The following is an 86,828-nucleotide window of genomic DNA, read 5'->3' on the forward strand; positions in this document are numbered from 1 at the left end:
ATTCGAAGAAGACTCAGGATGTGCCTATGGAAACAATGGAAATTGCCAAGAACGAGAGTGAGGAAACTCAAAGGATTAGGCGTCCCATTTGGAAAAGCATATGAATGGGGAAATAGCAGAAAGGGTTTTTGGCGCATAGCGCATAGTCCTATTCTAGACAAAACCCTTAATAATGTTTATTGGCACCACCAAGGGTTAGTAAATCTATATGAACGATATACAAAACTACGTCAGACGTAAACTGAACCGCCGTATACCGAACAGTATGTACGGTGGTGTGAGAGGTCGGAGGCTAGGCGCCTCCTCCTACTCGATTTTGTCATCCATCATGGACTGAATAAAAATGGAAAAACGAGAAACATTATGTTTGTCTTCTCTTTTGCGACAAAGTTAGCTTTTTCTTTTGTTGAATGCGGCTGGCACGTACATTAACATTAATGGAAACTATATTAATATGAAGGGAAGAGTGCAAATGGCTCACTTTAATATAAAAGTTGCAGTTCAAAAGTTCGGTAACTTTCTAAGTTCAATGGTCATGCCAAATATTTCAGCTTTCATAGCTTGGGGGTTAATCACTGCCCTATTCATTCCATCTGGTTTCTTGCCAAATGAAAGCCTTGCCAAAATGGTTACACCAATGGTTACATTTTTACTGCCGCTTTTAATTGGGTATACAGGTGGTAAGTTAGTCCATGACCACCGAGGTGGCGTAGTGGGTGCCATTGCGACAATGGGTGTCATCGTTGGATCTGACATCCCGATGTTCCTTGGTGCGATGATAATGGGACCGTTTGGCGGTTACGTCATCAAGAAATTCGATCAACTGATTGAAGGGAAAATAAAAGCCGGCTTTGAAATGCTTGTTAATAATTTCTCGGCTGGGATACTTGGCGGCTTGCTGTCCATTCTATCCTTCTTGGCGATCGGGCCAGCTGTTAACGTATTTACCGGATGGCTTGTAGCAGGAGTTGATTGGCTTGTAGGGACAGGTTTACTGCCACTTACGAGTATCCTGATCGAGCCAGCTAAGGTATTGTTCTTGAACAATGCCATTAATCATGGTGTACTATCACCAATCGGTGTTGAGCAAGTTAAACAAACCGGCGCTTCCATCCTGTTTTTACTTGAATCGAATCCAGGACCTGGTATAGGCGTTCTGCTTGCCTATTGCTTTTTTGGAAAGGGCACTGCAAAGAAATCGGCGCCTGGAGCTGCCATCATTCATTTCTTTGGCGGTATCCATGAGATCTATTTCCCTTACATTCTAATGAAGCCGATGTTATTTTTAGCGGTCATCCTTGGAGGAATGAGCGGAGTTTTCACTTTGGTCCTTTTAGGCGGCGGATTATTCGCTCCAGCTTCACCAGGAAGCATTCTAGCTATTACAGCGGTAACTCCGCATAATGCGGGCGCATATATTGCGAACTTTGCAGGCGTGATCGTAGCGGCCCTTGTTTCATTCATCGTCGGTGCATTCATCTTGAAAACAGGAAAGAAGTCGGATGAGAATATTGAAGATGCCGCGAAAAAAATGCAAGAAATGAAAGGAAAGAAAAGCTCTGTTGCGGATGTATTTGCTTCAGAACCAGGGAATTTGCCAACAAACGTCAGCAAAATCATATTTGCTTGTGATGCTGGGATGGGATCAAGTGCAATGGGAGCTTCCCTGCTTCGTAAGAAAGTGAAGGAAGCTGGCTTGAATATCGCAGTTACCAATACAGCGATCAGCAACCTTCCTGCTGATGCACAAATCGTCATTACACAGGAAGAGTTAACTCCAAGGGCACAGAATAAAGTGCCGAATGCTTATCATATTTCCGTCGATAACTTCTTATCAAGCCCTGAGTATGATTCATTGCTTGCACGGCTTCAGGATGACGGTACAGATGAGTTTCATGAGATTGTCGAAGATGCTGAAGAGAAAGTTCCAGGTGTTCGTGAACATTCCATTGAACCTGGCATCGTAGAAGATGAACAGGAAGATAATGAATTGCTTCGCGAAGAGAATGTCTTCCTTAATCAACATTTCGCCAATAAGGAAGAAGCGATCCGCTTTGCGGGAAGGGCTTTGTTCAATGCAGGTTACGTTAAGGAAAGTTACATTGAAGCAATGATTGCACGTGATGAACTGACTTCAACCTATATGGGCAATGATGTAGCCATTCCACACGGAACCGAGGAAGCGAAGAAAGATGTCCTTAAATCTGGATTCACCGTTCTGCAGATTCCGGATGGTGTCGACTTCGACGGCCAAAAGGCACGATTGATATTCGGTATTGCCGGCAAGGATGGGACACATCTTGAAATACTTTCTGGCATTGCAGTTACCTGCTCTGAGATGGAGAATATTGAAAAGATGGTTAAAGCCACATCAGCCAGGGAATTGATGGATATTATCAATATTGAAAATAAATAAATACTCTTCACCTAGAATAGAAAAGCGTTTTACGCTTTTCTATTCAGTATTTTCTCGTGTTACTCCACCTGAAATGAGTTGGTAGCATGTATATTACTTCAAGGGAAAAATCAATCATAGAATTGATCATTAAAACTTCAGGAAAACATACGGCCACATCCATTGCGACACATCTGAATGTAAGTGTCCGGACGGTTCAGCGTGATCTGAAGTCCATCGAAAAAATCCTGCAATCATTTGAGTTGCATTTAACACGCAATACACATGAAGGGCTATCCATCGATGGGAAGAATGAACAAATCTTTCGGCTTGTACAGCATCTGATGGGGAATCATCCGGTCGATCAAACACCACAAGAACGAAAGTTGCATCTCCTTTTAGCATTACTGCAGGAAGAATCATATAAAACGCAAGTTCTTGCGGGGCATCTCGGTATAAGCATTACGACTCTTACAACCTATTTGGACGAACTGACTGAATGGTTAAAGAATTTTAATATCGTGATTACCAGAAAAAGGGGAGTCGGAATTGAGCTTGCCGGCACTGAAGAAAATAAACGGAAAGCCCAGGCAGCCTATTTCTTGCACTTTTTTAATGAAGAGTTGATTGAAAGTTTATTTTTGTTGCAAGAGGGAAAGTTCCCAGAAGCAAAAATCCTCGACTATTTCGATCCCGACTATCTTCTGGCTATCGATGGGGTGCTGAATTCTACCTTTAATAGTGTCCATTCTCGCCTGGCGGATAGTGGGTATATAGGGTTAATTGTACATATTTATGTAACCCTGCAAAGGAATGAAAGCCAATTTTTTTTGGAGAAGGACTTCAAGAAAATGAGCGAACTTTCGGATGAGAATAATCTCATGAATAAAATAGGCAAGGAACTCAGGACCATGCTGGAAGTCTCTTTTACCATTGATGATATAAGCTACCTGGCAGCCATACTTAAAGGCTCCAAGCTTCATGCGGCTGATGCCGTTCCATATGACAGTGTGTTGCTGGGCCAGCTGATAAGAAACCTGATAAAAGATGTTTCGGCACAACTGCAAATCGACTTGACCAAGGATTTCCCGTTGTATCAAGGGCTCCTGGCCCATATGGAACCATCGCTTTTCCGGATCAAACAGGACATGGGATTGTACAACCCCTTAACCGAAGATATCAAACGAAAGTATCCGGTTCTCTTTTTGGCAGTAAAGACCAGTCTGGAAAAGGGATTCAAAGAAATTAAAGATTTTCCTGAGGATGAAATAGCCTTCATCGTCCTTCATTTCGGATCTGCATTGGTGCTGCGGGAGGAAGAAATATCAATAAGGGCACTCATCGTTTGCCCGACAGGTATAGGTACGTCAAAGATGCTTGCAAGCCGGATCAAAAAAGAAATCATCGAAATCGAGACTGTAGAAATCAAGACGATCAAAGACATCCAGCAGCAGGGCAGTCTGAAAAACTATGACGTAATCATTTCTACCGTCCGGCTTCCGTATATCGATATGGATTATATCCTTGTATCCCCTCTTTTGAGTGAAGAGAATATATTGAACATCAGGAATTATTTAAGGAAGAATATCGAAAACTTCACGAAGAATAAGCGTTATAGCAGTCATTCAGCCAACAAGGATTTCCACCCGAAAAAAGAGGATGGCGAATTAAAAGAAGTTCTTCAGGAATTGAAAGATGTCCAGCGGAACATCGAGTCGATCATGGATAATTTCCGGTTTTATCGGCTGCCGCATCTGAAAGGACATCCAGAAATCATTAAAGAAATGGTCAGGATGGCTGAGAAGGAAGAACTGCTAATGGGTGCGGATGATGTAATTAGATCCCTGAATGAACGGGAGAAAAAAGGTGGTTTAGGCATTCCAGGCACTGGAATGGGTCTATTTCATACCAGGCATAACAACGTGAAAGAATTGATATTCCAGGTAACCCACTTGGAGGAAGATTGTCTCGTCAAAGGTATGGACGGGCAAGACGTCCATATGAAGAACTTGCTGCTGATGCTTGCCCCTGAAGAATTGAGTGTGAAGCAGCAGGAAATCGTCAGCTTAATAAGTTCAAGCTTGATTGAAAGTAATGAATCGATCATGATTTTTTCATCTTCGGACGAAAAAATGATCAGCAGAAGATTGGAAGCTGTATTTTTGGACTATTTATATACTAACTTGATAAAGGGATGATTGTAATGAAACAAGCAGTACATTTTGGTGCAGGAAACATTGGAAGAGGATTTATAGGAGCACTCTTTTCACAGTCTGGATATCATGTAACATTTGTAGATATTGCTGATCAAATCATCGATCAGTTAAATGATAAAAAGCGATATCAAGTCAAATTGGCAACTGAACAACAAGAATCGGTCACTATAGAAAATGTTTCAGGCTTAAATAGCTTAAAGCAGGAAGAGGAAATCATAAAGGCCATTTCCGAAGCAACCTACCTTACCACGGCAATCGGACCGAATATTTTGCCTCATATCGCTCCCTTAATTGCAAAAGGATTGGCTTCAAGAGTGAAGGAAACCGATGAAAAGCTATATGTGATCGCTTGCGAAAACCAAATATCGGCAACGGACCTTTTAGAAGGATACATTCTAGAAAAATTGGATCAAGATACGAAGGCAAGCTTAACTGATAAAGTTTTCTTCTTTAATTCAGCTGTCGATCGAATCGTTCCTTTGCAAAATAACGAAGGATCACTCGATGTTTTGGTCGAACCTTATTATGAATGGGTCGTTGAAACGAATGAAAACATTCCTGCCGTTGAGGGGATGACCATTGTAAAAGAACTCGCTCCATTCATTGAGAGAAAACTGTTTACCGTTAATACAGGACATGCCGTCATTGCTTACCTCGGCTATCTCAAAGATAACAAATCGACGATTGACCAATCATTGGAAGACGAAGGCGTTGTAGAGCAAGTCAAGAAAACATTAGGGGAAACGGGCGCTTATTTAATAAAGCAATATGGGTTGGATGCCGATGAACATCAGTACTATATAGAAAAAATCATTAATCGATTTAAAAATTCGTACTTAAATGACTCAGTGAATAGAGTGGGCCGTTCACCGCTGCGTAAGCTTGGACCGAACGACCGTCTCGTACGTCCCGCCGTAGAAGCGAAGAAAGCCGGACTTTCCTATACGAATTTGGCGAAGGCCATAGCAGCCGCCTTGCTGTTTGATTTTAACGAAGATGAAGAAGCGGTTAAGCTGCAAGCAATGATCAAAGAAAAGGGTATAGCTGGCGTTCTTAAGGAAGTAAGTGGATTGGACGAAAGCAGTGAAATAACCAAAGAGGTTGTCAATCATTACAACAACTTGAAATAAAAGCCGAAGAACTCCTGAAATCTTTTTTCAGGAGTTTTTTCTTAATCAAATGCCAATTATAAAAGGAACATATCTTCCGATAAGCAGCATAACCTAGAAAGCTTATAAAAAAACCTTGTAAACAGTAATCATTACGTTTTATAATGAGAGACAGTCAAGACAAGAGTGACCTTTAAACTTTCTTAAAGTGTAAATCGTAATCATTTTGATTTGTTTGGAGAAGGGGGTATTAATGTTGAAAATATAGGGAATTGCTCGAGATTAGGTTTTACAAAAGGTGGATTAGTGCAGTAAATCGAGAGTTTGGAGCATTTACTCAAGATTTTGCAGCTATTGTAAGAGATTTAGAGCTGATACTCGTGAGTTTAGTGCGTTTACTCGTGAGTTTAGTGCGTTTACTCGTGAGTTTAGTGCGTTTACTCGTGAGTTTAGTGCGTTTACTCGTGAGTTTAGTGCGTTTACTCGTGAGTTTAGTGCGTTTACTCGTGAATTTAGTGCGTTTACTCGTGAATTTAGTGCATTTACCCGTGAGTTTGGAGCAAATACTCGTGAGTTTGAAGCAAATACTCGTGAGTTTAACACGTTTACTCGTGAGTGGATGTTTACTCTCGAGGAGCATTACATAGGTTTCATTTCGGATAAGCTTTCGGCAATGCATTACGTGGTTTGTCATGATAGTAAAGCAAAGCTACAATATAAATCGTAATCAATACGATTTTAAAGCTGCTAATTAAAATAGTTGAGGTAATGGAGGAAATATACCGTGTTCAGAAAATATAAATCGATTTTTATTGTATGTTTATCATTCTTTCTTTTGGCTGCTTGTTCTACAGAGTCAGCTAAAGAGCAAGGGAAAGAGAAGAAGGAAGTGAACTTGCTTTTTAATTTTGCGACTAGTTCGCTTGATCCGAATGTTGATACTAGTTATGTGTCACTAAGGGCTGGCATCACTGAGACATTGGTGCATCTCAATGATGAGGATTTGACCATCGAACCTTGGCTGGCGAAAAGCTGGGATAGCAAGGATGGTCAATTATGGAATTTTGAGTTAAGGGAGGGTGTGACTTTTCAGAATGGAAAGCCGATGGATGGCAAAGCGGTGAAGGCATCCTTGGAGAGGGCGATGAAAGATAGTCTGGCGATCAAGAATGCTTTGCGCATTGAGTCGATTGAAGCGGACGGGAATGCGCTGACCATTAAGACGGAGGTTCCTTTTCCTGAGTTTCCTTCTGAATTGGTCCATCCAAATACATCGATTATTGACGTGAAGGAAAGTGACTATATAAACAAGCCGATAGGGACAGGGCCATTTGCCGTTTCGAAATTCATACCAGGTACGGCTGTTGATTTAATACGGTATGAGTCTTACTGGGATGGAGCAGCAAAGCTTGAGAGAGCCAGGTTTTCGTTTAATGAAGATGCCAATGCACGGTCTCTTGCCCTTGAATCGGGAGACGCCGATATTGTTTTCCGTCCGGAAGTGGAAAGCCTGGAAAATTTAGAGGCGATAGATGGTGTGAAGGTTGAATCGACATCCACTTTCCGCGTACATCAAATGACGATGAATTTGGAACGTAAAGCATTGCAGGACATACACGTCCGAAAGGCGATAGATGCCTTGATCGACCGTTCATCCATTGCGAATACGATTTTACATGGTCATGCAGAAGTGGCAACAGGGCCATTTCCATCCACATTCTCGTTTGCTCCGGACTATCCGAAAAAGGAGAATGGAATGGAAGCGGCTAAGGGGTTTCTTGATCAGGCGGGATATAAGAAAGTGGATGGTGTCATGCTAAAAGACGGCAAACCGTTAACGTTTACACTTCTTACATACAGTTCACGTGCCGACCTGCCGTTAATTGCCCAAGTTTTTCAATCGGATGCCGGCCAGTTGGGGATTGATGTGAAAATCAAGCAAATAGAAATCCCTGAAGAGTATATGGCAGCCAATCGCGATTGGGATTTAACGACCTACAGCAATTTAACGGCTCCGCGTGGGGATGCCGGTTATTATTTAAATGCTACTTATCATCCAAAGGGAGCCTTGAACTTCAGTGGGGCCAATGATGATCACCTGACGTCCCTGATTGATGAGCTGAATGTAACGGTCGGACAGGAGAAGCGCTCGGATTTAGCTGAGGAGATTGCGATGTATGTGGATGAACAGGTGTATAATTCATTCATTTTACATCCGAATACACTTGTTGCTTATGATGCCGATAAAGTTGAAAACTGGATCACTTCGAGAAGCGAATACTACATGCTGACGAATGAACTGGATGTGAAGTGAATGTTTCGCATCTTAGTCCGGCGATTCATTGAGGTCGTGATTTTTGTCCTTGTGATTACATTCATCTCTTTCCTTTTTGTTAGGCTTGCTCCAGGGGACCCAATTCTCTCGATACTTCAAGTGGATGATGTGTCGATCACAAACGAGCAAGTCAATGAGCTTCGTGAAGAATTGGGGTTCAATGATCCGCTGTTAGTGCAGTATGGCGATTGGTTTGCGGACTTTATCCAATTGGATTTCGGGCATTCCTATCTGACGAATCAGCCTGTGATGAAGATGATCATGAGCGGGCTGCCTGCAACACTTGAGCTGGCGGTTGGCGCATTGCTTGTGATGCTTGGTATAGCCATTCCATTAGGTTCGCTTGCTGCATTATACAGGGGAAGCTGGATTGATCAGATAAGCCGTGCCGTTTCTTTGTTGGGCGCAGCCATTCCTAGCTTTTGGCTGGGGCTGCTCTTGATAGATCTATTTGCGGTACGATGGGGGGTCCTTCCAACAATGGGCAGGGACGGATTTCGTTCTTTGATTCTGCCGTCGGTCACGTTGGGGCTGGCCATCACAAGTGTGTACGTGCGTTTGCTGCGTTCGAGTTTAATAGATTCCCTAAGTCATGATTTCATCAGGGCTGCCCGATCTAGGGGGATATCAGAAATACGGATATTCTTTGCCCATGCATTTCGTTATAGCTTGCCCCCGGTCATTACCGTATTCGGTGTCAGCCTTGGCAGCCTGATCGGCGGTGTAGTGGTGATCGAAGTGATTTTTGCCTATCCAGGCATAGGTAAGATGGTCGTGGACTCGATTCGGTCACGGGATTATCCAGTCATCCAAGGGTACCTGTTGGTCATGGCCATCATTGTATTCATGGTTAATAGTGCCGTGGATTTATCTTATCGCTATTTAAATCCGGAGCTAAGACTGAAGGAAAGGAAGCATGGAAAATGGAGTTAGTTATCAAAAAAAAATCCAAAAGGCGCTGGAGAATGACAGTCCTTTTTACGGTGATGGCTACAGTCCTTGCCGTTGCGGCTTACACCTTACTTATTCTGAAACATGATCCGGCGCTGGTCAATCTGGGAGAAAGGCTATGGCCGGCAAGCATGGAACATCCGTTAGGGACGGATCATCTAGGGCGTGATGTATTGACACGTCTTTTGCTTGGCGCACAGCTGACGGTTGGCTATGGTCTCTTATCTCTGTTTGCCGCGGTTATCATCGGCGTCCCGTTCGGGGTGATTGCTGGTTTTAAAGGAGGTCTGATAGATCGGATTTTCATGCGCATTGCAGACGCGTTTCTCGCATTCCCTGATACGATCGTTGCCATTGTGCTTAGTGGTTTATTAGGACCAGGAATCGAAAATCTCCTGTTGGCGATCGTTCTAGTGAAATGGGTGAATTATGCCCGGCTTGTGCGAAGTACGGTGATCACCGAACATCAGAAGGACTATGTCACAGTTGCTAAAATCAATGGATTAAGTTCATTTGGGATCATGCGGAAGCATCTATTTCCTCACCTTATCGGGAACGTGCTGGTCCTTTCTAGCCTCGATTTAGGAAAAATCATTTTGCTCATATCTTCCTTATCATATATCGGGCTCGGGGCGCAGCCGCCGGCACCAGAGTGGGGAGCCATGCTGAATGATGCCCGTCCATACTTTCAATCCAATATGTTGCTGATGATTTACCCGGGGCTGGCCATCGTATTTGTCGTCCTTCTATCCAACATACTCGGTGATTATTTGCGCGATGCATTCGATGTGAAAAAGGAGGTGGAATCATGAGCATTTTATCAGTGAGGCAGCTGTATATCATGGGGAAGCAAAATCATATCGTCAAGGATCTTTCATTAGATGTGCAGGAAGGTGAGTGGTTCGCACTTGTCGGACAAAGTGGGAGCGGCAAAAGCATGACGGCCATGGCAATATGTCAGCTGCTTGCATCCAATCTCGAAGCGAGGGGGGAAATATGGTACGGGGAAAAGAATTTATTAACGCTATCTTCCTCAGAAATCAGGAAGATTCGCGGAAAGTGCCTGGCTTATATTTTTCAAGATTACCAGGGTTCATTCACACCGTTCCTTACCATCGGTCAACATTTCGAGGAATATCAGCGAACACATTTGAACCTTTCTAAAAAGGCAAGGTGCAAGCAAGCAGTCGAGGCGCTCATATCGGTGGGCCTGAATGAAGATATCTACAGCAAATACCCTTTTCAATTAAGCGGTGGGCAGCTTCAACGCGTATCCATTTCAATAGCCCTGCTGCTTGAACCGGATATCTTGATAGCGGATGAACCGACCACAGCCTTGGACAGTGTATCTTCCTTTAAGGTCTTACAGCTGTTATCAAAGCTCCAAAAAGAAACTGGATGTGCAATCTTGTTCATCACCCATGATTTGCGTCATGTGAAGAAATATGCGGACCGCATTGCAGTTATGAAAGACGGAGCCATTATTGAAGCCGGTGATAAAAATCTGGTGCTGGATCATCCGCAGCATCCTTATACGAGGAGGCTGATTCAATCAGCGCCATCACTCAAAAGAAGTACATGCAGGCTTGAAGGAGTGTCGGGATGAGTTTATTAGATGTACGAAATGTCCATAAAACCTATGCTAACGGAATTAAAATACTAAAGGACGTAAATTTTAGCATCGAAAGGAAAGAATGCCTTGGTTTAGTGGGAGAGAGCGGCTGCGGAAAAAGCACACTGGCAAGACTCATCCTTCAGATTGACTCTTTTGACCAGGGCAGCATCCTATTTGAAGGAAACGCGCTGCAAAACAAAAGCGAACGCAGATTAAAACCGTATCGCAAGAACATCCAGGCCGTTTTGCAAAATCCTGCAACTGCTTTGAATCCAAAACTAAGAATAAAAGATTCACTAATGGATCCGTATCTTCAATTTGGCAGCCAGGTCAATCTGAAACATTTTACGTATACAAGTGAAGCGAACTTTATCGGACAGCTGCTGGAATCTGTGGGGCTTCCAAAGAGTTTTGCTGAACGTTACCCGCATGAGCTAAGCGGCGGACAAAAGCAGCGGGTGACCATTGCACGCGCAATCAGCATTGAACCGGCCCTCATTATATTGGATGAACCGGCTTCAAGCCTGGACGTACTGTCACAAGCGGAGGTGCTGAAATTGTTAGGCGGGCTGCGGGAGACTTTGGACATTTCATACCTTTTTATTTCTCATGATCTGCCGGCAGTACAGGAGATGAGCCATCAGATCATAGTGATGAAAGGGGGTGTAATTGTGGATTCTTTCGAAAAAGAACAGCTTTTTTGCAGCGATCGCCATTCATACACAAAAGAACTGATTTCGATGTTTGAATAGTGAAGTTGTGTTTATTTGGGTTTTAAATCGTAATGATTTCGATTAAATGAGAGTTTGATACTTAAGGAGGAAGTAGGGTGAACCATCGATCATATTTGGCCTTGGCCATTCCTCTGACCATATCGACGATAACGACGCCATTGATAGGTGCGGTGGACACCGCTGTTGTGGGTCAGTTACCAAACCCTGCTTATTTGGGCGGCGTAGCTATAGGTACGGTTATTTTCAATACCTTGTATTGGCTGTTTGGTTTTTTGCGGGTGAGCACTTCGGGATTTGCTGCACAAGCACTTGGGGCAAACGACGGGAAGCAAGGCATTTTAGCCTTTTTAAGGCCGTTTATACTGGCAATTGTTGCAGGGGGAGGTTTCATCCTGCTTCAGGGGCCTATTGAACAAGTTTCCTTAACCCTGATGAATCCCGATGCTGAGGTTCGAAGGTATGCGGCTGAATACTTCAGCATTCGAATATGGGGAGTCCCATTCACCTTGATGAATTACGTCATATTGGGTTGGCTGATGGGGATGTCCAAGATCAAGGTTTCGCTATTGTTACAGGTGTTCATGAACCTGATGAACATTGCCTTGGATTTCCTATTTGTTCATGGATTCCAATGGGGCGTGCCAGGGGTAGCGATAGCGACCCTCCTTTCGGAAGTGACGGCCTTTTTCATTGGACTGATCATTATTGTGAAAGCGTCGCCGCATCGAATGGAAATGCCCCCGTTGAAAGAGATGTTCGATTCTTCATCCATTAAGAAAATGATGTCGGTGAATCGGGATTTATTCATCAGGACGCTTTGCCTGTTGGCCGTTTTTAATATCTTCACGGCAAAGGGGGCCTCATATGGGACGGAGATATTGGCGGCGAATGCCGTACTCATCCAAATTCACTATATGATGGCTTACTTCTTTGACGGGCTCGCAAATGCTTCAAGCATTCTTGTGGGAAAAGCGATTGGTGCGGGAGATAAGCCCTTATATAAGAAGACCCTGATCCTTTCGTTGCAGTGGGGTGTTCTGTCCTCCCTGATGATTGCCGTCAGTTACTATTTATGCGGTGATATCATCCTATCGCTTTTCACACGGATACCAAGTGTCATTGAGCTGGCAAACATTTATGGGATCTGGCTTATTTTGTTCCCTCTATCTGCCAGTGTAGGCATCGTTTTCTACGGTGTTTTTACTGGGGCAACAGAAGCTGCCCCTATTCGTAACTCGATGATCTATTCCTTGATTGCCTTCATGATAACACTTTATATTTTTGTGCCGGCATATCAAAACCATGCATTATGGCTGGCCTTTACTGTATTCAGCCTAGGACGTTCGGTATTTTTGGCATTGTATATACCACGGTTAAGCAAAAAATTATTCCCTAATAGGAGTGTGCGCCTTGAAAACGATCAAATTGTCTAGAAACCAGGAAAAAATCATTCATACATATATGGATACTTATAAAATTTTACTAGAAGAAGATGATTTATCACCAAATAACGAAATCATCAATCGCGTTTTAACCGAACTGGTTTCGATGATTTCGAAACCTTTGGATCAGCATGTGGCAGAAGAAATTCTCAACCATGATGAAATCCGATCGATTCGGGGTACCATGCTTGAAAAGCTGACGATTGCTGAAACATTGATGGAGAATCATTATGCCAAATTATTTGTTGGCAGTGTGAACACCCTGGATGACTTCCGTTCTTTCATTTATTGGGATAACTACAAAGAACTGATTCAAACGGAAATCAGTGAATTGAAAAAGGTGAAAAAAGATATTCAATCATTTGCATTTGTAGGGACGGGGCCTCTGCCATTAAGTCCTTTGCTGCTGCAACGGGAGTTGGGTGCGAAAATGACATGTCTCGATATAGATGAACAAGCCCATTCACTTGGCCGGCGCATCGTCCAAGAACTGGATAACGAAGGGAATTCAGACTATATCTTGAATGATGGCGCCCTTCATGACTACACGGAGTTCGATATTGTATGGATTGCCAGCCTGGTTCCTAATAAAGCAGAAATACTGGAACGGATATTTCAGACAAACCCTGACGCAACTGTCGCAATACGGTCGGTGGACGGTATTCATCAATTATTATATGAGCCCGTTGATGCAACAAAATTCAGTATAGTGGCATGTGAGGAAGTCGGGAGAACCATTGCGGATTCTTTCATCATCAATTCAACCATTTATTACACATTTAAATAGTGACACCATGGAACGAGTTGCTTCGGCAATTCGTTTTATTTAGGGGAAAAAAGAAATTCCAATAAACTTACTTGACATTATAAGCTTATTAAAATATAATTACTTACATAAAGTAACCAACAAAAGGAGAGTTCATACATGAATAAAAATGATGCAGGTCAAGTTTTTTTAAGAATTATACTAGGTCTTACTTTTTTCATTCACGGCGTTTCAAAGTTTCAAGGGGGAATAGGTAACACGGCTGGTTTTTTTGATAGCCTTGGTATTCCGGGGTTCATGGCATATATCGTTGCAGGTATCGAATTAATCGGAGGACTTGCGGTTATACTTGGTTTTGGAACACGTATCGTTTCCGTCTTGTTCGCGGTCATTTTGGTTGGAGCGGTTTTCATGGCTAAATTGCCTGCTGGTTTTCTTGGCAACGGGCAAGCGGCGGGCTACGAACTGGACTTGGCACTGCTTGCCATGTCTGTCTATCTAGCGTGTGCAAACACCACGGTTCTTTCTTTGGATAACATGATTTTCAATAAAAAAGGGAAGTGACAATATGGATAAAAATTTTCATCAAAAACCAATTACTTTTGTTGGCGAAGTCAGTATAAATGTTTTGGATTTAAATAATGCCATCACGTTTTACCGAGATATCATTGGTCTTCAAGTATTGAAGAAAACCGACCGACAAGCTGTTTTGACGACAGATGGAAAAAACCCGTTGCTGACACTTGAGCAGCCTGCTGATGTGATTCCGAAAGAAGGGCGGACGACGGGCTTATATCACTTTGCCCTTTTGCTGCCAAGCCGTGCCGATTTATCGACTTTTTTGCGCCATTTACTTCAAACGAAATATCCATTTGGAGCGGGGGATCATGAAGTGAGTGAAGCGCTGTACATTACCGATCCGGATGGCAATGGCATTGAAGTATACTCTGACCGGCCATCCACTGATTGGAGATGGTCCGATGGGGAAGTCGCAATGGGCACGGATCCGTTGGATGGGAATGACCTGCTGAAAGAAAGCGATGGTGAGTGGAGCAAACTGCCTGCAGGTACTCTAATGGGGCATATACATCTGCATGTATCGGATTTACGGAAAACGGAGGAGTTTTACATGCAAGGTCTTGGGTTTACCGTTGTGAATCGATATGGAGGAGCGCTCTTTACTTCAACCGGCGGATATCATCATCACATTGGGTTGAACACATGGAATGGTGTTGGCGCTCCTACTCCAAAGGAAAATAGTGTCGGGCTGAACTGGTATACCCTCGTTTTTGCAGATGAAGATGCGAGAAACAAAGTAACGGAGCAACTAAAAGGAATCGGAGCTGCCGTCACGGAAAAAGAAGGGTTTTTCGCCGTAACAGATCCATCTGGCAATGAGATTCATTTAGTCGTCTGAATTTAAAGCAGAAAGCAATGGGGAGGAAATATGGGATTTTTTAGTAGATTATTTGGAAATAAAGAAGCTGCTACAGGGGAGAATGCAAAAATGACAAAAGTATTATTCGTTAAAGTGAACGATCGTCCTGCAGAACAAGCTATCAGCTCAAACATGTATGACACATTTTTAAAAGCATATAAAGAGACCCACCATACAGATGAAGTGATTGAGTTGGATTTATTTAAAGAGGACCTTCCTTACTACGGAAATACTGCCATTACTGGTTTGTATAAACGCAACCAAGGTCTTGAACTGACAGCTGAAGAAGAAAAAGCGGCCAATCTGGTTGATCGCTATTTAAATCAATTCCTTGCGATGGATAAAGTGGTATTCGCTTTCCCTTTATGGAACTCAACGGTTCCTGCACCGCTAATCACATATCTTTCCTATTTGGCACAAGCAGGTAAAATGTTCAATTATACAGCAGAAGGCCCAGTGGGGTATGCTGGTGATAAAAAGGTCATGCTATTGAATGCGCGCGGTTCGGATTATGCATTAGAAGGAATGGCTTCTGCTGAAATGGCAGTCAATTTAGTAAAAAGTATCATTGGCCTGTGGGGAATCAACAATCCGGACGTTGTGGTCATTGAAGGACATAATCAGTATCCTGATCGGACACAACAAATCATCGCTGATGGTTTGGAAAACGTTGTAAAAGCGGCTGAAACATTCTGATTACTAGGTTTTCAAAAATGGATATGCAAGCAAAGAGGGCCCTCCACATCTGTGGGGGGCCCGTCTTTTGGTAAGCCGTTATTTGACCTGATACTTTTTCAAACGGTATTGAAGACTTTGCCGGCTAATATTCAGGGCTTTTGCTGCTTGAGAGATATTCATGCCATGCTCCTTTAATATTTTCTCCAAGTATAGCTTCTCCGTATTAGCGATATAATCATCAAGAGATAAGGTAGTCTCCTGTAATTCTCCATTTGTAAGGTCATCTTTTTTATCAAAATGAGTGTCCTCCAAATGTGCTTTCTTTTTAAATAAAGTGGGAAGATGCGTAATGGAAATCTTTGTATCGTCCGGTTCCATTAAATTCATGGCCCCTTCGATGATATGTTCAAGTTCCCTTACGTTCCCTGGCCAATCATAATCATAAAAAAGCGAGTAGACCTCCTCGCTGATCCCTTCAATATTCAATTCGAACAGCGCATTGAATTTCTCGATGAATGATTGTGCCAGCAAAGGAATATCCTCTTTCCGTTCACGAAGAGGTGGGATGAATAACGATACGACGCTTAATCGATAATATAAATCCTTTCGTAAATGATCATTTGAAATGGCATCTATTGGATCTTCATTTATCGTTGCTATGACCCGTACGTCAATTTTTTTATCTTTTGTGTCCCCAACACGGCGAATCGTCCTTTCTTGAAGGGCCCTTAATAATTTCGCCTGCATATTCGGATTTAAGGAATTGATTTCATCGAGAAGAATGGTCCCGCCTTGTGCCTGTTCGAATAAACCAGGCCTTTCAATCGATCCGGTGAAGGCCCCTTTCTTCGTACCAAAAAGAATTCCTTCAATAAGACTATCTGGAAGGGCAGCACAGTTTTGGCTAATGAAAGGATGTGTCGAACGGCTGCTTCCATTATGGATGCTCTGGGCAAAGAGTTCTTTTCCCGTTCCCGTCTCCCCGACGATGAGGATGGAGGATGTAGTCCTGGTCGAACGCTTGCTTTTTTCAATGACTTCCAAGAAATTCTCACTGGTTCCAATGATGCTGTCAAACGTATATTTCGTATCGCCCTTATTCAAGATATTATCTTTAATGATTCTTTCAAGATTCGTTATATCCTTTGCCACTTCAATGGCTCCAATGATATTTTGGTTCTGATCCAAAATAGGAAACGTATTATTGATTGTTGTAATTTCTTGTCCGAGATTATTGAAGTAGGTCTGCTTCGAGTTTTCGGTTTTCCTTCCAGAATGAAGCGCCCGTATTAATGTGCTCTCCGTTTCTTCCTTGAATATAAAGATCTCGTGAATCTTTTTCCCTAATACCTCTTCTGAATCCATGCCTTCAATTTCAGCCATTTTCTTGTTATATACAATGGTTCGACCTTTGATATCGATTATATGTAACCCGATATCGATTACGTCCACAAGTGAATGGAGGATGGTTTGGAAACCTTCTATTTTAACGATTTGATCTAAATACATGAATACCTCCCGTTTTTCATTTCATAGAGCTATTGTAGAGGAATTGAAGAAAAGGCGCAATTAAAATTTGCACAGCAAGATTATTTTGCATTAAAGTGCAAAAATATTTTGCGGAAAAAGTGAAAAATCGTTGTTTTTTATGTTATTTCGGCTTGGCATGAATCTTGCATTAATAAAAAGTGTAAGGTTTAAGTGACAAAAATAGGGATTAGAGCAAAAAATAATGGCATTCTTTGTCTGTTTTGCCCCCAAAGTGCTGAATTTCATTGCATATTTCAAAAAATAACAATATTTTTTCGAAAAAATGAAAAGTTGGCACGGAACTTGCTTATTAAATAAGTGTGAAATAAAAACATAAACTTTAGGGAGATGAGCCATAATGGTCCAAACATATAAACACGAACCATTTACTAATTTTAAAATCGAAGAAAACAATAAATCTTTTCAAGCGGCATTGAATGATGTAGCTAATGATTTAGGGAAGAAATACCCGCTAGTCATTAATGGTGAAAAAGTGTTCACTGATGAAGTCATTACCTCTGTAAACCCAGCAAATAAAGAAGAAGTTATTGGAACCGTGTCCAAAGCAAATAAAGATCTTGCTGAGCAAGCCATGCAAGCGGCAGATAAGACATTCCAAACTTGGAGAAAAACGAAAGCGGAAGTCCGGGCAAATATTTTATTCAGGACTGCAGCCATCGTTCGCAGAAGAAAACATTATTTCTCGGCTCTATTGGTTAAAGAGGCAGGAAAGCCTTGGAATGAAGCGGATGCAGATACAGCGGAAGCGATCGACTTCATGGAATATTACGCTCGTCAAATGCTGAAGCTTAAAGACGGCATGCCAGTGGAAAGCCGCCCGATTGAACACAATGCTTTCACCTATGTTCCACTTGGTGTCGGTGTCATCATCTCACCATGGAATTTCCCGTTTGCGATCATGGCAGGCATGACGACGGCAGCACTTGTTTCAGGTAATACAGTCTTATTGAAACCAGCCAGTACAACACCGGTTATTGCAGCTAAATTCATTGAAGTGTTGGAAGAAGCGGGCTTACCTGCAGGCGTTGTGAACTTCATTCCAGGAAGCGGTGCTGAAGTTGGCGATTATTTGGTAGATCATCCCCGTACACGTTTCATCAGCTTTACAGGATCTCGTGATGTTGGAATCCGTATTTATGAGCGTGCGGCAAAAGTTCATGAAGGTCAAATCTGGTTGAAGCGTGTCATCGCTGAAATGGGCGGTAAAGATACAATCGTTGTTGATAAAGAGGCTGATCTGGAATTGGCGGCACAATCAATCGTCGCTTCTGCTTTCGGATTCTCCGGTCAAAAATGTTCTGCTTGTTCACGTACCGTCGTAGTGGAAGATGTATATGACCAAGTCTTGAATCGTGTCATTGAATTAACGAAAGAAAAAACAGTCGGGGAACCAACAGATTTAAACAACTTCATGGGGCCGGTCATCGACCAAGCAGCTTACGACAAAGTCATGAGCTATGTTGAAATCGGTAAAAAAGAAGGGAAACTTGTTGCAGGTGGAGAAGGAGACAATTCAAAAGGTTTCTTCATCCAGCCAACGATCATTGCCGATGTAGATGAGAATTCACGTGTCATGAAAGAAGAGATTTTCGGGCCAGTGGTTGCGTTCTGTAAGGCAAAAGATTTCAATCATGCAATCGAGATTGCCAATAACACGGATTATGGGTTAACAGGTGCGGTCATCTCGAACAATATTGAACATATCGAACAAGCACGTGAGGATTTCCACGTAGGGAACTTGTACTTCAATCGTGGTTGTACTGGTGCCATTGTAGGATACCAGCCATTCGGCGGATTCAATATGTCAGGTACAGATTCAAAAGCAGGCGGTCCTGATTATTTAGTTCTGCATCTTCAAGGAAAAACAACATCTGAAACGCTATAATTTTAGGGGGAATCAACATGACAACAGTAACGGAAAAATTAATCGAGCAAACGGAACAATATGGTGCAAACAATTATAATCCACTTCCAATCGTCATTTCGAAGGCAGAAGGAGTTTGGGTGGAAGATCCTGAAGGAAACAAATATATGGATATGCTAAGTGCCTATTCAGCAGTGAATCAAGGCCACAGACATCCGAAAATCATCGAAGAATTAAAAAAACAAGCTGATCGCGTAACGTTAACGTCCCGTGCGTTTCATAGTGATAAATTAGGCCCATGGTATGAAATGGTTTCCCGTCTTACGCAAAAAGATATGGCACTGCCGATGAATACGGGTGCTGAAGCCGTTGAAACTGCAATCAAGGCAGTTAGGCGCTGGGGTTATGATGTTAAAGGAATCGCTGAAAACCAAGCGGAAATCATTGCTTGTATAGGAAATTTCCATGGCCGTACAATGGCAGCTGTATCCTTGTCGTCTGATGAAGAATATAGAAGAGGCTTTGGACCGATGTTACCGGGAGTCAAACTAATCCCTTATGGCGATCTTGATGCATTGAAAGCAGCAATTACACCGCAAACGGCTGGATTCTTAATCGAACCGATCCAAGGTGAAGCGGGAATCATCATACCACCACAAGGATTTTTAAAAGAAGCTTTTGAACTATGTAAAGAAAATAATGTTCTATTCGTTTCAGATGAAATTCAATCAGGACTTGGACGTTCAGGAAAAATGTTCGCCTCTGACTGGGATGGAGTAGTTCCGGATATGTACATTTTAGGCAAGGCGCTTGGCGGTGGGGTTTTCCCAATCTCTTGCGTAGCTGCAAACCGTGAAATCCTTGGTGTATTCAACCCGGGTTCACATGGTTCGACATTCGGTGGTAATCCATTGGCGTGTGCGGTTTCCATCGCTTCATTGGAAGTTCTTGAAGATGAGAAATTGGCAGAACGTTCATTAGAGCTAGGACAATATTTCATGGACAGTTTAAAAGAAATCAATAATCCTATGATTAAAGATATTCGTGGAAGAGGCTTATTTATTGGATTGGAATTAACTGAAGAGGCAAGACCTTATTGTGAAAAACTAAAAGAAGAAAAATTACTGTGTAAAGAAACACATGATACAGTTATCCGCTTTGCTCCGCCGCTAGTGATCACTAAAGAAGAGCTAGATTGGGCAATCGAACGTATTAAAAGAGTTTTATCCTAATATCCCTATGAGGTGAATTCCATTGAGTACAACAATCAAAGAAGAAAAAGAAACTGCCAGCTTGCTTGAATCAACACAGATCGTCATCAAGGAGGCGCTGGATAAGCTTGGTTATTCTGAAGAAGTGTTCGAGCTTTTGAAAGAACCTCTTCGCATGCTGACCGTCCGGATTCCAATTAAAATGGATGACAATACGACGAAGATATTCACTGGATATCGAGCCCAGCACAATGATGCTGTGGGTCCTACAAAAGGCGGAATCCGCTTTCACCCTGAAGTCGATGAGGAAGAAGTAAAGGCACTTTCGATGTGGATGAGTTTAAAATGTGGGATTGTGAATCTGCCATATGGCGGAGGAAAAGGTGGCATTATCTGTGACCCGCGCCAAATGTCCATGGGTGAATTAGAAAGGCTTAGCCGCGGGTATGTCCGTGCGATTAGCCAAATAGTGGGGCCGACTAAAGATATTCCGGCCCCGGATGTTTATACAAATTCTCAAATCATGGCATGGATGATGGATGAATACAGTAGAATAAGAGAATACGATTCTCCTGGTTTCATTACAGGTAAACCACTGGTACTTGGCGGTTCACACGGTAGGGAAAAGGCAACTGCACAAGGTGTCACGATTTGTATCGAGGAAGCGGCAAAGCGTAAAGGCATAGAACTAAAAGGTGCACGGATCATCGTCCAAGGATTTGGGAATGCAGGAAGCTTTTTAGCCAAATTCATGCATGATGCAGGTGCGAAAGTGATTGGCATTTCGGATGCATATGGTGCCATATATAACCCGGATGGCCTTGATATCAATTACTTACTTGATAAAAGGGATAGCTTTGGAACGGTTACGACACTATTCGAAAACAAAATCACCAATCAAGAGCTTTTGGAACTAGATTGTGATATTTTAGTGCCTGCCGCAATTTCCAATCAAATCACCAAAGAAAATGCACATCTTATCAAAGCCGAAATTGTCGTGGAGGCAGCGAATGGACCAACTACTTTAGAGGCAACCAAGATCTTGACGGAACGCAATGTGCTTCTTGTTCCAGATGTATTGGCAAGTTCAGGCGGTGTGACTGTTTCTTACTTTGAATGGGTTCAGAATAACCAGGGTTATTACTGGGAAGATGAAGAAGTCCAAGCCAAATTAAAAGCGTTATTGGTCAGCTCATTTAATCAAGTCTATGATATGGCAGAGACAAGAAATGTGAACATGAGGCTTGCGGCATATATGGTGGGTGTCAGAAAAATGGCAGAAGCCTCGATATTCCGTGGCTGGGTATAAGCTTTAGCCAAATAATGGGGAGTGGAGGAGTGATTCCGTGTTAAAACCGATTCATGCCATCGAGTGTGCTCATGATGGGACCATCGAACAAGTTTACGTTCAAAAGAATTCCTATGTTTATGAATGGGAGAGGCTCTTTTTAGTAAAAACAGAAGATGGGAAGTTGATTGATGTTTCAATAGGTGCCAGTGGTCACATTACTGAAATTAATGTCACGGCAGGGGATCCTATAAATAGAAAGCTCCCTTTAGCTTTGCTCCAAGACGATTTTGTTATAACTGGCTCTGATTGATTATAGAAAAGAGGGTGTTCCAAATGCGGAGGCTATTCTGCTTTTGGGATGCTCTTTTTTTTGCTGTTTGAATGGGGAAACGAGAGTACCAGGAAAAAGTTTGAAAAGAAAAGGCGCTCTGTTTCATGGTAAAATAGAATGAATTGGGCTATGCACCTTTGTGCCTTTTTCGCGGTTCCCTACTATTCTCATGAGTAAGCCAGGCCGTTCCAATTAAGCAGCTGAAAGTGTATGACTAATCGACGGGACTACTCTGGCTTTGAAATACGTAAAGTGATAGGAGGCTCAGAAGGGTGAATATGAATGCTGATAAATTCAGGCGGTTAGCCGATTTTGATAATGTTTTGGTTGTTGATGACAAAGGGATGATCATTTTTTATGATATGGCAGATTTAAATGTTCTTAAAGAGCTAGGGATAAGGCCGGAGGAATTCATGGGGAAGAATGTGACTTCCTTTTATAAAAACATCACCTACGAAAACAGTACGTTGATGAATGTGTTAAGGACGGGAAAACCGTTATGTAACTTAAAACAAAAAATGATCACTAAAACGGGAGAGGTCATTGAAACGATCAATTCCACATTTCCGATTGCCGAAAACGATAAAATCATTGGGGCCGTTGAATTCTCCAAACGCTTCTTTTCAAAGGATGCCATCCAATACTTGGACAAATACTCGAGCCATAAGATCTTCAGAAGAAATAATACGGTCTATACAGTCGATGATATTATCACGGTTAATCCTAAAATGGAAAGCATAAAAAATAAACTTGGAAGAATTGCTCTAACGACCTCGAATGTCCTGATATCGTTGGGGAAACGGGTACAGGGAAAGAACTTATCGCCCAGGCCATCCATAATTTAAGCGATCGATTTGGAAAGCCCTTTATTTCACTTAACTGCAGTGCAGTTCCTTCTAGTTTATGGGAAAGTACGTTGTTTGGCACGAATAAAGGGAGCTTCACTGGGGCGGAAGACATGCCGGGGCTATTTGAACAGGCGGATGGCGGAACTTTATTCTTGGATGAAATCAACTCCTTGGATATGAACCTTCTAAAGGCCATTGAAGAAAAAACAATCAGGAGAGTGGGCGGTAAGAAAAATATCCACTTGGACATAAGGGTGATTTCAGCAACGAATGAGGTTCCGGATATATTACTTGCGGAGAAACGGTTGCGGGAAGATCTATTTTATCGGATTGGGGTTGTGCAAATTGACCTGCCAAGCTTAATGGAAAGAAAAGAGGATATAGAAGTCCTTGTTGACCATTATCTGAATTTTTATAACAATGCGATGAATATATATATTAATGGTGTTCAAGATGACGTGCTGGATTGTTTCAAAAGGTACCCATGGCCAGGCAATATCCGTGAGTTGAAGAACGCTGTGGAAACGGCATATAATCATGTTCAGTCCAATCGAATCACTTTGGATGATATTCCAGGAAGAATCAGGGATTATGAAGAGGCTCCAATGGCTTACGTTAAGAGTCTGAATGTTGATTCTTTAAAAGATGCAGTTCAGGAATATGAAAAAAAAATCATTGTACGTCAATTGAAAAATTCGGATGGAAAAATTGCTGAATCTGCCAGACAGTTGGGCATATCAAAACAATTATTAAAATACAAGATGGAAAAACATAAATTACGGTAAAAAAATTTTCACTTTAGGAGGGAAAAATTTCATCCCTTCTATCAATGGATTTGTAAAATTCCTATCATAATAAAGGGGTCCCCATTCTTTCTGGTTAATAGAATGGGGACCCTTTATGCCTTGCGTGCAGTGTTTTTTAGGCAGTACCTTCATTTCTTTAAAGAAATAATTAAAATATCGTTAAAATTGGCAGAGGAATTGCAATGATAAATATAAAGGGCGAAGGAACCTACTACGGTATTTCATCGACGGGTTTCAATGAATGATACATGTTAAAAAAAGAGGTGAAAGGATGAATACAAACAACATAGTGCGTGACAGACCTGATATTTCCTCCGACGATCGGACTTGTGCCATGGTCTGAAGGGCCTCTGATGCTAGTGGGTTTGGTTGTTAATGGTTTTGGTTGAATGAAATATGGACATGTTTGATAGATGGGGAATAATCATTTTTGTTAAATTCTAATAGGGTCAAAAGGGGGAATTCCGCCTTTTACTTTTTGATAGGTCTAAAGTTATTAGATAAAATATGCAATACATAAGGCGGTAACTTAGCATATTAAGAAAGTTGCGATGGACAAGTAAATAATGGAGGGCTTCTATGACAAAGACCATTTATACGAATGGAAAGATTTATACACTAGATGTAAACCACCCTAAGGTTGAAACGGTAGTAGTTGAGAACGGAAGGTTTGTAGATGTCGGCTCTCACAAAGAAATGGTATTGCAATGGGGCAGGGCAGAGACAAACATCATTGATTTACAAGGAAAGACGGCTACTCCTGGACTGATAGATAGCCACCTTCATCTTTCAGGTGTTGCTTTCAATTTTTTAGATCTTAATTTAAATGGTGTTACATCTAAAAGAGAAATGTTAGATAAGATAAAAGTAAAGGCAATGACGCTTTCCCCCGGAAAATGGTTACTTGGAATGGGATGGGATGAGAATTTATTTGATGACAAAAGTATGATTCCGACTATGGCTGAATTAGATTTTGTAGCACCGCATTGTCCTGTATTTTTGAAAAGGATATGTCACCATGCTTTTTTAGTAAATAGCAAAGCCCTGGAAATGAGCGGCTATCATTCAGCAATCGAGGTTCCGCTGGGAGGAAGCGTTGTTTTGGATCATAAAAAAAATCCTACTGGATTACTTCTTGAATCAGCCTCAAATCTTATTACGGCCTCTATTCCTGGAAAAACGTATGAGGAATTAAAATGCGGGCAGGAGCTAGCGATGAAATATGCTGTGAAAAACGGTTTAACAAGTGTACATACAAATGATCCTTTATATATTGGCGGTTTGGATCAGACATATAAGATATATGATGAGTTAATAAATCAAGAAAGAAAAGGATTGCGGTGCAATCTCCTTATAGACTATCCGTTTCTTGACCAATTGAAAGAAAGGGGGATGTATACGGGTTATGGAAATGAGAAGTTGCAAATAGGGGCAATCAAAATGTTTGCAGATGGAGCTTTAGGGAGAAGAACCGCCTTGCTTTCTGAACCTTATAATGATGCACCGGGAGTATATGGGGAGGCGATGCATGATCAAGCCACCCTTTACAATATGGTAAAAGAGGTAAGAAATCACAAGATGCCAATTGCCATGCATACAATTGGTGATCAAGCCTTGGAAAATATTTTAGAAGTACTTGAACAACTTCCAAAAGTAAAGTATCGTGATCGATTAATCCATTTGTCCGTCATTCGTAAGGATTTAATTCAGAGACTGTCGGATCCTAGCAGGATTGCAGACATACAACCAAGATTTGTAGTTAGTGATTACCCCTGGGTGAAAGAAAGAATCGGTGAGAAACGTGAAGCGAATCTATATGCTTGGAAAACGCTGCTTTCTTCTGGTGTGTTGTGTGCAGGCGGATCAGATGCGCCAGTTGAACCTGTTAATCCACTACTCGGCATTCATGCATCGATTACTAGAAGAGACCCTTCACAGTCCAAAGGAGGATGGAATGAAAATGAAAAGATATCCATGATGGATGCTATTAGGTTGTTTACGATTGGCGGGGCATATGCAACAAATGAAGAACATCTAAAGGGGACAATAACGAGAGGGAAATTAGCAGATATGACGGTCTACTCGAACGATCTTTTTTCAATGGAAAATCCGGACGATCTATTACGGACAAAAGTTGAAATGACAATTATTGATGGTGAAGTAAACTCATAATAAAGACTATTGGAGATAATGAAATAAATAGCAAAATAAAAGGAATTGGATGCATGAATATTGAACAGAGGATTCCTTGCATTATGATTAAAAAACACCTTTGCTGCACGTACTTTTCATCATTGTACATTCAACGAAGGTGTTTTTTATTTGAAAGGAATTCTAACTAGATTTATAGCGCGTTTATCTGCGGTGTTCACTTTGAGTGAGCGATGGTTTCAATTAACATTTTTGGCATTGTTAAAAGTTTGGGAGAGCATTGTGACTGAAGTAATAGCTGGCATATTGTCATATGCCCTTTCATAAACTATTAGGGGATACAAACAAGCAAAGAATTATTCATTGCACTGATGGGAGGTGATCATTGGTTGCTTGAAACAAAGATTCTATTGCTTTAAAGATGTTTTGTGTGGGCATTCTAGGAAAATAAGCCCACGCCTAGTAATATTATGTTAAAATACAACATGAGATTTAAATATCAAATAAATAGTGGATTTTCTGAATTCATCCATATTTAAATGAATATGGAAATATTCTGAATTCATCCATTTAAAAAAGGGGAGTTAAATTATAGTATGAGAATCTCAGAGATAAAAAGGAAAGCCCTTCATTCGTTAAAAGGTAAATGGGGTGTAGCCGTTTCGCTTATGCTGCTCTTGTTTTTGATCAATGTCATTTTACCTTTAATCATTGAAGTGATCGCAAGCGGTGGGTTTACACAATGGTTCATGGAGGATGAAACACCGTTATGGTCTAATATTTTCGGAACGGTACTTTCCATCGTATTAATTCCGTTGACTATAGCAACCACGTGGTTTTACCTGAATTTGGTCAGGGAAGGAAATCCTGAAATTACAGAGGTATTCGCGATCTATAAGGACGGAAAAACCTCTTTTAAGCTGATTGGGGGATCGATTTTACAAGCTATTTTCATATTTTTATGGTCATTATTATTAATCATTCCGGGTATCATCAAAAGCTTGGCCTATTCGCAGATGTTTTTCTTATTGAGGGATCATCCAGAATACACCGTGCTTGAAGCCATTACTGAAAGCAGAAAAAGAATGAAAGGTTTGAAATGGAAGTATTTCCTTTTGAATCTAAGCTTCATAGGTTGGGGCATTCTTTGTATGTTCACGCTGGGAATTGGCTTACTATGGTTGATTCCTTATATCGGAACAACACTGGCCGCATTTTATAATGAATTAATTGTGCCTCAAGATGATTCTGACAACGAACAAATAGAAGCATAAACGCTCGGCCGATAGCAAAGTTGCTATCGGTTTTTTTATTGTTAGTATCTCGCATTCAGTCATATAAGAGAAAGACAGTATTGTAGACTATTTAAAGTTTGGAACGAACCCAAGTGAGGCCTTTGACTTTTACTCATAACTCTCCACCATTGCAGGAGTCTCGTACCTTCCATTCCAATCAACTTTGTTTTAACAGTTAGATAGAACTCGTATTGTTTACAAAATGACGGCTGTATGTGCAGCCGTTTTTCTAGGAAGTTGAGGTAAAAAAACTATACTAAAATAACTTGTTGGAAAGCCCTGTCTCTGAATTGAAAAAGAAGATTGGATTTTAAGCATCAATTGAAAGACATAAAAAAATAGAAAAAGAAAGGGAATTGTAAAAAATAAGCAGTTTTACATAGGGTTGATGGGATACGGTCCATTTATGGGGCAAATTTCATGTTGGGTTGCTGGTATGGAAGATGCATGGTCTGTTGCGGATTTTTACCCTATAATGGAATAGTTGTGTATTTTAGGATTTGGTGAAAAAGTCTATCGGGTATGCTCGACCCTATAACAGATCGACGGAGATGGTGTTAGGTATCTTTGAGAAGTGGGAGGAGTCGGTATCATGAAAGAAGTTATTGCAGTAAAAGAAATTACTAATTTTAAAACACGGGTGGAGGAATTTAGTCCATACGCTTGGTGTAAACGGATGTTACAAAATGACCCCGTGAGTTATCACGAAGGAACGGATACGTGGAATGTTTTTAAATATGAAGATGTGAAGCGGGTTCTCAGTGATTATAAACATTTTTCAAGTGTTCGGAAACGGACTACTATATCGGTTGGAGCGGATAGTGATGAAGGTTCTATTCCTGAAAAGATCCAAATCACTGAAGCTGATCCACCTGACCATAGAAAACGCCGTTCACTGCTGGCCGCAGCATTCACACCTAGAAGTCTTCAAAACTGGGAACCTCGCATTCAGGAAATTGCAGATGAATTGATTGGACAAATGGATGAGGAAAAGGAAATCGATATTGTGCAATCATTGGCGAGTCCGCTTCCGATCATTGTCATGTCGGATTTGATGGGCGTTCCCTCGAAAGATCGTTTATTGTTTAAGAAATGGGTAGATATCTTATTCCTTCCTTTTGATAAAGAAAAACAAGAAGAAGTAAATGAATTGAAGCAAGTGGCAGCAAAAGAATACTATCAGTATTTGTATCCAATTGTTGTGCAAAAACGATTAAATCCGGCAGATGATATCATCTCAGATCTATTGAAGTCAGAAGTGGATGGGGAAATGTTTACGGATGATGAGGTTGTCCGGACGACCATGCTGATTTTAGGAGCAGGGGTCGAGACCACCAGTCATTTACTGGCCAATAGCTTTTATTCCCTGCTATATGATGACAAAGAAGTTTATCAAGAGTTACATGAAAACCTGGATTTGGTTCCGCAGGCGGTCGAAGAAATGCTACGTTTTCGATTCAATCTTATTAAATTGGATCGCACCGTACAGGAAGATAACGATCTATTGGGAGTGGAATTGAAAAAAGGGGATAGCGTGGTTGTTTGGATGAGCGCAGCTAATTTGGACGAAGAGATGTTCGAAGATCCCTTCACCCTTAATATCCACCGTCCTAATAATAAGAAACATCTAACCTTCGGAAATGGTCCACATTTCTGCCTGGGGGCGCCGCTTGCCAGACTGGAAGCAAAGATTGCGCTTACTACATTCCTGAAGAAATTCAAGCATATTGAAGCGGTGCCATCGTTCCAGTTAGAAGAGAATCTTACCGATTCAGCGACCGGGCAAACATTGATATCACTACCGCTAAAGGCATGCCGTATGTAAAAAACGATAAAACCTTGTGCACTAACCTGCATAAGGTTTTTTTCGTTTTTGTAGGGACGCTTGGCAAACATGCTGAATGGTATGAATCAAATGGATGTTCCTGCCACTCCCTGAACCATTCGACAATGAATCTATAGTAACCTGAAGTTGAGGTGACAATGACGAATAGAGTAGTATGGAAAAGTGGAAGATTTGTGCTATGTTCTCTGGGTGAGGGCGGCGGGCGATGAAGCATTTACATACACCCTGAAATGAAGAAGATAGGATAAAATCGAAATTTCCATATGAAGCGGTTTTCAAAAGTGAAAGGATGTTATTATGAATTTAAAGCTACAATTAACCATTGCCTTTATTATAAGTGTGTTTTCTTTAATCGGGTTCAGTTTCATGGCATTTACCATCAGTGCGCATGAATACCTGAAATTTGATCGCGAGGTGATTTCCTTTGTACAAGGATTGGAGTCACCCTTATTAACGACCATCATGAAGTTCTTTACATCCATAGGTTCTACCGCTTCCTTGATCATTCTTTCTTTGTTCATTTTGTTTTTCTTATATAAGGTATTGAAGCATCGATTGGAACTAGTCTTATTCTGTGTTGTCATGGTTGGCTCACCTCTCCTCAATTTGATGGTTAAACTTTTCTTTCAACGCGCCCGGCCCGATTTACATCGTCTCATCGATATAGGGGGTTACAGTTTCCCTAGTGGACATGCCATGAATGCTTTCTCTTTATACGGTATACTCACATTTCTGCTATGGCGGCACATAACGGCTAGGTGGGGAAGGATTCTATTGATTTTGTTCAGCACGATGATGATCCTCTCAATAGGAATAAGTCGGATATACTTGGGGGTTCATTATCCTAGTGATATCATCGCTGGATATTTTGCGGGTGGATTTTGGATTGCGGTTTCCATTTGGTTTTTCCAAAAGCATCAGGAACGTCGGAAGAACAAAGATATTTAATAGAGATGCAGATATTATATTACAAGGTAAGCAGTTAATCAGCAGGTGTTCAATACAGTTAGGAGCGTGTTAAATGGAAAACTGGATTACGGAATTCATGAATGATTTTGGGTATATCGGAATTTTTCTATTAATAGCATTGGAGAATATTTTCCCTCCAATCCCTTCAGAGGTCATTCTAACCTTTGGCGGTTTCATGACGACAACCGCGAATATGACGATTACCGGCGTCGTGATCGCTTCGACTCTGGGGTCAGTGGCAGGGGCAGTCGCCCTATATGGGATTGGATTACTGATTGATGTAAAAATAATTGAAAAGTTCGTGGATAGATGGGGGCACATTTTCAGGTTAACGGTATCGGACGTCCATAAGGCGAATTCATGGTTCGATAAGTACGGTGCATGGACCGTGTTTTTCTGCAGACTCGTTCCGCTGATCAGAAGCTTGATCTCGATTCCAGCAGGCATGTCGCATATGAGCTTTTGGCTATTTTTGCTATACACGACATCCGGAACGTTAATATGGAACATTATTTTAGTTAATATCGGGGCAGCTGTTGGGTCTTCTTGGGAAGATATCGTAGGGTATATGGACATTTATTCAAACATCGTTTATGCAATATTGGCATTGCTATTCATACTTTTCGTTGTTTTGATTTTTAGAAGGAATAAAGACAAAGTGAAATAATCTTAGGTTAGTTGATTGGGACGTACGAATGCTACTTTCCCTACATAACCGAATTTAACCTTTGAAGGCTGTCACCGTGACAGCCTTTTTCTTATGTGATGAATAAGGATGGACTCTAGAATAAAGGGGATATGCTTTGGATAAAATGAGTGAAACGAAAAAGGAATGAGGTTCGGTGCTATGGCTTCTTTTTTCAAACAAAAGAGACAAGTGAAGCAACGTGAAAAGAAAAAGGAAGATACAGGTCAATCCAAAAGCAAAACGCCTGATTATATTGATAGTTCCATTTCAGCCAATCTGGAAAAAGTGAAGAAAAAGACGGGAAACAGTCCGGACATCATTATCCGAACGTTGAAAATCGGCCAAAATCCGGAGATAAAAACAACTATTTTGTATGTACAGGGTCTGATTGATAATCCAAGCGTTACGGACTTTTTAATTGAATCCATCATGAAAAATCCTCATCTATCAGAAAAAATCCTTCCGCAAGAAGCATTGGATGTCATTTCTGAAGAAGTGGTTTCTCTCGGTGGGGTAGAAACGGTCAAGGACTGGGAAAAACTATTTTTGTCCTTATTATCAGGGGACAGCATCATATTCGTTGACGGGATAAACATCGCTTTGGTAGCCAGTACAAAAGGGGGAGAACGTCGTTCTATTCAGGAACCGAGCACCCATTTGACTGTCCGGGGATCAAGAGAAGGGTTTACGGAATCGAATGCAACGAACATTGCCATGTTACGCCGCATCATCAACAGTCCGAATTTATGGATTGAGTCGATGAAAATAGGCACGGTGACAAAAACGGACGTTTCCATCATGTATATAAATGGAATTGTCAAGGAAGGGATTGTCGAGGAGGTCAAGAAGCGCTTAAATCGAATTAACATCGATAGCATTCTTGAATCAGGATATATTGAACAATTGATAGAAGACCAGGTCATGACCCCATTCCCAACCCTTAACCATACGGAAAGACCTGATATGGTCGCAGGAAATCTTCTGGAAGGAAGAGTGGCGATATTCGTTAATGGAACGCCTTTCGTCTTGGTGGCCCCGGCAATATTCGTACAGTTTTTTCAATCTGTCGAAGACTACTATAATCGCTTCGACATTGCTTCTGCCACACGTTTTTTACGGATCATCGTTTTCATTATTTCTATAGTCGGACCGGCTCTCTATGTTGCAGCCACGACTTTTCATCAGGAAATGATCCCAACGAAGTTGCTGGTCATTGTAGCGGCCCAAAGGGAAACGGTTCCTTTGCCTGCCGTCGTTGAAGCGCTTCTCATGGAAATGACCTTTGAAATATTACGGGAAGCAAGTCTTCGGATGCCAAAGGCTGTTGGTTCGACCATGTCCATTGTCGGAGCATTGGTCATCGGGCAGGCGGCTGTCCAGGCCGGTATCGTATCGCCGGCAATGGTCATCATCGTCTCGATCACGGCGATTGCCAGTTTTGCAACCCCTTCTTATTCCATAGCGATTTCTGCCCGCATTGTGAGGTTCGGATTCATCATTTGTGCCGGCACATTAGGCTTTTATGGGATGATTTTAGCCTTTATCGTCCTTATTGTCCATTTATGCAGCCTGCGTTCACTTGGAGTTCCTTATATGACACCGCTCGCCCCTCTGAATCCTGAAGGGCTGGGCGACACATTCTTCAGAAGACCTATGTGGGCCTTCAAGGAAAGGCCAAAATTTTTAGCCAACGAAAATAATCTGATAAGGGAAGGCGATAATCAAAGACCCCTGCCTCCTGAATCGCGCGGAATGAAAACTTCTGACGAGAAAAAAGGTGAAGGCAATGAATCGTAAAAGATTAGTTCCGCTCTTGATGATGTTGATCGCCACCCTATTTACTACTGGCTGTTGGGATAAAACAGAGTTAAACGAAATGGCCATCGTCTCGGCGGTTGGACTCGATAGAAATAAAGAAGGAAAGTTAGTGGGAACGTTCCAAATCATTAATCCAGGCAATGTAGCGGGAGCTCTTCAGGGCGGCGGCGGAACAAATCCACCGATATCCATTTATAGGGCCACCGGAGATAATGTGCTTGAACTGGATAGTCTCGCTTCAACCAAGATTTCACGAGATATGTATTTTGCCCATGCCAACCTGGTTGTCATAGGTGAGGAACTAGCAAAAGAAGAGGGCCTCAACGATATTTTCGACGCATTTGAGCGCTCACCGGAATTCAGGGCAACTACGAGGATCGTGATTGCCCGGGGTGTGAAAGCAAGGGATATTGTCGAAACGTTAACCGCAATCGATAAGGTATCTGCTGAGAAAGTCATTAAAACGATTGAAACCACTGAAAAAACCCAGGGGAAAAATATTAGCATCAATCTCCAAGAAGTGATCAAGAATCTGCTTAGTACCGGAAAAGAACCGATAATAAGTGGTTTTACCGTGAAAGGAAACACAGGTAAAGAGGATAGTATGGAGAATACCATGTCCTCGGATATTGAGGCAAACCCTAATGCAGTAGGGATTGGTGTTTTTAAAGATGGGAAATTGATTGACTGGCTGGATGGCGATAAGGCAATAGGATCAATGTGGGTATTGGATAGGATCGAAAGTACCAATTTAAACCTTGATTGGGAGGGAAAAAAAGACGCAATCACCTATCAGGTTATTCGCCAAAAAACCAACGTCGGGGCAAAATTGGTAAACGGCAAACCGAAAATATCGATAAAGGTCCGTGCAGAAGGCGATATCCGCGAGGTGAATGTTCCTTTGAATCTAACCGATACGCATGTTCTGATAGATCTTGAAAAGAAGTTAGCGAAAGACGTGAAGAAGGAGATGGAAGTGGCGATCGTTCGGGCACAGAAAAATAAATCCGATATTTTTGGCTTTGGGGAGCTCATGCACGAATCCCATCCGAAAGAATGGAAGAAACTAGAGAAAAACTGGGACGACGATACTTTTCCTAAACTGGAAGTAGATGTGCAGGTAGAAACTTTCATTCGCCGTACCGGATTACGTAATAAGCCATTTCTTTCAAATTTAAAAAAGAAAGATCAATAATGGAAAGGAAGTGGCATCCTCATGGAAAAGGCAAAAATCAGCGGTTACCAGCTGTTCGTCCTTATTTTCCTGTTTGAAATGGGCAGTGCACTTTTGGTTCCGCTTGCAGGTGAAGCCAAGCAGGCTGCTTGGCTAGTCATCCTTATTGCGATGATAGGCGGATTTTTATTATTTTTCATTTATTATGGCCTTTTTCAATACTACCCTGATCAGCTGTTAACAGAGTTTGTAAAACAGATATTGGGGAATTTTCTAGGCAGGATCGTAGCTTTTCTATACATCCTTTATTTCATCTATCTTGCTGCAAGGGTGCTGAGGGATTTCGGAGATACACTGCTTACTTTTGCCTATCCTCATGTTCCGTTGTTTTTTGCGAACGCTGTATTCATTTTAGTCGTGGTGTATACGGTCCGTAAAGGGATAGAAGTATTGGCGAGGACGGGGGAACTATTCTTTGTCTTGGAGAATTTACTTTTAATGACCTTCATGCTTCTGATTGTTGCTTCAGGCATGATCCATTTAAACAACTTAAAACCCATTTTTGAAATCAGCGGGACAGAGTTGATGAAAATGGGTTTCACTAAAAGCGTATTCTTTCCATTTGGCGAAGTCATAGTGTTTTTAATGATTTTTCCTTATTTGAATGAACCTCAGCGACTGAAAAAAATTGGGATAGGGAGCTTGGCGACAAGCGGTATTTTTCTCGCGATAATAATGGCTGTGAATATTGCTGTACTTGGTGTGGACCTTACAACACGTTCGCAATACCCTCTTCTTACCCTCATTCAGTCAATAGAGGTCGCTGGCATTCTTGAACGTCTCGATGTGTACTTCTTGTTTTTGTTGATGATTGGCGGGTTCATCAAGATAAGTGTATTTACTTATGTAGCAGTAACGGGTACAGCGAATGTTTTCAATGTTAAACAGCCCTCCAGACTTGCTTACCCTGTTGGCATAGTCATTTTATTGATCTCGATTATTATGGCAAGCAGCTATACGGAACATATCCATGAAGGGCTAGGAGCCGTACCGAGATACATCCACCTCCCATTTCAGGTGATCATCCCGTTGCTTCTCTTGATCATTGCCTTTTTTAAGAATCGAAAAAAAGGAAGACAAGCATCAAAATAAGTTCCTAAAAGGTGGAATTGATGAGAAATGAAAATCTTTGGTATTACAGTTTTGATCCTAGTCCCTTTAGTGGTCATATCTTTAGGTATGGATATATTATTGGGATTTGATTTGGATAATTCAATAAAGCATGCCTTTAACCCATTTTTGGTGAAGGACCCCGCTGAACTCATCCTTTTTCTCATTCTTCTTGTATTCCTTGTGTTCAGCTTCTTTTATCGAAAGAAAAAGAAAGGCAACACCAAAGGACAACAATGATGGTGCAATTCCCCTTGCTGGAATAGAGATGAACTCCGAATATGGGAGTTTGTCTTTTTGCTTTTTTACAACCCCGTAAACCCATTTCATAGTATGATGATAAAATGAGCTTATTTTTCAGCGGAATTTAAAATCACTCAACAACCACACCTCGGGAGGAGGACGGCAATTTTGGATATCAAAATAAATCAAAAAATCATAAAAGACATGTGCGGGGCCGTCTCGTTCAAAAGAGGGGAAGCTTTTCATCGTGCCAATAAAGTGACATTTGAAAGGTACCGTCCTGACGGTTGTGAAGCAACGGTTAAAGGCAAGGAAGACTTCCATGTCACGATTGAGGAGGATGCTGTCGGCGGTTTTCAGACAAAATGCAGCTGTCCTACGCTAGCTTCCTTCCATCGCGATTGCCAGCATATTGCAGCCGTCCTGCTGTCGGTTTACGACCATCAGCAAGATGGAACGATCCCTGAAGGCCTGCATGCACCCGGTTCTGATGCTTCAGCCAATAAGAAGTTGTCAGAGGGCTTACTGACCCTTTTCAATAATCAGCCTGTACGCAAAAGCGGTCATCAGCGCCACTTTGAAAACAGGCAGATGCTTGAAGCAGAATTTACGTGTAAACCAGTCTGGATGGGAACGGAACAATATATGTTAGGACTGGAAATGAAAATCGGTTCTTTCAATGTGTCGAATGTCCGAGATTTCCTGAAGCGAGTTAAAGAAGGAAAGCCTGCCCAAGTGTCCCTTTCATTTATATATGACCCTGTATTGCATTGTTTTCAGAATGAAAATGATTCTGTGCTTCAGGAGCTCATTACAGTGATATCGGATGAAAAAGTCTATGTTGACGCCCTGACGGATAAATCTGAATATACATTGGACAACCACTTATTACTTTTGCCTCCATCTTCTTTTCGAAAGCTTGTACCCATCCTTGAAAGAGCGCCAGTGGTGAAGCTTGCCTATGGTGGCCTTACATTCAATGGCTTTCGTTTAGCAAACGGACCGCTTCCTTTACAGTTTGACTTTACCGAAAGCGAGGGCAAAGGTTATCAACTGAAAATTAAAAGGTTGCACGAGATGATTGTCATGAATACATACACATTGGTTCTATTTGAAGGGAAACTGGTTCAGCTCGAAAATGAGGATTTCCAACGCCTTTCAGAGTTAAAGCAAATGATGGAGGATTCGGGGATGAATCAAATTCCAATCCATCATGACCAGCTGGAACTATTTCTGGACAAAGTGGTACCAGGTTTGAAAAGACTCGGTGAAGTCCAGATAGCAAGGTCCATCACCGAATTGTTTTTGAAGACACCGCTGGTTGCAAAGCTATACTTGGATCGAGTGAATAACAGGCTGCTTGCGGGGCTGGAATTCCATTATGAAAATATCGTGATCAACCCTTTGGAAAAACAGGAATCCAAGGCAGTCTCCATGATTATAAGGGATGTTGAGAAGGAGGCGGAGATTTTACAGCTGATGGAGGATAGCCAGTTTGCCAAGACGGACGGCGGCTATTTCTTGCATAACGAAGAGTTGGAGTATGAGTTTTTGTACCACATCGTTCCGAAACTCCAGAAGCTTGTACAAATTTATGCCACGACCGCTGTAAGAAACCGGATTTCCCGTGGGAATGCTGCACCGCGCATTAGGGTGAAAATTAAAAAAGAACGGACTAATTGGCTCGAATTCAAATTTGAGATAGATGATATCCCAGATAGACAAATACGTGAGGTCTTAGCAGCGCTTGAAGAAAAGAGGAAATACTATCGTTTAAGGAATGGATCGCTGCTCTCCCTTGAAACAAGGGAATACGAGGAAATCAATCGTTTTCTGAATGCACTGCCCGTACAGGATGAAGACCTGGAAAGCACGCTGAACATGCCAATCGTAAAAGGGCTGCAGCTCCTTGATTCCGTTAATGACAGCCAGACATTCACAATGGAGGAATCATTCCGTCAGTTCTTGGAAAACATCAAGAATCCGAGCGGCTTGGAGTTCATCGTGCCAGGGAGTCTAGAACCGATATTGCGCGATTATCAAATAAACGGCTACAAATGGATGAAAATACTTGCCGAGTACGGATTTGGCGGGATACTTGCAGATGATATGGGCTTGGGGAAAACACTGCAAAGCATCACGTTCATTTTATCCGAGCTGCCTGACATCCGTAAGAAAAAGCTTCCGGCACTGATTGTCTGTCCATCATCATTAACCTACAATTGGCTGAGCGAATTCACTAAATTCGCTCCTGATATACAAGCCGTCGTCGTAGATGGCAACAAGTCAGAAAGGACAAAGCTGCTGAAGGAAGCAATGGAAGTGGATGCTGTGATCACCTCTTATCCGCTGCTCCGGAAGGACATCTCGTGGTTTGAAAAACGGGACTTCCATACGGTGTTTTTTGATGAGGCACAAGCCTTTAAGAACCCTGTAACACAAACGGCACGAGCGGCCAAGAAGATAAAAGCGACACATCGCTTCGCGCTAACGGGTACGCCTATAGAGAATTCACTAGAAGAGCTGTGGTCCCTTTTCCACGTCGTCTTTCCTGAACTATTCATGGGGTTAAAGGAGTATAGTAACCTCTCTAGGAAGAAGATTTCCCGTAGGATCCGTCCATTTTTGCTGCGGAGGATGAAAGAGGACGTACTATCCGAACTTCCGGATAAAATCGAGTCGCTGGAATCGATGGAACTGCTTCCTGATCAGAAGAAACTGTATGCTGCCTATCTGGCGAAGCTGCGGCATGATACACTGAAGCACCTTGACAAGGATACACTTCGGAAAAATCGGATCAGGATCCTCGCTGGCTTGACCCGGCTCCGGCAGATTTGCTGTCACCCCGCCTTGTTTGTGGACGGTTATAAAGGCAGCTCAGCGAAATATGAGCAACTGATGCAAATTGTTGAAGAATCAAAGCTTTCTGGAAGACGCGTATTGATTTTCTCGCAGTTTACAAAAATGCTGCAAATCATAGGTAGAGATTTAGCTAGTAAGGGACAGTCCTTTTTCTACTTGGATGGACAAACACCATCAAAGGAACGTGTGGAAGTCTGCAATCGGTTTAATGCCGGAGAACGTGATGTATTCCTGATTTCATTGAAAGCTGGCGGTACGGGTCTCAATCTAACGGGTGCCGATACAGTCATTTTATATGACCTTTGGTGGAATCCGGCAGTGGAGGAGCAGGCTGCAGACCGTGCTCATCGAATGGGGCAGAAGAACGTGGTTCAGGTCATCAAACTTGTTGCCCGGGGCACAATCGAAGAAAAAATGAATGAGCTGCAAGAGAAAAAGAGGCATTTGATCGAAGAAATCATCGACCCTGGAGATAAGCCGTCATCTGCACTTACAGAAGAGGATATTAGGGAAATCTTGATGATATAAGGGAGGGGCAATTTTTCATATGCTGTCGTATTAGTTACATCGATTTGGCTCGCATCCTATCGATTGAAAGAGCACCTCATGTCAGCCCGAAAAGGCCGCCCTCCAATGGGTGGCCTTTTTGTTTTATCATTGGAAGGTAACATGCAAATCTAAATCCGCCTTAGCGTTTGGAATGAAGTGGGTCATGTACCAAACTAGATCGACTTCTTCATACCGCACCCTCTGCACTTACGAATATATACATAATCCTTTACCGAACTTTCGAACTGAGCCTTCCCGCAATTGTCACACCGTCCACTAACAATGTCAGGATGATTTTTGTAATCATAAATGATTGTGATGTCATATTCCTTTTTTTCTTCTGGAATTTCTTCGGACAAAGTAAAATCACCTTCACTAATTTATTTAACGTATGTATCATACCAAATATTCAGTTGAGGAGGTAGGTGGTTTGAAATAAAACGAGAATTTTTAGGATGCCTTTATTTTTCCTATGAAACATGTTTTAATCCGACCGAAAAAAACATTGAAACCTTTGAAAATCGAGGAAGAAGGATAAGGGCCGGATTGCTGGGGAGCAGAAGGGATTTTGAATACATGTTCTTTAAGTAACGGGACAGGTTGAACCTATAATAAATTGCATGTTTAAAGTTATCGAGCATTTCTTTGTAAGTGAGGAACGCTTTTTTTGTTTTTTTAAAATGAAAAGGATATTTCCTTAACAATAATAATATAATAAAAAACAACAATGTTTTATTGTAAAACGATAAAATATGTGTTAAATTCAAATTGATAAAAATTAAATGAGGTGCTTTTTATGAAACAAGTGTCAACGACCTTTTTAAAGATAGCTGTTATTCTTATTGGAATGCCAGTTCTTGCTTTGTGCATCTTTTTGGTGCCTGAGATAGCGAAGTTTGCAGCAGAATTGTATCCGGATATGGCTTATTTGAAATATCTCGTTTTAATCGATTTGTATGCATCGGCGATACCATTTTACTTTGCTCTATATCAAGCCTTTAAACTTTTAAGCTATATTGACAAGAACAAAGCGTTCTCGGAATTATCTGTAAGAGCTTTAAAGACTATAAAAAATTGTGCCATCACAATCAGTGGCTTGTATGTGGTAGGCATGCCGCTCTTTTACCTGATAGCGGAGATGGACGATGCCCCAGGTATCATATTAATCGGATTGGTCGTCATTTTTGCTTCAATGGTGATTGCAGTCTTTGCTGCTGTTCTTCAAAGGCTTTTACAAGAAGCCATCGATATAAAATCAGAAAATGACTTAATAGTCTGAGGTGAATAACATGGCAATTATAATCAATATTGATGTGATGCTTGCTAAAAGGAAAATGAGTGTTACAGAACTTTCTGAGAGGGTTGGAATAACGATGGCTAACCTTTCCATATTGAAAAACTGCAAGGCAAAAGCGATTCGATTATCAACTTTAGAAGCGATTTGTAAGGCTTTAGAATGTCAACCTGGAGACATTTTAGAATACCGAAATGATGAAAGCACTGAAGATTAATAGTTGAACGGAAAAGAAAGATTTCATAAAAGGGGAGTTACTCATGAATTTAACCATTCAAAAGTGGAGGCACATATCATGAGAGCACTAAAACAACTCGTTCGTTTTGGTTGGGAGCAGGCCCTATCATGTTTGTTTCCTGTCGTTATTTTTGCCTCTTTGGCTTTTACAAAATTCATTCCGCTCCCTTTCCTACCACGGTATGACTGGCTGCTCATCATTTGCCTTCTGATGCAGTGGTGGATGGTGCGTTCTGGGCTTGAAACAAGGGATGAACTAAAGGTTATCACATTATTTCACCTTATTGGACTTGCTCTTGAACTTTTCAAAGTACATATGGGCTCCTGGACTTATCCAGAGGAAGGATATTTCAAAATTTTCGGAGTGCCATTATATAGCGGATTCATGTACGCAAGTGTAGCGAGTTATCTTTGCCAGGCGTGGAGGAGGTTAAAGGTTGAACTGTTTAAGTGGCCACCGTTTCTGGTCGTTGTACCTCTTGCCGCTGCGATTTATTTGAATTTTTTCATCCACCATTATTGGATCGATGTTCGTTGGTGGTTATCTGGACTTGTCATTATCGTCTTTTGGCAATCATGGGTCACATACGAGGTTGCTAGTACTCGTTACCGTATGCCACTCGCCCTTTCTTTTGTGCTCATCGGATTTTTTATCTGGATAGCCGAAAATATCGCAACGTTCTTTAGAGCTTGGGAATACCCAAACCAAACCGACGCTTGGAGTCTCGTTCATCTTGGAAAGGTAAGTTCATGGCTCTTATTAGTGATTGTTAGCTTTCTTATAGTAGCTACGCTAAAGCAGGTTAAGGGGAAAGGTTCCACTGAGATGGATGCTGGTCAATTTTTATAAATGACTTCACGCTCGAAAAATTCGCCCAAGGCGGAAAAAATTCTTGCTAATTTAAGTTAATGAAAAGAAGACGGCACATAATGGACATATATATGTGTCGTCTTTGATTTTCTAAGCTTATATATAAAATAGGTCCAGGAGTGTCCTTAATAGTGGTTTCATATTCCTTTTTTCTGGCATTTCTACAGACAAAGTAAAATCACTTTCACTCATTCCTATGAAACAAGTTTTAATCCCACTGCTGCGCCAAGCACCATGGCAATAAATACCACCCTTCGCCAATCTTTGGATTCCCCGTATAAGAGCATCCCGATAATCGCTCCGCCAGATGCGCCGATTCCTGTCCAGATTGCATAAGCCGTCCCCATCGGCAAGGTTTGCATGGCGTAAGCAAGAAATAGAAAACTTGCTCCAAATCCGATGAATAAAAGCAGCAGGGATTGCCAATTACGGTCTTTATGCAATTTATTTATCATCGCGACACCAAACATTTCAAATAATCCAGCTAAGATTAAAGAGATCCAAGCCATTAAGTTTCATCCCCTTCCTCAACCTTATCTTCAGTCACTAGTTTCAAGCCGATCACCCCTGATAATAAGAGGAGGATCAATAGCGTTTTGCTCAGCTTGAAAGATTCTCCAAAGAAAATGATTTCAGAAAAAACGGTGCCGGCCGTTCCCATACCTACAAAAACGGCATATACCGTTCCGACAGGAAGTTTCCGGCCAGCCATTATCATCATATAAAAACTGATGATGATGGAAATGACCGTTCCAGTCCAAGTCCAAAAGTCATCTGCATGCTTTAAGCCGATCACCCAAAAAACTTCAAAAAAAGCCGCAATGAATACTTTAACCCAGTTTGTGCTCATGAATTATCGCACCTCCGATTTTATTCTTTACCAAAAAAACAAAAAAAAGCCCAAGAGATAACCGTTAAACAGTTTCTCCCAGGCTTTTATCCTTCCGTGACACAGCATGCTGTGAGTTTTCTCTCGGACCAGACCAGCAATAAGACGCACTGCGGAACCCTAGAAAACCTTTGACATATACAATTACCTTTCATTATACATACTTTTTGAACTTACTCAAGGTAAAAGTTTTGCCAATGCCATGCCCATTTTTGCCTAATATCTGCATTGGTTCCGTAACGTTTCAGTATGGATGACTTAATATATCCCAAGGTTTTTAGTTTAAATGACCATCAGGAAAAGAGGGCATATCATGGATAACAGCAGAAAAATTCACTTCATCTTTCTGAGAAGGAAAAAAGGAATATAAGATCGGTACGTAGCGCGGCATGTGGCTGGAGGAAGATTTTATCCCCCCCTTCCGTTAGGCGCCCGACTTGGTAATACTCTATAATTTTGTCCTGTTTTATATGGGATGAGCCCTCACTAGCTTAAAGAAATTTGCGACACTCCTGACGAAAAACTAGCTAGCCGAGACACCAAAGGGGCTTGCGGCGAGGAGCTTGGCAGACAGTCGGCGGAATGGGAGCGGATTTCTGAAAACGGCTGCAATTAAAAAATCATCAATTTATTATGACCTGTCAATGGAAAAAAAGAACGTAATCAGTTTCTGTTTTCAAGTCAAAAAAGCCCCGAAATCTTATCCGGGGCTTTTTTAGCTTCCTATTTAGGCACTTGCCGTCCGTTTTCTGGATGAGCCTTCTTTTTTATGTGATGCATAGCTATGCAAGATCATTCCTATGATCACGATAAAGATGCCGAACCAAGATAAAGGAGAAGGGATCGGTAAAGATAGAAATAGTAATTCGCCAGCAAGGGCAAAAAGGACTTCCATCGATTGTGTCGCTTCAACGGAAGCTAATTTCTGCATATTTCCACTTACCAGATCGGTCGCCTTGAAAAAAAGGACCGTGGCAATGACACCAGAAAATAGTGCGACCAAAAGGGATTGAAAACTCTGCATCCTCGTCGGTGCCCCAACCGTAAAGAAACCATACAATGAAAGCAAAAACCAGAATGGTAAACTCGCCAAAGTCATTCCTAATACACGTTGGTAGGCATCTAAACGCCCTTCAGAAATTTCCATCATTTTGCGATTCCCCAAAGGGTATGCAAACGAGGCGATGATGATTGGAATCACTCCTAACAAGAGATTGGCCATTGAAATATGTTTGGTGTGTTCCAATTGCATCAGGATGATCCCAAGCAGAATGATCATGGACATGAGGAGGCCTTTCACGGAAACCCTCCCTCTTTGCCTTTCGATCCCATTTTTCGTTTGGGCATTTTCAAAAAATAGCGGGGCAAGTAAAGCGCCTGAAATGATCGTGATTTGCCAAGTGCCAGCGATTAGCCAGCCAGGCGAGTAGGCGGATGCAAAACATAAAGGAGCATAAAACAATCCAAATCCTACAAAACTCCAAAGCAACCAGGATCCCGGCCGTTCTCTCATCACACGTAAAAGGGGAAGCAGGTTTTTTCTGCTTAGAACGATACACAAAAGAAAAGGCACCATAAATATATACCGTAGCGAAGCACTCCATATCCAACTTCCACCAGACAACTCCATGGACTGATTTAATACGAACGTAAATGCAAAAAAGAAAGCAGAACAAATACCTAATATAATCGGACGCAATTGACTCACCTCTATCTGTTTTATGAGCCAGTAATTAGCCAAGACTCTTGAGTATGGCACGTTTCGGCTTTCTTATAGTAATAAATGATGTGAAAACATTGTTTATCCTATTCAAAAATGGAATCACGTTCCAATGCATGAATAGCAGAAGAATGAAATTTCTAAATATTATAATTGCCAATTTAAATTGTCCTTCAAATGCACAAGAAAATCAATAGGATTCTATTAGACCCGTAAATTTCCTTCTCCATCAATCGGCATGAGTAAGATTGATGATAAGTGAATACAGAATGGAAGCGAGTATATTAAAATAAGGGCAATACCAATAAAACCCATATAGAATGTCCGGGAACGCTGTTATGACGCGTTTTATGAAGGGGTTATGGATATTTAATATAAAAATCATATAGAGGTAGATAATATACGAAGATACGAGAATTGACGAATATGGTAGGGAGTGGTATCTTTATAGAAGTGCAAATAATGTCGAATGGTGACGAAATATATAGGTGAACATTCGAAAGAAAATTAGTGAGGTAAATATAATATGAAATCTACAGGTATAGTACGTAAAGTTGACGAATTAGGACGCGTAGTCATTCCAATTGAATTACGCCGTACATTAGGAATTAATGAGAAAGACGCTTTGGAGATCTATGTAGAACAAGAGCGTATCATTCTTCAAAAATATAAACCAAACATGACTTGTCAGGTAACAGGTGAAACATCTGATGACAATATGAAACTTGTTGATGGTAAACTAATTCTTAGCGCTGAAGGTGCGGAACTTCTAATTAAAGAAATTCAAGCCAGCATGGAAACTGCTAAATAATTAATTTGCTAGATAAATAGCATCCAAGTGTAGGGAGACATTTTCCCTACACTTTTTTATATTAAATGGTGAAATGATAGAAATAATTCGATTCTCGGACGAAACCAATTTTTTCGTAAAGTTTTTGTGCGTTTACATTATCTTTACCTGTCTCGAGGGATACCCCTTTGGCACCTGTTTCTCGTGCGAAATTGATGGCTGAGTTCAATAACCCCTCGCCAAATCCTTTTTTGCGGGCAGACTCCTTCACGAATAAATCGTTCAGTACCCATGACCGCTTCATGCTCACAGATGAAAATGTCGGATATAATTGGGCAAAACCAACAGGATGCCCTTCATCAAATCCCATGAAAACCACAGACTCTCCATTTGTCAGCCTTTCCCTTAAAAACTCCTTTGCACGATCATAATCAGATATTTGCTCATAAAACACTCTGTATAAATCAAAAAGTTCTGTCAGAGATTCGAGCTCATGTAATGTAGCCTTCTGAATGCTCATATGTAACCCTCCTAATTGTTGGAATACTCTTAATTTACCATTTATTTATGCAGTGTGACATGTCAGATTTTTTTTTGCACGTCCCAATACTAAATAAAAAGCCAAAAAATTCAGGATGGAGCCAAGTATGGCACCATCCTCTAAAGGCGTTACGTTAGCATTACTCGAGAGTTTAGTGTACTCGTAAGTTTGGAGCAAATACTCGTGAGTTTGGAGCAAATACTCGTGAATTTGGAGCAAATACTCGTGAAATTGGTGCATTTACTCGTGAATTGAGCATTACTCGTGAAATTGGGCAAATACTCGTGAGTTTGGAGCAAAAACTCGTGAGTTTGGAGCAAAAACTCGTGAAATTGGAGCAAATACTCGTGAGTTTGGAGCAAATACTCGTGAAATTGGTGCATTTACTCGTGAATTGAGCATTACTCGTGAGTTTGGAGCAAAAACTCGTGAGTTTGGGCATTACTCGTGAGTTTGGAGCAAATGCTCGTGAGTTTGGGCATTTACTCGTGAGTTTGGAGCAAATACTCGTGAGTTTGGTGCAAATACTCGTGAGTTTGGGCATTTACTCGTAAGTTTGGGGCAAATACTCGTGAGTTTGGAGCAAATACTCGTGAATTTGGAGCAAATACTCGTGAGTTTGGAGCAAATACTCGTGAGTTTGGGCATTTACTCGTAAGTTTGGAGCAAAAACTCGTGAAATTGGGCATTTACTCGTGAGTTTGGAGCAAATACTCGTGAGTTTGGAGCAAATACTCGTGAAATTGGTGCATTTACTCGTGAGTTTGGAGCAAAAACTCGTGAGTTTGGAGCAAATACTCGTGAATTGAGCATTACTCGAGAGAGTGAGCATTAAACTCATGAATTTGAACAACTGCTCGAGAATTCAGATAAACTCTCTTCATTAACGTAGTGGTTTAGCTTCTAAACCGCCGGTGTTCAGGATGTGTACCTTTACGTTAATATGATTAATTGAATCCTTGTCCAGGAAATCGATCGGCTCTTTAATATGATTTTTTTGCCAGTATTTTGTCTCTTTAATATAGAGGATTTTGCCTAAGCTTAAAGGATCTGCGTTCTTTTCAATCCCAGTCTTAAAGGTTGTTTGGATTTCTCTTTTTATTTCACTTTCGAATTTTCGTTTGATTGTTTCGATGTCCATTTGTGTATCAAGTCCTAGAATTTTACCATTTACGACGACTTCAATATCAAACTTGTACTTGCCATTCTTGAAAACAGGTCTTACTTTATGATACGGATGCGAGAAAGAAGCATAGATGTCTTGCTTGTTCAAGCTAATGGTTACGGGAGTTATGTTGGTTCTTTTTGTGAGCCAGCGTACACCGCTCAATTCATTTTCCGAGAACCAGGGTTGGGACACTTTATAGTAAATGACAAAAGCACCATCCATATAAAGGCTTTTTCGGTTTTTATCTTTTTCTTTCCATACTTTATCGTTCCAAGTAATGGTAGGTAAGATGGTGGTTGATGATTTTTCCCGTTGATTTGAATAATACCTCTGGACCGTTATGGGGTGAATGAATGATCGGTTCCGATAGATATCTTCCGGTAAATATAATGTCGTGTATAAAGGTGACAAATTAAAATAACCATTTATGGAGAAAAGCTCATCCATGGAACTTTTTGTGCCAAAAATATTAGCTGAGTATCTAAGTAATTGGTTTCTATAAATATAATCGACTATTTCAGTGCTTTGTTGCTTCAACACATTTTCACTGATTACAAATGTGGAAACATGACCTATATAGAGAGCTTGTTGAGTATTTCGCATAAGTTGATTTACGGCGCTCGAGATGGAACGGCCTTTTTGTTTTCCTACATATACGGGGGGATTTTCAGTCGGCTTCGCTTCCGTTTTAGCTACAGCAGCGAAGTCGACTAGCTGCGCATAAACGATATATTCTCCATCTTTGTAGTCAATGCCTAGAGCAGTTATATAATGGAAGTCCTGTATCGTTTTTTCATCCCAGCAACCCGAAAGTAAAAGGAATAAAGGAATGATCAACAACATTTTATAGATGCGGAACATGATCTTACTGCCCCTTTCTTGTCTTATCATTGGCGGCCAAGGATCGCTTACTCATGGAATTCCATGGCCTCTTTATGAATGCATCCAGGATTTTTGTGAATCTAGGTGGTTTTGTTCCGCCAATATATGAAACCCCGAATGATTCAAGTCTGGATAATAAAGTGACAATCGAAAGTAAACCGATTATTAAGCCATAGATTCCGTATATGCAGCTGAGCAACAATACAAACATACGCAGGATGGTGACGGCGCCTGTTAGCGACTGGTTTACAAGCGTATAAGATGCGACAGAAGTTACTGCAGTAACCACAAGCATGGTTTGTGAGGTGAGCCCTGCCCTTATCGCGGCATCACCGACAATGAGACCGCCCACAACTGCAACTGTCTGCCCAACCGCTTTAGGTAACCTGACTCCGGATTCACGGAATAGTTCAAATAAAATGAGCATGAGAATGAATTCCATGGTGGCGGATAAGGGGAGACCGAGCCTTGAAAGGGTTATGGTGGCTAGTAACGGAAACGGTACCTGTTCAATGTTGAAAGCGGAAATGGATATCCAAAATCCTGGTAATAAAATGGTGATCCCAAGCCCCAAAAAACGAAGAAGTCGCTCAATGCTTACATATAAATAAGGAAGGTTCGAATCTTCTGCGGTTTTTATTTGAAGCAATAATGTAGAAGGAGCCACTATTATTGTTGGCATACCATCGACGATCAGGATAAATCTTCCTTGATTGAGCGCTTCCACTGCAAAATCAGGGCGACTCGTATAATGAGTGAGTGGAAATATACTGAATTTACTGTTTGAGATCAATTCCTCCAATTGTTGACTGCTAACCAATACATCAATATCGATGGAGTTAATTTTGGACCTTACATGTGTGACAAGTTCTTTATTAATGATGTCATCCATGTACATCAGTGCGACTTTCGTTTGACTGCGCCTGCCCACTATAAAGTCTTCATAGGCTAGCGATTTTGTTTTTAGACGCTTTCTGACTAAAGCTGTATTTATGGATAAGTCCTCGACAAACCCATCCCTTGGACCTCTTACGGAGACTTCGAAAGAAGATTCCTCAGGTTGCCTATTAGGAACATCTGACAAATTTATTGAAAATAGCTTTTGGGTGGACGGTATGAATAATAAGGCATTCCCCGAGAAAATCAGCTGCTGTACGCTAATGAATTCCCGATCGATCGTTACTTTCGTCAAATCTAACAGGGGGTTTAACTTGTTTATGGCTTTTTCCGCACCGATTTTCTCATCCAATTCCATCATTTTGTTTAACTTTTCCAAAATCCCTTCGTTCAATAAACTGATATCGGCCAAACCCGAGCAATAAAAGATAACGGCAGGAATGGGCCTTTCGGTTTCTCCGATATAGATTGTGTCAAATATGATATCTGAACTTGCACTAAATAACTCCCGAAATGTCTCCTCCCTCAATTCAGGCAGGGCTGGTTCATTTTTGGATCGTTTCATTCTCATGTTTTTTTTACCCTCCTTAGAACGAATGAAAGTGCCGATAAACAAGATGGTGGACAAAAGTAAAAGAAAATAAAAAGCACCAGGGTAATAAAAATTTTGACTTACATGCAAGAACTTGAAGTTACTGAATGGTACGATGGAAATGACTACCATAAGGAAACCAACTGAGAAAAGGATTCCGAGCTTCATATTGTTAGTTTTTCCTTTAAAGACTTCCGTGATTAAGAATAACGCTAGGGAAACACGGATATAGGCACCGGCAAGCCATTGATAAATGGAAAAGAAATCTGTATGCTCGATATATTTACCAATCGTAAGCAGCCGCCATTGTTCATAAGAGGGGTACCTCATGGCTTCGCCTAAGGTCGGCCCGAACTCAGCAATAGCACCCGTTAATGGGCCAAGAAGCAGAAACACTAAACCGAGACATAAGAAAACTAAAACTTTGCGACTGAGTGTATCCGATAGTTTTTCCTGAAAAAAGGCTAGTAAAATCAGTTCGGCTAATCCATATCCACAATACTGGAAGGCTTTTATGCCATGAAAATAACCATTTTCAAAAAGAGGCAGAAGGTGGCTATAGTCTTTAGTCGGAATATTTCCAGTCGCAACAAAAATGCCAAGAATAACGACAACGGGCAATAATATAGAAGAACTAATGGCGATGGAGCGCATGCCAGAATGGGCCAGGAATATGCATAGCAGGGTAAACGGAATGATAATGGCTAAACTTGGGGTCTCAAAAAGAAAACTTGTAGTGATCCAATCAATCGTTTCCTTGGTGGTGGCCAATACAAGGCTTATTAGATAGATCACAATACAAAATAAAACGATATTTTTAATAGGTTTTCCAAATCTATTTTCAAGCCAATGGTTCAGTGATTCATTATTCATATTCTTGATTATCCGAGATAATAGGCAGACCCAAATTGGTATCAGCAAAATAGAAAGGAGTGAGAAAAACCAAGAATCCCTTCCGCCGGTAGAAAGAAGGAAAGGGATCAAAATAACATGATTAAGAAGGCCAATGGATAAAAAGAAAATACTTAAGGTTTGTATCGAACTAATTTTTTTCAAGGTTCCTATCCCCATTTCCATTGTTGAATGCTTTGTTTAAAAGATACTGATGAACATACCATTCATTTGTTTATGGTTGCTAAATGAGGAAATAGTATACGTTATAATGAAATGGAATAATATTCCTGCTAATGAATTCTTGGTACTTTGATTTTAAGGAGCTTACGTTCTGGGGAAATCGCCATCGGCCGAACCGAAGGAAGTATCTGATTCGGGGTATAGGTTCAAGAAACGGGTCTTCAGGGATCGCACAGTTGAAGAAACATATCCAGAGGGGTGTGCTACATAAACGAAAGCATTTAAAAAGGAAAGTGCATATTACATTCGGGCTAGCCATTGTCAGAACTTCAATGTAAAATGCGATTTGATCAAATTTAGGATTGCGATAGCCAAGAATTGCGGGTCTAAAGGATTTATCAGCCACTATAAAGAATGTAATATAGGTGCTATTTTTATTGAACACAAGGGGGAATGAAGATGGATTTAAGATACCCAATTGGAAAGTTTCAGTTTGACGGTGAAATAACTAGTGGTGTAGCCGAGGGGTGGATCAACGAGATTGAAACTTTGCCTGGGATGCTGCGGGAAGCGGTAAGTAACATGGATGATGAACAGCATGATACAGCTTATCGTCCTGGAGGATGGACGGTCCGCCAAGTGGTGCATCATGTTGCCGATAGCCATATGAATGCGTATATTCGCTTCAAATTGGCCCTTACGGAGGAAAGCCCAGTCATTAAACCGTACGAGGAGGGGCAATGGGCAGAGCTGCCTGATTATGATTTGCCGATTGAAATTTCTCTATCCCTTCTTGAAAGTGTACATATCCGCTTGTGTAAACTTTTATCGGGCCTTCATGCAGACGACCTGAGCCGAACATTCATCCATCCTGATTCAGGAGAGGTGACTGTCGGTAAAAACATAGGCATTTATGCGTGGCATGGCCGCCATCATCTTGCGCATATTACTTCTTTAGCCAAGCGTCAGGGATGGTAAAAATGAGGGGAAAGCAGTGAATTTGATTCGACCGTTTTTTTATGATAAAAGTCATATCCATGTGAACGAATAGAATGAGGAGGAATTTAAATGCAAGCTGTAATCGAAAAAGAAGGTAATGGGATTATCGCAAGATTCGATCGCCTGCTTAATCATTCGGTGGAAAAAGTATGGGGTGTTTTGACGGAGAATGATAAGGTGGAAAAATGGATGTCCAACCTGGAAATGAAGGACCTCCGAAAAGAAGGGACCATCCTATTCAATATGAATGATGGGTCAGGGGAATCTTTTGAAATGAAAATCAGGGATTTCCGGGAATTTGCCGTTTTAGATTTTGAATGGGGGGACGGCTGGGTTCGTTTCGAGGTATCCCCTGAAAAGGACGGAAGCTCATTAGTATTGAAAGAATCCATCACGCCAGTTAATGATCATACAGCAAAAGATTTGGCAGGCTGGCATGTTTGCCTTGATATGTTGAGTGATTTACTTGATGGTCATCATCAGGACTTTCCAATGGATGAATGGGAAAAATGGCATAAGGAATATACGGCCGCCGTCAAACGAATTGATGCATGAAATGTGAGAATGCATACGTTTGAAAACAATTCCCGAGCCTTGTGACTTTAGATACGTGTGAAAAGTGGTATGAAACCCGATTTTAATGACCCAATAGTTTAACTAATCCATTTATTCTAAACACAGGCAAATAGCTTGTGTTTTTTTGCATTCAGAAAAAATAGTTAAATTGAATCGGGTGTTTGCTGGAAAGCCGATGCAGAAACCCAAGTGATGTTACAGTAAACGCCATGAGAAATTGAGCGGTTAACCCAATGACTTGTCCATTTCTTCATGAAGTGTCGGGTATAATGAGATTGGATAGGGCGGCTTCAGTTATCAGATTGTAAGGGGCGTATCAGGAACATCAAATGAAACCTGCATAAGACATCAATAGAATGCTTAAGGAGGATAACATGGATTTTTTGGGGAAAGTATTTAATTGGATGGTAATAATCGGATTGATTCTATTATTGGGACGAATCGTTACGGAGGTGTTTTTATTTATGGACATTCCGTTCCCCCCCTTTTTTAAAGACTACAGTGTCATTTCGATCATCGTATTAATAATAGGTGCAATTGGTCAGCATTACACCAAGCCAGATAAAAAATGAAATATCGTTTTTCAATAGAACTGGTCAGCTTCGAAATAAACAGACCGACATATCATCATTGTCGGTCCGTTTTTATACCTTATTTATTCAAATCATTTTCACTTGCATGCATTTCTTGTTTGATTTCATTCATTCTGGTTTTTCCCCACTCATACATCATTTCAACGATTGGGAGCAAGGTCATGCCAAGTTCGGTCATGGAATATTCGACTTTTGGAGGGACTTCAGGATAAACTTCCCGGTGAACGATGCCATCTTCCATAAGTTCCCGCAATTGATTCGTTAAGATTTTATGTGATATTTTTGGGAAAAGTCTTTGAAGGTCACTGAATCGGTGTGTACCTTCAACACCTAAATGCCATAAAATGACGATTTTCCATTTGCCGCTAAATATGGATAACGTAAGCTCTTTTTCGCAATTATAATGGCCGTTTAAGATCTTTTCTTTGATTTCATCTCTTAATGTTTCTGACATGGACTTTAACTCCTTTTTTATTTAACAGTAACCTCTAGGTAACCTCCGCACATTAAAGTGCGTTCTTCCCGGCGCTGAAAAGCAGCGATACAATATGAATAGTCATACAGACAATTGAATTTTAGGAGGCAATTTATATGAGTAAAAAAGCTTTACTAATTATACCACCAGAACGTTTTAATGAAGATGAATTATTTCAGCCTAAAGAAGTTTTGGAAAATGCAGGAGTGGAAGTAACGATAGCGAGTACGAAAACAGGAGAAATTACTGGTGACTATCAAGGAAAGGCAATGGCTGAAGTGATCTTTTCTGACGTTTCAGTCAGTGATTTTGATGCAGTGGCCGTAATTGGAGGATCCGGTACGAACGATCATCTATGGGGTAACCTGGAATTACAAAGCTATTTGAAACGAGCTCATGAGCAAAAAGTCCTTGTAACGGGTATATGTGCAGGATCTGTAACTGTAGCGAAAACAGGTTTGCTTTCTGGCCGAAAAGCTGCTTGTTACCCAGTTGATGTTCAAATTGACGAATTGAAAGCTAATTCCGTTGAATATGTTGAACAGCATGTCGTTGCACAAGATGATATAATCACTGGTGATGGACCGGATGGCGCCAAAGAATTCGGAGAAAGCTTAGCCGCAGCATTACGCTAATTCTTGCATTAAACCTATTATTACCCAAGTGAAACCCTTGATTCTAAAGAATCCAAGGGTTTTTTTTTGAATTCATCAATGCTATCCACTTTTCGGATTTTATAACCGTCGATTTTGAACAATAGAGTCATTTTTGGTTGAAGTCTGCAAAAATAATTGTAAAAGAATCATGAAAATATGGAAAATGATCAGAGGAATTTAACCCTATAGATAAAGGTATTTGGCTAGAAAATGCCTTAAATATAGGCGATTTAAACATCGTTTGGAATACGAACGGTGTTTTTTATGTGTGAGCACACCTTAGGGCCTATGCGTTTTATCTTTATTTGTAATTGACAATGGTAAAATAGGTATATAGTATGTTTATGTGGAAAAATAAAGTAAGTGACCTTAATTAAGGAAGGATCCATTTTGGCATAGATTAAATCTTTGTTATCAAACAGGGAAGCAGAAGCTTCCGCAGCAAATAAAGGGGGAAATTATTAATGGGAAGTTCAGTGGCTGACAAGAAAGAAAAAGTAAAAAGAAGGATATCGATCCGGGTAAAATGGCTATTGTTTATATGTACATCCGTTTTTCTCGCTATAGTCGTTTCCGTTTCGATAATGGGGGTGAAGGTAACTTCCATCTTTAAGGATGATAGTATATCCCTCAACAAAAGCTCGGCACAAAATGCAGCGGCACAAATCAATTTGAGCATGGCCACATATGAAAACTCGCTTGAGCAATTATCCCAGCTAATCTCCAATCAGATAAAGAATGGAGATTCAATCAAAGATATCCAACAAACGTTAAAGGCATTTCAAACGAACAATGAAAATTTAATTTCGGTTTATTATATGGATGGATCGGATGGTTCCTTATATGCTTCGCCCCATATGGATTTCAATCAGGATGCCCGGGAGACCAAAACTTATACACAGCTAACAGAAAAACCAGAAACGAAATGGATGGACGTGTATAAGGATAGTGTTTGGCAGGTGCCCTCGGTTATGATATTGACCTCTCGACAATTGGAAATATGAGGGCCAGTATCGAAAAAGATTCTACTAGTCATTTGGTAGTCTTGGATTCTCAAGGTTTTATCGTGAGTTCCTTCATGAAAGATATGGATGGAAAGAATATGAACCCTGAAACAAGCGGAAAGGAAGAGGGGGTGGAGGATTTCATTTCCGATACTGCCCGATTCAATTCTGAGTTCAAGTGGGTGGCCGACATTTATAATGGAGCTGCTGAGACAAGTCAATCCTTGAAGTTGGATAATGAAGAGTATACAGGTGAATGGGGGTTCCTGAAGTGAACTGGAAAGTGCTGGCGCTCACCCCAGACAAAATACTGCAATCCAAGCTGGATGATATTAATGGAATCGTATTGATATCAGGTATTTTAGGTCTCTTATTTGGTACGATTTGTGCCCTTTATCTTGCAGGAAAGTTAACGAAAATCATGGCCGACTTCAAAAAAATCATAGAAAAGACGGCGAGCGGGGATTTAGTAACCGAATTTGCCATTAAATCAAATGATGAAATTGGGGACTTAAGCAAAAGCTATAACTCGATGCTGGGGAAATTAAGGGGATTGGTTGCCAAGGTAAACACCAACGCGGAATCCGTAACACATGCCAATGCCGGACTAAGCCAAATAGCTGCTGAAAATAGTGCCGCCATTACGGATGTTTCACGCGCGATAGAAGAGATTGCGGCTGGCGCATCGAATCAATCTGAACAAGTGGAACATGGGGCAAGTACCATTCAGGTACTAAGTGAAGAAATCGATGGGTTATCACAACAATCCAGAGAGACCCAATCCGTTTTGGAGCAGGCTTCTGAAAAAATAGAATCAGGGAAACAGCAGGTCAGTGGCCTGGAAACATCGTATCAGAAATTGGAGTTGGCGTTTACGGAAGTCACTAGCATGAGCTTGAAACTTGTAGAAAAATCAAAAACCATTTCCGATGTCACGAATGCCATATCGAAAATATCAGAACAAACCAATTTGTTATCTTTGAATGCATCGATAGAAGCGGCAAGGGCAGGTGAGTCCGGCAAAGGGTTTGCTGTTGTAGCGAATGAAGTGCGGAGCTTGGCTGATGATTCAAAGGAAGCTACAAAAAATATTCAAGCAATCATCCAAAGCATTCTGCAAGATACAGAGGAACTGTTAAAAACGACCAAAGAAACGAATCAAATCAGCAAGGATCAGAAAAATGCCGTAATCACGGTTAGTGAAGCCATGAAAGAGCTGGAGGACTCCGTTGGGAGGATATCCAATTCGATAACTGAAGAAACACGATCCATTGAAAGCATCAATCAACAAAAAGAAACGGTAGTTAAAGTGATAGAAGAAATAACCGCCGTATCTCAGCAAACAACGGCTTCGTCAGAAGAAATTGCATCATCGATGGAGGAACAAGCTGCTTCATCCAATGAACTTGCGCAATATACGCTGCAGCTTACACAGTTAATAAATGATTTGGAAAATACGCTGGGGGAATTCCAGATAAAGAATTAGAGTAACGAATATACGCTTTTTTGCAAAAGGGGATGCCACTAAAGTGGTTTCCTCTTTTTTTGTATTGGGAGTTCATTGTACGGTGCAACGGACGCCATTTTATCATTTAATAGGCACTTAACCATGCTTATTGGCAATGCGCATCTCTCCTTAGGGGACATTTTCACTAGAAGGACAAAGGTACAATTTAGAAAGTCTGGGCAAGTATCCCGTGCTTTTTTTACAAAAGGGAATATATATATAGCAATCGGACAAGTAGGGTCCAATGTCTCAAGGCCCAAAAAGGGGAGAACAACATGAATTTCGAGATTGGAATGACTATTTTTGTGTTCGTGATGACAATGATAGTTATATTATGGAGGCCAGGAGGTTTAAATGAAGCATGGCCAGCTTCAATTGGTGCAGGAATCATTTTACTGACTGGTACAGTATCCCATAGTGATATTTGGGATATCATCAACAAAATCGGTGGAGCATCGATCACCATCATGGCAACGATAGTGATGGCAGTCATCTTGGAAAGCTTCGGTTTTTTTCACTGGGCGGCTGCAAGACTATCCATCCTGGCTAAAGGATCTGGATACCGCCTATATTGGTACATTCAATTATTATGCTTTTTAATGACCCTGTTATTCAATAACGACGGCAGCATCATGATTACTACACCCATCTTGATCTTGCTTCTGAAAAACCTCAGATTGAAGCCGCATCAAGCCATCCCGTATCTTTTGAGTGGAGCGTTGATTGCGACTGCTTCCAGCGCGCCAATTGGCGTGAGTAACATCGTTAATTTAATCGCATTGCAAATTGTGCATATGACGCTTTATATGCATACTGCCATGATGTTTGTCCCCGCAACTCTGGGGTTGATCTTTATGTCATGGTTGATGTTCGTTGTGGTCAAGAAAAAATTGCCCAAGAAATTACCGGAAATCTCTTATGACATAGAGGAAAGTTTCTTCACTAAGAATTTCCACCCCTTAAAGGGGAAAATGACGGTTGAAACAAAAAAGCAACGCACTGGATTCATGTTGAAAGTATTACTCTATGTGTTCGTGGTGCGCTGTTTACTCTTTGTCGCTTCTTATCTTTCCATTCCGATCGAATGGGTTGCAGTACTAGGATCTTTATCCTTGCTGGTCTGGAGATGGTATCATTTACGGACCAATCCTGTCGATATTTTAAAAAAGACCCCTTGGAAAATCCTGATATTCGCATTCTCCATGTATGTCATCATTTATGGTCTCCATAATGTGGGGCTTACAGCCGTGCTCGTAGAGATATGTGAACCGATTGTAAACCGAGGGTTACTGAGTGCAAGTTTTATCATGGGAGGATTAGTTTCGATTTTATCAAACATCTTCAACAATCATCCAGCGCTAATGATAGGTACCATTACCTTAACTGAGATGGGACTTGATCCCATCACCTTAAAAACCATTTACCTCGCTAATATAATCGGTAGTGACATGGGATCATTGTTATTGCCCATCGGTACTCTTGCCTCACTGATCTGGATGCATATCCTGAAACAAAATAAAATGAAAATAAAGTGGAAAGATTATTTAAGCGTTTCCCTGATAGTCATACCAATATCAACAGTGGTGACGCTGCTCTTATTGTTCTATTGGGTGCATATGATTTTTAACTGATTAACCCCTAGGAGGAGATAGTAATGAGTGATGCAGTTGCATTACTGGGTAAACAGATTGATGTTCAACTCTCTGGAAAAAAAACGTTCAAAGGAATTCTAACTGATCTGAGTACGGATATTCTGGTATTGTTCAATGGACAGCAGTTTTTATACTTTCCAATGCTGCATGTCCAAAGTTTCAATCTAAGTTCTGAGATCGATGACGATATCAGATATCCTATAGAGTCCCCCATGATGGAAGAGATGGCTTCCATTTCCTATCGAAAAGCGCTGATGAATGCAAAAGGATTTTTTTTAGAACTCCATGTTGCGGGACAGGCCCCTATACATGGTTATATCACCAATGTTTTAAATGATTACATTGCCTTCTACTCGCCAGTATATAAAACGATGTATATATCGCTGCATCACCTTAAATGGCTTACTCCATATAATCAAAATGCCACGCCCTATACCCTCAATAGTGAGAGTTTTCCCGTCAATCCTTCACAAGGGCCCATGGTTCGTTCCTTGGAAGAACAATTAAAGAGAAATGTAGGAAAGCTTGTCGTTTTTGATGGGGGAGAGGACCCCATGAAGATTGGAGTGCTTAAAGAGGTTGAAAACAATTTAGTGGAGTTAACGACAGCTGGCGGGGATCAAATGTTTTTGAAGCTTACACATATTAAAACCGTGTATATGCCATAGATTCATAGAAAAAGGGGAGAGCCATTTAAGCTTTCCCCCTTTTTTCGTCTATTAGATGATGGGGGATACCAACGGATTCGGGTTTCTGATTATAAATCCATCGCCTTCGAAATCAATCTCCGTCAGATCTGTAAAATGGGAGTCCGTTGGATCGATTAAAATTTTAATATCGTGTAAAACGAGCACTTCCTCTTGCTCCTTTTTAGTTCGTGACAGGGTTAATGAGTAGTTCATCTGGTTACAACATGGTCTGTTTACACCAAATCTCAAATACGTTTCCTCTTCTAAGTTTTGTTGCATGTCCTTAATTACCTGCTGGGCTTTACTAGTCATTTTTATCAAGATGATCACTCCATTATCGTTGGGCCCTGACAAAAAGAGCGAGCCGCATATGTACCACTTTATCATGACCGAGGTCAAAACCGTAAGGACATCCAGCATTTAGAGATGGGGATCATTGGTCGTGGGATCTCTCATGTAACTTATTGAGCTGATCCATATTCCTCTTCGCATTCTTCCATTTTCTACGCATATCCACTATCCTAATTATTCTTTTTCCGAGGGAAGGGGAACAGTTGAAAAGCTACCATTTTTTTAGTGGAAAACAAAAAGTGGGTACAATGGGGTATTTCGGGTCGTTTTATTGAGGGGGAATAATGATCTTTTATAGAAAAATAGGTTAAAAGTTTAAAATGATTCACCGATATTACTGGTGATGGTAAGTATTTAGACATGGTCATTTGTTGTTTTTTAGTATAAAGGAAGGGCATGAAAGCTTGTTGGGCTTTCGTATGATGGAGTGTTTTGACTGGGAAATGGTAGAAAAGAGTTTCAGTATAAAGGAAGGGTTAAAATGTTTAAAGGAAGATTATGCAGTATGGCACTTTTATTAGTATTCATGGTTAGTTTCACTTCATTACCTGGCTTAAAGGTCGAGGCGGCAGATCGTTTGCATACTGTAACTACTGGCGATACGGTAGAATCGATTGCCAAGACTTATAATATATCGTCCTGGCAATTGATGAAAACGAATGGTTTACCCGATGGAAAGTTATATGTAGGCCAGAAGTTAACGATCACTCAAAATGCCTATACTCCTTCCGTCTACCAGTGGTCGGAGAGAGGAAAACAAATTGCGAACTATGCCAAATCTTTTATAGGATTTAAAAAGACTGCTGGAGAAGAGACGCCAGCAACAGGGTTCGATTCCAGCGGATTGATCCATTGGGTGCTTTCCCAGCAAAATGTACCCATCGACCGTTTGACAGTGGATGGGTTTTATAAGCAAGGGATGGATACAGCCACTCCGAAAACCGGAGATATTATATTCTTCTTGGAAAGGGACAGTTCAAAAGTCGTGACTGCAGGTATCTATCTCGGCAATGACCAATTTGTCAATGCTGGATATGGTGCAGAAACGGTTCGGGTGAGGTCTAGCACAGAAAACTACTATGAAAAATACCAAATTGCCTATAAAACATACACTCCTAAAGGAGAGCATATTGTCCAAAACGGGGAAACGCTAAAAAGCATTGCGGAAAAATACAATATATCCATAAATACGATTAAAAGTCGTAATGCCCTGCCGACAGATGACTTGATGAAAGGACAGTATCTTCAGCTTTACAGCAACCCTTTGTATCCGTTCTATGTAAACCAAGAAGCTTCTTATGATAAAGCTTATGATGTCATTAAGTACGCCTATACACTAAGAGGGTTCACCTATGTTTTCGGGGAAGATGATCCGATGATTGGCATGGATTGCAGCGGATTCATCTATTGGGTCATGAAGGAGCAGGGACTTTCAGTAAAACGCGGTTCCGCAGCGAACTACTTCTCATTGCTCCCGACAATTGAAAATCCAAAGGCAGGGGATTTAGTGTTCTTTAGGGATACAGGTTCAAGAATAGGTGTGACCCACGTAGGCATATATCTAGGCGATGGCCGTTTTCTCCATACAACGGAAAAAGCTGGCGTTCATACCTCCAACCTTGGGTCGGAATATTTTGCCGAGAAGTTCGAAAGCTTCGGACAAGTCAAAAACCTTATGAACTAAAAAGAATGGGTATAAGTCAACTTGGCTGTTTCTGGCGTCCTTTTGTAAAAAAAAGATCGAAGAACGTAGGAAGTTCATTCATGCTGTTTATATTTCAAAGTCGCTTTTTCAAGGGCGCGAACGAAACGGTGAAAAAGATCCGATCGATTGACCCTGTTTTTACTGGTAAAGTCATCATCTTTGAACAGGCTTTTTCTAAGCTTAGTGGAAAGTTCCAATTGAACGCCTGCACTCATTTTACATTTGTTTGTGATATTGTTTTCATTCATGCCTGAAAGGTGCTGTGGCGCGTACTCAGCTTGAAATCCAGCTTCATTCAGGGAATGTAAAATCAAGTTCTTATAGGTTTCATTTCTCCCGCCGATGTAAACGAGCACGTTATGTACGTCGCAGTGTCCATGAATGGAGAGGTTTGTCCGTGAGTCCGCAGCCATTGAAACCCCTATGGGTTCATTGAACAAGTTGGATGTTATATGGAGGACTTTGTTACGGCTTGGTTTCAGACCTTCGAAAAGATAGGTGCTGGCACCAAGCCTTTCTCCAATGGCGGCAGCAATTTCACCAGTACCTGGTTCGATATTCCCGCCATGTATAGCCAGGACCGCAATATCCGGGTTCCTGTGGTAAACAGTGATGCGGTAATCGAAGGATTCCTGTTCTTTTTGCTGAAGCTCGGCATAATTGGTATAGCTATTTTCGTTCATCGTTTTCCCCCCGTATCTGTACCTTATTTACCCATACCCGTCGAGAGCAAAAATAAAAAAAGCGGGGGTTGCCCCTGCTTTTTTTATTCTTCGATAGTCGTATATTGTTCTATTTTCTTTTGCTCATCGGATGATAAAGTTTCGGTCCGCTTAAACATATTCATGGTCACAAGCATGGCTGCTATAAGAATAACAGGTAAAACCCAGCTTGTGATTTTTTTTACAATATCCATATTCTCATCCCCTTATGCATCGCTAAAAGTTCAAATGATATTTGAATGGCGAGGCAGGACTACATTTTTATTGCTGCGCTTTCCAGCTCCCATTTCTTCTCTTATCCCCAGCTCCGGATAACAATCCGGTTTTCTCGTTTTTAACGAGAACCTGAACCCCGCCATAATACATGGGGTTTATATTTTGAATGACTTCATATCCTGAATCTTCCAATTCTGATATTATTTCATTCGAAAACCTTGATTCTGTATGAATTTTCTTTCCATCATAGACGAACCGGTTACGGTCGATGATATCCTGAAATGAGCCATCATTCTCTGTATATGAATAAAGGACCTGCATCAATACTTGAGGAATTCTATCACCGCCGGGTGAACCGATCCCAATCGATTCCTCCCCTGGATTCTTGAGAATGGTTGGTGCGGTGAATGTTCTAGATCGTTTATATGCCTTTTGGGAATTCAAGTCAGACCCAAAATTTTTCAATTGATCATTAAGGAAAAATCCATTCGTATAGTCACCAGATCCGAAAAAATTACTGAGCGTATTTGTTGCAGAAACGACAGTGCCATACTTGTCCATAATCACAAAATGTGTGGTACTTTCATGTTCTTCGGAACCATTCGATTCTTTATTTTCCCAGTTATCACTTGTGATTTTACTTTTAAGATTATTTAAGTGAATGGGGGAGAGCAATTGTTCAGCCTTAGCTGCACTGGTTCCATCCCCTATATGGGAGACTCGATCTTGATAAGCCGTATTTGTGATGCCCCCCAACACTTTCATATAAGCTGATTTGCTTGAAGACTCACCTAGGTTCGTTTCCTCGGCAAGTTTCAACATTTCAAGAACTGTAATCCCGGAAAAGGGAGGAGGGGCGGTCAGAACGTCATAACCGGCAAATGTCCCTTGAACAGGCTTACGTTCTTTCACCTCATAACGCTTTAAATCCATCAAGTCAACGTCTGTCTCTCTTTTAATATCCCGTGCGATCTCCCCTTTATAGAAACCATCAGGACCTTCTTGTTGAATCTTCTTCAATGTTTCAGCAAGTTTTTTTTGAATAAGCGTCTTTCCTGGTTCAATGGCATCACCATCAGGATAAAATAGGGAAGTCTCATCGGAAGAAGCCCTTGTTTTGGCTCCAGCCAAGCGTGAGGATAACATTTCGTCCACTTTAAACCCGTCTTGAGCCAAATCGATGGCAGGCTGAATAAGATCTTCCATTGGTACGCTTCCATACTTATCATGGATAACCTGCATGCCGGCCACTAACCCAGGAATCCCCGTATGGTGTCTTGAACTTGGGTCTTCCGGAGAGGATTCACGATAATCGATGAAATTGGGTTTGCCGGACTCAGGGTCGATCAGCATACCGCCGCCACCACCTATCCCAGATCCATAGGGTTCGATTACACCTAATGCATAAGATACCGCAATAGCGGCATCCGCCGCAGTTCCGCCGTTATCCAAAATATCCATCCCCACATCTATTGCGATAGGGTTTGAAGAACTGACCCCATATGATTGAGCTGTCTTACTATCTATCGGTTCATTCGTGTCAGAAATAGGGGATGGCTTCGAACATCCAGCTATATATATGAGCATGCAAAGGGAAAGGAGCACTTTTCTCGTCATACGGTTAATCATCTGTTGTTCCCCCTTTTCGTTGAGCATCTAAGTAGTGTGTTCTCTTATTCACGTAGGATCCATTGTTCTCTTACTGGATGGGGTGCATGTTCTGCTGTTTGACTTTTTCTTCTTTTTTCTCTTGTGCAGCTTTCTTGTCTTTCGCAGCTTTTTCTTCTTGTTCACGTTGTGCCTTATGGTCGATTACCTTCTTGTGATTCAGGGTAATCTCGATATGATCCTCTTTTTTCGACCATTGGGCTTTTTCACTCGTTTCCTTCGTCAACTGACGGTAAACTCGTGATTGATCGATTGTTGAGGTGGCTGGCCTTGGAGTGGCTTCTTCGATTTGCAGAGGAACGACATCGATTGCAGCTTTTCCGTCTTCCGCCAAATGGTATTGAACCATGGCTGAATCCTTTGTACGTGTCCAGCCTTGATCGAAAATGAAGTTTCCTAAACTATAGAAAATGATTCCATCTTTATAAACATCAAAAGATTGTAGTACATGGGGATGATGGCCGATGATGATGTCTGCCCCCGCATCGATGACCGCTTTAGCCAAGTCAGTTTGACGGGAGGTTGCAGATGATGAATACTCTTGACCCCAATGCATATTCACTACAACCAAATCTGCGTTACCTTGCTCGGCATCCCTTGCTTTGCCAATCATTTCAAATAACAAATCAGGATTCGCGTTCAATAAGCCAGCTTGATCATTTTTTGGTACGGCATCCTTTTTATAAACATCTGTAAAGCCAAGTGTTGCGACACGTAAGCCATTAACGTCCGCATAGTCGATGCTAGCTTTAGCGTCGGCAGTGTTCGATCCAACACCGACATAGTCCATATCCGCATTTTTGAATTCATCAATCGTATCAAGAAGCCCTCGTTCTTCAAAGTCCATCATATGGTTATTGGCCAATGTCATCACAGAGAAGCCAGCATCTTTAACGGCCTTCACACCACTTTTATTGGAGTTTAACCGGATGGCCGTGTCTGCTTCCTTGTAGTTAGATACCCCGTCTTTTAAAGCAGGGTGTTCATAATTCCCGCTGACATAGTCTGAAGCGGCAAAATAGGGCTTCATATAACGGAACAGATAATCATACCCGTGCTTTTCCGTCACTTCTTCAACATTACGCCCCATCATCACATCACCGACCATTGTCATCGTCAATGGTTGATCAGATTTGGAAGCGGCTGTTTTCAAATCTTCAGCTTGTCCCATCCAAGTGGTAATGCCTAAAGCGATTAGTAATATAGGTAGTATGATTCCAGCGTATTTAAGATTCTTTTTCTTCGTGCGCTTAATAAAGATAAGTGTTTTTTCTTTTGAATTTAAAGTCCGTTTCATTTTATGCACCTCAGAATAGGGAGTACACGTTCATTAAACCGAAAGTTAAGCCGGATAATAAAAGCGTGCTGCCGAGTGTCAATGGCATTCCTTGTCTTTGAATGGTATTCGCTATCAAACCAGGTACGATTATACCGATTCCCCGAAACTCGAATATTTCAAACGGCATGACGGGGTAGACGAAGTCCAATAGGAGTTTCAAGCAAATCCCGGTCACCATCATGGCTGCGAATTTTCTTCTTCCATATAAAATCACCCATCTTGAAAGGCCGTGAGTGACGATTAAATAAGTTACGACACTAATGATCATGATGACAAGCATGATTTGCACTTGGTCAAATACTAATGCCAAATAACCTGGTACAATAAGTCCTGCGGGTACGACACCCGTTTTTTCTGAAAAGATAAGGCTTAGCGTTACTCCTAGTACTAGTGCTACATATAAATCCGTTCCAAACATTAAGGTTCCTCCTACTTAACTCGCTTTTTGCTTCGTTTTAGATTTCATGAATGCTTCGATTAATGGTTCCGCTGCACCATGAATATTACCCACACCGTAAACGATGCGGTTTTTCATTAATGGGCGGAGACGGGCCACAATTTCTTCAGTTGACCAGTTTTCTAAATCCCAATACTCTTTTGTATCTAAATTACCTTGCTCGAAAACCCTTGTGATCGGTGATGTAGTTTCACCAATGGCAATGACGATTTCGGACTTTATGTATGGCAAGACATCTCTTGCAAACTGCTCGGTACGATCAACACGATCGGGACGGCAGTTCATGATGACGATAGGAGGTTCTGTGCTGTATCCGAACGTATTGACACGTTCCCAGATATTCAGCGTCGATGACGCGTCATTTGCCGCAAAGCCATTTACAAAGAAAGTTGGCTGGATTGGATCCCCGAACTTGGTGATCCGCATGGCACCTGGATCGGGATGTGCATTTAACATGCCGCGAAAAGCCGTTTTTTCATCAATGCCCAAAGCTTCTGCAACGGCCAAAGCCAGTGAAGCGTTATCAGGAAATACCATATAGTCGAATTCGCGTAGGAAATCTTCCGATATTCTTGAATTATCTGCCACGATCACTTTTGTGTTGCGTTCTTTGGCAATTTGTTTGAAAAAGTCCAAGTATTCACTTTCGATTGTTATTAAATGACCATTATGGGGTATGGTAGCAGTGAAGGCCTCAGCTACTTCATCCAATGTTGGGCCCATGACATCCATATGGTCTTCTAATACATTCACGATGACCCCAATGTTGGCTTGGATCATTTTATTTTGGAAGATTAGTTGATAATCAGGCTGAACGGCCATACATTCACAAACAAGTGCCTCTGTTCCAAGATCGGCAACTTCTTTGACCACACGCCGTTGTTCACCAATGTTCGGTCCCTCTGGGCGGCGTACGATCGGTTTTTCTTTGTCCGTAAACCAATAGATCATTCTTGCCGATGTTCCGGTTGTTTTACCTACTGTTTTGTACTTAGCTTCTTGAATTACACCTGTAATTAAACGCGTTACAGTCGATTTCCCTCGAATCCCATTCACATTTACACGTACTGGAATGGAGTCGAGACGCTTTTGATGGCGTTTTTGTTCGACTATTCCATAGCCAAGCAAAAAGATCGCACAGATAAATATTGGTGCCATTTTTTTACCTCTCTTTTTTGAAGTATTTGATTTACTGAATACACACTACATGATTTTAAACTTAATAGGCAAGAGTCAATTATTCTATCGTAATATAGTTTTTATCATCTTTTTCAAAAAAATGTATATAAGAGTGTAATAGTATCTAAAGGGATTAAATGTGCTATGAGTACAAAGATGCGGATGAAAACTCAGTCAAACCTGGTTTATTTACACTAATTTATGGTAGTTGTAACAAAAACCCATGATAAATAGCACAAAAACAGTTTCGTGAGTATTTGAACCTAATGCTTAATGGCTATATTTATATAATGAAATGTTTTTTGGAGTGAGGTTTATTACAGTTTAATAATTGTTTATACCCAGAAGGTAATCTTTATGTAATATTGTTTATTCATTTGTCATTCAATGTAAAATATTGCATCTATCGACTCAAATAGTTGAACTCTTTTGAATTTGGACAAAGATGAGTAAAAGAACACATCTCTTTTTTAATATATTTTCCGGTTTTTTCCTCAGAGAATACCCATGGGACTATAATTGAACTTTTACCTGAAACATGAAATAAACTAAAGTTAATCCATTTTTTTTAAAAAATACCTAGTTTCTTCTATAGATATAGTGTTTATAGAAGAATGAAAAATAAAAAAAGCTCAGAAGTATATCTGAGCTTTCGGCTTATATATTGTAAATGAATGGAATGGTCACGAATCTCCGTTTATCATGGAGATTTAACGTTTGTGAGTCTTGAGCTACAGCATTGGTAGCTGATTATGGAAGGAATCCGGTTAACTGGATTTCTTTCTGTCAGTAATCTCAAGGTTGGAGTCCTTTTTACCGCCATCAATCACATAAAGTCTAGGAGCTAATCTCCTTCTTTTTCCTTGATTGTCAGGATTCATCTTCATATAATTTTCGTATTCTTTGCGAAAGAATTCTTCGTTTTCCCGTTCCAGTGCTTTTCTTTCGTTAAAATCTGCTATGAATTTGAAAAAACGTTTCATATGAATTCCTCCTTGTGGGGTTAAAAGGTCTTAGTTTAATAGTAACATATCATTAGTGGAATTTAACCTTTTTTACGAATTCGGAGTGAAAATTGTGTTTTTGTGTGAATAAAGTTGTGAATGATTTGATTCGAGAGAAAGCATGCAGTGGATCCTTACTGAGTATAAGTATCCGTGCATGGTGTTGAAAGGAAAGGTCAGGATTTTCAGGTATTGGAAGCAATGATTATATCAGTTAAAATATTCCTTTAGTTATATCTATTATACACTAAATATTCTGAAAACGAAGAAAAATATTCACTTCCAGCCTCTTTTAATAGATTTGCTTTTTAATGGTTATTATTGTGTATAGTTATTTATTCCCCGATATACGAAAATGAAACAACCCTTATAATGGAAGAAAAAAAGCAATTTCCCGCATTCATGTGACGGGAAATTGCTAGTGTCATAATTGGAACTTCTTAACCTGTTCAGTCAGCAGTTCTGCCGAAGATGCAAGTTCACTGGCGTGATTCGTGATTTCATCCATTGATGAGCTCGATTGTTGAGCGGAGGCGGAGACTTGTTCGATACCTGCCGCTGACTCCTCAGAAACGGCTGCAATGTCTTCGATGGCCTGATTGATCTTTTTACTATTTGTAGAGATGTAGTTTAATTCATTAGTAATATGCTGAATCTTCGTACCCATATTCCCGACAGAGTGATTGATTGTTTCGAAGGTTTGGCCGGTAAGGGTTATCTGTTTCGTGCCCTCATCCACCTGTATATAACCATCCTCCAGGGAATGGACGACGTTTTTTGAACCAGCTTGTATTGCGGTTACGATTTCGGTGATATCCCCAACCGAGTGTGTGACCCCTTCAGCGAGTTTTCGCACCTCATCCGCGACGACGGCAAAGCCTTTTCCATGTTCGCCAGCCCGTGCCGCTTCTATGGCCGCATTCAAGGCCAATAAATTGGTTTGATTGGATATATCCTTGATGACATGAACAAGCTGAGAGATTTCCTGTGAATGGGAATCGAGCCCTTTCACTTGCTCGACGGCATTTTTAACGACCTCATCAATCATTTTCATTTTTTGGACTGAACTTCGCATTAAAGTGGTTCCTTCCTTTGTCATGGAAAGGATCTCGGTTGAGCTTTGCGCTACCTCGACTCCTTCAAGATGGGCCTGTTCGATCTTGCCGCTGAATTCATCCATCATCCGCACCAATTCAGTTGCCCGGTTTGCTTGCGACTCCGAACCCTCCGAAAGTTCGTACATGGTGGTCGCTATCTGTCTGCTGCCCTGTTGGACTTCATCCGCTGATTGAGTCAAATTTTCACTTTGGTTCGAAACGGATTCGGATACAGCCAGCATTTTTTCAATCGTATCACGCAGGTTTTTCTGCATTTGGTTGGCGGATACCGTTAATTCCCCAATTTCGTCATTTGACTTTTGCTCAAGGGGCTCATGATTCAGCTCTCCGTCAGCCACCATTTTCATCCTGTCCCTGATTTTAAGGAGGGGGGCGGTAATGAGATTGGCTGTAACAAGCGCAAGCAGGAGGCCGATAAGGACTGCCGCAATGGATATGATGATACTTGTCGACTTAATCGATTTCCCGCTTGCGATGACGGTTTCACCCGAAGAGGCGATTAATTCCTCGCGTTCCGTAGCAAGCTCCTTGAAACCCTCCATTACTTCATTGCTGATTGGCGCCACTTCATTTTTGAGTATCTCTTTAGCGCGTTCTTCATTTCCTTTTTCATATTGGGTAAATACCCGGTCTACAATCATCGTTCTCCAATCGACGCTTTTCTCGATCAAATCCTTCGCTTTATCCGAATCGCTTAAGGACAAGAGTTTCTTCTGGATGACCTGACTTTCTTCGGTATATTGTAAGAACTTTTCTTTATAACTCTCGTCACCATATAGAATATAAGCTCGGGCGAATGCGGTTCTTTGTGCTAGATTATATAGTAGCTTTTCATTTTGGATAAGAAGCGGAAGTTCCTTTTCGATGATATCCTGGGAATATACCAGTGACTTGTTGCTGCTATAAATATTGAATGCTCCTAAGATGATACATAAAGATATAATGAGTGAAAATGCCACCAATACCTTTCCTTTAATGCTTTTCAAATGAATGGACCCCTTTATCGATATTTTGTTCATACTTGTTTATCGGATAGTTAATGGGATATTTAAGCAATGAAAAGATAACCAAATTTTCCATCAGATCTAATATTCACTAAATATAATCATCTTGATTTATTATCGTTTTCAAGTTACTATTGACTTGGAAAAATATAATATTCCGCGTTAAGGCGGAAGAGGTTCTAGCTACCCTCTCAAAAAAACTAAGGAGAAACAGTGCTCTATTCTTAGGGTGCTGTTTTTTTCCGTAAAAAGGAGTTTTATAGAAATGAAGAAAAAAGAAAAGGCAGTGGTTGTGTTTAGCGGAGGTCAGGACAGTACGACTTGCCTGTTCTGGGCATTGGAGAGATTTGAGGAAGTGGAAGCGGTGACGTTCGATTATAATCAGCGGCATAGCTTGGAAATCGAATGCGCTCAAAACATTGCCAAGGAATTGGGCGTGAACCATCATATCCTTGACATGTCGCTGCTGAACCAACTGGCACCGAATGCATTGACGAGAAGTGATATTGCAGTGGAGGACGGGGAAGACGGGGAATTGCCGTCAACGTTCGTACCAGGGAGGAATTTGCTGTTCCTTTCGTTTGCCGGGGTGTTGGCCAGTCAGATTGGCGCTAAACATATCGTCACAGGTGTATGTGAGACGGATTTCTCAGGATATCCAGACTGTCGCGATGTATTCATTAAATCGTTGAATGTGACCTTGAACTTGTCGATGGACCAGTCATTCGTGATTGATACGCCGCTAATGTGGCTTAATAAAGAGGAAACATGGGAGCTTGCGGATCAGCTTGGCGCATTCGAGTTTGTCCGCGAAAAGACCTTGACTTGCTATAACGGAATCATCTCCGACGGCTGTGGAGATTGTCCGGCATGTAATCTGCGAAAAAAAGGACTGGATGACTATGTAAGCAGACGGAAGGTGCTTTCATGATGTACGGTTTTTCTATAGTGGATAAACTCCAAAAAATTGATGAAGATATTCAGCGCAGCCAATTGAAGTATACAAACAAGAGGGTTCTCGTGAGTAAGGAATTCACCTTTGACGCGGCGCACCATTTGCATGACTATGAAGGGAAATGCAAGAACCTGCATGGCCACACATATAAGGTCATTTTCGGATTGAGCGGGTATACGGATTCACGCGGTTTGATGATAGATTTTGGGGACATCAAGGATATATGGAAAAATGAAATTGAAATCCACTTGGATCATCGTTATTTGAATGAAACCCTGCCGCTCATGAACACGACAGCTGAAAATATGGTTGTTTGGATTTATGAAAAAATGGCCGAAGCCCTTTCATTAAAAGATTATGAGGGTGCTAGGGTCGAATTTATTCGCCTTTACGAAACGCCAACAAGCTATGCTGAAGCCAGACGGGAGTGGATGGAAAGTGAGTAAACTCCCCGTTATGGAAATCTTTGGCCCGACCATCCAAGGTGAGGGAATGGTCATTGGTCAAAAAACCATGTTCGTTCGGACGGCCGGCTGCGATTATTCGTGTGCCTGGTGTGATTCCGCATTTACTTGGGATGGCACCGGTAAGGAAGATACCGTCCAAATGACTGCTGAAGAAATATGGGATGAGCTGAAGCGAATTGGGGGTTCCGGTTTTTCCTTCGTGACGATATCAGGCGGAAACCCGGCTCTGCTGAAAAACCTAAACGGCTTGATAGCGATCTTACATGAAAATAAAATGAAAATAGGTGTCGAAACACAGGGGAGCCGATGGCAGGATTGGTTTCTCGATATTGATGAACTGACTATTTCACCTAAGCCGCCGAGCTCTAGAATGAACACGGACTTTACGGTGCTAGATCAAATCATATCGAACCTGGCTGATCGAAATCCCGATAATAATGTCTCGTTGAAGGTAGTCGTCTTTGATGATGAAGATTATCAGTATGCAAAAAAAGTACATGGCCGGTACCCGGATGTTCCTTTTTATCTGCAGGTCGGGAATGATGACAGCAGGACGGCGGATGATCAGCACCTAATTAGCGGACTATTGAAGAAATACGAAGAGTTAATTGATAAAGTGATAGCTGATGATGAATTGAATGATGTGAAAGTGCTGCCACAGTTGCATACCTATATATGGGGTAACAAGCGAGGCGTGTAAAGAAAAGAGAGCAGGAGGCAGTGTGATGCGTAATCACGCTGCCTTTTACATGAGGAAAGCTTATTACAGCCTTTGAATGTGTGTAGCTTTGAAGGATGAAGTGTATTTAAGACCATACCCAAATAAGCGATCCATTCCAATATGAGCGGTCCAAATTAAACCAATCATCATCAATGCATCCGACTTTAGAAAAACGGCTAGTAAGATCGTGAATATGGAGAGGGTATAAGTATGAAATAAGTTATAAACTTTTGCTCCAATCCGCTCATTGATCAGATAGGCCAGCATGGAAGCATCAGGTGACAAAATCAATAAAAGAAACATCCACCAGCTGAATTCATATGACGAATAGATGGAAATCGTAGCTAAAAGGACCATGAGTCCTTCAATATGAAGGAATTTCTTTACCATTTAAAAACCTCCCAAATTTTAATTGACCATTGGTTAATAATGTTCAAAAAAATTATATGATGTTCTTCGTGATATTTTTAACATGAAAATAAGCTAAACCTTTTACATCTTGATAAGATAGTTCAGAATTAATATAAAACGTTATGAATCCGTGAAGAGAAAGAAAAATGGACCATATTGATGCAGGATTCAGTTTGTTGTCCGTTAGGTCCGTCAGGGACTGGATTAGCTTCTCGTATGTTTTATTAGAATCGAATTGAAGTAACTGCTGAATTTCTTTTTCCTTCGATAAAAACATGATGGAATAATGATTCTGTTGAGTTAAACCGAACTCTAAGAAACACAATAAAATCTTTTCCATTTTTTCAGAAGGGTCATTTTCCGACATGATGATATCATCGATTAAATGATTTAAAACGGAAAAATCCGTTTTCACCAAACTATAAAATATTTCTGCCTTATTTTTAAAATGATAATAAATGGCTCCATGGCTGCAATCCAATGATTTAGCCAATTGCCTCATTGAGACATTCGAATACCCTACCGCTGCAAAAAGGTTTCTGGCTTCATTCAAGACCATTTCCCTGGACAATTCTTTACCTGCTGATTTCCTTGGAGACATCTTGTCACCTCCTTATTTATTGACCACTGGTTAATCGGAATGATAACTCACTGATTTTTAATTGTCAATTATTAGATCGAATTGTAAATGGCTGTTTATAAAGTTAAAAATTCACCATTTAATGAAACGAAAATTCACGTAATCGTCAAACGGAGTTAACCTGAATCCTGATTTATCGTTGAACCAGTAATATCCTTTTGTGGTATTGTAAGGGTATGCAATGGGCGTTGGGGGGATTATATAAGTGAAAAATAAATTCGGGATATTATCTTCAATTGTCATAGTCTTGACCGGGTATTTTCTATACACTAAACCTTATAAAGATAAAACAAAACCTGTAGAAGACATTATTGAAGTGTATCCACCAGATCAAGTAATAACAAATGAAATGATAATCATAGAGGGTATTGATGAGGTCAATCCAGGTGATATCGACTTGAATGATGAAGAGGAGTAAATTAAATTTACAAGAAAACAATATGAGCAAAATGAAAGGGGGGAAATAATTTTTACAGAAAAAGATCAGTGAAATCACCTACCTGTAATGAGTAAACTAATGGAGGAGGCCGCAGTTATTGATCGTTTCGGATAGTATCTATGGGAAACACATTGTAGAGGGAGTCCTGGAAGAGCTGATAGGGAGCAAACCGGTCCAAAGGTTGAAGGGGATACATCAAGGAGGGGCAAGTTATTTAGTTAATGAGAAGTGGAATGTCACACGATTTGAACATTCTATTGGTGTGATGCTTTTAATAAAGTCGCTTGGTGGGTCATTAGAGGAACAAATCGCAGGATTGCTGCATGACGTATCCCACACTGCATTTTCACATGTCATTGATTTTGCTCTGGATTGTAAGGATGAAGATTATCATGAAAAAATTTTTGATCATGTCATTAAGGAATCCGAAATTCCACCTATACTGAAACTGTATGGATATAATTGTGAAGATATTTTTGAGTCAAAATGGGCATTGCTTGAACAGCCAGCACCTGAGTTATGTGCCGATCGGGTTGATTATACTCTCCGGGATATGTATCAATACGGACATATCACACTCGAATCCGTTCGTGACTTTCTAAGCCATTTAACCATCATAAACGGAAGGATGTATCTGGATAATATTGAATCGGCGGAATGGTTTGTGGAAACATATTACAGAGAAGTTATTGATTTTTTCATGGACCCACTTAATATATATGGCTATGGTATGTTGGCAAAGACCTTAAAACTGGCTTTGGATAAAAACCGAATCAGCCTTGATGACTTACTCGGTGAAGATGAAGAAGTCATGCTCTTGTTAAGCTCCACTGAAGACGATGAAGTGCAAAACCTGCTAAAACGGATTCATGGTAACGTATTGGTGAAGGAGGATCAATGGGACTACGATATACACCTGAAAAATAAAGTACGCCTCATTGATCCTTCCGTTATTCATGGAACCCAATCAGTAAGAGCATCCAGTTTATCGGAAAAAGTGAAGAACATGGGAATTGAAGCCAATAAAAAAGCTTCGAAGGGTGTGTATCTAAAAGTGATTTCCGGATGATTTTTCGCGACAACCCATACGGAAAGTGAAAAACTCAAGGGTGACATTTCATCCTTAAATAATAATGATGCCTCGATGAGGATTACGATGACTTCAAACACCTCATTAGTTGGCATGACTATTTCTTGAGTATCCCTAACTTAATTACCGATCAACAGATATTGGCGGCAAGGTCCGTCCAGTTTCAAGCAAGCTCTTCAGATTGCTTAGTATGGCTGGCCATCCATTATTTAAGCCTTTAAAGGTATTGTCATCATCTACGAAATCTGTCTCCAATAGCTCCTCATGCTTAAGTACTAACTTCACGGTTGAATCATCCATTGGCTTTAATTCAAAGGTGACCCGAGTGGGATGGTCGCGTGGTGTTTCGTCTCCTGCCATGTTCCATGTAAATGAGAGTAAGTTAAATGGTTCACACTTTAGTATTTTACCATGATCAGTAATCCGCCCATCTTCAAGCAAATATTTAACGGTGGAGCCCTCTTGCCAGTCAGACTGGACTTGACAGCCAAAGTGGTATTTCTTCGTGACTTCACCACTCGTTAGAGCTTCCCAAAGCATCTCTGGTGTGGTGGCGATATAAATTGCATAGACAAACGATGTTTTTTTCATTTTTCTATTCCTCCCCGCGTTTATATCAGGACCCTGCTTTGGCACTTTGAAACCGCTTGTTTGGATATCAAGATCGTAACATAACTCTATCACTGATTGTCTGCTTTTCATATACAGCCGGTCAAGCAGTTTTCTGCGACAAAAATCGGCAAAAGCCTGCATGCAGGAATATCAGAGTCATAGTAGAAGTTTTCAGGGATCATAGCTAAGTGCCAAGCTCTGGAAAGACGGGTAGTGTCTTAGCGAGTCTGCAAACGATCTCCGCAGATTCGTATCCTTCCCAGCGCCAGAAATCGGCGGTATGGAAACTTCTTGATTTCCCGTCATTTTCAAGCTACGATAAATTAGGAAAAAGAATAATCCGCTCGGGCGGAAGAGGTTCTAGCTACCCTCTCAAAAAAACTAAGGGGAACAGTGCTCTTTCTTAGGGTGCTGTTTTTTCTGTATAAGGAGAATTAAGAAATGTTAAGAATTTTATTGTATTTAGTATCCATCGTCACCGCGAATGTGGTTACAGCCGCTTTTGCACCACTACATCTTGGTGTGTTCATCATTCCGATGGGTACATTGCTCATTGGTGGAACCTTCATCTTTCGAGATCTAGTCCAAAATAAATTTGGCAGGACGAAGACCTATTTATGCATTGTTACGGCACTTATTTTATCTGCGTGTGTATCATTTTTATTAGGAGATACATTATTGATTGTCTTTGCTTCCGCATTATCGTTCGTGGTGGCAGAAACAGCGGATACTGAAATTTATACTCGATTAAAGCTCCCGATGAGTTGGAGGGTGTTTTACAGCGGGATTGTTGGAGGATTTTTCGATTCGGTGATATTTGTCGTGATTGGCCTTAGCCCACTTGGTGCCAATATATTGCCATGGGAAGCCGTACCCGCTGCGGTTATCGGCCAAATCATCGTTAAAACGGTCATTCAGTCAATCGGAGCCGTATTATTGGGACGAATCAACGTAGAGCTGGAGAAGCGTGTAGTCTCCGGTTGAAATGCTAGGAGGGATGCACTCGATGGATGGACCCAAAAAGGAAGAAGATAAATGCTATTGCCTCGAGGCCTTTCGTGAAAAATATGGTCCGCATGTCCAAGGAGAATGCATGAAGCTTTCCTGCGCCAATTATCGGAAGCATAAAGGAATAGACGACAAAAAAGGACCAAAATAGGTCCTTTTTTTTGTGAATGGAGGAATTTACGAGTAAAGAGCACAATTTCACGAGTAAAAGTGCCAAACTCACGAGTAAAGCGCACAATTTCACGAGTAAAGCGCACAATTTCACGAGTAAAGCGCACAATTTCACGAGTAAAAGTGCCAAACTCAAGAGTAAAGCGCACAAACTCAAGAGTAAAGCGCACAAACTCACGAGTAAAAGCGCCAAACTCACGAGTAAAAGTGCCAAACTCACGAGTAAAAGCGCCAAACTCACGAGTAAAGCGCACAATTTCACGAGTAAAAGTGCCAAACTCACGAGTAAAGAGCACAAACTCACGAGTAAAAGCGCCAAACTCACGAGTAAAGAGCACAAACTCAAGAGTAAAGCGCACAAACTCACGAGTAAAAGCGCCAAACTCATACCAGAAAGCTTTTTTATATTGCTGTTTATTCAGAATGCCTTTGCGCTTTTACGAACTAAATTTTCCAGGAAGTAAAAACAGCTTCGTTTCCGTTCTAGCTCGGTTTGTCCACTTTCCGTAACATGATAATATTTCCTTCGACCTGACTCGGACTCTTTCCAATGGCCTTCGATGAATTCCTTTTTTTCTAACCGTTTGAGGGCTGGGTAGAGTGTGCCTTCACTTATTTCATATTTGCCCATGCTCATTTCCCTCAAAATCTTTGTCATTTCATATCCATATAGCTTTTTTTGTGACAGAAGAGAAAGCAAAAGGAGGTCAATGCTTCCCTTCATTAATTCTTTATCCAAATAAAATCGCCTCCTTTTCATTTGTAAAGTGTAATACGAAGTACATCGTAACACAAGGTGCATTTTACTTTTCTTTAAAAAAATGGTTAAATGACGATTGCTAAATGAAATCAATCATAGTAAAATGTGCTTCGGAACGGATGAGTTGTAACGAGTGTGGTAAGGATACTTATATACATGATTTAGCTGTTTTAATGAAAAAACGGAATAGGATAGAAAAAATCCCACTCAAGGGGTATTAATTGATTTTTTTATGAAAATCATTTAGATTCTATTTATTAACAAGAGCAGAAAGAAGGTCCTAGATAGATGAAAGTGAAAGCACCCGAGTCATTCACATACAAAGGTGGAAATAGAGCAGTTCTTTTACTTCACGGGTTTACCGGAAGTACAGGAGATATGAAAAAATTAGGGAAATACCTGAATGATCGTGACTATACTAGCCACGGACCTCTTTATAGAGGACATGGATTGTCAGGTGAGGAACTCATTCAGACAGGCCCAAAGGAATGGTGGGAAGATGTAGTCAATGGCTATCAATTCCTAAAGGATGAAGGCTATGAGGAAATTGCTGTTGTAGGAATTTCTTTAGGAGGAGTTTTCTCATTAAAGGTAGGAATTGAGTTGCCTGTAACAGGAGTAGTTTCAATGTGTGCTCCGACGCAAGGAAAAAGTATCGATCGACAAAAAAATCGTTTGCTCAATTATGCACAGGCCTATAAGAAGTTTGAGGGCAAAGATGCGGACCAAATTGCTGGCGAAGTGAAGTTATTGGAAGAAGAGCCTATGCCTTTTCTAAAAGATATGTTGAATATAATAAATGACACGGGTGAAAATTTAGATTTGATCACATCACCAACTCTAGTGTTACAAGGACGCTTGGATGATCCCGACTATACGAACAGTGCTACTGCGATTTTCAATGAAGTCGATACGCAGCACAAACACTTGATATGGTATGAAAAATCTGGTCATATCATCACATTAGGTAAAGAACGTGAGCAGGTTTACGAGGATGTATATAAGTTCTTAAATACACTGAATTGGTCGGAGTAATAAGCGGATTTTCTTGAAGGTCATGAGAGAAGGCCTCCGGATATCATATTATCCCCTTTAAGTTGAAAGTGTAAAATGACTACATTTATATGTAGGCTTTACACTTTTCTTGAGGGGATTTTATTTTGGCTACAAAAGATAAAAACTCCGGGCAACCAATGCACTTAGTCTTTTTTAATGATCAATCAGATACACCGTTTATTCTGGTTCCTGGGTTGTTATTATTTTTTCGGAGTACCCTTATTCTTTACGTATTTATTTGTAGAAAAAGACCTTTAAGTTATCGTTATTATCAATTGTTGTTAATAAAATATCACTTACCTCCGCATTATAGGTCACTTTGATTTTGTTTTTCAGCCATACTTCGTCTTTACCGTCTCGATTTAATTCTTTAAAATCAATCTTTCCTTCTCTGATAATCGTTTTAGGAAAAGGGAAGGCATTTGTTGCTAGATGCATATCTGCTGGGGTTACTGCTTCATATTGCGGATTTAAAAACAATGAAATAGTACCATCTGGTTCCCATAGTGCGAGCGATACTTTTTGAATATCTTCAATTTTTTCTTTTCTTAATTCTGATAATAAAAAATCGATGGAGATTCGAGCCCTTGCTAAGCTTTTGTAAACAATTTGCCCATTTTCGATAAGAGGAAAAGGGAGGGGTTCAAAGAAACTTCGGAGTTTGCCCCACTTAAGGCTCGTAAACACACTGATAATATATAAAAGAATTAATACACCGGTCGTTATCATGGAGCCCTCCAAACCTAACTGTTCATCAGATAAAGGGTGGGCAAGAATGTTTCCAATAATTAATGCTATTATAAAATCAAGTAATCTTAACTGTGAGATGGCCCGTTGCCCCATCAATTTAACCGAAAAAAGTAAAAAGATGAAGGAGATAATGGCTCTCAAAGTCCACTGAATTGCAGTGAGAGTTTCCTGACTATTAAAAAAATCCACCAAAATTCACGTCCTTATTTCCCTTTTAAAGGGATGTGATAATTAGTATGATGCATTTTATCAAGGATTATCACAACGGGAAAATTTAATTTAAGTCGTTTCTATCCAAATGCAGAGACATGACTATATGGATTAATAAGCGAATTCACTTAAACAATAACCGATTGCTCAAAATAATAAAATTACAACACCGCTATAAAGCAGGTGTTTTTTATTGTTGATGGGTGGGGGCATCGTACTTCATAAGTATTGCCCTACTTTGGCCGCTTTGAGACTTTCTCTTTCATTATACTCATTATTTTTGTCTAAATATTTATATTAATATAACAATTACGAAACGTATTGTAATTGAAAATAAACTGTTTTAAAATGTATCTTTCCTAATCAATTCATTTTGAAAATATCCTTGTATAATATCAGTGACAATGGTCTGATAGTTTCTACCTGGCAGCCGAAAATAATGCCGGACTACAAGGAAGTATGAAAATAGAAGAGATGAACAGGTATATGTTGGTTTGCTTAATAAAAGCTTGATCCGCGATACCGTGTTTTAATGAAAGCTCTTATCTTTTCACACTTTCTTCCTGCGGCTGAAAGTGTAAAAAGATAAGGGCTTTTTTATATAAAGAAAATGAATGGGAAATGATAAATCAAAGGGGTTGAAAACATGTATTTTTTATTGAATATACTCGGTGTTATCGTTGTAATGGGCATCGTTTACCTTTGTTCGCCAAATAAAAGGAACGTTAAGTGGAAAGCCATTCTTACTTTGCTTGTTGTAGAATTGCTTATCACTTGGTTCATGTTATCGACTAAAATAGGTGGATGGGTCATTAATCTGATCGCTTCTTTCTTCACCTGGTTGATTGCATGTGCAAATGAAGGGATTTCTTTTGTCTTTCCATCTTTAATGGCAAATGAACAAGTGGATTTCTTTTTCAGCGCTTTGATGCCAATTATTTTCATTATCACGTTTTTTGATGTTTTATCGTATTTCGGTATCCTTACCTGGATTATTGATAAAGTGGGATGGCTCATCTCCAAAGTGTCCGGTTTGCCGAAACTTGAGAGTTTCTTTTCCATCCAGATGATGTTCCTTGGGAATACCGAGGCACTTGCCGTTCTCCGGATTCAACTCGCTGCGATTAAAGATCAGCGTTTATTGACATTTGGAATCATGAGCATGAGCAGCATCAGTGGTTCCATTATTGGGGCCTACCTTACCATGGTACCGGCAACCTATGTTTTTGTGGCGATACCCTTGAACTGCTTAAATGCCTTGCTGATTGCTAACATGTTAAACCCAGTAGATGTAAGTAAAGAGGAAGACGTCGTTTATGTTCCTGCTAAAGAGGAACGTAAAGATTTCTTTTCCACCATTTCTAACAGCATGCTGGTGGGAGCCAAGATGGTTTTCGTCATCATGGCAATGGTTATCGGTTATGTGGCGTTAACAGCAAGCTTGAATGGGATATTCGGTTTCTTTGTGGATGGCCTGACCATTCAAAAAATCTTCTCTGTGATTTTTAGTCCATTTGCATTCCTGCTTGGATTAACTGGACATGATGCCATGTATGTCGCTCAATTAATGGGAATCAAGCTTGCCACGAATGAGTTCGTTGCCTTGCTTGATTTAAAGGATAAAATCAGTACACTACCTCCGCATACAGTAGCTGTTGCTGTCACTTATCTGACGTCATTTGCCAACTTCAGTACAGTAGGCATGATTTATGGAACATTCAATTCCATCCTTAATGATGAGAAATCGAACATTATCGGTAGGAATGTTTGGAAGCTGTTGGTTAGCGGGATGGCTGTTTCCTTGTTAAGTGCCATGGTCGTTGGATTATTCGTTTGGTAATATACTTTAAAAACAAGGGCATCCATTTTTCTAGATGGATGCCCTTGTTTTTATCCATGTTGGAAAAAAGCTGTGCTGGGTTTCCCCATGCACAGCCCTTTTCGTTTACTTCCTCAAATAGTTCTCCGTATAATAAGGTTTTTCTTCATCATCGAAGGCAACACCGACCCCGAGCGATTCAAAATCTTTCTGTAACTTGTTTTCCCTGTGTCCGATGGAATTCATTAAACCTTCATGGGCAAAGATACTGCTGTTCTGCCCGGACGCCAGGTTTTCCCCAGCCATTCGAAATTTGATTTGGTCATCTTCCATCCGATCAAAGGGAGATTCTCCTTCAAGATTTGTATGGTTGAAGTATTGGTTCACAGCCATATCTTCACTGTGATCCTGTGCAGTGACCTTCACTTGTTTATCCCATGAAAGTACCGAGAGATCATGGTTGACCCTTGATGCATTGGTCAAATCGAATAATTGGTATTCAAAGCCCTTCTCTAACTCTGGGCTGGCCTCTGCAAAATAGCCAATTTTTTGCTTTTCAAGTTTTGTGTCGATGATTTGGATCGATGTGACTGTGTTTTTCTCGTGTTTGTCATAAAAAATGGTCACATAGCTGTTATCCATTTCAAACATATCGTATTCGCCATCACTTCGAATCTGGTAATAGACGTTTCCTTTAAGCAGCTTAGTTACAGGCTCCCCCATTTTTTCGGTTACGACTTCTATAGGTGTGCCGCGTTTAATGCCTTCCTTTGAGGAAATTAAATCTTGATTCGTATATAAACCAACGACTTTATCGTTAGTATCGTAGGCAACCATGAAGAAATTTTGATAATTTTCGTGATAGGCGAACCAGTCTACGCCATATTCATTCTGCGTATGCCGCTTTGCTTCACCAGCCAGTTTTTCCACGGCATCCTTCGTGTCACCGATTTCGATATTACGGACTGAAAAGGACGCCTCGGCAGGTGCTTCCAGTGTTGGTTTTTTCACTTTTTCTTGCCGTTCTTTTTCAGAAACCGAATCCAATTTTTCCGTTAGTGAACCGATTAGGTTGTTGACACCAGTATTCACCTTTTCCAGGGCAGTAGAAACCTCTGGCCCATTTATGAAAGAACGAACATCGGACACGAAGGAACCTACTCCTGCCTTGACCCCAGACTCCTGAATGTCTTTACCATATCCGTACCAAAACCCACTGAGTAGGAGTATGAGAACCACAATATTAAACAAATTCCGCAAATCGTTCACTCCTGCCCTATACTTGATATATAATCCCGATTATTGAAGAACCATCTGTAACACGCTTAAAAGGGGTGGGGCACATAACAATAAAAGTGAACACATGATGAGTATTTGTGGGGCCACTTTGGGGAGTCTTTCCTTCCCTTTTCCGGCATACCAGCCTCTAAACTGAAGTTTATTTCTATACCAGACAAATAATAAAATAAGCACCGCAACCGAACCCAGCCAGCCATACTGTTTCGTGTTAACTCCTATGTTGGTATATATGCCGTTTAAAATGGCAGAAATGATTGCTCCGGCTATCCCGAATATCAATATGATGCGTATCAATTCTAATAAGACCCTCATATGTCACCCCTTGGTTTCACCATTATACTCATTCATAAATAAAATATAAAATTTAAATGATCAATACTGTACTTGTTGGTCAAGTTAGTTGGATTCATAAGTATATTACATATTATACCAAAAACGAAGGGGTTAATAAAAGTTCTTATAAAACACGAAACTCATGGAAAAAAATATTTCCAAAGGTTAATATCCACAACTTTTGAATGAGTATTTTCTCTTTGTATACATTAGCTAAAATAGAAGATTTATAAACAAAAAAAGATTAGTCATTTTGAGCTAATCTTTTTTGTATTTGTGGCGGATTACTTCAATTGATCATTCAATACACTTTCTTCGAGAACGGAAAACTTATCACCATACACCCTTGTTATGTGATTTTCCCCCCACGTACATAGCGCGGATAGGATACTTTCAAGGCTTTGTCCATACTCACTTAGTTCATATTCTACTTTTGGAGGGACTTGGTTGTATACGATCCGATTGATGACTTCGTCTTTTTCCAATTCCCGCAATTGTTGGGTCAGCATTTTTTGAGTGATGTTTGGCATAAGACGCTTTAATTCACTTGTCCGCTTTTTTCCGTGGGTCAGATGGCAGAGGATTACACATTTCCACTTCCCGCCCAACACTTCCAGGGTCGCTTCAACTGATATATTGTACTTCTTTTTTTGCATGATTTGCATACTCTCCTTATTTTATAGGAACTAAAAGGTACCTATATCACTATAAAGTACGTACTATTATTTATTTCTATTATATCTCATAATAACATTTGCACACCAAATTCCACTGTACCATTTATTAAAAAGTTGCTTTAGGCAATTTCAATAATAGTACAAAAAGACGAAAAGGAGAAGTGAATATGACTTCAAATAAAAATAGAAGTACATGGGCATTGCTGGCTTTAGCAATCAGTGCCTTTGCGATTGGAACAACAGAGTTCATCAGCGTGGGATTATTACCACTCATTTCAAAGGATTTACACATTACAGTCACGACGGCCGGATTGACGGTATCCTTATATGCTTTAGGGGTCATGTTCGGGGCACCTATCCTGACATCCCTGACATCGAATATGTCGCGGAAGACTTTATTGCTTTGGATAATGGTCGTGTTCATTGCCGGTAATGCATTAGCGGCTTCTGCGACCACGATCAGTGTACTATTGATCGCCCGTGTCATTTCAGCGCTTGCCCACGGTATCTTCATGTCAATAGGTGCGACGATTGCAGCTGATCTGGTCCCTGAAAACCGCAGGGCGAGTGCCATCGCCATCATGTTTACAGGTCTTACGGTGGCAACGGTGACCGGAGTTCCTTTTGGAACCTTCATCGGTCAACAATTTGGCTGGAGATTCGCTTTTATCATCATTGTGGCAATCGGCCTGATTGCTTTCATCGGGAACAGCATAATGGTCCCATCCGATTTAAGAAAAGCTACACGGACCACGTTCCGTGATCAGGTTAAATTAGTGACAAATGGACGGTTGCTGCTAGTGTTCATCATTACAGCGTTAGGCTATGGCGGTACATTCGTCGTTTTCACATACTTGTCTCCTTTACTACAGGAAGTGACAGGGTTTAAAGAAGGAACTGTTGCCTTAATTTTGCTAGTATATGGAGTAGCCATAGCAATTGGAAATACCCTTGGAGGGAAATTGGCCAATCGCAATCCTATTCATTCCCTATTTTATATGTTCCTAATACAGGCTATTGTACTGGTGGTCTTGTCTTTCACGGCGCCGTTTAAGATTGCTGGTTTAATTACGATCATTTTAATGGGATTGTTCGCATTCATGAATGTTCCAGGGCTACAAGTCTACGTTGTCATGTTAGCGGAACGTTTCGTACCAAGTGCAGTGGACGTGGCTTCTGCCATCAATATTGCAGCCTTCAATGCAGGGATTGCCATTGGTGCATACTTAGGAGGGGTGATTACGGATTCAATCGGACTAATCCATACAGCTTGGATAGGTGGAGTCATGGTTTTTGTTGCAGTGATTTTAACAGGTTGGAGCCGGGTCTTGGAAAGTAAAGACAAAACCAAGCGAACGGAAAAACTAGCATAAGATTGAAAAAGTGATGCATGTTAGAATGGCATGTTTCATTCCTTGAAATGCGTGAAAGAGTATCATAAACCAAGTATCATTACATCCCTTCAGCGAATGGGGAAGATTCCTTGAAGGGATGTAATGATACTGATACTTAAGCGCATTACAGTCTATAAAAACAATGAAGAAAAAACAGGAGGTAGATGGATAATGGTAACAAATTTACAAGATACAACAACGTTGCATAATGGTGTTAAAATGCCTTGGTTCGGATTGGGCGTTTTTAAAGTGGAAGAAGGTCCTGAGTTGGTAAATGCGGTTAAAGTGGCGATTAAACATGGTTATCGCAGTATTGATACGGCAGCCATTTATGGAAATGAAGAAGGGGTTGGACAAGGGATCCGTGAGGGTTTAAAGGAAGCTGGAATCTCCAGGGAAGATTTATTCATAACATCAAAAGTCTGGAATGCCGATTTAGGGTATGAATCGACTATCGCGGCTTACGAAAAAAGCTTAAAGAAACTTGGCTTGGAGTACTTGGATCTATATCTTATCCATTGGCCAGTGGAAGGAAAATATAAAGAAGCTTGGAGAGCGCTGGAAACTCTTTATAAAGAAGGAAAAGTAAAAGCGATCGGAGTGAGCAATTTCCAAACTCATCATCTTAAAGATGTAATGGAAGATGCAAAAGTGAAGCCGATGGTCAATCAAGTGGAATATCATCCGCGTTTAACTCAAAAAGAAGTACAAGCATTTTGTAAGGAACAAGGCATACAACTTGAGGCTTGGTCTCCTTTGATGCAAGGACAATTACTGGATAATGAAACATTACAAGCGATTGGGGCTAAACATGGTAAATCCGTCGCACAGATCATTTTACGCTGGGATTTACAAAATGGGACTGTAACGATTCCTAAATCCACGAAAGAACATCGTATTGCAGAAAATTCATCTGTATTCGATTTCGAATTGACGAAAGAAGAAATGAACCAAATTGATGGATTGAATCAGGATCATCGAGTTGGACCAGACCCTGATAATTTTGACTTTTAATAGATAAATGAAGGAGAGAGACGAGAGCATTCGTCTTTCTCCTTTTTTGGGATGCCTGCCCAAATATCAATTTGAATAGAGAACAATTCCATATAAGCTATCGCAATCGCTTCAATCATTCTTCTGTGGTCCGCTTTTTTGCATGGACGAATAATTTCAATGCTGTGTCGATGTCATTAATATTTAAAGACTTTTCAAGTGTTTCATTAACGGTGGCAAGGATTTCTTGAAGTCTTATCTCACCAAGGTCCGTTATGGTCGCACACACACCGCGACGGTCGTCTTCATATCCAAGCCTTTGAATGACACCGCAGCTTTTATTTTCCATTCTAACAGAAAGTCTTGACATCGCACTTTGACTTAACCCGACTAATTGTTGCAATTCCAGCAGCCTCAGTTTTTTTTCTGGTGTTTCTGATAGAAATAATAAAACATAAAACTCATTCAAAGCCGTTTGGTGCCTTGTTTGCAGCATTCGATCAAGCTCATTGGCGAGCTCGGCATGAATACGTGTAAAGGATAGCCATGTATTTAAAAGGGTTTGTTCACTGGACATTTATATTCGCCTTCCTCTGCTTACTTCTTTTAAATATACCACATATTAAAGAATGTGTACCAACAGACGATAGCGTTTACAATGAAGGCAATCGTCTGTTAAGGAGAATCTGATTAGTTGACACAATATTATCGAGATGATATAAATGCATGTGCATGCATTATAAATTAAAGGAGACAAAAAACATGAAAGATTTATTTTCGCCTTATCACATAAAAGAACTTGAACTGAAAAATAGGATCGTCATGCCGCCGATGTGCCAATATTCCGTCGAAGCAGAAGATGGGATACCAACTAATTGGCATCAGCACCATTATGTGAGTAGAGCAATTGGCGGCACTGGGTTAATCATAGTGGAAATGACGGATGTAGAACCTGATGGCCGGATTACGAATGGCGATCTTGGATTATGGTCTGACGATCAAGTTGATGCCTTCTCCAAAATCGTTAAGGAAGTTCATCAATACGGAGCAAAAATCGGTATCCAAATTGCCCATGCAGGCCGTAAAGCGCAAGATGCCGAAACTCCAGTAGCCCCATCAGCCATAGCATTTGACGAAACGTTTAAAACTCCAAGGGCTTTAGAGACGGAAGAAGTGAAGGAAATGGTCGAAAAATTCCGTTCTTCAGTCAGAAGGGCAGTTCAAGCAGGTTTTGATGTAATTGAATTACATGGTGCACACGGATACTTAATCCACCAATTCACATCACCGCTTACGAATAAACGTGAAGATGAATATGGAAGGGACCTGACTAAATTTGGAGTGGAAGTGATTAAAGCTGTGAAAAGCGAAATGCCTGCTGACATGCCATTAATCATGCGCATTTCCGCCAAAGAATATGTTGAAGGCGGATATGGTCTGGAAGAAAGCGTTGCTTTTTCAAAAGTCTTTAAAGAAGCAGGGGTGGATATGTTCCATGTGAGTTCTGGCGGAGAAGGTCCTATTGGAGCAGACGGAAGACCGGGTACCCATGCTAGCTATCAAACCCCATTGGCTAGGGAAATTAAAAAAGCTTTGGACATACCAGTGATTGCTGTTGGTCGATTAGACGATCCGATTCTTGCAAATTCAATCATTGGAAATGAAGAAGCGGATTTGGTGGCAGTGGGCAGAGGGATGCTGCGCAATCCTTACTGGTCTCTGGAAGCATCAAAAACTTTAAATAAACAAGTGAAGGTCCCTAAACAGTATGAGCGAGGTTTCAGACATTAAGAAAGATTCATGAGTTCAAAATAAGACGCCAGCCATTTATACTAGCTGGCGTTTTAATGTTATAGGAGAAGGGGATCATTAGATACGGGTCACGAATTGGCTCCGGATTTCAGAACGGGATGCTTCATGATGAATGGATTCACGAGCTTGAAAAGCGATGGACCCATTATGTGATGTTTGACTGGGAATTTTGTTATAATGAATAAGATAAATCAAACGATAATTCGAGGTGCTAATTATGGAAGAGATCAAAATCATTACAACGGAAGAAGTGGAAGCCAAGCTTGAGGCAGGAGAAGCGATGGAACTTGTCGATGTTCGTGAAGATGAAGAAGTGCAAGAAGGAATGATCGAAGGCGCGAAACATATTCGCATGAATGATATCCCAGCAAATCTTGACTATTTTGATAAAGAAAAAGAATATATCTTTATCTGCCGTTCAGGACGCCGCAGTGAAAATGTATGCCATTATCTTCAGGAACAAGGATATAAAGTGGCAAATATGGTTGGCGGAATGCTTGAATGGGACGGCGAAGTCATCGTTAAGTGAAGATGTTATTCAAAAAAACCTGTTACTTTTGCAAGCGTAAATCCAAGAATGTAACGACTTATTTGAATGAAAATAGAAAAAAGATCACGGTTTGTTCACAATGCCGTGAGTATGCGGAAAGACGAGCATATTTAAAAGCATGAAAAAAGAGCCCTTTCTTATGTGAACTGCACCCCAATTGTTAGACAACATCTAACAATTGGAGGTGCAGTTTTTTTGACTAAATATACGATAGACGAAAAATTACATGCAGTTTTAGAGTACTTAGAAGGGAAAAAATCCTATAAATCCATTGCACAAGAAAGAAATGTAGGTTTATCCCCTCTGAAAAGATGGGTCGCTCGCTATCTAAAACATGGGATGGAAGGACTTGCTTCATCCTATACAAATTACACTCTGCCCTTTAAACTAGAGGTACTTAAATATATGAACGAATATGGGGCATCAATCAACGAGACCGCTGTACA

Annotated in this window: 87 protein-coding genes, 1 pseudogene and 3 riboswitches; of the genes and pseudogenes, 60 read left to right on the forward strand and 28 right to left on the reverse strand. The window is 40.8% G+C overall.

Annotation, left to right across the window (positions count from 1 at the left end; translation table 11 throughout):
* From LQ203_RS20900 to LQ203_RS20970, 15 genes and pseudogenes are all read left to right on the forward strand, one after another.
* Window positions 1-240, forward strand: a pseudogene (locus LQ203_RS20900) (group II intron reverse transcriptase/maturase); the annotation flags it as partial.
* 232 nt (window positions 241-472) lie between these two features.
* Window positions 473-2,416, forward strand: a complete 1,944-nt coding sequence (locus tag LQ203_RS20905; RefSeq protein WP_230160977.1) for a PTS mannitol transporter subunit IICBA — start codon at window positions 473-475, stop codon at window positions 2,414-2,416.
* Between the two features lie 86 nt (window positions 2,417-2,502).
* Complete coding sequence (locus tag LQ203_RS20910) at window positions 2,503-4,593, forward strand: BglG family transcription antiterminator (protein WP_230160979.1); 2,091 nt, start codon at window positions 2,503-2,505, stop codon at window positions 4,591-4,593.
* A 5-nt stretch (window positions 4,594-4,598) separates the two neighbouring features.
* The gene (locus LQ203_RS20915; protein WP_230160981.1) at window positions 4,599-5,741 is read left to right on the forward strand and encodes a mannitol-1-phosphate 5-dehydrogenase; all 1,143 of its coding nucleotides are present in this window, start codon (window positions 4,599-4,601) and stop codon (window positions 5,739-5,741) included.
* Window positions 5,742-5,992: 251 nt separating this feature from the next.
* Entirely contained in the window at window positions 5,993-6,367 is a 375-nt protein-coding gene (locus tag LQ203_RS20920) for a hypothetical protein (protein WP_230160982.1), read from the forward strand.
* Between the two features lie 137 nt (window positions 6,368-6,504).
* Window positions 6,505-8,034 carry a nickel ABC transporter substrate-binding protein gene (gene nikA / locus LQ203_RS20925; protein ID WP_230160984.1) on the forward strand — a complete coding sequence of 510 codons (1,530 nt, stop codon included), beginning with the start codon at window positions 6,505-6,507 and terminating at the stop codon, window positions 8,032-8,034.
* Window positions 8,035-8,988: a nickel ABC transporter permease gene (gene nikB, locus LQ203_RS20930; RefSeq protein ID WP_230160986.1), complete on the forward strand. Its 954-nt coding sequence runs from the start codon at window positions 8,035-8,037 to the stop codon at window positions 8,986-8,988.
* Between the two features lie 53 nt (window positions 8,989-9,041).
* On the forward strand, window positions 9,042-9,818 hold the full coding sequence (gene nikC / locus LQ203_RS20935) for a nickel transporter permease (RefSeq protein WP_230161133.1): 777 nt from the start codon (window positions 9,042-9,044) through the stop codon (window positions 9,816-9,818).
* Window positions 9,815-10,612, forward strand: a complete 798-nt coding sequence (locus LQ203_RS20940; protein ID WP_230160989.1) for an ABC transporter ATP-binding protein — start codon at window positions 9,815-9,817, stop codon at window positions 10,610-10,612. The genes nikC and LQ203_RS20940 overlap by 4 nt, the downstream gene beginning before the upstream one ends.
* The gene (locus LQ203_RS20945; RefSeq protein WP_230160991.1) at window positions 10,609-11,373 is read left to right on the forward strand and encodes a dipeptide/oligopeptide/nickel ABC transporter ATP-binding protein; all 765 of its coding nucleotides are present in this window, start codon (window positions 10,609-10,611) and stop codon (window positions 11,371-11,373) included. The genes LQ203_RS20940 and LQ203_RS20945 overlap by 4 nt, the downstream gene beginning before the upstream one ends.
* 77 nt (window positions 11,374-11,450) lie before the next feature.
* The gene (locus tag LQ203_RS20950; RefSeq protein ID WP_230160993.1) at window positions 11,451-12,788 is read left to right on the forward strand and encodes an MATE family efflux transporter; all 1,338 of its coding nucleotides are present in this window, start codon (window positions 11,451-11,453) and stop codon (window positions 12,786-12,788) included.
* Window positions 12,766-13,584: a nicotianamine synthase family protein gene (locus tag LQ203_RS20955; protein ID WP_230160995.1), complete on the forward strand. Its 819-nt coding sequence runs from the start codon at window positions 12,766-12,768 to the stop codon at window positions 13,582-13,584. The genes LQ203_RS20950 and LQ203_RS20955 overlap by 23 nt, the downstream gene beginning before the upstream one ends.
* A gap of 138 nt (window positions 13,585-13,722) precedes the next feature.
* The gene (locus tag LQ203_RS20960) at window positions 13,723-14,127 is read left to right on the forward strand and encodes a DoxX family protein (protein ID WP_230160997.1); all 405 of its coding nucleotides are present in this window, start codon (window positions 13,723-13,725) and stop codon (window positions 14,125-14,127) included.
* 4 nt (window positions 14,128-14,131) lie between these two features.
* Window positions 14,132-14,980, forward strand: a complete 849-nt coding sequence (locus tag LQ203_RS20965; protein WP_230160998.1) for a VOC family protein — start codon at window positions 14,132-14,134, stop codon at window positions 14,978-14,980.
* Between the two features lie 30 nt (window positions 14,981-15,010).
* Window positions 15,011-15,697 (forward strand): FMN-dependent NADH-azoreductase, encoded by a 687-nt coding sequence (locus tag LQ203_RS20970; protein ID WP_230161000.1) that lies wholly within the window; start codon window positions 15,011-15,013, stop codon window positions 15,695-15,697.
* 78 nt (window positions 15,698-15,775) lie between these two features.
* Here LQ203_RS20970 and LQ203_RS20975 read toward each other — a convergent pair whose 3' ends face one another.
* The gene (locus tag LQ203_RS20975) at window positions 15,776-17,188 is read right to left on the reverse strand and encodes a sigma 54-interacting transcriptional regulator (protein WP_230161002.1); all 1,413 of its coding nucleotides are present in this window, start codon (window positions 17,186-17,188) and stop codon (window positions 15,776-15,778) included.
* Window positions 17,189-17,567: 379 nt separating this feature from the next.
* On the opposite strand from LQ203_RS20975, the gene pruA reads away from it, so the two are divergent.
* From pruA to LQ203_RS21055, 16 genes are all read left to right on the forward strand, one after another.
* Window positions 17,568-19,115: an L-glutamate gamma-semialdehyde dehydrogenase gene (gene pruA / locus LQ203_RS20980; protein ID WP_230161005.1), complete on the forward strand. Its 1,548-nt coding sequence runs from the start codon at window positions 17,568-17,570 to the stop codon at window positions 19,113-19,115.
* Window positions 19,116-19,132: 17 nt separating this feature from the next.
* A complete protein-coding gene (locus LQ203_RS20985; RefSeq protein ID WP_230161007.1) occupies window positions 19,133-20,326 on the forward strand; it encodes an ornithine--oxo-acid transaminase in 1,194 nt (397 codons plus the stop codon).
* A 22-nt stretch (window positions 20,327-20,348) separates the two neighbouring features.
* Complete coding sequence (locus LQ203_RS20990; RefSeq protein WP_230161008.1) at window positions 20,349-21,614, forward strand: Glu/Leu/Phe/Val dehydrogenase; 1,266 nt, start codon at window positions 20,349-20,351, stop codon at window positions 21,612-21,614.
* Between the two features lie 37 nt (window positions 21,615-21,651).
* Window positions 21,652-21,906 (forward strand): hypothetical protein, encoded by a 255-nt coding sequence (locus tag LQ203_RS20995; RefSeq protein ID WP_230161010.1) that lies wholly within the window; start codon window positions 21,652-21,654, stop codon window positions 21,904-21,906.
* A gap of 293 nt (window positions 21,907-22,199) precedes the next feature.
* Complete coding sequence (locus tag LQ203_RS21000; protein ID WP_230161012.1) at window positions 22,200-22,772, forward strand: hypothetical protein; 573 nt, start codon at window positions 22,200-22,202, stop codon at window positions 22,770-22,772.
* Window positions 22,760-23,560 (forward strand): sigma 54-interacting transcriptional regulator, encoded by an 801-nt coding sequence (locus LQ203_RS21005; protein WP_230161135.1) that lies wholly within the window; start codon window positions 22,760-22,762, stop codon window positions 23,558-23,560. Before LQ203_RS21000 ends, LQ203_RS21005 begins: the two co-directional genes overlap by 13 nt.
* A 600-nt stretch (window positions 23,561-24,160) precedes the next feature.
* Window positions 24,161-25,753 carry an amidohydrolase gene (locus LQ203_RS21010; RefSeq protein WP_230161014.1) on the forward strand — a complete coding sequence of 531 codons (1,593 nt, stop codon included), beginning with the start codon at window positions 24,161-24,163 and terminating at the stop codon, window positions 25,751-25,753.
* Window positions 25,754-26,328: 575 nt separating this feature from the next.
* On the forward strand, window positions 26,329-27,006 hold the full coding sequence (locus tag LQ203_RS21015; RefSeq protein WP_230161016.1) for a DUF975 family protein: 678 nt from the start codon (window positions 26,329-26,331) through the stop codon (window positions 27,004-27,006).
* Window positions 27,007-27,616: 610 nt separating this feature from the next.
* Window positions 27,617-28,852: a cytochrome P450 gene (locus LQ203_RS21020; protein WP_230161138.1), complete on the forward strand. Its 1,236-nt coding sequence runs from the start codon at window positions 27,617-27,619 to the stop codon at window positions 28,850-28,852.
* A gap of 318 nt (window positions 28,853-29,170) precedes the next feature.
* On the forward strand, window positions 29,171-29,821 hold the full coding sequence (locus LQ203_RS21025; protein ID WP_230161018.1) for a phosphatase PAP2 family protein: 651 nt from the start codon (window positions 29,171-29,173) through the stop codon (window positions 29,819-29,821).
* Between the two features lie 73 nt (window positions 29,822-29,894).
* Window positions 29,895-30,509: a DedA family protein gene (locus tag LQ203_RS21030; RefSeq protein WP_230161020.1), complete on the forward strand. Its 615-nt coding sequence runs from the start codon at window positions 29,895-29,897 to the stop codon at window positions 30,507-30,509.
* Window positions 30,510-30,689: 180 nt separating this feature from the next.
* Window positions 30,690-32,327: a spore germination protein gene (locus LQ203_RS21035; RefSeq protein ID WP_230161022.1), complete on the forward strand. Its 1,638-nt coding sequence runs from the start codon at window positions 30,690-30,692 to the stop codon at window positions 32,325-32,327.
* The gene (locus LQ203_RS21040) at window positions 32,317-33,543 is read left to right on the forward strand and encodes a Ger(x)C family spore germination protein (protein WP_230161024.1); all 1,227 of its coding nucleotides are present in this window, start codon (window positions 32,317-32,319) and stop codon (window positions 33,541-33,543) included. The genes LQ203_RS21035 and LQ203_RS21040 overlap by 11 nt, the downstream gene beginning before the upstream one ends.
* Window positions 33,544-33,564: 21 nt before the next feature.
* The gene (locus LQ203_RS21045; RefSeq protein WP_230161026.1) at window positions 33,565-34,674 is read left to right on the forward strand and encodes a GerAB/ArcD/ProY family transporter; all 1,110 of its coding nucleotides are present in this window, start codon (window positions 33,565-33,567) and stop codon (window positions 34,672-34,674) included.
* Window positions 34,675-34,701: 27 nt separating this feature from the next.
* Window positions 34,702-34,932, forward strand: coding sequence for a hypothetical protein (locus LQ203_RS21050; protein ID WP_230161028.1), 231 nt, complete (start codon window positions 34,702-34,704; stop codon window positions 34,930-34,932).
* 171 nt (window positions 34,933-35,103) lie between these two features.
* On the forward strand, window positions 35,104-38,325 hold the full coding sequence (locus LQ203_RS21055; RefSeq protein ID WP_230161030.1) for a DEAD/DEAH box helicase: 3,222 nt from the start codon (window positions 35,104-35,106) through the stop codon (window positions 38,323-38,325).
* 194 nt (window positions 38,326-38,519) lie between these two features.
* Here the strand turns inward: LQ203_RS21055 and LQ203_RS21060 are convergent, their stop codons facing one another.
* A complete protein-coding gene (locus LQ203_RS21060; protein ID WP_230161032.1) occupies window positions 38,520-38,705 on the reverse strand; it encodes a hypothetical protein in 186 nt (61 codons plus the stop codon).
* 437 nt (window positions 38,706-39,142) lie between these two features.
* Between LQ203_RS21060 and LQ203_RS21065 the strand changes: the two genes are divergently transcribed.
* From LQ203_RS21065 to LQ203_RS21075, 3 genes are all read left to right on the forward strand, one after another.
* Window positions 39,143-39,625, forward strand: a complete 483-nt coding sequence (locus LQ203_RS21065; RefSeq protein WP_230161035.1) for a DUF2975 domain-containing protein — start codon at window positions 39,143-39,145, stop codon at window positions 39,623-39,625.
* 10 nt (window positions 39,626-39,635) lie between these two features.
* A complete protein-coding gene (locus tag LQ203_RS21070; protein ID WP_230161037.1) occupies window positions 39,636-39,857 on the forward strand; it encodes a helix-turn-helix transcriptional regulator in 222 nt (73 codons plus the stop codon).
* 78 nt (window positions 39,858-39,935) lie between these two features.
* The gene (locus LQ203_RS21075) at window positions 39,936-40,727 is read left to right on the forward strand and encodes a DUF817 domain-containing protein (RefSeq protein WP_230161039.1); all 792 of its coding nucleotides are present in this window, start codon (window positions 39,936-39,938) and stop codon (window positions 40,725-40,727) included.
* 215 nt (window positions 40,728-40,942) lie between these two features.
* On the opposite strand, the gene LQ203_RS21080 is transcribed toward LQ203_RS21075, so the two are convergent.
* The 3 genes from LQ203_RS21080 to LQ203_RS21090 all read right to left on the reverse strand — a co-directional run bounded on the left by LQ203_RS21080 (window position 40,943) and on the right by LQ203_RS21090 (window position 43,336).
* Window positions 40,943-41,257 (reverse strand): multidrug efflux SMR transporter, encoded by a 315-nt coding sequence (locus LQ203_RS21080; protein WP_230161041.1) that lies wholly within the window; start codon window positions 41,255-41,257, stop codon window positions 40,943-40,945.
* Entirely contained in the window at window positions 41,257-41,598 is a 342-nt protein-coding gene (locus LQ203_RS21085) for a multidrug efflux SMR transporter (protein WP_230161042.1), read from the reverse strand. The genes LQ203_RS21080 and LQ203_RS21085 overlap by 1 nt, the downstream gene beginning before the upstream one ends.
* Window positions 41,599-41,671: 73 nt before the next feature.
* Window positions 41,672-41,772, reverse strand: a riboswitch (guanidine-I (ykkC/yxkD leader).
* 592 nt (window positions 41,773-42,364) lie between these two features.
* Complete coding sequence (locus LQ203_RS21090) at window positions 42,365-43,336, reverse strand: multidrug resistance efflux transporter family protein (protein ID WP_230161140.1); 972 nt, start codon at window positions 43,334-43,336, stop codon at window positions 42,365-42,367.
* Window positions 43,337-43,883: 547 nt separating this feature from the next.
* Between LQ203_RS21090 and LQ203_RS21095 the strand changes: the two genes are divergently transcribed.
* Complete coding sequence (locus tag LQ203_RS21095; RefSeq protein ID WP_230161044.1) at window positions 43,884-44,168, forward strand: AbrB/MazE/SpoVT family DNA-binding domain-containing protein; 285 nt, start codon at window positions 43,884-43,886, stop codon at window positions 44,166-44,168.
* A gap of 61 nt (window positions 44,169-44,229) precedes the next feature.
* On the opposite strand, the gene LQ203_RS21100 is transcribed toward LQ203_RS21095, so the two are convergent.
* Complete coding sequence (locus LQ203_RS21100) at window positions 44,230-44,667, reverse strand: GNAT family N-acetyltransferase (protein WP_230161046.1); 438 nt, start codon at window positions 44,665-44,667, stop codon at window positions 44,230-44,232.
* A gap of 272 nt (window positions 44,668-44,939) precedes the next feature.
* Between LQ203_RS21100 and LQ203_RS21105 the strand changes: the two genes are divergently transcribed.
* Complete coding sequence (locus LQ203_RS21105; RefSeq protein WP_230161049.1) at window positions 44,940-45,086, forward strand: hypothetical protein; 147 nt, start codon at window positions 44,940-44,942, stop codon at window positions 45,084-45,086.
* Between the two features lie 9 nt (window positions 45,087-45,095).
* Window positions 45,096-45,242 (forward strand): hypothetical protein, encoded by a 147-nt coding sequence (locus LQ203_RS21110; RefSeq protein WP_230161050.1) that lies wholly within the window; start codon window positions 45,096-45,098, stop codon window positions 45,240-45,242.
* Between the two features lie 329 nt (window positions 45,243-45,571).
* Here the strand turns inward: LQ203_RS21110 and LQ203_RS21115 are convergent, their stop codons facing one another.
* Both LQ203_RS21115 and LQ203_RS21120 read right to left on the reverse strand, forming a co-directional pair.
* Window positions 45,572-46,717 carry a Ger(x)C family spore germination protein gene (locus tag LQ203_RS21115; RefSeq protein ID WP_230161052.1) on the reverse strand — a complete coding sequence of 382 codons (1,146 nt, stop codon included), beginning with the start codon at window positions 46,715-46,717 and terminating at the stop codon, window positions 45,572-45,574.
* A gap of 4 nt (window positions 46,718-46,721) precedes the next feature.
* Window positions 46,722-49,304: an endospore germination permease gene (locus LQ203_RS21120; protein ID WP_356715009.1), complete on the reverse strand. Its 2,583-nt coding sequence runs from the start codon at window positions 49,302-49,304 to the stop codon at window positions 46,722-46,724.
* A gap of 450 nt (window positions 49,305-49,754) precedes the next feature.
* On the opposite strand from LQ203_RS21120, the gene LQ203_RS21125 reads away from it, so the two are divergent.
* The 3 genes from LQ203_RS21125 to LQ203_RS21135 all read left to right on the forward strand — a co-directional run bounded on the left by LQ203_RS21125 (window position 49,755) and on the right by LQ203_RS21135 (window position 51,448).
* Window positions 49,755-50,279 (forward strand): YfiT family bacillithiol transferase, encoded by a 525-nt coding sequence (locus LQ203_RS21125; RefSeq protein WP_230161054.1) that lies wholly within the window; start codon window positions 49,755-49,757, stop codon window positions 50,277-50,279.
* A gap of 90 nt (window positions 50,280-50,369) precedes the next feature.
* A complete protein-coding gene (locus LQ203_RS21130) occupies window positions 50,370-50,855 on the forward strand; it encodes an SRPBCC family protein (protein ID WP_230161056.1) in 486 nt (161 codons plus the stop codon).
* A gap of 395 nt (window positions 50,856-51,250) precedes the next feature.
* A complete protein-coding gene (locus tag LQ203_RS21135; protein ID WP_230161058.1) occupies window positions 51,251-51,448 on the forward strand; it encodes a hypothetical protein in 198 nt (65 codons plus the stop codon).
* A gap of 79 nt (window positions 51,449-51,527) precedes the next feature.
* Here the strand turns inward: LQ203_RS21135 and LQ203_RS21140 are convergent, their stop codons facing one another.
* A complete protein-coding gene (locus LQ203_RS21140; protein WP_230161060.1) occupies window positions 51,528-51,923 on the reverse strand; it encodes a helix-turn-helix domain-containing protein in 396 nt (131 codons plus the stop codon).
* Between the two features lie 137 nt (window positions 51,924-52,060).
* On the opposite strand from LQ203_RS21140, the gene LQ203_RS21145 reads away from it, so the two are divergent.
* The 6 genes from LQ203_RS21145 to LQ203_RS21170 all read left to right on the forward strand — a co-directional run bounded on the left by LQ203_RS21145 (window position 52,061) and on the right by LQ203_RS21170 (window position 57,431).
* On the forward strand, window positions 52,061-52,579 hold the full coding sequence (locus LQ203_RS21145; RefSeq protein ID WP_230161062.1) for a DJ-1/PfpI family protein: 519 nt from the start codon (window positions 52,061-52,063) through the stop codon (window positions 52,577-52,579).
* A 485-nt stretch (window positions 52,580-53,064) separates the two neighbouring features.
* Window positions 53,065-53,604, forward strand: coding sequence for a hypothetical protein (locus LQ203_RS21150; RefSeq protein ID WP_230161064.1), 540 nt, complete (start codon window positions 53,065-53,067; stop codon window positions 53,602-53,604).
* A 74-nt stretch (window positions 53,605-53,678) separates the two neighbouring features.
* Entirely contained in the window at window positions 53,679-53,879 is a 201-nt protein-coding gene (locus tag LQ203_RS21155; protein WP_230161066.1) for a hypothetical protein, read from the forward strand.
* Window positions 53,876-55,090: a methyl-accepting chemotaxis protein gene (locus LQ203_RS21160; protein WP_230161068.1), complete on the forward strand. Its 1,215-nt coding sequence runs from the start codon at window positions 53,876-53,878 to the stop codon at window positions 55,088-55,090. Before LQ203_RS21155 ends, LQ203_RS21160 begins: the two co-directional genes overlap by 4 nt.
* 296 nt (window positions 55,091-55,386) lie before the next feature.
* On the forward strand, window positions 55,387-56,742 hold the full coding sequence (locus tag LQ203_RS21165) for an arsenic transporter (RefSeq protein ID WP_230161070.1): 1,356 nt from the start codon (window positions 55,387-55,389) through the stop codon (window positions 56,740-56,742).
* Window positions 56,743-56,765: 23 nt separating this feature from the next.
* Complete coding sequence (locus LQ203_RS21170; protein WP_230161072.1) at window positions 56,766-57,431, forward strand: DUF2642 domain-containing protein; 666 nt, start codon at window positions 56,766-56,768, stop codon at window positions 57,429-57,431.
* A gap of 51 nt (window positions 57,432-57,482) precedes the next feature.
* On the opposite strand, the gene LQ203_RS21175 is transcribed toward LQ203_RS21170, so the two are convergent.
* Complete coding sequence (locus LQ203_RS21175) at window positions 57,483-57,764, reverse strand: iron-sulfur cluster biosynthesis family protein (RefSeq protein ID WP_230161143.1); 282 nt, start codon at window positions 57,762-57,764, stop codon at window positions 57,483-57,485.
* Window positions 57,765-58,284: 520 nt separating this feature from the next.
* Between LQ203_RS21175 and LQ203_RS21180 the strand changes: the two genes are divergently transcribed.
* Entirely contained in the window at window positions 58,285-59,487 is a 1,203-nt protein-coding gene (locus tag LQ203_RS21180; RefSeq protein ID WP_290370628.1) for an NlpC/P60 family protein, read from the forward strand.
* A 74-nt stretch (window positions 59,488-59,561) separates the two neighbouring features.
* On the opposite strand, the gene LQ203_RS21185 is transcribed toward LQ203_RS21180, so the two are convergent.
* The 8 genes from LQ203_RS21185 to LQ203_RS21220 form a co-directional block, all read right to left on the reverse strand.
* Window positions 59,562-60,191 carry a poly-gamma-glutamate hydrolase family protein gene (locus LQ203_RS21185; RefSeq protein WP_230161074.1) on the reverse strand — a complete coding sequence of 210 codons (630 nt, stop codon included), beginning with the start codon at window positions 60,189-60,191 and terminating at the stop codon, window positions 59,562-59,564.
* Between the two features lie 83 nt (window positions 60,192-60,274).
* The gene (locus LQ203_RS21190) at window positions 60,275-60,424 is read right to left on the reverse strand and encodes a CapE family protein (protein ID WP_230161076.1); all 150 of its coding nucleotides are present in this window, start codon (window positions 60,422-60,424) and stop codon (window positions 60,275-60,277) included.
* A 67-nt stretch (window positions 60,425-60,491) separates the two neighbouring features.
* The gene (locus LQ203_RS21195) at window positions 60,492-62,075 is read right to left on the reverse strand and encodes a gamma-glutamyltransferase (protein WP_230161079.1); all 1,584 of its coding nucleotides are present in this window, start codon (window positions 62,073-62,075) and stop codon (window positions 60,492-60,494) included.
* A 70-nt stretch (window positions 62,076-62,145) separates the two neighbouring features.
* Window positions 62,146-63,411, reverse strand: coding sequence for a CapA family protein (locus LQ203_RS21200; RefSeq protein WP_230161081.1), 1,266 nt, complete (start codon window positions 63,409-63,411; stop codon window positions 62,146-62,148).
* A gap of 10 nt (window positions 63,412-63,421) precedes the next feature.
* The gene (pgsC, locus tag LQ203_RS21205) at window positions 63,422-63,871 is read right to left on the reverse strand and encodes a poly-gamma-glutamate biosynthesis protein PgsC (protein ID WP_230161083.1); all 450 of its coding nucleotides are present in this window, start codon (window positions 63,869-63,871) and stop codon (window positions 63,422-63,424) included.
* Between the two features lie 15 nt (window positions 63,872-63,886).
* Window positions 63,887-65,068 carry a poly-gamma-glutamate synthase PgsB gene (pgsB, locus tag LQ203_RS21210; RefSeq protein WP_230161085.1) on the reverse strand — a complete coding sequence of 394 codons (1,182 nt, stop codon included), beginning with the start codon at window positions 65,066-65,068 and terminating at the stop codon, window positions 63,887-63,889.
* A gap of 788 nt (window positions 65,069-65,856) precedes the next feature.
* On the reverse strand, window positions 65,857-66,072 hold the full coding sequence (locus LQ203_RS21215) for a hypothetical protein (protein ID WP_230161087.1): 216 nt from the start codon (window positions 66,070-66,072) through the stop codon (window positions 65,857-65,859).
* Between the two features lie 445 nt (window positions 66,073-66,517).
* The gene (locus LQ203_RS21220; RefSeq protein WP_230161089.1) at window positions 66,518-68,197 is read right to left on the reverse strand and encodes a methyl-accepting chemotaxis protein; all 1,680 of its coding nucleotides are present in this window, start codon (window positions 68,195-68,197) and stop codon (window positions 66,518-66,520) included.
* Window positions 68,198-68,382: 185 nt separating this feature from the next.
* Window positions 68,383-68,425, forward strand: a riboswitch (PreQ1 riboswitch).
* A 55-nt stretch (window positions 68,426-68,480) separates the two neighbouring features.
* Between LQ203_RS21220 and queC the strand changes: the two genes are divergently transcribed.
* The 3 genes from queC to queE are packed head-to-tail and all read left to right on the forward strand — an operon-like array spanning window position 68,481 to window position 70,337.
* The gene (gene queC / locus LQ203_RS21225) at window positions 68,481-69,146 is read left to right on the forward strand and encodes a 7-cyano-7-deazaguanine synthase QueC (protein ID WP_230161091.1); all 666 of its coding nucleotides are present in this window, start codon (window positions 68,481-68,483) and stop codon (window positions 69,144-69,146) included.
* Complete coding sequence (gene queD, locus LQ203_RS21230; protein ID WP_230161093.1) at window positions 69,146-69,616, forward strand: 6-carboxytetrahydropterin synthase QueD; 471 nt, start codon at window positions 69,146-69,148, stop codon at window positions 69,614-69,616. Before queC ends, queD begins: the two co-directional genes overlap by 1 nt.
* Window positions 69,609-70,337 carry a 7-carboxy-7-deazaguanine synthase QueE gene (queE, locus tag LQ203_RS21235; RefSeq protein ID WP_230161095.1) on the forward strand — a complete coding sequence of 243 codons (729 nt, stop codon included), beginning with the start codon at window positions 69,609-69,611 and terminating at the stop codon, window positions 70,335-70,337. Before queD ends, queE begins: the two co-directional genes overlap by 8 nt.
* Before the next feature lie 63 nt (window positions 70,338-70,400).
* Here the strand turns inward: queE and LQ203_RS21240 are convergent, their stop codons facing one another.
* Both LQ203_RS21240 and LQ203_RS21245 read right to left on the reverse strand, forming a co-directional pair.
* Window positions 70,401-70,748 carry a DUF4260 domain-containing protein gene (locus tag LQ203_RS21240; protein WP_230161097.1) on the reverse strand — a complete coding sequence of 116 codons (348 nt, stop codon included), beginning with the start codon at window positions 70,746-70,748 and terminating at the stop codon, window positions 70,401-70,403.
* Between the two features lie 52 nt (window positions 70,749-70,800).
* The gene (locus LQ203_RS21245) at window positions 70,801-71,370 is read right to left on the reverse strand and encodes a TetR/AcrR family transcriptional regulator (RefSeq protein ID WP_230161099.1); all 570 of its coding nucleotides are present in this window, start codon (window positions 71,368-71,370) and stop codon (window positions 70,801-70,803) included.
* A gap of 244 nt (window positions 71,371-71,614) precedes the next feature.
* Between LQ203_RS21245 and LQ203_RS21250 the strand changes: the two genes are divergently transcribed.
* Together LQ203_RS21250 and LQ203_RS21255 are read left to right on the forward strand one after the other, a co-directional pair.
* Window positions 71,615-71,827 carry a hypothetical protein gene (locus LQ203_RS21250; RefSeq protein ID WP_230161101.1) on the forward strand — a complete coding sequence of 71 codons (213 nt, stop codon included), beginning with the start codon at window positions 71,615-71,617 and terminating at the stop codon, window positions 71,825-71,827.
* A 118-nt stretch (window positions 71,828-71,945) separates the two neighbouring features.
* The gene (locus LQ203_RS21255; protein WP_230161103.1) at window positions 71,946-72,917 is read left to right on the forward strand and encodes an HD domain-containing protein; all 972 of its coding nucleotides are present in this window, start codon (window positions 71,946-71,948) and stop codon (window positions 72,915-72,917) included.
* A 144-nt stretch (window positions 72,918-73,061) separates the two neighbouring features.
* Here the strand turns inward: LQ203_RS21255 and LQ203_RS21260 are convergent, their stop codons facing one another.
* Window positions 73,062-73,529, reverse strand: coding sequence for an SRPBCC family protein (locus LQ203_RS21260; RefSeq protein WP_230161105.1), 468 nt, complete (start codon window positions 73,527-73,529; stop codon window positions 73,062-73,064).
* 462 nt (window positions 73,530-73,991) lie between these two features.
* Between LQ203_RS21260 and LQ203_RS21265 the strand changes: the two genes are divergently transcribed.
* The gene (locus LQ203_RS21265; RefSeq protein WP_230161107.1) at window positions 73,992-74,534 is read left to right on the forward strand and encodes a VUT family protein; all 543 of its coding nucleotides are present in this window, start codon (window positions 73,992-73,994) and stop codon (window positions 74,532-74,534) included.
* A gap of 4 nt (window positions 74,535-74,538) precedes the next feature.
* On the opposite strand, the gene LQ203_RS21270 is transcribed toward LQ203_RS21265, so the two are convergent.
* Together LQ203_RS21270 and LQ203_RS21275 are read right to left on the reverse strand one after the other, a co-directional pair.
* Window positions 74,539-75,117 (reverse strand): hypothetical protein, encoded by a 579-nt coding sequence (locus LQ203_RS21270; protein ID WP_230161109.1) that lies wholly within the window; start codon window positions 75,115-75,117, stop codon window positions 74,539-74,541.
* A 30-nt stretch (window positions 75,118-75,147) separates the two neighbouring features.
* Window positions 75,148-75,468: a PadR family transcriptional regulator gene (locus LQ203_RS21275; protein ID WP_230161111.1), complete on the reverse strand. Its 321-nt coding sequence runs from the start codon at window positions 75,466-75,468 to the stop codon at window positions 75,148-75,150.
* Window positions 75,469-75,777: 309 nt separating this feature from the next.
* Between LQ203_RS21275 and LQ203_RS21280 the strand changes: the two genes are divergently transcribed.
* Window positions 75,778-76,524, forward strand: coding sequence for an alpha/beta fold hydrolase (locus tag LQ203_RS21280; RefSeq protein WP_230161113.1), 747 nt, complete (start codon window positions 75,778-75,780; stop codon window positions 76,522-76,524).
* Window positions 76,525-76,779: 255 nt separating this feature from the next.
* Here the strand turns inward: LQ203_RS21280 and LQ203_RS21285 are convergent, their stop codons facing one another.
* Window positions 76,780-77,484 carry a YetF domain-containing protein gene (locus LQ203_RS21285; RefSeq protein ID WP_230161115.1) on the reverse strand — a complete coding sequence of 235 codons (705 nt, stop codon included), beginning with the start codon at window positions 77,482-77,484 and terminating at the stop codon, window positions 76,780-76,782.
* A gap of 386 nt (window positions 77,485-77,870) precedes the next feature.
* Window positions 77,871-77,975: riboswitch (purine riboswitch) on the forward strand.
* A gap of 176 nt (window positions 77,976-78,151) precedes the next feature.
* Here LQ203_RS21285 and LQ203_RS21290 point away from each other — a divergent pair.
* Window positions 78,152-79,345, forward strand: a complete 1,194-nt coding sequence (locus LQ203_RS21290; RefSeq protein ID WP_230161117.1) for a nucleoside transporter C-terminal domain-containing protein — start codon at window positions 78,152-78,154, stop codon at window positions 79,343-79,345.
* Window positions 79,346-79,450: 105 nt separating this feature from the next.
* Here the strand turns inward: LQ203_RS21290 and LQ203_RS21295 are convergent, their stop codons facing one another.
* The 3 genes from LQ203_RS21295 to LQ203_RS21305 all read right to left on the reverse strand — a co-directional run bounded on the left by LQ203_RS21295 (window position 79,451) and on the right by LQ203_RS21305 (window position 81,612).
* Complete coding sequence (locus LQ203_RS21295; RefSeq protein WP_230161119.1) at window positions 79,451-80,584, reverse strand: CAP domain-containing protein; 1,134 nt, start codon at window positions 80,582-80,584, stop codon at window positions 79,451-79,453.
* 39 nt (window positions 80,585-80,623) lie between these two features.
* Window positions 80,624-80,935, reverse strand: a complete 312-nt coding sequence (locus tag LQ203_RS21300) for a hypothetical protein (RefSeq protein WP_230161121.1) — start codon at window positions 80,933-80,935, stop codon at window positions 80,624-80,626.
* Between the two features lie 305 nt (window positions 80,936-81,240).
* The gene (locus LQ203_RS21305; RefSeq protein WP_230161123.1) at window positions 81,241-81,612 is read right to left on the reverse strand and encodes a winged helix-turn-helix transcriptional regulator; all 372 of its coding nucleotides are present in this window, start codon (window positions 81,610-81,612) and stop codon (window positions 81,241-81,243) included.
* Between the two features lie 188 nt (window positions 81,613-81,800).
* Here LQ203_RS21305 and LQ203_RS21310 point away from each other — a divergent pair, with 188 nt between their 5' ends.
* Both LQ203_RS21310 and LQ203_RS21315 read left to right on the forward strand, forming a co-directional pair.
* The gene (locus tag LQ203_RS21310; protein WP_230161125.1) at window positions 81,801-83,006 is read left to right on the forward strand and encodes an MFS transporter; all 1,206 of its coding nucleotides are present in this window, start codon (window positions 81,801-81,803) and stop codon (window positions 83,004-83,006) included.
* A 192-nt stretch (window positions 83,007-83,198) separates the two neighbouring features.
* Window positions 83,199-84,041: an aldo/keto reductase gene (locus tag LQ203_RS21315; RefSeq protein ID WP_230161127.1), complete on the forward strand. Its 843-nt coding sequence runs from the start codon at window positions 83,199-83,201 to the stop codon at window positions 84,039-84,041.
* A gap of 115 nt (window positions 84,042-84,156) precedes the next feature.
* On the opposite strand, the gene LQ203_RS21320 is transcribed toward LQ203_RS21315, so the two are convergent.
* Window positions 84,157-84,597: a MarR family transcriptional regulator gene (locus LQ203_RS21320; RefSeq protein WP_230161130.1), complete on the reverse strand. Its 441-nt coding sequence runs from the start codon at window positions 84,595-84,597 to the stop codon at window positions 84,157-84,159.
* Between the two features lie 185 nt (window positions 84,598-84,782).
* On the opposite strand from LQ203_RS21320, the gene LQ203_RS21325 reads away from it, so the two are divergent.
* The 3 genes from LQ203_RS21325 to LQ203_RS21335 all read left to right on the forward strand — a co-directional run.
* Entirely contained in the window at window positions 84,783-85,811 is a 1,029-nt protein-coding gene (locus LQ203_RS21325; protein WP_230161131.1) for an NADH:flavin oxidoreductase/NADH oxidase, read from the forward strand.
* A gap of 238 nt (window positions 85,812-86,049) precedes the next feature.
* A complete protein-coding gene (locus LQ203_RS21330; protein WP_034309364.1) occupies window positions 86,050-86,361 on the forward strand; it encodes a rhodanese-like domain-containing protein in 312 nt (103 codons plus the stop codon).
* 216 nt (window positions 86,362-86,577) lie between these two features.
* A partial coding sequence (locus LQ203_RS21335) for a transposase (protein WP_230155323.1) occupies window positions 86,578-86,828 on the forward strand: 251 nt, incomplete at its 3' end.

It is taken from the genome of Peribacillus sp. Bi96 (assembly GCF_918698115.1).
Lineage (GTDB): Bacteria > Bacillota > Bacilli > Bacillales > DSM-1321 > Peribacillus.

Coding starts and splice junctions, on each gene's coding strand:
- LQ203_RS20905 (WP_230160977.1), top strand. CDS start 473: ATGGCTCACTTTAATATAAAAGTTGCAGTTCAAAAGTTCGGTAACTTT.
- LQ203_RS20910 (WP_230160979.1), top strand. CDS start 2,503: ATGTATATTACTTCAAGGGAAAAATCAATCATAGAATTGATCATTAAA.
- LQ203_RS20915 (WP_230160981.1), top strand. CDS start 4,599: ATGAAACAAGCAGTACATTTTGGTGCAGGAAACATTGGAAGAGGATTT.
- nikB (WP_230160986.1), top strand. CDS start 8,035: ATGTTTCGCATCTTAGTCCGGCGATTCATTGAGGTCGTGATTTTTGTC.
- nikC (WP_230161133.1), top strand. CDS start 9,042: ATGGCTACAGTCCTTGCCGTTGCGGCTTACACCTTACTTATTCTGAAA.
- LQ203_RS20940 (WP_230160989.1), top strand. CDS start 9,815: ATGAGCATTTTATCAGTGAGGCAGCTGTATATCATGGGGAAGCAAAAT.
- LQ203_RS20945 (WP_230160991.1), top strand. CDS start 10,609: ATGAGTTTATTAGATGTACGAAATGTCCATAAAACCTATGCTAACGGA.
- LQ203_RS20960 (WP_230160997.1), top strand. CDS start 13,723: ATGAATAAAAATGATGCAGGTCAAGTTTTTTTAAGAATTATACTAGGT.
- LQ203_RS20965 (WP_230160998.1), top strand. CDS start 14,132: ATGGATAAAAATTTTCATCAAAAACCAATTACTTTTGTTGGCGAAGTC.
- LQ203_RS20970 (WP_230161000.1), top strand. CDS start 15,011: ATGGGATTTTTTAGTAGATTATTTGGAAATAAAGAAGCTGCTACAGGG.
- LQ203_RS20975 (WP_230161002.1), bottom strand. CDS start 17,188: ATGTATTTAGATCAAATCGTTAAAATAGAAGGTTTCCAAACCATCCTC.
- pruA (WP_230161005.1), top strand. CDS start 17,568: ATGGTCCAAACATATAAACACGAACCATTTACTAATTTTAAAATCGAA.
- LQ203_RS20985 (WP_230161007.1), top strand. CDS start 19,133: ATGACAACAGTAACGGAAAAATTAATCGAGCAAACGGAACAATATGGT.
- LQ203_RS21010 (WP_230161014.1), top strand. CDS start 24,161: ATGACAAAGACCATTTATACGAATGGAAAGATTTATACACTAGATGTA.
- LQ203_RS21015 (WP_230161016.1), top strand. CDS start 26,329: ATGAGAATCTCAGAGATAAAAAGGAAAGCCCTTCATTCGTTAAAAGGT.
- LQ203_RS21025 (WP_230161018.1), top strand. CDS start 29,171: ATGAATTTAAAGCTACAATTAACCATTGCCTTTATTATAAGTGTGTTT.
- LQ203_RS21030 (WP_230161020.1), top strand. CDS start 29,895: ATGGAAAACTGGATTACGGAATTCATGAATGATTTTGGGTATATCGGA.
- LQ203_RS21035 (WP_230161022.1), top strand. CDS start 30,690: ATGGCTTCTTTTTTCAAACAAAAGAGACAAGTGAAGCAACGTGAAAAG.
- LQ203_RS21040 (WP_230161024.1), top strand. CDS start 32,317: ATGAATCGTAAAAGATTAGTTCCGCTCTTGATGATGTTGATCGCCACC.
- LQ203_RS21045 (WP_230161026.1), top strand. CDS start 33,565: ATGGAAAAGGCAAAAATCAGCGGTTACCAGCTGTTCGTCCTTATTTTC.
- LQ203_RS21050 (WP_230161028.1), top strand. CDS start 34,702: ATGAAAATCTTTGGTATTACAGTTTTGATCCTAGTCCCTTTAGTGGTC.
- LQ203_RS21065 (WP_230161035.1), top strand. CDS start 39,143: ATGAAACAAGTGTCAACGACCTTTTTAAAGATAGCTGTTATTCTTATT.
- LQ203_RS21070 (WP_230161037.1), top strand. CDS start 39,636: ATGGCAATTATAATCAATATTGATGTGATGCTTGCTAAAAGGAAAATG.
- LQ203_RS21075 (WP_230161039.1), top strand. CDS start 39,936: ATGAGAGCACTAAAACAACTCGTTCGTTTTGGTTGGGAGCAGGCCCTA.
- LQ203_RS21080 (WP_230161041.1), bottom strand. CDS start 41,257: ATGGCTTGGATCTCTTTAATCTTAGCTGGATTATTTGAAATGTTTGGT.
- LQ203_RS21085 (WP_230161042.1), bottom strand. CDS start 41,598: ATGAGCACAAACTGGGTTAAAGTATTCATTGCGGCTTTTTTTGAAGTT.
- LQ203_RS21095 (WP_230161044.1), top strand. CDS start 43,884: ATGAAATCTACAGGTATAGTACGTAAAGTTGACGAATTAGGACGCGTA.
- LQ203_RS21100 (WP_230161046.1), bottom strand. CDS start 44,667: ATGAGCATTCAGAAGGCTACATTACATGAGCTCGAATCTCTGACAGAA.
- LQ203_RS21115 (WP_230161052.1), bottom strand. CDS start 46,717: ATGTTCCGCATCTATAAAATGTTGTTGATCATTCCTTTATTCCTTTTA.
- LQ203_RS21120 (WP_356715009.1), bottom strand. CDS start 49,304: ATGGAAATGGGGATAGGAACCTTGAAAAAAATTAGTTCGATACAAACC.
- LQ203_RS21125 (WP_230161054.1), top strand. CDS start 49,755: ATGAAGATGGATTTAAGATACCCAATTGGAAAGTTTCAGTTTGACGGT.
- LQ203_RS21130 (WP_230161056.1), top strand. CDS start 50,370: ATGCAAGCTGTAATCGAAAAAGAAGGTAATGGGATTATCGCAAGATTC.
- LQ203_RS21135 (WP_230161058.1), top strand. CDS start 51,251: ATGGATTTTTTGGGGAAAGTATTTAATTGGATGGTAATAATCGGATTG.
- LQ203_RS21140 (WP_230161060.1), bottom strand. CDS start 51,923: ATGTCAGAAACATTAAGAGATGAAATCAAAGAAAAGATCTTAAACGGC.
- LQ203_RS21145 (WP_230161062.1), top strand. CDS start 52,061: ATGAGTAAAAAAGCTTTACTAATTATACCACCAGAACGTTTTAATGAA.
- LQ203_RS21150 (WP_230161064.1), top strand. CDS start 53,065: ATGGGAAGTTCAGTGGCTGACAAGAAAGAAAAAGTAAAAAGAAGGATA.
- LQ203_RS21155 (WP_230161066.1), top strand. CDS start 53,679: ATGAAAGATATGGATGGAAAGAATATGAACCCTGAAACAAGCGGAAAG.
- LQ203_RS21165 (WP_230161070.1), top strand. CDS start 55,387: ATGAATTTCGAGATTGGAATGACTATTTTTGTGTTCGTGATGACAATG.
- LQ203_RS21170 (WP_230161072.1), top strand. CDS start 56,766: ATGAGTGATGCAGTTGCATTACTGGGTAAACAGATTGATGTTCAACTC.
- LQ203_RS21175 (WP_230161143.1), bottom strand. CDS start 57,764: ATGACTAGTAAAGCCCAGCAGGTAATTAAGGACATGCAACAAAACTTA.
- LQ203_RS21180 (WP_290370628.1), top strand. CDS start 58,285: ATGTTTAAAGGAAGATTATGCAGTATGGCACTTTTATTAGTATTCATG.
- LQ203_RS21185 (WP_230161074.1), bottom strand. CDS start 60,191: ATGAACGAAAATAGCTATACCAATTATGCCGAGCTTCAGCAAAAAGAA.
- LQ203_RS21190 (WP_230161076.1), bottom strand. CDS start 60,424: ATGGATATTGTAAAAAAAATCACAAGCTGGGTTTTACCTGTTATTCTT.
- LQ203_RS21195 (WP_230161079.1), bottom strand. CDS start 62,075: ATGATTAACCGTATGACGAGAAAAGTGCTCCTTTCCCTTTGCATGCTC.
- LQ203_RS21200 (WP_230161081.1), bottom strand. CDS start 63,411: ATGAAACGGACTTTAAATTCAAAAGAAAAAACACTTATCTTTATTAAG.
- pgsC (WP_230161083.1), bottom strand. CDS start 63,871: ATGTTTGGAACGGATTTATATGTAGCACTAGTACTAGGAGTAACGCTA.
- pgsB (WP_230161085.1), bottom strand. CDS start 65,068: ATGGCACCAATATTTATCTGTGCGATCTTTTTGCTTGGCTATGGAATA.
- LQ203_RS21215 (WP_230161087.1), bottom strand. CDS start 66,072: ATGAAACGTTTTTTCAAATTCATAGCAGATTTTAACGAAAGAAAAGCA.
- queC (WP_230161091.1), top strand. CDS start 68,481: ATGAAGAAAAAAGAAAAGGCAGTGGTTGTGTTTAGCGGAGGTCAGGAC.
- queD (WP_230161093.1), top strand. CDS start 69,146: ATGTACGGTTTTTCTATAGTGGATAAACTCCAAAAAATTGATGAAGAT.
- LQ203_RS21240 (WP_230161097.1), bottom strand. CDS start 70,748: ATGGTAAAGAAATTCCTTCATATTGAAGGACTCATGGTCCTTTTAGCT.
- LQ203_RS21245 (WP_230161099.1), bottom strand. CDS start 71,370: ATGTCTCCAAGGAAATCAGCAGGTAAAGAATTGTCCAGGGAAATGGTC.
- LQ203_RS21260 (WP_230161105.1), bottom strand. CDS start 73,529: ATGAAAAAAACATCGTTTGTCTATGCAATTTATATCGCCACCACACCA.
- LQ203_RS21265 (WP_230161107.1), top strand. CDS start 73,992: ATGTTAAGAATTTTATTGTATTTAGTATCCATCGTCACCGCGAATGTG.
- LQ203_RS21270 (WP_230161109.1), bottom strand. CDS start 75,117: ATGAGTTTGGCGCTTTTACTCGTGAGTTTGTGCGCTTTACTCTTGAGT.
- LQ203_RS21280 (WP_230161113.1), top strand. CDS start 75,778: ATGAAAGTGAAAGCACCCGAGTCATTCACATACAAAGGTGGAAATAGA.
- LQ203_RS21290 (WP_230161117.1), top strand. CDS start 78,152: ATGTATTTTTTATTGAATATACTCGGTGTTATCGTTGTAATGGGCATC.
- LQ203_RS21300 (WP_230161121.1), bottom strand. CDS start 80,935: ATGAGGGTCTTATTAGAATTGATACGCATCATATTGATATTCGGGATA.
- LQ203_RS21305 (WP_230161123.1), bottom strand. CDS start 81,612: ATGCAAAAAAAGAAGTACAATATATCAGTTGAAGCGACCCTGGAAGTG.
- LQ203_RS21310 (WP_230161125.1), top strand. CDS start 81,801: ATGACTTCAAATAAAAATAGAAGTACATGGGCATTGCTGGCTTTAGCA.
- LQ203_RS21315 (WP_230161127.1), top strand. CDS start 83,199: ATGGTAACAAATTTACAAGATACAACAACGTTGCATAATGGTGTTAAA.
- LQ203_RS21320 (WP_230161130.1), bottom strand. CDS start 84,597: ATGTCCAGTGAACAAACCCTTTTAAATACATGGCTATCCTTTACACGT.
- LQ203_RS21325 (WP_230161131.1), top strand. CDS start 84,783: ATGAAAGATTTATTTTCGCCTTATCACATAAAAGAACTTGAACTGAAA.
- LQ203_RS21330 (WP_034309364.1), top strand. CDS start 86,050: ATGGAAGAGATCAAAATCATTACAACGGAAGAAGTGGAAGCCAAGCTT.